This is a genomic window from Streptomyces sp. SID8352 (assembly GCF_009862265.1).
Lineage (GTDB): Bacteria > Actinomycetota > Actinomycetes > Streptomycetales > Streptomycetaceae > Streptomyces.
This window is the reverse complement of the sequence record NZ_WWGX01000100.1, coordinates 1-114,909: the sequence shown is the minus strand read 5'-3', so window position 1 is coordinate 114,909 and position 114,909 is coordinate 1. Positions and strand designations below refer to the sequence as shown.

97 protein-coding genes, 1 tRNA gene and 3 pseudogenes (1 of these 101 only partly in view) are annotated in these 114,909 nt (G+C 74.7%); 63 read left to right on the top strand and 38 right to left on the bottom strand.

Annotated features, from left to right (window positions below; translation table 11 throughout):
- Together dnaJ and GTY84_RS29905 are read left to right on the top strand one after the other, a co-directional pair.
- Positions 1-64: the 3' portion of a molecular chaperone DnaJ gene (gene dnaJ / locus GTY84_RS29910; protein WP_161229533.1), read on the top strand. Its footprint begins 1,115 nt before the window's first position; 64 of the gene's 1,179 nt are visible here — the last part of the coding sequence; its start codon lies beyond the left edge, outside the window; its stop codon occupies positions 62-64.
- Positions 65-68: 4 nt separating this feature from the next.
- On the top strand, positions 69-524 hold the full coding sequence (locus tag GTY84_RS29905; RefSeq protein WP_161229532.1) for a helix-turn-helix domain-containing protein: 456 nt from the start codon (positions 69-71) through the stop codon (positions 522-524).
- A gap of 280 nt (positions 525-804) precedes the next feature.
- Here GTY84_RS29905 and GTY84_RS35075 read toward each other — a convergent pair whose 3' ends face one another.
- Positions 805-1,488 (bottom strand): response regulator transcription factor, encoded by a 684-nt coding sequence (locus GTY84_RS35075; protein ID WP_161229531.1) that lies wholly within the window; start codon positions 1,486-1,488, stop codon positions 805-807.
- A 324-nt stretch (positions 1,489-1,812) separates the two neighbouring features.
- Here GTY84_RS35075 and GTY84_RS29895 point away from each other — a divergent pair, with 324 nt between their 5' ends.
- Entirely contained in the window at positions 1,813-2,856 is a 1,044-nt protein-coding gene (locus tag GTY84_RS29895; RefSeq protein WP_202551982.1) for a helix-turn-helix transcriptional regulator, read from the top strand.
- On the opposite strand, the gene GTY84_RS29890 is transcribed toward GTY84_RS29895, so the two are convergent.
- Entirely contained in the window at positions 2,810-3,796 is a 987-nt protein-coding gene (locus GTY84_RS29890) for a LuxR C-terminal-related transcriptional regulator (RefSeq protein ID WP_161229529.1), read from the bottom strand. The two genes, GTY84_RS29895 and GTY84_RS29890, sit on opposite strands and share 47 nt — an antisense overlap.
- 367 nt (positions 3,797-4,163) lie before the next feature.
- The gene (locus GTY84_RS29885; protein WP_161229528.1) at positions 4,164-5,147 is read right to left on the bottom strand and encodes a helix-turn-helix transcriptional regulator; all 984 of its coding nucleotides are present in this window, start codon (positions 5,145-5,147) and stop codon (positions 4,164-4,166) included.
- Positions 5,148-5,472: 325 nt separating this feature from the next.
- On the opposite strand from GTY84_RS29885, the gene GTY84_RS29880 reads away from it, so the two are divergent.
- From GTY84_RS29880 to GTY84_RS29870, 3 genes are all read left to right on the top strand, one after another.
- Positions 5,473-5,808 carry a hypothetical protein gene (locus GTY84_RS29880; protein ID WP_161229527.1) on the top strand — a complete coding sequence of 112 codons (336 nt, stop codon included), beginning with the start codon at positions 5,473-5,475 and terminating at the stop codon, positions 5,806-5,808.
- A 610-nt stretch (positions 5,809-6,418) separates the two neighbouring features.
- Positions 6,419-9,016: an ATP-dependent chaperone ClpB gene (gene clpB, locus GTY84_RS29875; RefSeq protein WP_161229526.1), complete on the top strand. Its 2,598-nt coding sequence runs from the start codon at positions 6,419-6,421 to the stop codon at positions 9,014-9,016.
- A 198-nt stretch (positions 9,017-9,214) separates the two neighbouring features.
- Positions 9,215-9,751, top strand: coding sequence for a YbjN domain-containing protein (locus tag GTY84_RS29870; RefSeq protein ID WP_161229525.1), 537 nt, complete (start codon positions 9,215-9,217; stop codon positions 9,749-9,751).
- A 276-nt stretch (positions 9,752-10,027) separates the two neighbouring features.
- On the opposite strand, the gene GTY84_RS29865 is transcribed toward GTY84_RS29870, so the two are convergent.
- Positions 10,028-11,218: a pyridoxal phosphate-dependent aminotransferase gene (locus GTY84_RS29865; protein ID WP_161229524.1), complete on the bottom strand. Its 1,191-nt coding sequence runs from the start codon at positions 11,216-11,218 to the stop codon at positions 10,028-10,030.
- A gap of 2,140 nt (positions 11,219-13,358) precedes the next feature.
- Here GTY84_RS29865 and GTY84_RS29860 point away from each other — a divergent pair.
- From GTY84_RS29860 to GTY84_RS29780, 17 genes are all read left to right on the top strand, one after another.
- The gene (locus tag GTY84_RS29860) at positions 13,359-13,907 is read left to right on the top strand and encodes a DUF2617 family protein (protein ID WP_161229523.1); all 549 of its coding nucleotides are present in this window, start codon (positions 13,359-13,361) and stop codon (positions 13,905-13,907) included.
- Positions 13,908-14,213: 306 nt separating this feature from the next.
- Positions 14,214-15,791 (top strand): polyamine aminopropyltransferase, encoded by a 1,578-nt coding sequence (locus GTY84_RS29855; protein ID WP_161229546.1) that lies wholly within the window; start codon positions 14,214-14,216, stop codon positions 15,789-15,791.
- Positions 15,792-15,976: 185 nt separating this feature from the next.
- A complete protein-coding gene (locus GTY84_RS29850) occupies positions 15,977-17,293 on the top strand; it encodes an SRPBCC family protein (protein ID WP_161229522.1) in 1,317 nt (438 codons plus the stop codon).
- A 159-nt stretch (positions 17,294-17,452) separates the two neighbouring features.
- A complete protein-coding gene (locus GTY84_RS29845) occupies positions 17,453-18,241 on the top strand; it encodes an aldose 1-epimerase (protein WP_161229521.1) in 789 nt (262 codons plus the stop codon).
- A gap of 10 nt (positions 18,242-18,251) precedes the next feature.
- Complete coding sequence (gene pyrE / locus GTY84_RS29840) at positions 18,252-18,800, top strand: orotate phosphoribosyltransferase (protein ID WP_161229520.1); 549 nt, start codon at positions 18,252-18,254, stop codon at positions 18,798-18,800.
- A gap of 180 nt (positions 18,801-18,980) precedes the next feature.
- Positions 18,981-20,012: a class II fructose-bisphosphate aldolase gene (fbaA, locus tag GTY84_RS29835; RefSeq protein WP_161229519.1), complete on the top strand. Its 1,032-nt coding sequence runs from the start codon at positions 18,981-18,983 to the stop codon at positions 20,010-20,012.
- 109 nt (positions 20,013-20,121) lie between these two features.
- Positions 20,122-20,535, top strand: coding sequence for a DUF3151 domain-containing protein (locus GTY84_RS29830; RefSeq protein ID WP_161229518.1), 414 nt, complete (start codon positions 20,122-20,124; stop codon positions 20,533-20,535).
- Positions 20,536-20,672: 137 nt separating this feature from the next.
- Positions 20,673-21,488 carry a tryptophan 2,3-dioxygenase family protein gene (locus tag GTY84_RS29825; protein WP_161229517.1) on the top strand — a complete coding sequence of 272 codons (816 nt, stop codon included), beginning with the start codon at positions 20,673-20,675 and terminating at the stop codon, positions 21,486-21,488.
- Complete coding sequence (gene kynU, locus GTY84_RS29820) at positions 21,481-22,677, top strand: kynureninase (RefSeq protein WP_161229516.1); 1,197 nt, start codon at positions 21,481-21,483, stop codon at positions 22,675-22,677. The genes GTY84_RS29825 and kynU overlap by 8 nt, the downstream gene beginning before the upstream one ends.
- Positions 22,678-23,163: 486 nt before the next feature.
- Entirely contained in the window at positions 23,164-24,054 is an 891-nt protein-coding gene (locus GTY84_RS29815) for an alpha/beta hydrolase (RefSeq protein ID WP_161229515.1), read from the top strand.
- A 159-nt stretch (positions 24,055-24,213) separates the two neighbouring features.
- The gene (locus GTY84_RS29810) at positions 24,214-25,203 is read left to right on the top strand and encodes an alpha/beta hydrolase (RefSeq protein ID WP_161229514.1); all 990 of its coding nucleotides are present in this window, start codon (positions 24,214-24,216) and stop codon (positions 25,201-25,203) included.
- A 154-nt stretch (positions 25,204-25,357) separates the two neighbouring features.
- Entirely contained in the window at positions 25,358-26,608 is a 1,251-nt protein-coding gene (locus GTY84_RS29805; RefSeq protein WP_345943562.1) for an acyltransferase, read from the top strand.
- A complete protein-coding gene (locus tag GTY84_RS29800; RefSeq protein ID WP_161229512.1) occupies positions 26,605-27,948 on the top strand; it encodes a histidine kinase in 1,344 nt (447 codons plus the stop codon). The genes GTY84_RS29805 and GTY84_RS29800 overlap by 4 nt, the downstream gene beginning before the upstream one ends.
- Positions 27,945-28,610, top strand: coding sequence for a response regulator transcription factor (locus GTY84_RS29795; protein WP_345943561.1), 666 nt, complete (start codon positions 27,945-27,947; stop codon positions 28,608-28,610). Before GTY84_RS29800 ends, GTY84_RS29795 begins: the two co-directional genes overlap by 4 nt.
- A gap of 433 nt (positions 28,611-29,043) precedes the next feature.
- Positions 29,044-30,393, top strand: a complete 1,350-nt coding sequence (locus GTY84_RS29790) for a histidine kinase (protein ID WP_161229511.1) — start codon at positions 29,044-29,046, stop codon at positions 30,391-30,393.
- The gene (locus tag GTY84_RS29785; protein ID WP_161229510.1) at positions 30,390-31,055 is read left to right on the top strand and encodes a response regulator transcription factor; all 666 of its coding nucleotides are present in this window, start codon (positions 30,390-30,392) and stop codon (positions 31,053-31,055) included. Before GTY84_RS29790 ends, GTY84_RS29785 begins: the two co-directional genes overlap by 4 nt.
- 636 nt (positions 31,056-31,691) lie before the next feature.
- Positions 31,692-32,912 carry a cytochrome P450 gene (locus GTY84_RS29780; RefSeq protein WP_161229509.1) on the top strand — a complete coding sequence of 407 codons (1,221 nt, stop codon included), beginning with the start codon at positions 31,692-31,694 and terminating at the stop codon, positions 32,910-32,912.
- 166 nt (positions 32,913-33,078) lie between these two features.
- On the opposite strand, the gene GTY84_RS29775 is transcribed toward GTY84_RS29780, so the two are convergent.
- Positions 33,079-33,918 carry a diacylglycerol kinase family protein gene (locus GTY84_RS29775; RefSeq protein WP_161229508.1) on the bottom strand — a complete coding sequence of 280 codons (840 nt, stop codon included), beginning with the start codon at positions 33,916-33,918 and terminating at the stop codon, positions 33,079-33,081.
- A 185-nt stretch (positions 33,919-34,103) separates the two neighbouring features.
- Here GTY84_RS29775 and GTY84_RS29770 point away from each other — a divergent pair, with 185 nt between their 5' ends.
- Positions 34,104-35,387, top strand: coding sequence for an adenylosuccinate synthase (locus GTY84_RS29770; protein ID WP_161229507.1), 1,284 nt, complete (start codon positions 34,104-34,106; stop codon positions 35,385-35,387).
- A 110-nt stretch (positions 35,388-35,497) separates the two neighbouring features.
- Here the strand turns inward: GTY84_RS29770 and GTY84_RS29765 are convergent, their stop codons facing one another.
- The 4 genes from GTY84_RS29765 to GTY84_RS29750 form a co-directional block, all read right to left on the bottom strand.
- Positions 35,498-35,986, bottom strand: coding sequence for a hypothetical protein (locus GTY84_RS29765; protein ID WP_237532783.1), 489 nt, complete (start codon positions 35,984-35,986; stop codon positions 35,498-35,500).
- Positions 35,987-36,161: 175 nt separating this feature from the next.
- Positions 36,162-36,812 (bottom strand): hypothetical protein, encoded by a 651-nt coding sequence (locus tag GTY84_RS29760; protein WP_161229506.1) that lies wholly within the window; start codon positions 36,810-36,812, stop codon positions 36,162-36,164.
- A 243-nt stretch (positions 36,813-37,055) separates the two neighbouring features.
- Positions 37,056-37,751, bottom strand: a complete 696-nt coding sequence (locus GTY84_RS29755; protein ID WP_161229505.1) for a GntR family transcriptional regulator — start codon at positions 37,749-37,751, stop codon at positions 37,056-37,058.
- A 158-nt stretch (positions 37,752-37,909) separates the two neighbouring features.
- Positions 37,910-39,265 carry an aspartate aminotransferase family protein gene (locus GTY84_RS29750; RefSeq protein WP_161229504.1) on the bottom strand — a complete coding sequence of 452 codons (1,356 nt, stop codon included), beginning with the start codon at positions 39,263-39,265 and terminating at the stop codon, positions 37,910-37,912.
- Between the two features lie 225 nt (positions 39,266-39,490).
- Between GTY84_RS29750 and GTY84_RS29745 the strand changes: the two genes are divergently transcribed.
- Complete coding sequence (locus GTY84_RS29745; RefSeq protein WP_161229503.1) at positions 39,491-41,512, top strand: serine/threonine-protein kinase; 2,022 nt, start codon at positions 39,491-39,493, stop codon at positions 41,510-41,512.
- A 23-nt stretch (positions 41,513-41,535) separates the two neighbouring features.
- On the opposite strand, the gene GTY84_RS29740 is transcribed toward GTY84_RS29745, so the two are convergent.
- Positions 41,536-42,054, bottom strand: coding sequence for a hypothetical protein (locus GTY84_RS29740; RefSeq protein WP_161229502.1), 519 nt, complete (start codon positions 42,052-42,054; stop codon positions 41,536-41,538).
- 337 nt (positions 42,055-42,391) lie between these two features.
- Entirely contained in the window at positions 42,392-43,120 is a 729-nt protein-coding gene (locus tag GTY84_RS29735; protein ID WP_161229501.1) for an SLATT domain-containing protein, read from the bottom strand.
- 278 nt (positions 43,121-43,398) lie between these two features.
- On the opposite strand from GTY84_RS29735, the gene GTY84_RS29730 reads away from it, so the two are divergent.
- The 7 genes from GTY84_RS29730 (at position 43,399) to GTY84_RS34330 (ending at position 50,775) form a co-directional block, all read left to right on the top strand.
- On the top strand, positions 43,399-43,737 hold the full coding sequence (locus GTY84_RS29730) for a YbaB/EbfC family nucleoid-associated protein (protein ID WP_161229500.1): 339 nt from the start codon (positions 43,399-43,401) through the stop codon (positions 43,735-43,737).
- Positions 43,738-43,848: 111 nt separating this feature from the next.
- Positions 43,849-44,448, top strand: a complete 600-nt coding sequence (recR, locus tag GTY84_RS29725; protein WP_161229499.1) for a recombination mediator RecR — start codon at positions 43,849-43,851, stop codon at positions 44,446-44,448.
- Entirely contained in the window at positions 44,441-45,100 is a 660-nt protein-coding gene (locus GTY84_RS29720) for a DUF5063 domain-containing protein (protein WP_161229498.1), read from the top strand. Before recR ends, GTY84_RS29720 begins: the two co-directional genes overlap by 8 nt.
- 263 nt (positions 45,101-45,363) lie before the next feature.
- Entirely contained in the window at positions 45,364-46,641 is a 1,278-nt protein-coding gene (locus GTY84_RS29715) for an aspartate kinase (RefSeq protein ID WP_161229497.1), read from the top strand.
- On the top strand, positions 46,641-47,717 hold the full coding sequence (locus GTY84_RS29710) for an aspartate-semialdehyde dehydrogenase (RefSeq protein ID WP_161229496.1): 1,077 nt from the start codon (positions 46,641-46,643) through the stop codon (positions 47,715-47,717). The genes GTY84_RS29715 and GTY84_RS29710 overlap by 1 nt, the downstream gene beginning before the upstream one ends.
- A gap of 557 nt (positions 47,718-48,274) precedes the next feature.
- Positions 48,275-48,850, top strand: a complete 576-nt coding sequence (locus tag GTY84_RS29705) for a SigE family RNA polymerase sigma factor (RefSeq protein WP_161229543.1) — start codon at positions 48,275-48,277, stop codon at positions 48,848-48,850.
- A 194-nt stretch (positions 48,851-49,044) separates the two neighbouring features.
- Entirely contained in the window at positions 49,045-50,775 is a 1,731-nt protein-coding gene (locus GTY84_RS34330; RefSeq protein ID WP_237532782.1) for a hypothetical protein, read from the top strand.
- A 195-nt stretch (positions 50,776-50,970) separates the two neighbouring features.
- Here the strand turns inward: GTY84_RS34330 and GTY84_RS29695 are convergent, their stop codons facing one another.
- Entirely contained in the window at positions 50,971-51,852 is an 882-nt protein-coding gene (locus tag GTY84_RS29695; protein ID WP_161229495.1) for an SURF1 family protein, read from the bottom strand.
- A 213-nt stretch (positions 51,853-52,065) separates the two neighbouring features.
- On the opposite strand from GTY84_RS29695, the gene GTY84_RS29690 reads away from it, so the two are divergent.
- Entirely contained in the window at positions 52,066-53,862 is a 1,797-nt protein-coding gene (locus tag GTY84_RS29690; RefSeq protein ID WP_161229494.1) for a prolyl oligopeptidase family serine peptidase, read from the top strand.
- Positions 53,863-54,037: 175 nt separating this feature from the next.
- Here the strand turns inward: GTY84_RS29690 and GTY84_RS29685 are convergent, their stop codons facing one another.
- On the bottom strand, positions 54,038-55,987 hold the full coding sequence (locus GTY84_RS29685) for an NAD-binding protein (protein WP_161229493.1): 1,950 nt from the start codon (positions 55,985-55,987) through the stop codon (positions 54,038-54,040).
- A gap of 192 nt (positions 55,988-56,179) precedes the next feature.
- Here GTY84_RS29685 and GTY84_RS29680 point away from each other — a divergent pair, with 192 nt between their 5' ends.
- Together GTY84_RS29680 and GTY84_RS29675 are read left to right on the top strand one after the other, a co-directional pair.
- Complete coding sequence (locus tag GTY84_RS29680) at positions 56,180-56,689, top strand: NfeD family protein (protein WP_161229492.1); 510 nt, start codon at positions 56,180-56,182, stop codon at positions 56,687-56,689.
- 331 nt (positions 56,690-57,020) lie between these two features.
- On the top strand, positions 57,021-58,568 hold the full coding sequence (locus GTY84_RS29675) for a flotillin family protein (protein WP_161229491.1): 1,548 nt from the start codon (positions 57,021-57,023) through the stop codon (positions 58,566-58,568).
- Between the two features lie 33 nt (positions 58,569-58,601).
- Here GTY84_RS29675 and GTY84_RS29670 read toward each other — a convergent pair whose 3' ends face one another.
- Positions 58,602-59,621 (bottom strand): helix-turn-helix domain-containing protein, encoded by a 1,020-nt coding sequence (locus tag GTY84_RS29670; RefSeq protein WP_161229541.1) that lies wholly within the window; start codon positions 59,619-59,621, stop codon positions 58,602-58,604.
- 615 nt (positions 59,622-60,236) lie between these two features.
- Positions 60,237-61,682, bottom strand: a complete 1,446-nt coding sequence (gene argG / locus GTY84_RS29665) for an argininosuccinate synthase (RefSeq protein ID WP_161229490.1) — start codon at positions 61,680-61,682, stop codon at positions 60,237-60,239.
- Positions 61,683-62,286: 604 nt separating this feature from the next.
- Between argG and GTY84_RS29660 the strand changes: the two genes are divergently transcribed.
- Together GTY84_RS29660 and GTY84_RS29655 are read left to right on the top strand one after the other, a co-directional pair.
- Positions 62,287-62,571 carry a heavy metal-associated domain-containing protein gene (locus GTY84_RS29660; protein WP_161229489.1) on the top strand — a complete coding sequence of 95 codons (285 nt, stop codon included), beginning with the start codon at positions 62,287-62,289 and terminating at the stop codon, positions 62,569-62,571.
- Positions 62,572-62,665: 94 nt separating this feature from the next.
- Positions 62,666-65,017, top strand: coding sequence for a heavy metal translocating P-type ATPase (locus GTY84_RS29655; RefSeq protein WP_161229488.1), 2,352 nt, complete (start codon positions 62,666-62,668; stop codon positions 65,015-65,017).
- A gap of 771 nt (positions 65,018-65,788) precedes the next feature.
- Here GTY84_RS29655 and GTY84_RS29650 read toward each other — a convergent pair.
- The 3 genes from GTY84_RS29650 to GTY84_RS29640 all read right to left on the bottom strand — a co-directional run bounded on the left by GTY84_RS29650 (position 65,789) and on the right by GTY84_RS29640 (position 67,691).
- Complete coding sequence (locus GTY84_RS29650; RefSeq protein WP_161229487.1) at positions 65,789-66,283, bottom strand: hypothetical protein; 495 nt, start codon at positions 66,281-66,283, stop codon at positions 65,789-65,791.
- 518 nt (positions 66,284-66,801) lie between these two features.
- Positions 66,802-67,254: an ATP-binding protein gene (locus GTY84_RS29645; protein ID WP_161229486.1), complete on the bottom strand. Its 453-nt coding sequence runs from the start codon at positions 67,252-67,254 to the stop codon at positions 66,802-66,804.
- An 8-nt stretch (positions 67,255-67,262) separates the two neighbouring features.
- On the bottom strand, positions 67,263-67,691 hold the full coding sequence (locus tag GTY84_RS29640; protein WP_161229485.1) for a hypothetical protein: 429 nt from the start codon (positions 67,689-67,691) through the stop codon (positions 67,263-67,265).
- A gap of 155 nt (positions 67,692-67,846) precedes the next feature.
- Here GTY84_RS29640 and GTY84_RS29635 point away from each other — a divergent pair.
- The 4 genes and pseudogenes from GTY84_RS29635 to GTY84_RS29625 all read left to right on the top strand — a co-directional run bounded on the left by GTY84_RS29635 (position 67,847) and on the right by GTY84_RS29625 (position 70,372).
- Positions 67,847-68,970 (top strand): annotated as a pseudogene (locus GTY84_RS29635) (helix-turn-helix domain-containing protein).
- Positions 68,967-69,635 (top strand): YdcF family protein, encoded by a 669-nt coding sequence (locus tag GTY84_RS29630; RefSeq protein ID WP_161229484.1) that lies wholly within the window; start codon positions 68,967-68,969, stop codon positions 69,633-69,635. Before GTY84_RS29635 ends, GTY84_RS29630 begins: the two are co-directional and overlap by 4 nt.
- A 46-nt stretch (positions 69,636-69,681) precedes the next feature.
- Positions 69,682-69,963, top strand: coding sequence for a WbqC family protein (locus GTY84_RS35070; protein WP_345943560.1), 282 nt, complete (start codon positions 69,682-69,684; stop codon positions 69,961-69,963).
- Positions 69,887-70,372: a WbqC family protein gene (locus GTY84_RS29625; protein WP_345943563.1), complete on the top strand. Its 486-nt coding sequence runs from the start codon at positions 69,887-69,889 to the stop codon at positions 70,370-70,372. The genes GTY84_RS35070 and GTY84_RS29625 overlap by 77 nt, the downstream gene beginning before the upstream one ends.
- 30 nt (positions 70,373-70,402) lie before the next feature.
- On the opposite strand, the pseudogene GTY84_RS34325 reads toward GTY84_RS29625, so the two are convergent.
- A pseudogene (locus tag GTY84_RS34325) lies at positions 70,403-71,353 on the bottom strand (mobilization protein); the annotation flags it as partial.
- Positions 71,354-71,437: 84 nt separating this feature from the next.
- Positions 71,438-72,727 (bottom strand): helix-turn-helix transcriptional regulator, encoded by a 1,290-nt coding sequence (locus GTY84_RS29615; protein ID WP_161229482.1) that lies wholly within the window; start codon positions 72,725-72,727, stop codon positions 71,438-71,440.
- Between the two features lie 188 nt (positions 72,728-72,915).
- Here GTY84_RS29615 and GTY84_RS29610 point away from each other — a divergent pair, with 188 nt between their 5' ends.
- Complete coding sequence (locus GTY84_RS29610) at positions 72,916-73,380, top strand: hypothetical protein (protein WP_161229481.1); 465 nt, start codon at positions 72,916-72,918, stop codon at positions 73,378-73,380.
- A 116-nt stretch (positions 73,381-73,496) separates the two neighbouring features.
- Complete coding sequence (locus GTY84_RS29605) at positions 73,497-74,189, top strand: class I SAM-dependent methyltransferase (protein ID WP_345943559.1); 693 nt, start codon at positions 73,497-73,499, stop codon at positions 74,187-74,189.
- Here GTY84_RS29605 and GTY84_RS33220 read toward each other — a convergent pair.
- Entirely contained in the window at positions 74,164-74,571 is a 408-nt protein-coding gene (locus tag GTY84_RS33220) for a hypothetical protein (RefSeq protein WP_202551980.1), read from the bottom strand. The genes GTY84_RS29605 and GTY84_RS33220 overlap by 26 nt on opposite strands.
- A gap of 742 nt (positions 74,572-75,313) precedes the next feature.
- Between GTY84_RS33220 and GTY84_RS35065 the strand changes: the two are divergent.
- Positions 75,314-75,433 (top strand): annotated as a pseudogene (locus tag GTY84_RS35065) (site-specific integrase); the annotation flags it as partial.
- Between the two features lie 76 nt (positions 75,434-75,509).
- Here the strand turns inward: GTY84_RS35065 and GTY84_RS29595 are convergent.
- Both GTY84_RS29595 and GTY84_RS29590 read right to left on the bottom strand, forming a co-directional pair.
- Positions 75,510-75,583, bottom strand: a tRNA-Pro gene (locus tag GTY84_RS29595).
- A gap of 355 nt (positions 75,584-75,938) precedes the next feature.
- Positions 75,939-76,865, bottom strand: coding sequence for a metallophosphoesterase (locus tag GTY84_RS29590; RefSeq protein WP_161229479.1), 927 nt, complete (start codon positions 76,863-76,865; stop codon positions 75,939-75,941).
- A gap of 414 nt (positions 76,866-77,279) precedes the next feature.
- Between GTY84_RS29590 and GTY84_RS29585 the strand changes: the two genes are divergently transcribed.
- Positions 77,280-77,744 (top strand): GatB/YqeY domain-containing protein, encoded by a 465-nt coding sequence (locus tag GTY84_RS29585; RefSeq protein ID WP_161229478.1) that lies wholly within the window; start codon positions 77,280-77,282, stop codon positions 77,742-77,744.
- A 691-nt stretch (positions 77,745-78,435) separates the two neighbouring features.
- Here the strand turns inward: GTY84_RS29585 and GTY84_RS29580 are convergent.
- Positions 78,436-80,865 carry a transglycosylase domain-containing protein gene (locus GTY84_RS29580; protein WP_161229477.1) on the bottom strand — a complete coding sequence of 810 codons (2,430 nt, stop codon included), beginning with the start codon at positions 80,863-80,865 and terminating at the stop codon, positions 78,436-78,438.
- A 459-nt stretch (positions 80,866-81,324) separates the two neighbouring features.
- Between GTY84_RS29580 and wblA the strand changes: the two genes are divergently transcribed.
- A complete protein-coding gene (gene wblA, locus GTY84_RS29570) occupies positions 81,325-81,663 on the top strand; it encodes a transcriptional regulator WblA (RefSeq protein WP_202551979.1) in 339 nt (112 codons plus the stop codon).
- A 200-nt stretch (positions 81,664-81,863) separates the two neighbouring features.
- Here the strand turns inward: wblA and GTY84_RS29565 are convergent, their stop codons facing one another.
- Together GTY84_RS29565 and GTY84_RS29560 are read right to left on the bottom strand one after the other, a co-directional pair.
- Positions 81,864-83,450, bottom strand: coding sequence for an ArsA family ATPase (locus GTY84_RS29565; RefSeq protein WP_161229475.1), 1,587 nt, complete (start codon positions 83,448-83,450; stop codon positions 81,864-81,866).
- A complete protein-coding gene (locus GTY84_RS29560; RefSeq protein WP_161229474.1) occupies positions 83,447-84,424 on the bottom strand; it encodes an ArsA-related P-loop ATPase in 978 nt (325 codons plus the stop codon). The genes GTY84_RS29565 and GTY84_RS29560 overlap by 4 nt, the downstream gene beginning before the upstream one ends.
- Positions 84,425-84,496: 72 nt before the next feature.
- Between GTY84_RS29560 and GTY84_RS29555 the strand changes: the two genes are divergently transcribed.
- From GTY84_RS29555 to GTY84_RS29540, 4 genes are all read left to right on the top strand, one after another.
- Positions 84,497-84,655, top strand: coding sequence for a DUF4177 domain-containing protein (locus tag GTY84_RS29555; RefSeq protein ID WP_161229473.1), 159 nt, complete (start codon positions 84,497-84,499; stop codon positions 84,653-84,655).
- Complete coding sequence (locus tag GTY84_RS29550) at positions 84,652-85,119, top strand: RidA family protein (protein WP_161229472.1); 468 nt, start codon at positions 84,652-84,654, stop codon at positions 85,117-85,119. Before GTY84_RS29555 ends, GTY84_RS29550 begins: the two co-directional genes overlap by 4 nt.
- A 675-nt stretch (positions 85,120-85,794) precedes the next feature.
- Positions 85,795-86,664, top strand: a complete 870-nt coding sequence (locus GTY84_RS29545; protein WP_161229471.1) for an NUDIX hydrolase — start codon at positions 85,795-85,797, stop codon at positions 86,662-86,664.
- Complete coding sequence (locus GTY84_RS29540) at positions 86,661-87,506, top strand: MBL fold metallo-hydrolase (RefSeq protein ID WP_161229470.1); 846 nt, start codon at positions 86,661-86,663, stop codon at positions 87,504-87,506. The genes GTY84_RS29545 and GTY84_RS29540 overlap by 4 nt, the downstream gene beginning before the upstream one ends.
- Positions 87,507-87,628: 122 nt before the next feature.
- Here GTY84_RS29540 and GTY84_RS29535 read toward each other — a convergent pair whose 3' ends face one another.
- On the bottom strand, positions 87,629-88,303 hold the full coding sequence (locus GTY84_RS29535) for a Crp/Fnr family transcriptional regulator (RefSeq protein ID WP_161229469.1): 675 nt from the start codon (positions 88,301-88,303) through the stop codon (positions 87,629-87,631).
- 367 nt (positions 88,304-88,670) lie between these two features.
- On the opposite strand from GTY84_RS29535, the gene nth reads away from it, so the two are divergent.
- From nth to GTY84_RS29520, 3 genes are all read left to right on the top strand, one after another.
- Entirely contained in the window at positions 88,671-90,029 is a 1,359-nt protein-coding gene (gene nth, locus GTY84_RS29530; protein WP_345943558.1) for an endonuclease III, read from the top strand.
- A 109-nt stretch (positions 90,030-90,138) separates the two neighbouring features.
- Complete coding sequence (locus GTY84_RS29525) at positions 90,139-90,846, top strand: CoA pyrophosphatase (protein WP_161229468.1); 708 nt, start codon at positions 90,139-90,141, stop codon at positions 90,844-90,846.
- 13 nt (positions 90,847-90,859) lie between these two features.
- On the top strand, positions 90,860-92,059 hold the full coding sequence (locus GTY84_RS29520; protein ID WP_161229539.1) for a MarP family serine protease: 1,200 nt from the start codon (positions 90,860-90,862) through the stop codon (positions 92,057-92,059).
- Between the two features lie 101 nt (positions 92,060-92,160).
- Here GTY84_RS29520 and GTY84_RS29515 read toward each other — a convergent pair whose 3' ends face one another.
- From GTY84_RS29515 to GTY84_RS29485, 7 genes are all read right to left on the bottom strand, one after another.
- Positions 92,161-92,343 carry a hypothetical protein gene (locus GTY84_RS29515; RefSeq protein ID WP_161229467.1) on the bottom strand — a complete coding sequence of 61 codons (183 nt, stop codon included), beginning with the start codon at positions 92,341-92,343 and terminating at the stop codon, positions 92,161-92,163.
- Between the two features lie 127 nt (positions 92,344-92,470).
- A complete protein-coding gene (locus GTY84_RS29510; protein WP_161229466.1) occupies positions 92,471-93,424 on the bottom strand; it encodes an alpha/beta hydrolase in 954 nt (317 codons plus the stop codon).
- Positions 93,421-93,909 (bottom strand): phage holin family protein, encoded by a 489-nt coding sequence (locus tag GTY84_RS29505; RefSeq protein ID WP_161229465.1) that lies wholly within the window; start codon positions 93,907-93,909, stop codon positions 93,421-93,423. Before GTY84_RS29505 ends, GTY84_RS29510 begins: the two co-directional genes overlap by 4 nt.
- Positions 93,910-94,009: 100 nt before the next feature.
- Complete coding sequence (gene nhaA / locus GTY84_RS29500) at positions 94,010-95,434, bottom strand: Na+/H+ antiporter NhaA (protein WP_161229464.1); 1,425 nt, start codon at positions 95,432-95,434, stop codon at positions 94,010-94,012.
- 295 nt (positions 95,435-95,729) lie between these two features.
- On the bottom strand, positions 95,730-97,694 hold the full coding sequence (gene acs, locus GTY84_RS29495; protein WP_161229463.1) for an acetate--CoA ligase: 1,965 nt from the start codon (positions 97,692-97,694) through the stop codon (positions 95,730-95,732).
- Between the two features lie 1,212 nt (positions 97,695-98,906).
- A complete protein-coding gene (locus GTY84_RS29490) occupies positions 98,907-99,266 on the bottom strand; it encodes a hypothetical protein (protein ID WP_161229462.1) in 360 nt (119 codons plus the stop codon).
- A gap of 2 nt (positions 99,267-99,268) precedes the next feature.
- Positions 99,269-99,610 (bottom strand): hypothetical protein, encoded by a 342-nt coding sequence (locus GTY84_RS29485; protein ID WP_161229461.1) that lies wholly within the window; start codon positions 99,608-99,610, stop codon positions 99,269-99,271.
- A 136-nt stretch (positions 99,611-99,746) separates the two neighbouring features.
- Between GTY84_RS29485 and GTY84_RS29480 the strand changes: the two genes are divergently transcribed.
- Positions 99,747-100,523: a GntR family transcriptional regulator gene (locus tag GTY84_RS29480; protein ID WP_345943557.1), complete on the top strand. Its 777-nt coding sequence runs from the start codon at positions 99,747-99,749 to the stop codon at positions 100,521-100,523.
- Positions 100,524-100,771: 248 nt separating this feature from the next.
- On the opposite strand, the gene GTY84_RS34320 is transcribed toward GTY84_RS29480, so the two are convergent.
- The gene (locus tag GTY84_RS34320) at positions 100,772-103,282 is read right to left on the bottom strand and encodes a SulP family inorganic anion transporter (RefSeq protein WP_237532781.1); all 2,511 of its coding nucleotides are present in this window, start codon (positions 103,280-103,282) and stop codon (positions 100,772-100,774) included.
- Positions 103,283-103,991: 709 nt separating this feature from the next.
- Here GTY84_RS34320 and GTY84_RS29470 point away from each other — a divergent pair.
- Complete coding sequence (locus tag GTY84_RS29470) at positions 103,992-105,269, top strand: hypothetical protein (protein ID WP_161229460.1); 1,278 nt, start codon at positions 103,992-103,994, stop codon at positions 105,267-105,269.
- Positions 105,270-105,318: 49 nt separating this feature from the next.
- Here the strand turns inward: GTY84_RS29470 and GTY84_RS29465 are convergent, their stop codons facing one another.
- On the bottom strand, positions 105,319-106,299 hold the full coding sequence (locus GTY84_RS29465; protein ID WP_161229459.1) for an ATP-binding protein: 981 nt from the start codon (positions 106,297-106,299) through the stop codon (positions 105,319-105,321).
- Between the two features lie 111 nt (positions 106,300-106,410).
- On the opposite strand from GTY84_RS29465, the gene GTY84_RS29460 reads away from it, so the two are divergent.
- Positions 106,411-107,235, top strand: a complete 825-nt coding sequence (locus GTY84_RS29460) for an oxidoreductase (protein ID WP_161229458.1) — start codon at positions 106,411-106,413, stop codon at positions 107,233-107,235.
- 425 nt (positions 107,236-107,660) lie between these two features.
- Here GTY84_RS29460 and GTY84_RS29455 read toward each other — a convergent pair whose 3' ends face one another.
- Positions 107,661-108,509, bottom strand: a complete 849-nt coding sequence (locus GTY84_RS29455) for an HAD-IB family hydrolase (RefSeq protein WP_161229457.1) — start codon at positions 108,507-108,509, stop codon at positions 107,661-107,663.
- A gap of 512 nt (positions 108,510-109,021) precedes the next feature.
- Between GTY84_RS29455 and ssd the strand changes: the two genes are divergently transcribed.
- Positions 109,022-110,143, top strand: a complete 1,122-nt coding sequence (ssd, locus tag GTY84_RS29450; protein WP_161229456.1) for a septum site-determining protein Ssd — start codon at positions 109,022-109,024, stop codon at positions 110,141-110,143.
- A 173-nt stretch (positions 110,144-110,316) separates the two neighbouring features.
- On the opposite strand, the gene GTY84_RS34800 is transcribed toward ssd, so the two are convergent.
- Positions 110,317-110,451: a hypothetical protein gene (locus GTY84_RS34800; RefSeq protein ID WP_272919298.1), complete on the bottom strand. Its 135-nt coding sequence runs from the start codon at positions 110,449-110,451 to the stop codon at positions 110,317-110,319.
- A gap of 231 nt (positions 110,452-110,682) precedes the next feature.
- Between GTY84_RS34800 and GTY84_RS29445 the strand changes: the two genes are divergently transcribed.
- The 6 genes from GTY84_RS29445 (at position 110,683) to GTY84_RS29420 (ending at position 114,744) form a co-directional block, all read left to right on the top strand.
- Positions 110,683-111,888, top strand: coding sequence for a TadA family conjugal transfer-associated ATPase (locus GTY84_RS29445; RefSeq protein ID WP_202551984.1), 1,206 nt, complete (start codon positions 110,683-110,685; stop codon positions 111,886-111,888).
- Positions 111,872-112,756 carry a type II secretion system F family protein gene (locus GTY84_RS29440; RefSeq protein ID WP_161229455.1) on the top strand — a complete coding sequence of 295 codons (885 nt, stop codon included), beginning with the start codon at positions 111,872-111,874 and terminating at the stop codon, positions 112,754-112,756. The genes GTY84_RS29445 and GTY84_RS29440 overlap by 17 nt, the downstream gene beginning before the upstream one ends.
- Positions 112,753-113,544, top strand: coding sequence for a type II secretion system F family protein (locus tag GTY84_RS29435; RefSeq protein WP_345943556.1), 792 nt, complete (start codon positions 112,753-112,755; stop codon positions 113,542-113,544). The genes GTY84_RS29440 and GTY84_RS29435 overlap by 4 nt, the downstream gene beginning before the upstream one ends.
- 108 nt (positions 113,545-113,652) lie before the next feature.
- Positions 113,653-113,892, top strand: coding sequence for a DUF4244 domain-containing protein (locus GTY84_RS29430; protein ID WP_161229453.1), 240 nt, complete (start codon positions 113,653-113,655; stop codon positions 113,890-113,892).
- Between the two features lie 40 nt (positions 113,893-113,932).
- Entirely contained in the window at positions 113,933-114,262 is a 330-nt protein-coding gene (locus tag GTY84_RS29425; RefSeq protein WP_161229452.1) for a TadE family type IV pilus minor pilin, read from the top strand.
- Positions 114,259-114,744, top strand: a complete 486-nt coding sequence (locus GTY84_RS29420; protein WP_161229451.1) for an Rv3654c family TadE-like protein — start codon at positions 114,259-114,261, stop codon at positions 114,742-114,744. The genes GTY84_RS29425 and GTY84_RS29420 overlap by 4 nt, the downstream gene beginning before the upstream one ends.
- Positions 114,745-114,909: the final 165 nt, after the last annotated feature.

Genomic DNA, 114,909 nt, shown 5'->3' with positions numbered 1-114,909 from the left:
TCGCGAGGCGAGCGCGGACGAGGATCCGCGCGCGGAGCTGTTCCAGGCCGCGAAGGGAGCATGAGGAGATGGACGGTCGTCGGCGTAATCCGTATGAACTGACCGAGGACACCCCGGTCTACGTCATCTCGGTGGCGGCCCAGCTCTCCGGCCTGCACCCGCAGACCCTGCGCCAGTACGACCGCCTCGGTCTGGTCTCCCCGGACCGGGCGGCCGGGCGTGGCCGGCGCTACTCGGCCCGCGACATCGAACTGCTCCGCCAGGTGCAGCAGTTGTCGCAGGACGAGGGGATCAACCTGGCCGGGATCAAGCGCATCATCGAACTGGAGAACCAGGTCGCCGCGTTGCAGGCGCGGGTGGCGGAGCTGTCGGACGCCGTGGAGGGCGCCGCGACCGCGATGCGCCAGCGCGAGGCGGCGGTGCACGCCTCCTACCGCCGTGACCTGGTGCCGTACCAGGAGGTCCAGCAGACCAGCGCGCTGGTCGTGTGGCGGCCCAGGAGGCAGACCCAGCAGCCGGACTGACGCCGCGCCGCCGGCGCGCTGCCGCGGCTTCGTGGGCCCGACGATCCGATCACGGACCGTCGGGCCCCTCGCGCGTGAGGAGACCGTCCGGCCCGAGGCCCGCCCCGCCCCGGCCGACGGCCGCTCGCGGGACCGCGCGGGGCTCCGCGGGGGCAGGGTGCGAAATCGGTGAACACTTCGCCCCGAAGTGTTCACCGATTTCAGGTACCTGCTGGAGAACGGGCCCTCGTCCCTCCGGCCCGCGATGCCCGCGGCCCTCAGCCGCTCCTCTTCGGACCGATCACCACGGTGCCCGCGACGACGGCCGGGCGGGGACCTGGGCCTGCCAGACGACGCGGGACGCCTGGACCCGGTTGTCGACGCCCAGCTTGGCGTACACCCCGCGGATGTGGTCCTTGACCGTGTGGGGGCTGATCCCCAGGGTCCTGGCCACACCGGGGTTCGAGGCCCCCTCCGCCAGCAGTCGTACGATCTCGTGCTCGCGGGAGCTCAGCCGGTCGAGCAGGGTGCGCGCCGCCGCCACCGCGTCCGCCGTGTGACCGGGGTGGACGTACTGGTCGACCAGGAACCGCGCGGCGGCGGGGCCGAGCGCGACGGTCCCGGCGGCGGCCGCCCGCACCGCCCACGGCAGGTGCCGCATGGCGTGGCGGCGCAGCAGGATCCCCCGGGCCCCGTGGCGCAGCAGCATGCGCGTGGAGTGTTCGGACAGTCCGCTGGTGAGGACCACATGGGCCGGGGCCGGCACGCCCGCGGGTCCCGGTGCCGCGGACGCCCTGGACAACCGGAGGACGTCCAGGGCCTGTTCGGGGCGGCCGTGGCTGCTGACCAGGACGTCCGGGCGGTGCGTCCGCAGCAGGTGCGGGGTGGCCGCCGCCATCTCGCCGACGACCCGGGCCCTGCCGTCCTCCTCCAGGGCGCGCCTGACTCCGGCCCGTTCCAGTGGTTCAGAGCCGAGAACGCTCACGCGTATCACGATGGTCGGTCCCTCCCGGTCACTCCGTCGGCACTCCGTCGACAGCCCGCGGCGGCGCCCCGGTACCGGCCCGGGCGGGTGCCACGGGCGGGTGCGCGGTGGGAACGGGCCCGGCGCCGCCGGGGTCAGCATGCAGGGTCCGCGCACCGCCCCGACACCTTCAGCTTGTTGCAACGAGGAGAAGGGGAGGACGTACAAAGAAGCCCGTTTCGGCATATGTCCGCTGCCCGCCGGGGTGAAGCCGTGTTGCGGACCCCGTCCCGGCCGCGCATAGTTGCGCTGCGGAAGGAGCCGGAACCGGGGGTGGGATGGGCGATGGCCGAGCGCGGAACGGAGCAGCATCCCCACGGTGCCGACCGGCTGTGCCGGGCCGGGGACCACGTGTACTCCCGTGCCGTGCGGCGCGGGCGGGTCCCGCGGGCCGACGCGGAGCCGGTGCCCTGTCTGCTGGAACTGGCGCTGCTGCACCCCGACCCGGACGACATGGACTGGCTGGTGCCGACGTCGCCGCAGGAGGTGATGACCCGGCTGCTGCGCGAGGTGTACGACGAGGTCAGCGCCAGCCAGCGGCGGGTGGGCTCGGCGGTGGAGGCGTTCGAGGTGTACGCGGGGCTGGGCGGGCCGCTCCGGGCGCCGGCCGCCGCGGAGGGCACGGCGATCAGGGTGCTGGACGGGCTCTCCCGCATCCAGGCCGCGATGGACGAGGCGACCAGGGTCTGCACGAAGGAAGTGCTCACGGTGCAGCCCGGCGGCATCCGGCGGGAGGCCGAGCTGTCCGAGGGGTTGCACCGGGCGCTGGCGCTGCGCGGGCGGGGGGTGCGGATGAGGGACCTGTACACCCATGTGGCCCGGCACGGTCAGGGTCTGCTCAACTACCTGGAGCTGATGGGCGACACGGTGGAGGCCCGCACCCTGGACGAGGTCCTGGACCGGCTCATCCTCTTCGACCGCACGGTGGCCTTCATCCCCGCCAACGCCGACTGCACGATGGCGCTGGAGCTGCGGCACCCGGCGCTGATCTCCTACCTGGCCACCGTCTTCGAGCGGATGTGGCGGCTGGCGATCCCGCTGACCACGCCGCTCCCGGACACCGGGATCGAGGGCATCTCCCACCGCGAGCGCTCCATCGCGGCGCTGCTGGCCGAGGGCCACCAGGACGCGGTGATCGCGGAGCGGCTGGGGATCAGCGTCCGGACGGCCCGCACACACATCGCCCGTCTCTCGGAGACCCTGGGCGCGGCCAGCAGGACCCAGCTCGGCGTGCGGATCGCCCAGGTGGGCCTGGACGGTCCGCATCCGCCGGCACCGGTCGTCACGGCGCCCCGGGCGCCTGCTCCAGAATCCCCGACCGTCCTATGAGGTAGCCGAGCTGGGCCCGGCTCTCGCTGCCGAGGATGGCCGCGAGCTTGGCGATGTGGACGCGGGCGGTCCGGACGTTCATGCCGAGGCGGTCGGCGATCGCGGAGTCGGTGTGGCCCTCCACGAGGAGGTTGGCGATGGCCCGCTGGCGCGGAGTGACGCCGTTGAGGGTGGCCTGCCGCACGGCCCGGGGGTGCATGGGGACGGCCAGCTGCCAGAGCCGGTCGAAGGTGTTGGTGAAGTAGGCGATGAGGGCCGGGTGGCGGATCTCCAGCGCGCTGGAGCGGTCCGGGCTGGCGGGGATGAAGGCGACGGTGTCGTCCACGACGATCAGCCGCTCGGTGACCTCGTCGAGGGTGCGCGCCTGGACATCACCCGTGAGGCGTTCGTAGCGGGCGAGGACGTGCGGCGCGTGACGGTGCGTGTGCTGATAGAGGGTGCGGATGCGGCCGCCGCGGTCCAGGAACGCCTGGTCCCGGGCCAGGGACCGTTCGCTGTCCTGGACGGGCGGGGCGTTGGAGCCGAGGTAGGGCTGGATGGTCAGGGCCTGCTCGGTGGCCTGGGACAGGGCCTCGGCGATGGCCCGGCTGATTTGCTCCTTGCCCGAGACCGGCAGCAGTGTGGTGGTGCTCGCCCCCGTGTCGGACATCTCGTCCAGGAGCGGGCCGAACTCCTCCACCAGTCGTTCCTCGCGGCGCCGTTCGTCGGCGATGCGCCGGCCCGAGGCGCGCAGCAGGCCGTGCAGCGCGGTGACCGGAGGGGCCGGTTCGAGTATGCCGGGGCGCAGGGGCGCCGGGTGGAGCAGACCGGATGTGAGCAGGCAGGGCGCCGCGTCGGCGTCCGGTGCCGCCAGGTGTCCGTCCTTCAGTGCCTGCCGGTACAGCCGCATGCCCGCGGCGCACACCTCTTCGGGTCCGTGTACCGGATGTGGGCCTGTCATCGGTTCCCCTCCTTGGTCGTGGTGGGTCCGCCGTGCGGCGGCCGCAGGTGTGCGGCGCCCGCCGCCGCGGGTGGCGGCGGGTACGGCGGTGCGGGAGCGGGCGGTGCGGAGGGTTCCGCGAAGCCGCTCCGGAATGCTCGTCTCCGCGCGGCCCGCAGGGTGGCGGTGTGCCGGTACGGGACGGTGCGGCCGGGGGCGCGTGGCGGGAGCGGCCCGTGGCCCGCCGGTGGCGGGGCCGTGTCCGTGCCGGGAACGGGGCGGGCGCTTCGCGCGGCGCGGTGGTGCGGAGGGCGCGGTGGGTGTCGCACGGCCCGTCCGGTGCGTCGCGGTGGGCCTCTGCGGTCACGCGGGGCTCTCCTCCCGGGGCTCAGTTGTCCTTTCTGAGGATTCCGGACTGGGCTATCAGGTAGCCGAGTTGGGCCCGGCTGCCGCTGCCCAGGAGATGGGCAAGCTTGGCGATGTGGGCGCGGCAGGTGCGGACGTTCATCCCCAGGCGGCGGGCGATGGCCTCGTCGACGTAGCCCTCGACGAGGAGCTTGGCGATGGAGTGCTGGATCTCGGTGATGCCGCCCGAGTCGGCCTCGTAGGGCGCTCCGGCGCTGAGCGGTACGGCGCGGTTCCAGATGAACTCGAAGACGCGGACGAGGTACTGGACGAGTCCGGGGTGACGCAGCTCCAGGGCGACCTGGCGGTCCTCGCGGACGGGGATGAACGCCACGGTCTCGTCGCAGATGATGAGGCGTTCCACCAGCTCGTCGATGGTGCGGTACTCGACCTTCCCGTCCGTGAACTGGTCGGCGTAGGCCAGCCGGTCGGGGCTGTAGCGGGCGGTGTGCTGGTAGAGCGTCCGGATGCGCACACCGCGTTCGATCAGCGGCCTGTCCCGCTCCAGCCCCTCCATCAGGCGTTTCTCGGGGCGGCGGTGGCTGCTGGGCTGCACGGTCAGCACCTCGGTGTGGCACTGCGCCGTGGCGAGGTCGAGGGCCGCGTTGATGCGGTCGAGCCCCTCCAGGACCGTGATGGAGTGGGCGGGACTGGTCTCCTGGGTACTGATGCCCATGAACGGTTCGAACAGCTCCGCCAGGGCGATGGACCGCCGGTGGTGCTCGTGGATCTGGCGTTCGATCGGATGGAGCCGCTGGGCGAGGGCGATCGAGGGTGGAACGGGACGCATCCACTCGTCGTCATCCGGGTCGAGGCGCAGCAACCCCTGGTCCACCAGGCACGGAGCGGCCTCGACGTCGGCTCTGGGCACGCGGCCGGCCCTGAGGGCGTCTGCGTAGAGGCGGCTGCCCTGCGGGCAGAGCTTGGATGGCGAATGGGGATGCTCCGGATTCGTCCCTTTTGGCACTGACTATCCACCCCCCAGGGTCCTGAACATGCAGGAACATGATGCACTGATTGTGTGGCCATGATGTGCCTGAATGAGCCATCGTCTTATCGGACGGGGGAATGAGGGACCATCAAGTGAGGACGAAGCCGACTATGCGTATGAGAATGCTTCGCTCGGTGTTGGTTGCCACCTTCTCCGCCATCGTGGCCTTCGGTGTGCCGGCCGGCCTCTCGAGCGGGGCGAGTGGTGAGCACGGGGTGGGCGGTGCCCACTCCGCGGTGACCGCTGTCAAGGGCGGTGGGCCGGTGCCCCTTCCGATCGACACCGTGTGGGACTGATCGCGATGACCACTCCACCCGACGACCGTTCCTTCCGGCGAGAGATGGCCACCGCGTACCGCTCTGGCTGGCACTTCATCGACCTGGTCACCGCGATCCCCCACCCCGGTGACTCGCTCATGGTGACCGTCTTCGGCGAGCCGGTCGTCGTCACCCTGGACGAGGACGGCGACGTGCGGGCCTACCGGTGCCTGCGGCGGCCCCGGGGTGCGCCGCAGCCGGTCCGGTGTGCCATCCGGTACGGCATGATCTTCGTGAACCTCGACCAGCGGGACCAGAGCCTCCCCCAGCCCGAAACCTCCGGTACGAGGACCACCACAGCCACCCCCCGCAGTGCCTGACGCGATTCCCCCGTCGCAACACATCGCTCAGGTGCTTCCCCCCGCAGCGGCGTCACCGTGACCTGAACACGGTGACGCCGCTGTTGTTTTCGGACGGCTTCGCCCGCTCCGGACCCTTCGGCACCCCCTCCCCGTCCGGTCCCCGGCGGCCCTCGCGGGGCTCCTCCGCGCCCCCGCGCCGGACCTCGTCGCCCGCGTCCGTCCCGGCAATGGCCGGAAAACCCCTCGCGCCCGGCGCTCCTCCCGCTCGCGCCCGCCGGGTTCCGCCCGCGCTCCCCGGCCGTGCCCTTTCCGCGTGCGCCCCCGCCTGCGCCCTCCACCGCCCACCCCCTTCGCCGCGCACCCCCTCCGCCGTGCGCACCCTTCGTCGCGCGCCCCCTCCTCGTTCCCGCGTGTGGCGGGTACTCCTCCTGGCCCGGCCGCGGCGCCGCCCCGCGGCGCCGCCCCGCGGTGCCGCGGCGCGGCCGTGTCCCGGAACGGTTCCGGTGTCGTTGGGCAGGGGACCGTGCCGAAACGGCCTTGAGTGGAATAGACTCAAGTTTGTGCACGCTGACTGAGTCAGCACTGGGAGACGCAGCCGAGCCCGAGGACACAGGAGGAGAACCGCACCGTGGACGCCGAGCTGACCAACCGGAGCCGGGACGCCATCAACGCGGCCAGCAGCCGGGCCGTGACCGAGGGGCACCCCGACCTCACCCCCGCCCACCTGCTCCTGGCTCTGCTCCAGGGGCAGGACAACGAGAACATCACCGACCTGCTCGCCGCCGCCGAGGCCGATCTCGCGGCCGTGCGCTCCGGCGCCGAGCGCATCCTCGCCGGGCTGCCCAGCGTGACCGGGTCCACGGTCGCGCCGCCGCAGCCCAGCCGCGAGATGCTCGCCGTGGTCGCGGACGCGCAGGCCCGCGCCCGGGAGCTGGGCGACGAGTACCTCTCCACCGAGCACCTGCTCATCGGCATCGCCGCCAAGGGCGGCGCGGCCGGTGAGGTGCTCCAGGAGCAGGGCGCCGGAGCGCAGCGGCTCCAGGAGGCATTCCGTACGACGAGAGGGGGGCGCCGCGTGACCACCGCGGATCCCGAGGGGCAGTACAAGGCGCTGGAGAAGTTCGGCACCGACCTCACCGCCGCCGCCCGAGAGGGCCGGCTCGACCCGGTCATCGGGCGCGACCAGGAGATCCGGCGCGTGGTGCAGGTGCTCAGCCGCCGCACCAAGAACAACCCCGTCCTCATCGGCGAGCCCGGCGTGGGCAAGACCGCCGTCGTCGAGGGGCTCGCCCAGCGCATCGTCAAGGGCGACGTGCCGGAGTCGCTGCGCAACAAGCGGCTCGTCTCCCTGGACCTCGGCGCCATGGTCGCGGGCGCCAAGTACCGGGGCGAGTTCGAGGAGCGGCTGAAGACCGTCCTCGCCGAGATCAAGGACTCCGACGGGCAGGTCGTCACCTTCATCGACGAGCTGCACACCGTCGTCGGCGCCGGGGCGGGCGGCGACTCCGCCATGGACGCCGGGAACATGCTCAAGCCGATGCTCGCCCGCGGCGAACTGCGCATGGTCGGCGCGACCACCCTCGACGAGTACCGGGAGCGGATCGAGAAGGACCCCGCCCTGGAGCGCCGTTTCCAGCAGGTGCTGGTGGCGGAGCCGAGCGTGGAGGACTCCATCGCGATCCTGCGCGGGCTCAAGGGCCGCTACGAGGCTCACCACAAGGTACAGATCGCGGACAGCGCGCTGGTGGCCGCCGCGACCCTCTCCGACCGCTACATCACCTCCCGCTTCCTGCCCGACAAGGCCATCGACCTGGTCGACGAGTCCGCCTCCCGGCTGCGCATGGAGATCGACTCCTCGCCCGTGGAGATCGACGAACTCCAGCGCGCCGTGGACCGGTTGAGGATGGAGGAGCTGGCCCTCGGCAGGGAGACCGACCCGGCCTCCCGCGAGCGCCTGGAGCGGCTGCGCCGCGATCTCGCCGACAAGGAGGAGGAGTTGCGCGGCCTCACGGCCCGCTGGGAGAAGGAGAAGCAGTCCCTCAACCGCGTCGGCGAGCTGAAGGAACGGCTCGACGGACTGCGCGGGCAGGCCGAACGCGCCCAGCGCGACGGCGACTTCGACACCGCCTCCAAGCTGCTCTACGGCGAGATCCCGGCCCTGGAGCGCGATCTGGAGGCAGCCTCCGAGGCCGAGGAGGAGGCCGCCCGGGACACCATGGTCAAGGAGGAGGTCGGTCCGGACGACATCGCCGACGTCGTCGCCTCCTGGACCGGCATCCCCGCCGGGCGGCTGATGGAGGGAGAGACCCAGAAGCTGCTGCGGATGGAGGAGGAGCTGGGCAGGCGGCTCATCGGCCAGGGCGAGGCCGTCCGGGCCGTCTCCGACGCGGTGCGGCGCAGCCGCGCCGGGATCGCCGACCCCGACCGGCCCACCGGGTCCTTCCTGTTCCTCGGCCCGACCGGCGTCGGCAAGACCGAACTGGCCAAGGCGCTCGCCGACTTCCTCTTCGACGACGAGCGGGCCATGGTCCGCGTCGACATGTCGGAGTACGGCGAGAAGCACAGCGTGGCCCGGCTGGTCGGCGCCCCGCCCGGCTACGTCGGCTACGAGGAGGGCGGTCAGCTCACTGAGGCGGTGCGGCGGCGCCCGTACACCGTGGTGCTGCTGGACGAGGTGGAGAAGGCCCACCCGGAGGTCTTCGACATCCTCCTCCAGGTCCTCGACGACGGCCGGCTCACCGACGGCCAGGGCCGCACCGTCGACTTCCGCAACACCATCCTCGTCCTCACCTCCAACCTGGGCAGCCAGTACCTGGTCGACCCGGTGGCGGGGGAGGCGGAGAAGCGGGAGCAGGTGCTGGAGGTCGTCCGCGCCTCCTTCAAGCCGGAGTTCCTGAACCGGCTGGACGACCTCGTGGTCTTCTCCGCGCTCAGCAAGGAGGAGCTGGGCCGGATCGCACGGCTCCAGACCGAGGCCCTGGCCCGGCGGCTCGCGGACCGGCGGCTCACCCTGGAGGTCACCGACGGGGCCCTGGAGTGGCTCGCCGACGAGGGCAACGACCCGGCCTACGGCGCCCGGCCGCTGCGCCGCCTGGTGCAGACCGCCATCGGCGACCGGCTCGCCCGGGAGATCCTCGCCGGGGAGGTCAAGGACGGCGACACGGTCCGCGTCGACCGCTTCGGCGACGAGCTGATCGTCGGCCCGGCCGGGGGCAAGACCCTGTAGCCCGCTCCGGCCGGGCGCGCGGCCCGTGCGCCCGGCCGGGTGCCCCCGCCCCGCGCGGGGACACCCGCGCGGGGCGTCCGGCGCCCGGCCGCGGGCGGCCGGATCGAGCCTTCCTGCCCCGGCGGGCGTGCGGCGGGCTTGCCACCCCCCTCCCCGCATGGGGGAGGATGGCCTGATCCGTACGAAGGGAAAATCACGGTGAGCATCGACCCGTCCTCGATTCCGAACTTCGGGGGCAAGCCCGACCCGCAGCCCCAAGGACCGGCGGGCCCCGTCGTCCCGGACCAGGATCTCGTGAAGCAGCTCCTGGAACAGATGGAGCTGAAGTACGTCGTCGACGACGAGGGCGACCTCGCGGCGCCGTGGGAGCAGTTCCGCACCTACTTCATGTTCCGCGGCGAGGGCGACCAGCAGGTCTTCTCGGTGCGGACGTTCTTCGACCGCCCCCACACGATCGACGTGAAGCCGCAGCTCCTGGAGTCCATCGACGACTGGAACCGGCGCACCCTGTGGCCCAAGGTCTACACCCACACCCATGACGACGGCACCGTCCGCCTCATCGGTGAGGCGCAGATGCTCATCGGCATGGGCGTCAGCCTGGAGCACTTCATCTCCTCGACCGTGAGCTGGGTGCGCGCCGCCATCGAGTTCGACCGGTGGCTGGTGGAGCAGCTCGGTCTGGAGCAGGACATCGAGGGCTCCGGCCCCGACGCGGCCGACGGGGACGACGCCTAGGGCCTCTCGTTTGGATCATGCCGGGCTCGCGGGCCCCGGCGTCGCACCTCGCCGCGTTGTCGTCGGTCGCCAGGGCTCCGCCCTGACTCCCTCCTCCGCCTTGCGACGCACGGCGCCAGACCCCGCTCCCTGATCCGGCCCGATCCAAACGAAAGACCCTAGCTCCCCGGCACTCCGCACCGCCACCGGGAGCCCGGTACGGACGCCGGCCCCCGGGCCGACGCCCGCACCGGGCTCCCGTGTGTCTCCGGGGCGCCCGCGCGGTGGGGGCCGGTGTCAGGACGACAGGCGCTTGAGGCGGGTCACCGCCTCCTCCAGGATCTCCGCGCGCTTGCAGAAGGCGAAGCGGACGAAGGGGGCGCCCGCCTCGCGGTGGTCGTAGAAGACCGCGTTGGGGATGGCGACGACGCCCGCGCGCTCGGGCAGGGCGCGGCAGAAGGCGAAGCCGTCGCTCTCGCCCAGGGGGCGGATGTCGGTGGTGACGAAGTAGGTGCCCATGGGGCGGAAGACGCCGAAGCCCGCCTCCGTCAGCCCCGTGACCAGCAGGTCCCGCTTGGTCCGCAGGCTCTCGCGCAGGTCGGTGAAGTAGGCGTCGGGCAGGGCCAGCGCCTCGGCCACGGCGTACTGGAAGGGGCCCGAGGCCACGAAGGTGAGGTACTGCTTGGCCGAGCGGACCGCCGTGACGAGGGCGGGGGTGCCGGTGACCCAGCCGACCTTCCAGCCGGTGAAGGAGAAGGTCTTCCCGGCGGAGGAGATGGTCAGCGTGCGCTCGCGCATCCCCGGCAGGCCCGCCAGCGGCACGTGTCCGGGGCCGTCGAGGACCAGGTGCTCGTAGACCTCGTCGGTGACCACCAACAGGTCGCGTTCGACGGCCAGCTCCGCGACGGCGGCCAGCTCCTCGCGGGTGAGGACGGTGCCGGTCGGGTTGTGCGGGGTGTTGAGCAGCAGCAGCCGGGTGCGGTCGGTGACCGCGTCGCGCAGTTCGTCCAGGTCGAGCCGGAAGGCGCCGTCGTGGGGGCGCAGCGTCACGGGCACACGGGTGCCGCCCGCCATGGCGATGCTCGCCGCGTACGAGTCGTAGTAGGGCTCCAGGGCCACGACCTCGTCGCCGGGCTCGACCAGGGCGAGCAGGGCGGCGGCGATGGCCTCGGTGGCCCCGGCGGTGACCAGCACCTCGGTGCCGGGGTCGTAGGAGAGGCCGTAGCGGGCGAGCTGGTGGGCGGCGACGGCCTCGCGCAGTTCGGGGACGCCGGGCCCCGGCGGGTACTGGTTGCCGCGCCCGTCGCGCAGGGCCCGTACGGCCGCTTCGCGGACCTCCTCGGGGCCGTCGGTGTCGGGGAAGCCCTGGCCCAGGTTGATCGCCCCGGTGCGCGCGGCCAGGGCGGACATCTCGGCGAAGATCGTCGTGCCGAACTCCGCGAGCCGGCGGTTGAGGAGCGGGCGGTCGCTGCGGTTCATGGCGGTCATGGCCGCCATCCTGCGCCGAAGCCCTCCGGTCCTCAACCCGCCCACGCGGCAGGGGTGTCCGGGGGCCGCCGCGCCCGGTGCCGCGCGGGGGCCCGGCCGCCTGGGCCTGCCGTGCGCGGGCCTTCCCCCGGTCCGCTTCCGCCCAGGTCAGGGGGTGTTTCGGCGCGAGGATGCTCAGAAGTTGCTCAACTCGGCTTTGAGCGGTGCGCAGGGAGGGCATCCCCGGGGCACGCAACGCGTGCGGGGCGCCCACGGGGGGTCGCTTCGGGGGAATCGGAAGGAGGACGGCGCCATGTTCCTCGGCTTCATCCTGGCGGCGATCGTCATTCTGGTGGTGTTCGGTGTCCTGTCCACGGTGCGCGGCAGGGCGTCCGCCGCGCGGGCACGGCGGGGCGGCGGCGGGCGGCGGGGGAGCCGCGCCGCGCGCTCGCGCGCTTCCGGCGGTGACGCCGGCGGGGGCGGGGGATCCGAGGGCGGGTCGGGGGACAGCTGGTGGGCCGGGGGCTCGGGCGACTCGTCCGGGGGCGGGCACCACGGCGGTTCGTCCTGCGGGGGTGGCTCGTCCTGCGGGGGCGGATGCGGGGGCGGGGGCGACTGACGCGGGACGGAGCCGACCGACACGGGGCGGTCGGCTCCGCCGCGCGGGTGGCCCGCACGGGGGCCGCGTCCGCACGTCCGCAGCCGCGCGGGACCGTGCGGGGCCCGCTGCCCCTGCTGCGCCGGCCCGCTGCGGCGGTCCTGCCGGGCCGGATGGGCTCGCTGTCGTAGTCCTGCCGGGCCGCGCGGGCCGTTTGCCGCGGGCCTGTCGGGGCGCACGGGCTGCTTGCCGGGGTCCTGTCGAGACGGACGGGCTCGCTGTCGTAGTCCTGCCGGGCCGCACGGGCCGTTTGCCCAAGGTCTGCCGGGCCGGACCGCACGGGCCCGTACCGGCTCCCGCGCCGGGCATCCGGACCGGCAGGTGTGCGAGACGTTCAAGGGCGCCTGTGACCTCACCGCTCCAGGGCCAGTGACGGGCGACGCGGAGGATGCGGCGCCGGCCCGGTGGTCCACCGGCCCGGCGGTCCGGCGCGGTGGTCCGGCGCGGTGGTCCCGGACGTTCGGGTGCGGCCACACGGCCACACGGCCACACGGTCGTGTCCCCGGTTGTGGTGTAGCCGATCACGGTCCGTCGCTTCCGCCCTGGAGCCGTCCGGTACGTGCCGCAGCCGGCCGTCGTGCGATCACCGCTGGTCCCGGCCCGGCGAGCCTCAACGGGGCCTCCGGCGAGGGCGATCCGGGTCGCGACCTGGAGATTCCGCCCGCTTGATCGGCTACACCACTCGGCGGGACCCCACACGGCCACACGGCCACGCGATCACACGGCCCCGACCGGCGGACCGCGAGGCCGCAGCCCGGCGGCCGCACCGGGTGCGCCGGGCCACCGCGGCCCCGGCCCGGCGGTCACGTGCCGCCGCGGACCGTACCCGGCGCGTCCGACGGGGGCGGCGGCCACGGGGTCGGGCCCCGGGGCGGATGCGGGGGCACGCGGTGGCATACGGCGACACGGGCGGCGGCGTCACCGGGTGAGCCGGGCGGCCACCACCCGTCCACAGCGGTCACAGGTCGCCGTACCGGGTGTGCGGCGTCCCGCGGGGGCGGTGCCACGCGTGGCCGTGTCGCGTCCCGCAGGGGCGGTGTCACGCGTGGCCGTGCCGGGTGGCCGCACGGGTCGGGCCGGGCGGCCACGGTCCGTGCCCGGCGGTCACGTGCCGCCGGGGCGGGACCCGCCGTATCCGGCCATCTCCCGCTCGCGGCGCCGCGTCCGCGCCGCGCTCCACCCGCCCGCGTCATGGCCGGAAACGTCTGCCGGGAACACCACCCGGCGGGCGCTCGCGTCGGGACGGCGCGCACCGGCGGAACAGGGGGCGCGCGAGGGTTGAACAAGTGAGCTGGGGAGCCCTCTGACGGATGGAAACCCTATGAAGTTGGGTAAAAACACTGTGGCGGTCCCGCAGTTCGTGATTCGCTCTCACCTATCAACCCAGCCCATCCGACGACCTGTTGGCCTCTTCCGACCGGTCGGACGGGCTGACCGGGCCGCGCCCTCGGCGACAGGCGCGCCGGCCCGCTTCCTCTCCATGCGTGCCTGCGGAGCCGTTCCATGCTCACGACCCTGAAGACCTCCTACACCGATACCCGTGCCGCCGATCTCGCCTGGGCCCTCGGGCGTGAGCCACTGCCCGCTTTGGCCAGTCTCGATCTCGAACTGCGCGGCGCGAAACTTCAGTTGAGACTGCTCGGGGCGTCCCACCAAGTCCTGCTGGAGGAGGAGAGGGGCACGTGCTCGGAGACGGTGGCGTGCATTCCGGGCAGCAGCACCCCCCTCCCGCTGGGCGTGGCCAAGCGGGTGGGCGACTGGGAGTACGAGTTCGCCGCCCGGGTGGAGATCCTCACCCCGGGCTCCTTCGCGGGCCGCGCCCAGGAGCTGCTGGCCCTGGTCTCCGACCATCCGCACGGTCTGATCGGGGTGTTCCCGGGCAGTCCGCACGCCTTCACGGCGCTGCTGGCGCACCGGCACGAGGGGCGTGTGCACTGGCGCACCTGGCACGCCTACCCGCAGGACGGACAGCTGGTGGCGACCAGGACCAGGGTGGGTGTGCGGCTGCCGTCGACGGCCTGGCACCGGCCTTCCGGGGTGGCGGCGGGATAAACCCGACGATGCCGGTGGACCGCAGCTCTACACGTGTGGGTGACGAAGTGCGACCATGTCGTGACGTAACGTCACTGCGTGATCGAATCGCACGCGTCCGCCCCGCACGGCTCCCGGGCCGTCGGCCCCGGTGACCGTGCCGACGGCGACACCGCCGCCGGTGCGGGCGCGTGCGGCCCCGGGACGGAGGAAGGCCCGGCGGGTGAGGACGTGGACGCGCCGGGCGCGGGTGCGGAGGCGGCCGGTGCCGACGGGCCGAGCGCGGGTGCGGCCGGGACGGGGGAGGCCGGGGCGCGGGCGGCCGGGGTGGGGGAGGCCGGTGCGGGGGCGGTGCCGTGGCTGCCCGTGCGGCCGGGCACCGGGCGGTTCCTGGTGCTCGCCGGGGTGTTCGTCTGCGCCGCCTGCGGCCTGGTGTACGAGCTCGAACTCGTTGCCCTCGCCTCGTACTTGATCGGCGACTCGGTCACCCAGGCGTCCATCGTGCTGTCCGTCATGGTCTTCGCCATGGGCATCGGCTCCCTGGCCGCCAAGCGGCTGCGGAGGTACGCGGCGGCCGGTTTCGGCGCCGTCGAGGCGGTGCTGGCCCTGGTCGGCGGCTCCAGCGCCATGGTCCTCTACGCGGTCTTCGCCTGGACCGGCGGATGGGGCGGGCTCTGGGCCGACGGGCCGCGGGTGCTGCTGGTCGCCTTCTCGCTCGCCATCGGCCTGCTGATCGGCGCCGAGGTGCCGCTGCTGATGGAGCTGATCCAGCGCATCCGGCGGCAGGACGCGGGCGGCGCGGTCGCCGACCTGTTCGCGGCGGACTACGTCGGCGCGCTCGTCGGCGGCCTCGCCTTCCCGTTCGTGCTGCTGCCCTTCCTGGGGCAGCTCACCGGGGCGCTGGTCACCGGCACGGTCAACGCGGCCGTCGGCGCCGCCCTGGTCCTCGGCCTGTTCCGGCGGGACCTGAGCCGCCGGGCGCGCAGGCTGCTGATCGCCGTCAACGTCGTCGTCCTCGCCGTGCTGGCCTGCGCCACCGTGCTCGCCGACGACTTCGAGCACGCCGCGCGGCGGGCGATGTTCGGGCCGGACGTCCGGGTGGCCCTGCGCACCGGGCTCCAGGAGGTCGTCCTGGCGGGCGGCACGGGCGGGCGGCCCCTCGGCCTGTTCCTCGACGGGCGGTCCCGCGCCGGGGGCGGTGACGAGCGGCGCTTCCACGAGGCGCTGGTCCAGCCCGCCATGGCGGGCCCGCACGCCCGGGTGCTGATCCTCGGCGGCGGTGACGGCCTCGCCGCCCGGGAGGTGCTGCGCCATCGCGACGTGCGGCGGGTCGACCTCGTCGAGGCCGATCCGGGGCTGGTGCGGCTGGCCCGGCGGGACCCGGGGCTGTCGGCGCTCAACGAGCACGCCCTCGACGACCCCCGGCTGCGCGTCGCCGGCCCCGACGCCTTCGGACGGTTGCGCGCGACCGCCACCGGCGGCTACGACGTGGTGGTCTCGGACCTGCCCGGTCCGGGCGTCACCGAGGGCATGAAGCTGTACTCGCAGGAGTTCTACGGGATCGCCCGGCGGGTGCTCGCCCCCGGTGGGCGGCTGGCCGTGCACGCGGGGCCGGTGCTGCGCCGCCCCCGGGCGTTCTGGACGGTCGACGCGACGCTCCGCGCGGCGGGGCTGAGCGCCACCGCGTACCGCCTCGCCGGCCCCGCCGCGGCGGCCCCCGGGGCGCCGGGGGACTGGGGGTTCCTGCTCGCCGCCGAGGGCGGCCGGGCTCCCGCGCTGCGCCTCCCGGCGGACGTGCGGCCGTTGACGCTCACCCCGGGCTCCCTGGCCGCCGCCGCTGCCTCGGCCGCGGGGACCAGGGTGCCGGGGCTGCCGCCGTCGACGCTGGTGCATCCGCGCCACTGACGGTACGCGGGGCGGCGGGACGTCCTCCGGCGGCGCGGGGGCGGCGGGACGGCCCCCGGCGGTGCGGGGCCCGGGAGGGCGCCCCACGGAAGCGGGGCGCGGTGGGGGCGGTGGGGCGCGGTGCGGCCGACGACTTGGCGCCCACGGGGGGTGGGCCGGGCGCCCGGTGGGTAGGGTGCCGTGACATGGAGCATGAGGTGTTCGTTCCGGTTCCGGCCGAGCGGCTCAGGGACGCGCTGGCCGACCCCGTACGGGTCGCGCGGGCGGTCCCGGGGCTCCAGCAGGACGCCGGGGCCGAGCCCGTCGCGGGACGGCTGAAGGTGCGGGTCGGCGGCCACTCCATCACCTACCGGGGCTCCCTGCGGGTCTTCGCGCGGGACGACGGCGGGTACGCCGCGGAGGGCGAAGCCGTCGAGTCGCGCGGCAGCGGCACGGTCGACCTCGCCCTCACCCTGCGCGTCCGGGACGCCGACGGGGGCAGCGTGCTCACCGTCGGCGGCACCGCGACGGCGGACGGGCGCGTCACGGAACTCCCCGCCGACGCGGTGGCCTCGGCCTTGACCCGGCTCCTGGAGCGCTTCGCGGCGAACCTGGGCAGGGGTGCGGCCGGGGACGCGGACACGGCACGGGGCGCCTCCGGCGGGGGAGCGGCACGGGACGGCTCCGGGCGGGCGGCGCCGGACGGCTCCGGGTCCGCCGGGCGGGGGGTGCCCGGGGGACCGGCGCCCACCGGGGCGGGTTCCGGCGGGCCGGGCGGCTCGGGCGCCGCGGATGCCGCCGCCGGGCCGGGCGCCGACGCCGCCGGGTCCGGTCCGGGCCACGGCCCGGAGGGCGGTTCCGGGGGCACCCCTGAGGGCGGCCCGGAGACCGGCTCCGGGTCCGGGACGGTCGCCGACGGCGATACCGGATCCGCCCCGGGCGATGACCCGGACGCCCCCTCCGGGGGCACTTCCGAGGGTTCGGACACCGGCTCCGGGTCCGGGCCCGCCACCGACGGCGAGACCAAACCGCCCTCGGGCGACACCCCGGCCGCCCGCGCCGGGGACGGCCCGGAGGACGGGTCCGGGGACGGCCCGGAGAAGGGCTCCGGGGCTTCCCCCGGGGACGGCTCCGGCCCGGGTCCCGATGCCGACCTCGACTCGGACTCGGGCTCCGACACCGATGCCGACTCCGCCCGGCGGCCCTCCGTCTTCGACACCGAGGTGCCCCCGTCCTCCCCCGACCGCGAGGACGCCGACACCGCCGACACCGGTGGGGCCGCCGGTGGCCAGGACACCCCGGACGCCCCCGTCCCGCCCGCCGAGGCCGCGCACGCCCGGCGGACGATGATCGGCCGCAGCGCAGAGGAGGTCGACCACGCGCCGCCCCGGGGCCGCTACGCCCCCGTCCCCGCCCCCGAGGCGGCCGGTGCCGCGAGCCCCCTGCGCTGGGCGGCCCCGGCGGCCGCGCTCGCCGTGGTCTCGGCGGTCGTGGTCGGCCGGGCGCTGCGCAAGCGCCGCTGAGCCGGTCCGCGCACACCGGGCGGTGCCGGTCCGCGCACACCGGGCGGTGCCGGTCCGCGCACACCGGGCGGTGCCGGTCCGCCACGGCGGCGGACCGCCTCGGGCGGGCCGTCCGTGCGGCGACCGGGGGCGCCTTGATCACCCCAGTAGGGTCGGGGCGTGAGCAACGAACCCATCACACTGACCGCGGGCGACGCGGAGGTGACCGTGCTGCCGGGCGACGGCGGCCGGATCGGCGGGCTCCGCGTCGGCGGCACGGAACTGCTCCGCCAGGGCGAGCGCTACGGCTGCTTCCCGATGGCCCCCTGGTGCGGCCGGATCCGCGAGGGCCGTTTCCAGGACGGCGCCGTGGTCCACCGGATGCCGCTCAACGCCCCGCCGCACGCCATCCACGGCACCGCCCGCGACGGTGCCTGGCGCACCGCCCGCGTCACCGCCGACGAGGCCGTCCTCACCCACGACCTCACCGACCCCTGGCCGTACACCGGCCGGGTCACCCAGGTGATCGCCCTGGCCCGGGACTCCCTGACGCTGACCATGTCCGTGGAGACGTACGAGTCCTCGTTCCCCGCGCAGCTCGGCTGGCACCCCTGGTTCCGCCGCAGCCTGGACGGCGCGGACGTGCGGCTCTCCTTCGACCCGGCCTGGCAGGAGGAGCGCGGCGCCGACCACCTGCCCACCGGGAGGCGCGTCGAGCCCCGGCCGGGTCCCTGGGACGACTGCTTCGGCATGCCCGACGGCGTCGACGTGACCCTGACCTGGCCCGCACGGCTGGAGCTGCGGGTGACCGGCCCCGAGCGGTGGGTCGTCGTCTACGACGAGCAGGAGGAGGCCGTCTGCGTGGAGCCGCAGACCGGGCCGCCCAACGGGCTGAACACCCTTCCGCGCCTGGTCACACCGCTGGAGCCGCTGGAGGCCGCGACGACCTGGAGCTGGCGGCGGCTCTAAGCTGGCCACCATGACAGACGTTCGCGGCGCACTGCTGCAGCAGATCAAGGACAAGGCCGTGGTGCACGGCAGGGTGACCCTCTCCTCGGGCCTGGAAGCCGACTACTACGTCGACCTGCGCCGCATCACCCTCGACGGAGAGGCCGCCCCGCTGGTCGGCCAGGTGCTCCTCGACCTGACCGCCGACCTGGAGTTCGACGCCGTCGGCGGGCTGACGCTGGGCGCCGACCCGGTCGCCGGGAGCATGCTGCACGCCGCCGCCGCGCGGGGCCGCCGGCTGGACGCCTTCGTGGTCCGCAAGACCGCCAAGACGCACGGCATGCAGCGCCGGGTCGAGGGACCGGAGATCAAGGGCCGCCGGGTGGTCGTCGTCGAGGACACCTCCACCACCGGCGGCTCGCCGCTCACCGCCGTCGAGGCCGTGCGCGAGGCCGGGGCCGAGGTCGTCGCCGTCGTCACGATCGTCGACCGGGCGACGGGCGCCGCCGAGAAGATCGAGCGGGGCGCCGGGGTGCCCTACCGCCACGCGTTCGGCAAGGACGAGCTGGGGCTGGACTGACGCCCGCGCCGACATCCGGCGGGCGTCCGTGGACGCCCGCTCGGAGTATCCCCCTCCGTCTGGGAGGATGGGGCCGACGATGACGTCGCACCCAAGGTTCAGGTCAGGGCCGTAAAGAAACGTACCGAGTCGCGTCGACTCAGGTGTACGTGCCCACCCGCACATACAAGGAGCGGACACATGCCCATCGCAACTCCCGAGGTCTACAACGAGATGCTGGACCGGGCGAAGGCCGGCAGGTTCGCCTACCCGGCCATCAACGTGACCTCCTCCCAGACGCTCCACGCGGCGCTGCGCGGCTTCGCCGAGGCGGAGAGCGACGGCATCGTCCAGATCTCCACCGGTGGCGCCGAGTTCCTGGGCGGCCAGCACAACAAGGACATGGTGACCGGCGCCGTCGCGCTGGCCGAGTTCGCGCACATCGTCGCCGCGAAGTACGACGTCACCATCGCCCTGCACACCGACCACTGCCCGAAGGACAAGCTCGACGGGTACGTGCGCCCGCTGCTGGCCGTCTCCGAGGAGCGGGTGAAGGCCGGCCGCGACCCGCTGTTCCAGTCCCACATGTGGGACGGCTCGGCGGAGACGCTGACGGACAACCTGGCCCTCGCCCAGGAGCTGCTGGAGCGCGCCCGCGCCGCGAAGATCATCCTTGAGGTCGAGATCACCCCGACCGGCGGCGAGGAGGACGGCGTCTCGCACGAGATCAACGACTCGCTGTACACCACGGTCGACGACGCGGTCCGCACCGTCGAGGCGCTCGGCCTCGGCGAGAAGGGCCGCTACCTGCTGGCCGCCTCCTTCGGCAACGTGCACGGCGTGTACAAGCCGGGCAACGTGGTGCTCCGTCCCGAGCTGCTCAAGGAACTGAACGAGGGCGTCGCCGCGAAGTACGGCCGCCCGGCCGGCAGCAAGCCGTTCGACTTCGTCTTCCACGGCGGCTCCGGCTCCTCCGCCGAGGAGATCGCGACGGCGCTGGAGAACGGCGTGGTCAAGATGAACATCGACACCGACACCCAGTACGCCTTCACGCGTCCGGTCGTCGGCCACGTGTTCACCAACTACGACGGCGTCCTGAAGGTCGACGGCGAGGTCGGCGACAAGAAGACCTACGACCCGCGCACCTGGGGCAAGCTGGCCGAGGCGGGCATGGCGGCCCGCGTCGTCGAGGCCTGCGGCCACCTGCGCTCGGCGGGCACCCGGATCAAGTAGTCCGCGGACCGCACGGGGCCCGGCACCGCACCGCGCGGCGCCGGGCCCCGTCGCGTGCCGGGCGGGACCGCGTGCCCGCCGCTCCGCCGGATGGCGCAGACTGGGCCCCATGGCCATTCACGAGAACCTCCTCGGGGGACCGCCCCCGACCCTCCTCCCCGACGACCCCGGCCCGCGCGAGCTGCTGGCCTCCGGCACCGACGCCGCCGAGGTCGCCGCGCGGTACCCGACCTCCTCGCTGGCCTGGGCCCGGCTCGCCGACGAGGCGTTCGAGCGGGGCGCCGCCGTCGAGTCGTACGCCTACGCCCGCACCGGCTACCACCGCGGCCTGGACTCCCTGCGCCGCACCGGCTGGAAGGGGCACGGCCCGGTGCCGTGGGAGCACGAGCCGAACCGCGGCTTCCTGCGCGCCCTGCACGCGCTCGCGCGCGCCGCGCGGGCCATCGGGGAGGACGAGGAGTACGAGCGCTGCGCCGGATTCCTGCGCGACTCCTCGGCCGAGGCGGCCGACGTCCTGGGCTGACGCGCGCACCGCGGGGCCCGCTGGGGAGCGGGCCTTGCGGTTTCCTGCGAGGATTGCCGAGTATGCCGGTGGGGACCGGGGCCCCGTGCCGGTAACGGCAGGGCGGACCGCTACCCGAAAGCACGCAGGAGACAGCGATGTCCCACGAGGCCCCGAACCTCGACTTCGAGGGCAGCACGCCGTACGAGGACTACGTCAAGGCGGACGTGCTCACCCATCTCCAGCACACCCTCTCCGACGATCCCGGAGAGATGGTCTTCCTGGTCACGACCCAGGTCATGGAGCTGTGGTTCACCGTCATCGTCCACGAGTGGGAGACCGCGGCCCGCGCACTGCGCGAGGACCGGGTGGACGCGGCGACGGAGGCGCTGAGGCGCTCGACGTACGAGCTGGAGGCGCTGAACGCCTCCTGGAAGCCGCTCGCGCGGCTCACCCCGGCGCAGTTCAACTCCTACCGGGGGGCGCTCGGCGAGGGGTCCGGCTTCCAGTCGGCCATGTACCGCCGGATGGAGTTCCTGCTCGGCGAGAAGTCCGCGTCCATGCTCGTCCCGCACCGGGGCTCGCCCCGCGTCCACGACGAGCTGGAGAAGGCGCTGCACCAGCCGGGCCTGTACGACGAGGTGGTCCGCCACCTCGCCCGGCGGGGACACGCGATCCCGGACGCCGTGCTGGCGCGCGACGTCACCCGCAGGTACGAGCCGTCGCCCGAGGTGGAGGCGGCCTGGACGGAGATCTACGCCGGTGACGCCGACACCGACGTGGCCCGGCTGGGCGAGATCCTGACCGACGTGGCCGAACTGGTCTGGCGCTGGCGCAACGACCATCTGGTCGCCACCCGCCGCGCGATGGGCTCCAAGACCGGCACCGGCGGCTCCGCCGGGGTCTCCTGGCTGGAGAAGCGGGCCCGCAACCAGGTGTTCCCCGAGCTGTGGACGGCGAGGTCCCATGTCTGAGCTGCTGAGCGAGGCGGAGGCGCGGGACGCCGCCGACGGGCTCGCCGGGCTGCGCGACCGCTTCGTCCTGGACGGCGCGGTCTATCTGGACGGCAACTCCCTGGGCGCCCTGCCCGCCCACGTCCCCGCCCGGATGGAGGACGTGATCCGCCGCCAGTGGGGCGAACTGCGCATCCGCTCCTGGACGGAGGGCGGCTGGTGGACCGCGCCCGAGCGGGTCGGCGACCGGATCGCCCCGCTGGTCGGCGCGGCGGCCGGGCAGACCGTGGTGGGCGACTCCACCAGCGTGAACGTCTTCAAGGCGCTGGTCGCAGCCGTGCGCATGGCCCGGGAGGACGGGGGCGGCCGGGACGAGATCCTCGTCGACGCCGCCACCTTCCCCACCGACGGCTACATCGCCGCCTCGGCGGCCCGGCTGACGGACTGCCGGCTGCGGCCGGTCGCCCCGGCCGAGGTGCCGTCGGCGCTGGACGGGCGCACCGCCGCGGTGCTGCTCAACCACGTCGACTACCGCACCGGGCGGCTGCACGACCTGCCCGCGCTCACGGCCGCCGCGCACGCGGCGGGGGCGTACACCGTGTGGGACCTGTGCCACAGCGCGGGCGCCCTGCCGGTCGGGCTGGACGCGCACGGCGTGGACCTGGCGGTCGGCTGCACCTACAAGTACCTGAACGGCGGGCCCGGTTCGCCCGCCTTCCTGTACGTCCGCCGGGACCTCCAGGACCGCTTCGACTCCCCGCTGCCCGGCTGGAACTCGCACGCCGAGCCGTTCGGGATGCGGCCCGGGTACGAGCCCGCGGAGGGCGCCGTGCGCGGCCGGGTCGGCACGCCGGACATCCTCTCGCTGCTCGCCCTGGAGGCGGCGCTGGAGGTGTGGGACGGGGTGTCCGTGGCGGCGGTGCGGGCCAAGTCCCTCGCCCTGACGGACTTCTTCCTGCGCTGCGTCGGGGAGTACGTGCCCGCGGGGCGGGTCGAGTCCGTCACCCCCGAGGCGCACGCCGAGCGCGGCAGCCAGGTGGCGCTGCGCTGCCCGTCGGACGCGGGCGGCGTCATGCGGCGGCTGATCGGGCGCGGTGTCGTGGGGGACCACCGCGCGCCCGACATCCTCCGCTTCGGCTTCACCCCGCTGTACGTGGGCTTCGCGGACGCGGAGCGGGCCGCGCGGGTGCTGGCGGAGGTGGTGGGCTGAGCGACCCGGACGCCGGGAGCGGCCGCGTCCGGCGGGGCGGCGGGCCTCGCCGGACGCGCGCCGGACGCGGGTGAGCCGGGCGGTGCGTACCGGGCCCTCCGGGTGGTGCGGCGCAGACCGGCCGGGTGGTGCGGCGCGGACCGGCCGCCGGTGGGGGCGCGCTCCGGCGCGGTGATCGCCGTCTGTGCGGGCGCCGTCCGGAGCGGGGCACCCCCGGCTCCGCGGCCGTTGGCGCCGGGGCCGGGGCGGCGGCCTCCGGCGCCGGTGACCGGGCCGTCCCGGGGCACCGCCACCGCCCGGTGCGGGAGCCGTGGCGCGGGGGGTGCGCCCGCCGTCGCGCGGAGGGCGGTCCGGAGTGTTCCGGCCACCCCTCACCCTGCGTGACATCCGTGTGTTCGCGCACGTCATCGGCCTGATACCGTCCCGCCATCGGCCGAGTCCCCCACCACGGTCCGTCAACACCGTTCCCCCGCTGAGAGGTTGACCATGCCGGACGCCGCAGAACCGGGTACCGCCGCCGCGCGGGACGCCGCGGAGGAGAGGGCAGCCCTCTCCCGCCCGCCCGTCGACCCCGACCTCACCTGCGCGTACGGCGGTCATCCGGATCAGGTGATCGACCTCTACGCACCGCGCGGCGCGGTCGGCGCGGGCGGTCCGGCGCCGGTGGTGGCGGTGCTGCACGGCGGCGCCTGGCGGGCCCCGTACGACCGGCGGCACGTCAGCCCCTTCGCCGGGTTCCTGGCCGGCCGGGGCTTCGCCGTGGCCAGCGTCGAGTACCGGCGCGGCACGGAGGGGACGGCGGGTGGCGACCCGGTCGCCGGACGCTGGCCCGACACCTTCGACGACGTCGCCGCCGCCCTGGACGCCCTGCCCGCGCTGGTCCGGGAGCACCTGCCCGCCGCCGATCCGCGCCGCACGGTGCTCACCGGGCACTCGGCGGGCGCCCACCTGGCCCTCTGGGCCGCCGCCCGGCACGTGCTGCCCGCCGACGCGCCCTGGCGCACCGACCGTCCGGCGCCCCTGCGCGGGGTGGTCGCGCTGGCCCCGATCGCGGACTTCGAGGTCGCCTCGAAGCTCGGCGTGTGCGGTGGAGCGGTAGGTCAACTGCTGGGTGGGGAGGCGCTGTTCGAGCGGCGGAGGCCCAGTGCCGACCCCGCGCTGCTGCTGCCCACCGGCATCGCGACCACCCTCGTCCAGGGCCGGGCCGACGTGGTCGTGCCGCAGGCGGTGGCGGAGGCGTACGCCGACGCCGCGGCGCGGGCCGGGGAGGTGGTGGGCGTGACCCTGCTGGAGGACGTGGGCCACTTCCCGCTGATCGACCCGGCGGCGGACGCCTGCGCGGTGGTCGCCGAGGAGATCGCCCAACTCGCCTGGTGACAGAGGCGGTCGGGGCTCCGGCGGAGCGGCCCCGTACCCCCCGTGGTACCTGAGAGCTACGCGGCGGACGAGTCCCCCGGCGGGACGCCGGTTACCCCGCCCGCTCCCTAACGTCCCTTCCACGGGGCCCGGTCGGCGGGTTCCCGGGAGGGGGCGGTCATGGGACGGGGCGCGGCGGCGCGGTGGCGGCGACGGTGGCCGGGGGCGCGGCGCGGCGCGTCGGCCCTGCTGATCGCCGGTGCCCTGGTGGTGCCGCTGTCCGCCGCCGCGCGGCCCGGGACGCCCGCCCCGGCCCCGGCCGCGCTCGCCGCCCCTACGGCGGCCACTCTGGAGCGGACCTACGCCGCGCACCGGGCCAACGCCGCCGAGGCGTCCCGGATGGCGGCCGGACACGGCGACCGCCGCCGCGCGGCGGTGGACCGGGCGCTGGCCGCGCCCTCCCGGCACCTGCTCGCCTTCGACGGCCGGGGCGCGGGACTGGCCACGGAGGTCCTCGGCGACCTGGCCCGCGCCGACCGCGTCGCCGTCCTGGTCCCCGGCGCCGACACCGGCCTCGACAGCTACGGCCGGTTCCACGACGCCGCCCTCGCCCTGCACCGGCGGCTGGCCGCCGACGCCCCCGACGGGGTCCGCACGGCGGTGGTGGCCTGGCTCGGCTACGAGACCCCCGGCACGGTCAGCGCCGCCGTCGCCACCACCGGCCGCGCCGACGAGGCCGCCCCCGCGCTGCGCGCCCTCGTCGGCACCCTGCGCGGGGTGACCCGGCCCGGCACCCCGATCGCGCTGCTCTGCCACTCCTACGGCTCGGTCGTCTGCGGCCGGGCCGCACCCGGCCTGGACGTCGGCGACATCGTCCTCCTCGGCAGCCCCGGCACCGGCGCGGACACCGCCGCCGGTCTGGGCGGGCGGGCCCGGGTCTGGGCGGCCCGGAGCAGCGGCGACTGGACGCGGCACGTGCCGCACACCCGCGCCGCCCTGTTCGGCGCCACCGTCGGCTTCGGCGCCGACCCGGTCTCCCCGGGGTTCGGTGCCCGGGTCTTCGACGCGGGCCACGGCGGCCACGGCGACTACTTCGCCCCCGGCTCCCGCTCCCTCGCCGGCCTCGCCCGCATCACCCTCGGCACGTTCCCGGAGGTCCCCGATGCCTGACACCCGCCGTCCGAACCGCACCCCCCGCCCGTCCCCCGCGTCCGCGCCCGCGCCCGGGTGCGCGGAGCCCGGCGGGGGACCGGGCGCCGCCGTGTCCGGCGGGGGACCGGGCACCGCCGTCGCGCCCGGTCCCGCCGCCTCCCGGTCCGCCCCCGTGGCGCGTGCCGTCGGTGCGGTGCGGGGCCGGGTGGGGCGGGCCGCCGGGCGGATCGACGCCGCCACGCCCCCCTCCCGGGACCGGGCCGTGGACGCGCTGCGGGCCTGCGCCGTGCTCGGGGTCGTCCTCGGCCACTGGCTGGTGACCGCGCTGGTCGCCGACGGCGGGGACCTTCGTACGGCCAGCCCGCTGGGACCCATGCCGTGGCTCGCCCCGGTCTCCTGGACCTTCCAGACCCTCGCCGTCTTCTTCCTGGTCGGCGGCCATGTCGCCACCCGCGGGTACGCGGCGGCGCGGGCCCGGGGCACCGGCTACGGCCGGTGGCTGCGGGCCCGGCTGGCGCGGCTGTTCCGCCCGGCCGGGGTGCTCCTCGCGCTGTGGACGGCGGTGGCCGCGGCGCTGCTGCTGAGCGGCGCCCCGTATCCGACGGTCCGCGCGCTGGTGGGGCTGGCGTTCTCCCCGATGTGGTTCCTGCTGGTCTTCGCGGCGCTCACGGCGGCGACCCCGCTGCTGGCCCGGCTGCACCCGCTGTGGCCGCTGGCCGTCGTCCTCCACGTCGACCTGGTGCGCTTCGGGCTCGGCGGTCCCGAGGGGATCGGCTGGATCAACCTCGCCGCGGGCTGGCTGGTGCCGTACACCCTGGGCGCCGCCTGGACCCGGGGCGAGCTGGAGCGGCGCTCCACCGGTCTGCTGCTGCTGGGCGGCGGCGCGGCGGCGACCGCGGGGCTGGTGGCCTGGGCGGGCTACCCGGCGGCCATGGTCGGGGTGCCCGGCGCCGCCGTCTCCAACCTGAACCCGCCGACGCTCGCCGCCGTCACCTTCGGCCTCGCCCAGTGCGGACTGGCGCTGCTGCTGCGCGAGCGGCTGGGCCGGGCGATGCGCCGCCCGGTGGCCTGGGCGGCGGTGGCGCTGCTCAACCTGTCCGCGATGACGGTCTTCCTGTGGCACCAGACGGCCCTGATGGCGACCACCGTCACCGGGCTCCCCGCGGGCCCCCTGCCCGGACTGCACACCCCGCCCGCCGGCCCCGGCTGGATCGCCGCCCGGCTGCTCTGGCTGCCGGTGTTCGCGCTGGTCCTGGCCGTCTGCGGGAGCGCCTTCCGCCGCGCCGGGCACGGCCCCGGCCGCCGCGCGCCGCGCCCCGGCCCGGGGCGGTCCCGGCGGGCGGCCCGCGAGGATACGGCCCGCGAGGATACGGCCCGCGAGGAGACGGCTCGCGAGGATACGGCCCTTAGGGTGGCGGCGTGAGGGGACGGGGGAGTGCGCGGCGGGTCCGCGCGTGGGCCGGGCACCGGCTGCGGGTCCTGCGCGACGACCTGTGGACGGCGCGGGCGGACCCGCTGCCGCCGTCCGTCTGGCTGCGCTGGGTCCCGCACGGCGCGGTCTGCCTGGCGGCCCTCGGGGTGCTCATCGGCGACACGGCCCAGCTCGGGGAGCACGGCGGGCTGGACGGCGGCACCGCCTTCCTGTTCGCCCTCGCCGAGTCCGGTGCCATGGTGCTGGCGCTGCGGCGGCCGGTCCCGGCGTGGTGGCTGTCGCTCGGGGCGATGGCGCTGGCGGCCCGGCTGGTCCGGGGAAGTACGGCGGACGGCACCCTCTTCACCTGGCCCTGGACGGCCGCCGGGCTGATCGCGCACCTCTTCGTACTGCTGCTGCTCGCGCTGCGGGTGCCCGCCCGGGCGGCGCTGGAGGCGCTGGCGCTGACGGTGCTGGTCACCTGGTTCTACACGGGGGTGCTGGCCACCGGTGCCCACCAGCCGACCGGGGCGCTGTCCGTCGCCCTGTCCGCGGTCGTCGTCGCCCTCGCCACCGCGCTGCGCGGGCGCCGCGAGGCCCGTTCGGCGCTCGCCCGGCAGACCACGCTCACCGCGGAGGAGCGCGCCCGGCGCACCCTGCTGGAGGAGCGCGGACGGATCGCGCGCGAGCTGCACGACGTGGTCGCCCACCACATGTCGGTGATCTCCATCCAGGCCCAGGTCGCCCCCCATCTGGTGACGGACCCGCCGGAGGAACTGCGGGAGAACCTGGAGGGCATGCGGCGCAACGCGGTGGAGGCGCTCACCGAACTGCGCCGGGTGCTCGGCGTGCTGCGCTCCGAGGAGACCGGCGCCGCCGGGGACCCGCTCGCACCCGGCGGGGGAGGGCGGGGGACGACGGCGGGCACCGCCGGGCCGCACGCCCCGCAGCCCACCCTGGACCGGCTCGACGCCCTGCTGGAGAACGTCCGGGCGGCCGGGCTGGACGTCACCTCCACCACCGCCGGGGAGCGCCGCCCGCTGCCGCCGGGGGTGGAGCTGTCGGCGTACCGGATCGTGCAGGAGGCGCTGAGCAACACCCTGCGGCACGCGCCCGGGGCCACGGCCCGGCTGCACCTCGCGTACCGCCGGGACGGGCTGGAGGTGGAGGTGGCCAACACCCGTGCCGCGCGCCGGCCGGCCCCGACGCCGGGGGCGGGGCACGGGCTGCTGGGCATGCGGGAGCGGGTGGCGATGCTGGGGGGCCGGATGACGGCCGGCCCGAGGGCTGACGGAGGCTACGGGGTGACGGTGTTCCTGCCGGGCACCGGGGCGTACGAGGGGGAAGCGTGAGCATCCGGGTTCTGATCGCGGACGACCAGCAGATGGTCCGGCAGGGCTTCACCGTGCTGCTCGGCGCCGAGGACGGCATCGAGGTCGTCGGCCAGGCGGTGGACGGGCTGGAGGCGGTCGGCCTGGCCGGGCGGCTCTCGCCGGACGTCGTCCTGATGGACATCCGCATGCCCGGCATGGACGGCATCGAGGCGACCCGTCGGATCACCGCCGCCGCCCCCGGTGTCGGGGTGCTGGTGCTGACCACCTTCGACCTCGACGAGTACGTCTACGAGGCCCTGCGCGCGGGCGCCTCCGGGTTCCTGCTGAAGGACGCCTCGGCGGCGCAACTGGCGGAGGCGGTGCGGGTGGTGGCGGCCGGTGACGCGCTGCTGGCGCCCGCCGTCACCCGGCGGCTGATCGCCGAGTTCGCCCGGCTGGACGGCGGCCCCGGCGCCCCGCCGAGGCGGCGGGTGGGGGAGCTGACGGAGCGTGAGACGGAGGTGCTGGCCCTGATCGCCCGGGGGCTGTCCAACGCGGAGATCGCCGGGCGGCTGGTGGTCGCCGAGCAGACGGTGAAGACGCACGTGGGCCGCATCCTGGTGAAGCTGGGGCTGCGGGACCGCACCCAGGCGGCGGTCTTCGCCTACGAGTCGGGACTGGTGCGCCCGGCGGGCCCCTGACCGGCTGCACGCGCGCACCTCGGGCGCGGGGGCCGGCGGGCACCGCGGGTGCGGGCGCCGGGTGGCGGCGGGACGGCTCCGCGCCGGGGCGCGGGACTTCGGCGCGGGAATTGCGCGCGGCCCCGGCGTACGCCCCGGGCGCGGGTCCGGGCGGAGGGCGCGGGACGGCGGTACGGCTTCGGCGGGGCGGGACTTCGGCGCGGGGCGCGAGAACGCCGGTCCGGCGGCGCGCCTTTCGGCGGCGTGGCTCCGGCGGCGCGGCTCCGGCGGGCGGCGGCGCGGGGCCCGCCCTCTGCCCCGGCACCGGTCCGGCGGGGCGGCGCGCGGTGGCGGAACGGGTCCCGGGCGCGGGCGTGTAGTACCTGAGACGGATACCGCGGAACCCCCCTCGCAGGGGACGACGCCGCCCCTGTCCCCGCATACCGTGGGGAAGGTGACCGACACGACGCACACGAGGACCTCGCCCCCCGGGGAGGCCAGGTACCGGGGCCCCGAGCACCGGCTGGCGGTGAGCGCCCTGGAAGGGGTGCGCGGGGTGCTGATCACGGACGCCTTCGCCCACCGCCCGCTGGCCCCCCTGGCCGAGGACGGCGCGCTGCTCCGCCGCCTGCCCGCCGGGATGCGCGGGGGCGCGCGGCACCTCCCGTTCGGCCTCGTGTGCCTGCTGGCGCTGCTGGTCCTCTGGCTCGGTGTGGTGGCGGACGGCCCCTACGGCGGGTTCTCCCTGCTGCTGCTGGGCGGTCTGCTGTGCGGGGTGCCGGTGCTGATGACGGCCGTCCGCCCGGTCGGCGCGTTCTGGCTGTCGGTCGCGGCGGCACCGCTGGCCCCGCTGGTCGGCACCAGCGAGGGCGAATGGCCTTGGCTGCCCGGCACGTTCACCTCCCATCTGCTGGTGCTGGTGATCGTGGCGCTGCGCACCGACCCCCGCACCATCGCCTGGATGTGGACGGCGACCGCGGCCTACGGCCTGTTGGTGCAGTCCGCGCTGGGCGGCGGCCATCCCGCCGCCAACACCGCCTCGATGCTGGTCCTGTCGGCGCTGGTGCTGCTGGCCGTCTCCCTCTGGCACATCCGCCGCAGGGCCCGCGAGGAGGTGACCGCGCAGCAGTCGGTCACCGAGCACGAGCGGTCCCGGCGCACCCTGCTGGAGGAGCGCACCACCATCGCCCGGGAGCTGCACGACGTGGTCGCGCACCACATGTCCGTCGTCGCCGTCCAGGCCGAGGCCGCGCCCTACCGGGTGCAGGACCCGCCGGAGGAACTGGAGCGGGCGTTCGCCGTCATCCGGGAGAACGCGGTGGCCGCGCTGACCGAGCTGCGCCGGGTCCTCGGGGTGGTCCGCGCCGAGGAGTACGAGGCCCCCGACGCCCCGCAGCCCACGCTGGCCGACCTGGGCGCGCTGCTCGCCAACGTGGCCGCCGCCGGTCTCGCCGTCGACCGGGCGGTGACCGGCGCGGTGCGCGAACTGCCGCCGGGGGTGGAGCTGTCGGCGTACCGGATCGTGCAGGAGGCGCTGAGCAACACCCTGCGGCACGCGCCCGGTGCCGGTGCCCGGGTCGAACTCTCCTACGTCCTGGGCGGCCTGGGCCTGCGGATCGTCAACGGCCCCGCCCCGGGGGGCCGCCCGCCCCGGCCGTCGCCCGGCGCGGGCCACGGGATCACCGGCATGCGGGAGCGGGTGGCGATGCTGGACGGGGAGATGACGGCGGGCCCCGCGGAGGACGGCGGGTACGAGGTGGCGGTGTTCCTGCCGGTCACCGCGGCCCCGGCGGAGGCGGCGTGAGCATCCGGGTCCTGGTCGCCGACGACCAGATGATGGTCCGCGAGGGGTTCTCGGTCCTGCTGAACGCGATGCCGGACATCGAGGTCGCCGGGGAGGCGGTCAACGGGCGGGACGCGGTGGACAAGGTCCGCGAGCTCGCCCCGGACGTGGTCCTGATGGACATCCGCATGCCCGAGCTGAACGGCATCGGGGCGACCCGGGAGATCGTCGCAGCCGGCACCGCGACCAAGGTCCTGGTGCTGACCACGTTCGACCTGGACGAGTACGTCTACCAGGCGCTGCGCGCGGGCGCCTCGGGCTTCCTGCTCAAGGACGCGTCGGCCCGCCGGCTCGCGGAGGGCGTCCGGGTGGTGGCGGCCGGGGACTCCCTCCTCGCGCCGTCCGTGACCCGGCGGCTGATCACCGAGTTCGCCCGGCTGTCCGACGCCCCGCGCCCCCTGGCCGCGGCGCGGGCGGCGTACGGCGGGCTGACCGAGCGGGAGACGGAGGTGCTGGTGCTGATCGCCCAGGGCCTGTCCAACGCGGAGATCGCCGGGCTGCTGGTGGTCGCGGAGTCCACCGTCAAGACCCATGTCAGCCGCGTCCTGGTCAAGCTGGGCCTGCGCGACCGCACCCAGGCGGCGGTCTTCGCCTACGAGGCCCGCCTGGTCACCCCGCGCTGACCCGCCCCCGGTCCGCGTCGGCCGGGGCCCACCCGCGCTCGGGCCCGCGGCGCCCCGGGTCCGCGTCGGCACGGCTTCGCGTCGGCTCGGGTCCGCCCCTATCCCGCCTTGGCCCGGGTCCACCTCGCCCGGGGTCCGCGTCGGCTCGGGCCCGCCCCGGGTCCGCGTCGCCCGGGTCCGCGTCGCCCCGGGTTCGCGTCGGCTCGGGTTCGCGTCGGCTCGGGTCCGCCCCTACCCCGCCTTGGCCCGGGTCCGCCTCGCCCTGGGTTTGCCTCGGCTCGGGTCCGCCCCGGCCCGCCCCGCCTGGGTCCGCCCTGCCCCTGGGGCCGCTTCGCCCCTGGGGCCGCTTCGCCCCCGGGTCCGCTTCGCCCCCGGGTCCGCTTCGCCCCCGGGTCCGCTTCGGCCCGGGGCCACCCCGCCCGGGGTTCGCTTCGGCTCGGGTCCGCCCCGGCCCGGCCCTGGTGGGGGTTCGGCCTCCGGGTCGGGTCCGGCCTTCCCGGTCCCCGGTCCCGGCCCGGGTCGGTCCGCCCCGGCTCCGGCCGCCTCCACGACCGCCGGAGGCACGGCGCGCGGCCCCCGCGTCCGGGTTCGTCCGGCTCTGGGCAGGGGCCCGGGTCAGGGCTTATGGTCCGTTTCATGACGGCTGAAAGCGATCTTGCGTTCGACCCGTGGGACCCCGGCTTCCTCGCCGACCCCTACCCCGCCTTCGCCGAGCTGCGGGAGCGGGGCCGGGTGCACTACTACGCGCCGACGGACCAGTGGCTCGTCCCGCACCACGCCGACGTCTCGGCGCTGCTGCGGGACCGGCGGCTGGGGCGGACCTATCTGCACCGCTTCAGCCACGAGGAGTTCGGCCGCACCCCGCCCCCGCCCGAGCAGGAGCCGTTCCACACGCTCAACGACCACGGCATGCTCGACCTGGAGCCCCCGGACCACACCCGTATCCGGCGGCTGGTGACCAAGGCGTTCACCCCGCGCACCGTGGAGCGGCTGCGGCCGTACGTCCAGAGGCTCGCGAACGATCTCGTGGACCGCCTCGTCGAGGCCGGGGGCGGCGACCTCCAGCGCGACCTGGCCGAGCCGCTGCCGGTCGCCGTGATCGCCGAGATGCTCGGCATCCCCGAGGCGGACCGGGCCCCGCTGCGCCCCTGGTCGGCCGACATCTGCGGGATGTACGAGCTGAACCCGTCCGGGGACGCGGCGGCCAGGGCGGTGCGCGCCTCCGTCGAGTTCTCCGACTACCTGCGCGCCCTGATCGCCGAGCGCCGCCGCACGCCCGGCGACGACCTCGTCTCCGGTCTGATCGCCGCCCACGACGAGGACGACGACCGGCTGACCGAGCAGGAGATGATCTCGACCTGCGTCCTGCTGCTGAACGCCGGCCACGAGGCCACCGTGAACGGCACGGTCAACAGCTGGTGGTCGCTGTTCCGGAACCCGGAGCAGCTCGCCGCCCTGCGCGCCGACCACTCCCTCGTCCCGACCGCCGTCGAGGAGCTGCTGCGCTACGACACCCCGCTCCAGCTCTTCGAGCGCTGGGTGCTGGACGACATCGAGATCGACGGGACGACGATCCCCCGCGGCGCGGAGATCGCGATGCTGTTCGGCTCCGCCAACCACGACCCCGCCGTCTTCGCCGACCCGGGCCGCCTCGACCTGACCCGCCGGGACAACCCGCACATCTCCTTCAGCGCGGGCATCCACTACTGCATCGGCGCCCCGCTCGCCCGGATCGAGCTGGCCGCCTCGACGACCGCCCTGCTGGAGCGGGCGCCCGGGCTGCGGCCGGCGGGGGAGCCCCGGCGGCGGCCGAACTTCGTGATGCGGGGGCTGGAGGCGCTGCACGTGGAGGTGTGACGCACCCCGCCCGCCCCGCACCCCGCCCCGCACCCTGCCCGATCCGCCCGCCCCGCACCCGACCCGACCACCGCACCCCGCCCGCACGGCCCCGCCGCGCACCTCTCGCGCACGGCGCCGCCGCGGCCCGTCCCGTCGGGCGGGGGCCGCGGCGGCTCCGGGCACGTCAGCGGGCCGGCAGCGTCAGCGCCCACGCGTCCTCGTGCGCCGACCACGTGCGGGTGAGCACCGGCCCCGAGACCACCGCGTCCGCGCGGTAGCGGAAGTGCGCACCCGAGACGGTGACCGTGCGGCCGGCCGCCGTCAGCGGTGCCGCCTCCGCGCCCGCCGTCCGCACCTCCACCTCGGCCCGCCCGCCGGTGCCCGGCAGCACCGACACCGACTCGACCGGCCGGTCCAGGTCGACCAGCGTCACCCCGTCGACCTCCACCCGCAGCCGCACCGGGCCGCCCGGCCCGGCCGGGGCCGGCCGGGCCGGCGCCAGCGTGCGCACCAGCGACCGGCAGCCGCGCAGCCACGGACGCGCGTGCTCCGCCGGGCCCGGCGGCACCGGCGCCCCGACCGGCGGGATGCGGACCGAGCCCAGCACCACCCCGTCGCTGTCGTCGACGAGCAGGTCCAGCCGCCGCGCCGCCCCGTCCAGGACCGCGCGGGCCGCCGCCACCGCGCCCGTCGGCAGGCCCAGCGCCCGGGTCAGGCCGAGCGCCGGCCCCACCGGCACCACCGCCAGGGCGCACCCGGCCAGCTCCCGCTGCCGGTGCAGCAGGCCGACGGCCCGCAGCAGGGCGGCGTCGTCCCCGATCACCACCGGCCGCCGCGAACCGCGCCGCCGCAGGGCCCGCGCGAATTCCTCCGGGCCGTCCGGAAGGCACACCTTCGTTCCCGCCGCGCCCGCGCTGAGCACGTCCTTCGCTATCCGTACGGACTCCCCGTCCATCCGTCGGGCGACGGGATCGATGACCACCAGGAGCTGATCGGGCGTCGTGGAAGTCGCCACCTCGGCCATGCCTCGCTTCCTCGGGTAGCATCTTTGTGCAACAGCCCCTTGCGCTCTTGCGCCAGGGGCTTCGTCTATTCCGGGGCATCCGGTCCGACGGTTGGCGACCGACGAAGGTCGCGGTGTACGCGGCGGAAACCCTCCGTGCACGCTCTCGACCTTGGACATGCCCCGCCCGGAAGGGGTGTACGCGCGTGCCCGCACTTGTGCTGCTCGGTGCTCAGTGGGGTGACGAGGGCAAGGGGAAGGCCACGGACCTGCTCGGCGGGTCGGTCGACTACGTGGTCCGTTACCAGGGAGGTAACAACGCAGGCCACACGGTGGTCGTGGGCGACCAGAAGTACGCCCTGCACCTGCTCCCTTCCGGCATCCTCTCCCCCGGCTGCACGCCGGTCATCGGAAACGGGGTCGTGGTCGACCCCTCGGTCCTGCTCTCCGAGCTGAGCGGTCTCAATGAGCGCGGCGTGGACACGTCCAAGCTGCTGATCAGCGGGAACGCCCACATCATCACGCCGTACAACGTGACCGTCGACAAGGTGACGGAACGCTTCCTCGGCAAGCGCAGGATCGGCACCACCGGCCGCGGCATCGGCCCGACCTACGCGGACAAGATCAACCGCGTCGGCATCCGCGTCCAGGACCTCTACGACGAGTCGATCCTCACCCAGAAGGTGGAGGCGGCGCTCGACGTCAAGAACCAGATGCTCACCAAGCTCTACAACCGGCGCGCCATCGCCGTCGACCAGGTGGTCGGCGAGCTGCTGGAGTACGCGGACAAGCTGCGCCCCTATGTGACGGACACCGTCCTGGTCCTCAACCAGGCGCTGGACGACGACAAGGTTGTCCTCTTCGAGGGCGGCCAGGGCACGCTGCTGGACATCGACCACGGCACGTACCCGTTCGTCACCTCCTCCAACCCGACCGCCGGCGGTGCCTGCACCGGTGCGGGCGTCGGCCCGACCCGGATCAGCCGGGTCATCGGCATCCTGAAGGCGTACACCACGCGCGTCGGCGCCGGACCGTTCCCGACGGAGCTGTTCGACGAGGACGGCGAGGCGCTGCGCCGGATCGGCGGCGAGCGCGGGGTCACCACCGGCCGCGACCGCCGCTGCGGCTGGTTCGACGCGGTCATCGCCCGCTACGCGACCCGCGTGAACGGCCTGACCGACTTCTTCCTCACCAAGCTGGACGTCCTCACCGGCTGGGAGCAGATCCCGGTCTGCGTGGCGTACGAGATCGACGGCCGCCGGGTCGAGGAGCTGCCGTACTCGCAGACCGACTTCCACCACGCGAAGCCGGTCTACGAGATGCTCCCGGGCTGGAGCGAGGACATCACCGGCGCGAAGTCCTTCTCCGACCTGCCGAAGAACGCCCAGGCGTACGTCAAGGCGCTGGAGGAGATGTCCGGCGCCCCGATCTCCGCGATCGGCGTGGGCCCGGGCCGGGACGAGACGATCGAGATCAACTCGTTCCTGTAGCCCCGCCCGGCGGCCCCGGTCCGTCCGCCCCCGTCCGCCCCGCGCGGCCGGGGGCGGACGGCGTCGGGGCCCGGCGCGGTGGAAACCACGCCGGGCCCGGGGGCCGGGGCTCAGACGCCCATGGAGGCCAGTTCGATCGCGGACCGGTAGGACGCCGCGACCGTGACCACGCACGGGCGGTACGTGCGGTTCTCCCGCACCACGAGGAAGTACTCGCGGAGGTTCTCCCAGTAGTCCACGAGGTAGCCGAGGCCCGGTACGAAGCCCGGCGGGCGGGGCACGAGGGCGAACGCCTCGCTGCACCGCAGGATCTCGCCGGTGGCCGTCGACAGGACGTCGGCCACGTCCGCGTTCATGTCCCAGCCGGCCGCCAGGGCCGGGGTCCAGATCGCCCCGGCCACCTCGCGGAGGCGTTCCCGCTCCTGGGGCGTCGGGTCGCTCAGGGCCCGCGCCGCCACCGGCGCGGGCGCCGTGCCCGGTGCCGCTCCGCCCGGTCCGCCCGCGGCGACGGCCGGTGCCACCGCCGCGCAGACCAGTGCCGCCGCCACGGCCGTCGCGCACACGGCCCGCCGCATCGTCCGTCCTCCGGTCACCGTCATCAACGGTCCCTCCCCGAACCCGCTCCGGTGCCTGCCCGCCCGGTGCCGCGACTCTGCCACGGGCCCGGTGATCCGGACAACGGCGACAACTCGCCACCCGGGGTGGGAAGGCGCCGGGAACGCGCCCTTCCCGGGGCGGTGCCTTCCGGGGCCGGCGCGGGGCGTCCGCCGCCGGTCAGCTCAGGACGATCATCGACCCCTGGGCCAGGCTCCGGGTCGCCGCCGCGTGCAGGCCGAGCCACACATGGCGCTCCCGGGCGAAGGGGCTCGGGTCGTCCGGGGCGGGCGCGGCGGGTTCCTCCAGCTCCGTGGGGCCCAGCGGCGGCCGGGGAGCGGCCGGGGGGTTGGCGGGGTCGATGCCGAGGACCGGGGCGACCGTCTCCAGCTCCCGCAGCAGGGCGTGCGAGGAGCCCAGCGGGCCGCCGCCCGCGAGGAGTTCGTCGTCGGCCAGCGGGTGCGGGAAGTCGACGGGGATGTACGCGCCCGCGTGGTCGTAGTGCCAGACCAGATGCGACTGCTGGGCCGTCGGCTCGAACATCTCCAGCAACTGCTCGTAGTCGCCGCCCAGTTCGTCGACCGGGGTGACCGGCAGCCCGCAGATCCCCAGCAGATAGGCCCGGCGCAGCAGGTGCAGCGCGTCGTAGTCGAAGCCGGCGACGGGGGCGACCTCGCCGGACAGGCCCGGCATGTACGGGTGGACCGGCACCGGTGGCAGCCCGGCCTCGGCCAGCACCTTGTCGTACTGCGCGAGTTCCTCGGCGAACGGGTTGTCCGGGGTGTGGCACAGGATGTCGACGAGCGGTACCAGCCACAGGTCACAGGCCAAAGAGGGCTCCTCACACAGGACGGTGGTCAGGGCAGCGTAGTCGGTGCGGATGAAGGGTGTGCCCGCCTCGCGCCCGCCCGGTGCCCGTTCCGCGCCCGCCTCGCGCCCGCCCGCCGTCCGCCCCGTGGCGGCCCGGTGTCCGGCCGGGTCCCGCCCCGGGCCCGGACGGGGGCCGGAGGGGGTGCGTCCGGTGTCCGACCGGCACCGGGCGCCCGGCCCGCGGACCGGGCCGGTGCCGCGCCGTCACTGGCCGGTGAGCCGCTCGATCAGCGCGATGGAGTGCGCGTTGTAGGCGTCGACGAGGGCGCGGGCGGCCGTGTGGTCGCGGCGGGTGAGGGTGTCGACGAGTTCGGTGTGCCCGGACCAGAGGGTGCCGCGCAGGTCGGCGAGGCGGCGCAGGTGCTGCACCGTGCACACCCAGCTCTGCACCCGCAGCCGGTGCAGGAAGTCGGAGAGGTACGGGTTGCCGAACAGGGCGCCCAGCTCGCGCCAGTAGCGCAGGTCGTAGCCGATCAGCACGGTGAGGTCACCGGCGGCGGCGGCGCGCTGGGCCTCCTCGCCCCGGCGGCGCACCGCGGCGAGGGCGGCGACGGGCCGCTGCTCGTCGGCGCCGGGCCTGGACGGACGGCGTTCCAGGGCGAGGAACATCCCGTCGGTGACGAGCCCCCGGGCCCGCACCATGCCCCGGAAGTCCTCGACCGAGTACTCGTGGACCCGGAAGCCCCGGTGGTGGTCCGCGTTCAGCAGGCCCTGCGCGGACAGGTCGACCAGGGCTTCCCGCACCGGGGTCGCGGACACCCCGTACTGGTCCGCGATCTCCCGGACGGTGAACGCCTGCCCGGGCTGGAGCCGTCCGGCCAGCACCTCGTCGCGGAGCGCGTCGGCGAGCTGCTGGCGCAGGGTGCTGCGCGTCACGGCGCTGCCGCTGGTGCCGGGCATGGTCGTACGGTCTCCTCGTCGCGTGCGGCGGCGGGACGCGGGCCCGCGTCCCGCCGGTACGGGGGCACGCCACCTTACGCGCTCGCCCCGCGCCCCCCGGGCGCGGTGGACCGGGGACGCGGTGCCGGGCGGGGCGGGGCGGGGAGCGGGGGCGGCCCTCAGACGGTGTAGCCGTCCGCCACGGACAGCGCCGTGTCCAGCACCGCCAGGCCCTCCTTCAGCTCGGCCTCGGTGATGGTGCACGGCGGCACCACATGGGTGCGGTTCATGTTCACGAAGGGCCACAGGCCGTGGCTCTTGGCGGTGGCGGCGAACGCGGCCATCGGGGTGTTGTCCGGGCCGGCGGCGTTGTAGGGGACCAGAGGTTCGCGGGTGGCGCGGTCGCGGACCAGCTCCAGCGCCCAGAACATGCCGACCCCGCGCACCTCGCCCACGCTGGGGTGCCGCTCGGCCAGGGCGTGCAGCGCCGGGCCGAGGACCTCGGAGCCGAGCCGGGCCGCGTTGCGCACCACGCCCTCGTCCTCCATCACGTTGATGGTGGCGACGGCGGCGGCGCAGGCCAGCGGGTGCCCGGAGTAGGTGAGGCCGCCGGGGTAGGGGCGCTCGGCGAAGGTCGCGGCGATCCGGTCGGAGATCGCGACGCCGCCCAGCGGCACGTAGCCGGAGTTCACGCCCTTGGCGAAGGTCATCAGGTCGGGCACCACGTCGTACAGACCGGCCGCGAACCACTCGCCGGTCCGGCCGAAGCCGGCCATGACCTCGTCCAGGATCAGGACGATGCCGTGGGCGTCACAGATCGCGCGGACCCCGGCGAGGTAGCCGGGCGGCGGGGTCATGATGCCCGCGGTGCCCGGGACGGTCTCCAGGATCACCGCCGCGACGGTGCCGGGGCCCTCGAAGGCGATGGTCGTCTCCAGGTGCTCCAGCGCCCGCGCGCACTCCTCCTCCTCGGTCCGCGCGTAGAAGCGGGTGCGGTACAGGTAGGGCGTCCAGAAGCGGACGACCCCGGCGGTGCCCCCGTCGGACGGCCAGCGGCGCGGGTCGCCGGTGATGTTGACGGCCTGCTGGGTGCCGCCGTGGTAGGAGCGGTACGCCGAGAGCACCTTGGGGCGGCCGGTGTGCAGCCGCGCCATGCGCACCGCGTGCTCCACGGCGTCGGCGCCGCCGTTGGTGAAGAAGATCCTGTCCAGGTCGCCGGGGGTGCGCTCGGCGATCAGCCGCGCCGCCTCCGAGCGCGCCGCGACGGCGAAGGCCGGGGCGAAGGTCGTCATCCGGGCCGCCTGCTCCTGGATCGCGGCGACGACCCGGGGGTGCTGGTAGCCGATGTTGGTGAAGACGAGCCCGCTGGCGAAGTCGAGGTAGCGCCTGCCGTCGTAGTCCCAGAAGTACGACCCCTCGGCGCCGGCGACGGCGAGCGGGTCGATGAGGTCCTGGGCGGACCAGGAGTGGAAGACGTGCGCGCGGTCCGCGGCCTTCACGGCGGCGCCGGCCTGGGGGTTGGGCTGGAGGGTCATGCGGCCGAGGGTAGAGGCCCGCGCCCCGCGGGGGTACCGGCGTCCTGTACGGGGTGCCGGGCGTTCCGCGACAGACTGTCGACGGGCCCGGCGGCGGCCCCGGAGGCCGTGCGGCACACGGCACCGGGCCCGTTACGGAACCGTGGACGGGACCGTCCCGCCCCGTGACCGCCCCGGCCTATCCTTCGGTCTGTTGCTCAGGCTCGGGGGGAAGGCGACAGGGACATGCGCGAGCTCGGGGACGGGGACCCGCAGCACATCGGGGCGTACCGGCTGCTGGGGCGGCTGGGCGCGGGCGGCATGGGACACGTCTACCTGGCCCGGTCGGACCGGGGCCGCACGGTCGCCGTCAAGCTCGTCCGCGGGGAGCTGGCCGCGCTGGAGGAGTTCCGGGAGCGGTTCCGCCAGGAGGTGCGGTCCGCGCGCCGGGTCGGCGGGTACTGGACGGCGCCGGTGCTGGACGCGGACACCGAGGCCGCCGTGCCGTGGGTCGCCACCGGCTACGTCGCCGGGCCGAGCCTCCAGCGGGTCGTCGGCCACGACCACGGGGCGCTGCCCGAGCGGTCGGTGCGGACGCTGGCGGCGGGGCTCGCCTTCGCCCTCAAGGACATCCACGCGGCCGGGATCGTGCACCGCGACCTCAAGCCGTCCAACGTGCTCGTCACCATCGACGGCCCCCGGGTCATCGACTTCGGCATCGCACGGGCCCTGGAGACGGTGGCCGACGACGGGCTGACCCGGACCGGCGCGCTGGTCGGCTCGCCCGCGTTCATGGCGCCGGAGCAGGTGCGGGGGGACCGGATCACCCCGGCGTGCGACGTGTTCTGCCTGGGATCGGTGCTGGCCTTCGCGGCCACCGGGAGGACGCCGTTCGGCTCCGCCGACAGCGGCGGGCACGCGCTGATGTTCCGCATCGCCCGGGAGGAGCCCGACCTCACGGGCGTCCCCGAGGGCATCGCCGACCTCGTCCGCGACTGCCTGCGCAAGGACCCGGCGGCCCGTCCGGACCTGGACGCGGTCCTGGCCCGCACCGGTGCCCTGGACACCGTGGCCGACGGGCGCTCCCGGGACCCTTGGCTGCCCGGAACCCTGGTCGCCCAGCTCGGCCGCCACGCGGTGCGGCTGCTGGACACGGAGAACCCGGAGGGGCCGGGGGAGCCCGTGGCCCCGGGCGAGGGGGACCGCCCCGGGCGGACCCTGGTGGCGGACCCGGGTGCCCCGGACCGCCCCGCGGGGGTCCCGGCGGTGCCCCCGCCCCCGGACGGACCGGCCCGGGCGGACGGCCGGCCCACCCGGGACGCGGGCCCGACCCCGCCGCCCCACCCGGCGTCCGCGCACCCGGCGCACCCGGCGCACCCGGCGCACCCGGCGCACCCGGCCTCCCGGCCCGGCTACGGCTTTCCGCCGGCGCCGCCGCAGGACGCCGCGCACGGGTACGCCAACCCCGGGTACGCCGCCCCGGCCCGGAACGCGGGCCCGACCGCGCCGTACGGAGCGCCCGCCCCCTACGGGCAGGCCCCCTACGGCGGTCCTCCGCAGCGCCCCGCGGCGCACCCGCCGTACGGCCCCACCCCGCCGTACGGCCCCACCCCGCCCTACGGCCCCACCCCGCCGTACGGTGCCGCCCCGCCGTACGGGCCCGTCCCGCCGTACGGGCCCGCCCCGGAGTCCCGGCGCCGGGGCCCCTCGACGCTGCTGCTGGTCGTGATCGCCCTGGTGGTGGCGCTGGGCGCCGGAGGCGCGGTGTACGCCGTGATGACCGGGACCGGGAAGGGCGACCGGGCGGAGGACGGCCCGGCCCCGGCGCCGACCGCGGAGCCCACCCGTGGCCCGACGGCCGGCGCCGGGACGCGGACCGCCCCGCCCCCGGAGTCGCCCCCGCCGTCCTCCCCGGCCGCGGGCACCGTCCCGGACGGCTACCTCGGCACCTGGACCGCCACCATCGGCAACGACTCCGGTGAGCACGGCCGCAGGCTCACCATCCGGCAGGGCGGGGTGGGGGACACGGTGCTCTCCCTCGTCGCCGACGGTCCCGCGGGCGGCGGCACCTACCGCTGCGTCTTCGAGGCGGAGCTGAGCACCGCGCCCGACGGCGGCGGCACCCTGGACATCGGCCCGTCCCGGGTCGCCTCGGGCCCCGCCTCCTCCTGCAACCCCGGCCCCGCCACCGAGGTGGCCCTGCTGCCCGACGGGGGGCTCCGGCGGACTGGCCCCGACGGCGAGGCCCTCACCTACCGGCGCGAGTGACCCGGCGGGGCGGGCGCACCGCCTCAGCCGGCCGGGGGCTCGGGGCAGGTGCGGTCGAACCAGTCGATGAACTCCCGGACGGTGCCGATCCGCGCCACCCGGGCGTGCAGGGCCTTCTGGTCGTGCCCGGCCAGGAACCAGCCGGTGGGGACCGGCTCGCCGCAGCCGCAGTAGCAGGCGCGGACGCCGTGCGGGGAGTCGAAGTAGGTGACCGGGTTGCGGACCGCGCCGACGGGCGGCGCGCCGCCGACGTAGGCGTCGTGGACGGGGTGGCCCGCCGCCAGCCGACGGCCCTCGATGGCCTTGCGCCCCCCGGCCACGGCGACCAGACGGTCGATCTCGACGGCCATGCGGACCAGGCCCTCGGCCGAGAACAGGGCGTACTGCTCGCGCTCGGCGCGCTCGCCCAGGACCCAGCAGCCGCGGTTGGCGCGGAACAGCGCCTCCTCGCCCATGTTCTCGTCCCAGCCGACGTGGTCGCGGCCGAGCTGGTCCTCCTGCGGGTCGACGTAGCGCATCCGCCCGAGCGTGATGTGGATCATGTCCTGCCCCCGAATCCGTCGTGCCGCGCACCCGTGCGCCCGCGGAGACTCCCGCGCCGCCGCACCGTGCGTCCGGGGCACCTTGCCCCGTCGGCACGGGAAGCATGGCAGGTGCCGGGCGATACTGTCTAGCTCTAGGGGGCAAGGGTATTGGGCGTTCGGGTCGAGGAGGGACGGCCGCCCCCGGAGTCGCCCCCGAGCCGACCTGCGGGCCCCGCGCCGCGTGGGCGGGGCCGCGGACCGGGACTGCGCTCACCGGGGCGGTGCCCCCGGGCCGGGGCGGCGCTCACCCCAGACCGGGGCGGCGCCCCGGAGGCGGTCCCGTCGGCGCCCCCGGTCAGCGCGGTTCCGGAGGGCGCTGGCGCGGCATGTTGGGGCGGGGGCCGCTCCCCGGGAGGGAGAAGCGGCCCGCGGTCCCGGCGCCGCCGGGCTCCTGGCGGGCGGCGGCCACCGGCGGTGCCTGGAGCGCGAGCGGGGCCGGGCCGGAGCGCAGGCCCGCCATCCAGTCCGCCGTCTCCACCCGCACCAGCTCCGCCACGTCCTCCGAGAAGCGCCGCAGCACCAGCAGGCACCGGTCCGCGGCCTCGCTCGCCGTGCCGTCCGCGGGCCCCAGCACCTCCCGCACGCTCTCCGAGGCCCAGTCGAACTGGAGCGACCGCAGCCGCCGCTGCACCGCCTGCGCCGTCGCCACGTCCCGCATCCACCCGGCGGTGACCCCGAAGTACCGGTCCCCGGCCATGCACGCCGCCCCCAGCAGCAGCGCCAGATACCCCCAGGGCGCCGTCCCGCCCGCGATCCCCGTCATGTCCAGCAGCGGCAGCGCGGCCCCGCCGACCGTCCCCGCCGCCGCCCCGCAGCGCAGCAGCCGCGCCCCCCGCCGCTTGCCCGTGCGGTCCGCCAGATACCAGGCCGCCGTCTCCAGCGCGCCCCGCTCCACCCACCGGTACAGCTCGTCCAGCCGCTCGGCGGGCATCGACCAGTCCCCGAGCGGAAGGGCCCGCCCGGCCAGGTCACCGCCCGGCCCGTCCTGCGGCGGCCCCTCGGGCTGCTTCTCCGGCTGACCCACCCGGCCACTCCCTACTGATCGCCGTCCGTGAAGACCCCGCGACGCTCCTGTGGCACCCGGGGACGACGCGCCGCACCCTTCCTACCGCCCAACGGGTGGCGGAAACGCGGTCGTGAACGGCTTTCCGCCCGCGAGGGCGCCGTGATCAGGTATAGGGCGCGGGACGGACTCACTCGAAAGAGTGCTGGGGCGAGGGCCGCCCGGAGCACGTAGGCTCGTGCCGAACGGCAAAACCCGCCGCGCTACGGCGGTGGGGACAGCGGCGATGGGAGCTGAACGTGATCCCCGGTGGTGGCCAGCCCAACATGCAGCAGTTGCTCCAGCAGGCCCAGAAGATGCAGCAGGACCTCTCCCGGGCCCAGGAGGAGCTGGCGAGGACCGAGGTCGACGGGCAGGCGGGCGGCGGCCTGGTGAAGGCCACCGTCACCGGCTCGGGCGAGCTGCGCGGCCTCGTGATCGCCCCGGAGGCGGTGGACCCGGAGGACACCGAGACCCTCGCGGACCTCGTCGTGGCCGCCGTCCAGGCCGCCGGCGAGAACGCCCGCGCCCTCCAGCAGCAGAAGCTGGGCCCGCTGGCCCAGGGCCTCGGCGGCGGTATCCCCGGCCTCCCCTTCTGACCCGGCCGCTCCGCCCGCCCCGGGCGGACGGCACTCCCGCCCCACCCCTCCCGGTACGGGGCGAAGCCCTCTACCGTACGTAGTGCGAGAACCGGAAAGGACGGCAGTCCGTTGTACGAAGGCGTGGTCCAGGACCTCATCGACGAGCTGGGGCGGCTGCCCGGCGTCGGTCCCAAGAGCGCGCAGCGGATCGCCTTCCACATCCTCCAGGCGGAGCCGGCCGACGTGCGGCGCCTCGCCCACGCCCTGACGGAGGTCAAGGCCAGGGTCCGTTTCTGCGCCACCTGCGGCAACGTCGCGCAGGAGGAGCGGTGCGGCATCTGCCGCGACCCGCGCCGGGACGCGTCGGTCATCTGCGTCGTGGAGGAGCCCAAGGACGTCGTCGCCATCGAGCGCACCCGTGAGTTCCGCGGCCGGTACCACGTGCTCGGCGGCGCGATCAGCCCCATCGACGGTGTCGGCCCGGACGACCTGCGCATCCGGGAACTCCTCGCCCGCCTCGCCGACGGCGCGGTCACCGAGCTGATCCTGGCCACGGACCCGAACCTGGAGGGCGAGGCCACGGCCACCTACCTCGCCCGCATGATCAAGCCCATGGGCCTCAAGGTCACCCGCCTGGCCAGCGGCCTCCCAGTGGGTGGCGACCTGGAGTACGCGGACGAGGTGACCCTCGGCCGTGCCTTCGAGGGGAGACGACTCCTAGATGTCTGACGCCACGCTGCACGCGACCCACCAGAACCCCGACGACTTCGCCGTCCAGATCGCGGACCAGGTCGAGAGCTTCCTGGTCGCCGTCACGGAGGTCGCCAAGGGCGACGAACCGGACTCGGCGGTGCCCTTCCTCCTCCTGGAGGTCTCCCAGCTCCTGCTGGCCGGCGGCCGGCTCGGTGCCCACGAGGACATCGTCCCCGAGGAGCGCTACGAGCCCGACCTGGGCCCGGAGCAGGACGTGGACGCGCTCCGCGAGAACCTGGCGCGCATCCTCGAACCGGTCGACGTCTACTCCGAGGTCTTCGACCCCTACGAGCCGCGCCGTGCCCCCGTGCCCGCCCGCATCTCCCACGATCTCACCGAGGTCATGACCGACCTGCGCCACGGCATGGCCCACTACCGGGCGGGCCGCACCACGGAGGCCCTGTGGTGGTGGCAGTTCTCCTACTTCTCCAACTGGGGCTCCATCGCCTCGGCGGCCCTGCGCGCCCTCCAGTCCGTCGTCGCCCACGTCCGGCTCAACCAGCCGCTGGAGGAGCTGGACGGCCTCGACACCGACCAGGACCCGGCCGACGAGCTGCTGGAGTCGGAGGCGGGCCGGGTCATGGTCGAGGAGATCGCCGGACCGCTGGGACTGCGGCCTGTCGTCTGAGCCCCGCCCGGCCGTCCGTTCGGCCGTCCGGCAGGACGCCGCGACCGGGTGAGCCCTGCGCCGACCGGGCCGGAATTCGCTTGTGAACGTGTGACACACGGCACTTTTCCGAGTGGGCCGGTGGCTCCTGGGCATGAGCCACCCCGGGCACCCTGGTCTCACCATGCGATACCGCAGGGGGGAACGGTGGACGCTCGGTAAAATGAGCCGACCGCGGTACGGGTACGTACGTGCGGAAAGAGACGGATGAGCGAGGAGCGCACGTGGGCCTTGTCGTGCAGAAGTACGGAGGCTCCTCCGTAGCCGATGCCGAGGGCATCAAGCGCGTCGCCAAGCGGATCGTGGAAGCGAAGAAGAGCGGCAACCAGGTGGTCGCCGTCGTTTCCGCGATGGGCGACACGACGGACGAGCTGATCGATCTCGCGGAGCAGGTCTCCCCGATCCCTGCCGGGCGCGAGCTCGACATGCTGCTGACCGCCGGAGAGCGGATCTCCATGGCCCTGCTGGCCATGGCCATCAAGAACCTGGGCCACGAGGCGCAGTCGTTCACCGGCAGCCAGGCGGGGGTCATCACCGACTCCGTCCACAACAAGGCCCGCATCATCGATGTGACGCCGGGCCGCATCCGAACCTCGGTGGACGAGGGGAACGTCGCCATCGTGGCCGGCTTCCAGGGCGTCAGCCAGGACAGCAAGGACATCACCACGCTGGGCCGGGGCGGCTCCGACACCACGGCCGTCGCCCTCGCCGCCGCGCTCGACGCGGACGTCTGCGAGATCTACACCGACGTCGACGGCGTCTTCACCGCCGACCCGCGCGTGGTGAAGAAGGCGAAGAAGATCGACTGGATCTCCTTCGAGGACATGCTGGAGCTCGCCGCCTCCGGCTCCAAGGTGCTCCTCCACCGCTGCGTGGAGTACGCCCGCCGGTACGACATCCCGATCCACGTGCGCTCCAGCTTCAGCGGGCTGCCGGGCACCTGGGTCAGCAGCGAGCCGATCAAGCGAGGGGACAAGCAGGTGGAGCAGGCCATCATCTCCGGTGTCGCGCACGACACCTCCGAGGCCAAGGTCACTGTCGTCGGCGTGCCGGACAAGCCGGGCGAGGCCGCCGTCATCTTCCGCACCATCGCGGACGCCCAGGTCAACATCGACATGGTGGTGCAGAACGTGTCCGCCGCCTCCACGGGGCTGACGGACATCTCCTTCACCCTGCCGAAGGCCGAGGGTCCCAAGGCCATCGAGGCGCTGGAGAGGAACCGTTCCAGCATCGGCTTCGACTCGCTGCGCTACGACGACCAGATCGGCAAGATCTCCCTGGTCGGCGCGGGAATGAAGACCAACCCCGGGGTCACCGCCGACTTCTTCACCTCGCTGGCCGACGCGGGCGTGAACATCGAGCTGATCTCGACCTCCGAGATCCGCATCTCGGTCGTCACCCGCAAGGACTCGGTCCTCGACGCCGTGCGCGCCGTGCACACCGCCTTCGGTCTCGACGCCGAGAGCGACGAGGCCGTCGTCTACGGGGGCACCGGACGCTGATGGCCGCCACCGCGCGGACCGGGCGCGCCGGGCGGCCGACCCTGGCCGTCGTCGGCGCGACCGGTGCCGTCGGCACGGTCATGCTCCAGATCCTGTCCCAGCACGCGGACATCTGGGGCGACATCCGCCTGATCGCCTCCCCGCGCTCGGCCGGCCGCAAGCTGGCCGTGCGCGGGGAGGAGACCGAGGTGGTCGCGCTCACCGAGGAGGCCTTCGACGGGGTCGACGTCGCCATGTTCGACGTCCCCGACGAGGTGGCCGCCCGCTGGGCGCCGGTCGCCGCCGCCCGGGGCGTGGTGGTGGTCGACAACTCGGGCGCCTTCCGGATGGACCCGGAGGTGCCCCTCGTGGTGCCCGAGGTCAACGCGCACGCGGCGCGCATCCGGCCGCGCGGCATCCTCTCCACCCCCAACTGCACGACCCTCTCCGTCATCGTCGTGCTGGGCGCGCTGCACGCCGAGTACGGGCTGCGCGAGCTGGTGGTCTCCGCGTTCCAGGCGGTGAGCGGGGCGGGCCGGGACGGCGTGGACACCCTGCGCCGCCAGCTCTCCCTGGTGGCCGGCACGGAGCTGGGCACCCGCCCCGGCGACCTGCGGCGGGCGGTCGGCGACGACACCGGGCCGTTCCCGGAGCCGGTGGTGCTGAACGTGGTGCCGTGGGCCGGGACCGCGCGCGAGGACGGCTGGTCCTCGGAGGAGATGAAGGTCCGCGACGAGTCCCGCAAGATCCTCGGGCTGCCGAGGCTGCCCGTCGCCGTCACCTGTGTGCGGGTCCCGGTGGTGACCGCGCACTCCGCGACCGTGCACGCCCGCTTCGAGGGCGAGGTGACGGTCGACAAGGCCCGGGAGATCCTGGCCACCGCGCCCGGCGTGGTCCTCTTCGACGATCCGGCCGCGGGGGAGTTCCCCACCCCCGCCGACGTGGTCGGCACCGACCCGACCTGGGTGGGCCGGGTGCGCCGGGCCCTGGACGACCCGACCGCGCTGGAGTTCTTCGTCTGCGGGGACAACCTGCGCAAGGGCGCCGCGCTGAACACCGCGCAGATCGCGGAACTGGTCGCCGCCGAGTTCCCCTGACCGGGCCGCGCGCCCCCGGCCGGCCGGGCCGGTCACCCGTCCTCGGCCGGCCGGCCACCCGTCCGTGGGGGGAAGCGCCCGGTCGTTCCGGTGTTCGTTTGTAAGATCCGTGAACGAGTCGTGATCCGGACGTCATCCCGCAGCACTTGTCGCCGGTACCGGTGGCATCGGAGGATTTTCCTTCCCGCCCCGCAACCGTGCGAAGGACGGCGGGCGTCTTTGCCGTCACCCCTTCGGGGCGCCGGGCGCGGGCCGGCGCGGGGAGGCCGGGCGCGCGTGGGGACACGCGCCCATGAACACAGGGGAAGAACGGGACGTATGAGTGCTCTTGGCGCACTGCCGGACGGACGGCTGCCCGGCGGCCGGCGGGGGAACGTGGCGCCCGGCACGTACAACGGGGCGCCCGGCACGTACAACCCTCACGGGGGCGCGTGTGTCCAACTGGCGTGGCAGAGGTACTCGACTTCACCGCGACGACGCGCGCGAGCGCGCTGCGGGCACCCGTACGGCAGCTCCGGCCCGCTCGTCCCCGTCCGTCCGGCGCGCCGGCCGGTGGCATGCCGGTGATCGCGCCGATGCCCGCGACCCGCCCGGCCGGCCTGCCCAACCAGCGTGACGGCGCCGAGGACAGGGTGGCGGCGGGCACCACCGTCGACCACCTCACCGAGACCTACCGCGCCCACTACCGGTCGCTGCTCGGCCTGGCCGCGCTGCTCCTCGACGACACCGCCTCCTGCGAGGACGTCGTCCAGGAGGCGTTCATACGTGTCCACTCGGCGCGCAAACGGGTCCGCGACCCCGAGAAGACCCTGGCCTACCTGCGCCAGACCGTCGTCAACCTCTCCCGCTCGGCGCTGCGCCGCCGCATCCTCGGTCTCAAGCTGCTCTCCAAGCCGATGCCGGACATGGCGAGCGCGGAGGAGGGGGCGTACGACCAGCTGGAGCGCGACTCGCTGATCAAGGCCATGAAGGGCCTCCAGCGGCGGCAGCGCGAGGTGCTGGTCCTGCGGTACTTCGCCGACATGACCGAGTCCCAGGTCGCCGACACCCTCGGCATATCCATCGGCTCGGTCAAGGCGTACGGCTCCCGGGGCATAGCGGCCCTGCGGGTGGCCATGGAGGCGCCGGTATGAGCGCCGAGGACGTACGGCCGCGGTCCGGCGGGGAGGACCCGCGGGGGGCGGACGGCCCGGCCCGGGAGGGGCGTGGGGACCACGGGGGCCGTGGCGGGGACGGGGACGGCGGTGCCCGCGAGGGGCACGGACCGGCCGGGGCCGCCGCGGCACACGGGCGAGAGCCGAAGCACACGCACGCAGGGAACGGAACTGTGAACGACGGCCCCGACGAACAGGGCCCCGGGCCCCGCCGGGACACCCCCGACGGGAACACCGCCGCGACGTCCGGCCGGGGCCCCGGTGGCGCGGCGGGCGCGGGCCCGGCCGCCGGGGCCGCGGCCCCGGCAGCCCCCGCCGGAGCCGGGGGCGGCCCCCGCCGCGACCGGAGCGGCCCCGACGGCGCCCGCCCGGAGGCGGACGGCGGCGCGGACGCCGCGCACGGAGCGGGCGCGGGCCCCGCCCCGGACGAGGACACGGGCAAGGACGCCGACGAGGGCACCGACGGCGCGCGGACGGGTGCCGGGAGCGGTACGGGCGGCGCGGGATGGGACACCGCCGTGGTGTCCGACGGCCCCGGTGCCGACGGCTCCCGCGCTGACGGCTTTCGCGCCGACGGGGGCGCTGCCCCGGCGGGTGTTGCCGGGGGTGGTGCGGTTCACGGCCGGGCCGGTGCGGCAGGGCCGGAGGCCGGGAGCGGTACGGGCGGCGCGGGGCGGGGCCCCGGCGCGATGTCCGACGGCCCCGGTACCGACGGCTCCCGCATTGACGGCTTTCGCGCCGACGAACCCGGCACCGCTCCCGGCACCGGCACCGGCAATGGCGCCGGGACCGGCTCGGGCGCGGGTCGACCGCGGGGCGTCCCGCCGCGCGCCGTCGGCGGGGCGGAGCCCGGCCGGGAGGCCCCCGGTCCCCTCGCGGCCGACGAACTGGTGCTGCGCAGGATGCTGCGCTCGGCGGTCGAGGACATCGAGCCCGCCGACGGCACCCTGGAGCAGTTGCGCCGCGCGGTGCCCGCCCGGCGGGCCCGCAGGCGCCAGGCGCTGGTCGGCGCGGCCGCCGTCGCCCTCTTCCTGGGCACCGCCGTGCCCGCCCTGGTGCACGTCACGCACTCCGTCGGCGCCGACGCCGACCCCTCCGTCGCGGGCAGCGCCTCGCGCGCCAAGGACGGCACCGGCCGGGGCACGTCCCCGGCGGGCGGCCAGGGCGGCATCGCCGGATCGGCCGGCGCCACCGAGCCCGGCCGGGAGCCGAGCGAGTCGGCCACGGCCCCGCCGAAGGCCGCGGAGCCCGGCGCCACGGCCGGGGAGACCACCGGCGCCGAGCCCTCCGCCGGCACCACGGCCCCCGTCCCCGCCTGCTCGGGCGCGGACTTCGGCCCGGTCGTCGCGAGCAGCGCCGAACCGGACTCCACGGGCGCGGTCTACGGCTCGTTCAGGGTCACCAACGTCGCCGCCCCGGCCTGTGTGGTCGGCGGCCCCGGCAGCGTCGCGTCCGTGCCGCTGGGCGTCGCCGAGGCGGCCCGGGTCGGCACGGCGCGGCACGCGGCCGGGGACGCGGCGGCGGGGCTGCCCGATCCCTCGCTGGAGGCGGCCTCCGCGACGCTGGAGCGCGGGGAGTCGTACGAGGTGCGGTTCGCCTGGGTGCCCTCGGAGACCTGCCCCACCCCCGGCGGCACCACGGGCGGTTCCACGGGGGCCCCCACCGGCGGCCCCACCCCGGAGCCGTCGCCCAGCGAGGACACCACCACCGGGGGCGAGGGCCCCGCCACCGGGGCGCCCGCCGAGGAGGGCGTGACGCCCCAGCTGTTCACCGAGGAGGGCCCGGCCGAGGCCGGTGTGACGGTGGCCTACGTCCCGGAGGGCGGCGGTGAGTCGGCGGCGGTCACCGTCGACAACGCCTGCGCGGGCACCGTGTACTGGACGGGGATGCTCCCGGCGGGCTGACCGCGGCCCGGGACGGAGCGGGGCGGGCGACGGCCCCGCCCCGGCGGCCGGGACCACGGGGGTCACGAGGGAGCCGGGGGGTGCACCGCGGCGAGCGGGGCAGGGCGCGGCGGGCCGGGCACGGGACGTGGTCCCTCCCCGGAGCGGGCGCCGGGCGGCACCCTCCGGGCAGGCGCCCGGGACATCCGCCCCGGGTCAGGCCCTGGACGCGGTGGCGGGCCGGGCACCGCCGTCGGCCGGTGCGGCCCCTCCGCTCCCGTCGCCCCCGTCGGCCGTGTCCCCGTCGCCGGTGTCCCCGGTCCCGGGGTCCCCGCCGTCCGGCGGGAGCAGGCCCAGCTCCGCGTCCCGGGTCAGCTCGACCTCGCGGCGCAGCAGCCGGAACCACATGAAGACGACGAAGCCCACGAAGGCGAACCACTCGGCGGTGTAGCCGAGGTTCTGGAACGCCTTCAGGTCCAGCCCGCTGTTCTGCGGGGCCATGACCGGCACGGCCCGCATCCCCGCGTCGCCCTCGTTGAGGGTGACCCAGGCGTCGTGGACGTCGTACGGGACGAGGTTGACCAGGGAGGCAGCGCTGATGGCGCCGGTCTGCCCGGCGGGCCGGCCGGAGCGCGGGCTCACCCCGTTGTCGCCGGGTGTCTCGGGGGCCTGGAGGGCGCCGGTGACGGTGACCTCGCCCGGGGGCGGCGCGGGGGCCTTCGCCGGGTCGGGGTCGCCGGGCAGCCAGCCCCGCACCACGGGCAGGGCCGCGCCGTCGCCGGTGCGCAGCAGCGTCAGCACGTAGTAGCCGTGCCGGTCGTCCAGCGTCCGGTCCGGCACGAGCAGTTGCTCGGCGTACCGCCCGCGCGCGGTGGTCTGCTTGCCGACCGTGGCCTTGTCCACGGGCAGCAGCTCCGCCAGCGGCCGGGCGGCCTCGTCGCGGTCGGTGACGGCCCGCGCGGTGGCGTTCTCGTGGCTCTGCACCCGGTCCTCGAACCGGCCGAGCTGCCAGGAGCCCATGAAGACGCAGAACGGGATGGCGAGGACGACGAAGACGTTGATCCCCCACCAGCGGGGCGTCAGCAGGAACCGGTACACGCCCCCACGGTACGGTGCCGCCGCCGCGCCCCGGCGGCCGGGCCGCGCATGGACCGCCCCTCCGTCCACAGGCTGGGGACGGACGCGGGGCACGCGGGGCGCGGCACCGGAACGGACGGGGGGACGCGGGACGCGGCACCGGAAGGGCGGGCCCCGGCCGGGTGTCCGGCGGCGGGCGGACGGCACCCGCCCGTCATCGGGTTGGATGGGGGCATGACTGACGCTGAGGCCATGCCCGACTGGGAGAAGCGGTTCCGGGCACCGCGCGTCTCCCTGCCCGACTGGGCGGAGGACGCCCCCGGCCGCTCGCTGTTCGTGTCGAACGCGACCGGGACCTACGAGCTGTACGCCTGGGACCGGGCGACCGGTGACCGGCGCCAGGTCACCGACCGCCCCAACGGGACGACGGACGGCGAGCTCTCCCCGGACGGGGAGTGGATCTGGTGGTTCGACGACACCGACGGCGACGAGTTCGGGGTCTGGCGCCGCCAGCCCTTCACCGGCGGCGAGGACCGGACGGCGGTCCCCGGGCTGGCCCCCTCCTACCCGGCCGGGCTGGCCCTCGGACGGGACGGGCGCACCGCGGTGATCGGCCGCTCCACGGACGAGGAGGGCTCGACGGTCCACCTCGCGCGGGAGGGCGCGGACCCGGTCGAGATCTACCGGCACCGCGAGTCCGCGGGCGTCGGCGACCTCTCGTACGACGGCACCCTGATCGCCGTCGAGCACACCGAGCACGGCGACTCCATGCACTTCGCGCTGCGCGTGCTGCGCCCCGACGGGTCGGTCGCGGCGGAGCTGGACGACACCCGGGGCGGCACCGAGGAACTGGGCCTGGAGGTGCTCGGCTTCGCCCCCGCCGACGGCGACACCCGGCTGCTCATCGGCCATCAGCGCCGGGGCCGCTGGGAGCCCATGGTGTGGGACGTGGCGACGGGCGAGCAGACCGACCTCGCCCTGGAACTGCCCGGCGACGTGAGCGCCGAGTGGTACCCGGACGGCCGCGGCCTGCTGATCGTGCACGGCTACGAGGCCCGCAGCGAGCTGTTCCGCTACGACCTGGCCGAGCGCGAGCTGGTGGAGATCCCCACCCCGCCCGGCACGGTCTCCGGCGCCACCGCCCGCCCCGACGGCACCGTGGAGTACCTGTGGTCGTCGGCGGCCGAGCCGTCGGCGGTGCGCTCCACCACCGGCCGGGTGGTGCTGGACCCGCCCGGCCCGCGGTCGCCCGGCTCGGTGCCGGTGGAGGACGTGTGGGTGGAGGGCCCGGGCGGCCGGGTCCACGCCCTGGTGCAGCGCCCGGCGGGCGCGAGCGGTCCGCTGCCGACCGTCTTCGACATCCACGGCGGCCCGACCTGGCACGACAGCGACGCCTTCGCGGCGGGCCCGGCCGCCTGGGTGGACCACGGCTACGCGGTGGTCCGGGTCAACTACCGGGGCTCCACCGGCTACGGCCGGGCCTGGACCGACGCGCTCAAGCACCGGGTGGGCCTGATCGAGCTGGAGGACATCGCGGCGGTGCGGGAGTGGGCCGTCTCCTCCGGTCTCGCCGACCCGGCCCGGCTGGTCCTCACCGGCGGCTCCTGGGGCGGCTACCTGACCCTCCTCGGCCTGGGCACCCGGCCCGGCGCGTGGACGCTGGGCATCGCGGCGGTCCCGGTCGCCGACTACGTCACGGCGTACGAGGACGAGATGGAGGGGCTGAAGGCCCTCGACCGCACGCTGCTCGGCGGCACCCCCGAGGAGGTGCCCGAGCGCTTCGCGGCCTCCTCGCCCCTGACCTACGTCGACGACGTCCGGGCCCCGGTGTACATCTCGGCGGGCGTCAACGACCCGCGCTGCCCGATCCGCCAGATCGACAACTACGTACGGCGACTGGAGGAGCGGGGCGCCGTCCACGAGGTCTACCGCTACGACGCGGGACACGGGTCCCTGGTGGTCGACGAGCGGATCAAGCAGCTCCGCCTGGAGCTGGACTTCGCGGCCCGCCACCTGCCACCGGCCGCGTAGCGCCGCCCGGTAGCGCCGCCCCGTAGCGCCGTCGCGCGGTGCCGTCGGCGGAGCGGGGCGGCACCGCTTCGGGCCGGGTTCCCGTCTCGTCGGGCCGGGTCCGGCTCCGGTGGGCCGGGTTCCGCCCCGCCGGGCCGGGCGGATCGGGCCCCGGCCGGGCCCCGTCCCCGGCCGGTCAGGCCGGGGCGCGGCGGGAGCGGCGTCCCAGCAGTTCCGCCAGGCCCTGGCGGGTGGCGGCCAGCACCACCCGGTCCCGGCCCCGCAGGACGTAGGTGTCCGGCAGGTCCCACACCAGCCCGGCCGGACGCCCGTCCCCGGCGCCCGAGCCGCCGGCCCCCGGCCCCCGCCCGTCGGTCACCTCCAGCGCCAGCACCCGCCAGGCGCCCGGCCGGAAGGACTCCGCCACCGTCCGCCCCTCCAGTTGCGGATGCCCGGCCACCTCCACCGCCGCGAACAGCAGCACCCGCCGCTCGACCGGGATCGCCCCGAGGATCTGGCGCCCGGCCATCGCCCCGGCGAAGGCGGGCGCCGCCAGATGGGACACGCTGCGGCTCCGGGTGAGGGCGCCCGGGTGCGCGGCCCGCAGGGTGCGGTAGACGGCGCCGGCGAAGTCGTCGTCGTACAGCCGCAGCACCACCCGCAGGTCGGACCGGACGGACCGGGCGTACAGGACCGCCTCCAGGTTGGTGGTGTCGGCGCTGGTGAGGGCGAGCAGGGCGTGCGCGCGGTGGATCTTGGCGGCCTCCAGGACGCCCTCCTGGGTGACGTCGCCGAGCACCACCGGCACCCGCAGCCGCCGGGCGGTCGCCATGCCGCGTGCCTCGGGGTCGCCCTCGACGCACACCACCGGGATGTCCAGCTCGCGCAGCCGGGTCAGCACCCGGGTGCCGATCTTGCCGAGGCCCAGCAGGACCACGTGCCCGCCGAGCCCGCGCGGCGGCTTGCGCAGTGCGGAGGCGCTGCGGAAGGTGCCGAGCGCCTCCAGCACGGCCGCCAGCAGCACCGGCAGGAGCAGCAGGCCGAGGAAGCCGGAGAGGAGCTGGAGGACCTGCCGCCCGCGCTCGGCGTCGTGCGCGGGGTCGTTGATGGCGAAGAGGTCGAGCAGCGTCACATAGGTGGCGTGCAGCGGATGGTCGCCGGTGACCACCATCAGCGCCACGGCGAGCGCCACCACGCAGGCCCCGAGCCCGGCCAGGGACCAGCGCAGCCGCCGGGAGAACAGCGAGGCGAAGGTCGGCACCCCGGCGCGGGCCGAGGGCTGCGGCGGCCCGGAGTACGCCAGCTGCTCCAGGACGACCGTGGCGCGTCCGGTGGCCGCCGCCACCGCCGCCGCGTCGGGCAGCAGCCGCGGCCCGTCCTCGCCGCTGGCCTCGGAGCCGTCGGCGCCCGCGGGGTCGTTGCTGGTGGCGGAGAGCAGCGCGAGGGTGCACAGCCCGGGGTCGGTCACCTCGCCCGGCCCCGGCGGACGCCGTTCGACGGCGCGCAGCAGCAGCCCGTCCGTCTCGACGACCTTGCTGGTGCCGACGAGCGCGGTCGCCGCCAGCGCGGGCGCGGCGGTGTCGGCGTCGGACAGCACCGTGGTGGACGCCTCCAGCCCGTCCGGGCCGCGGGGGCGCCCGCCCGGGGCGAGGTCGGCGCTCTGGTCGAGGAGGTCCTCGATGTGCCGGCCGAGCCGCCGGTTGTAGAGCCGCAGCACCAGCCGCAGCCGGGGGTTGAGCCGGCGGGCGGTCAGGGCGGCGCGGATGTTGGTCTCGTCGTCCTCGTAGACCAGGGCCAGGGCGGCGGCCCGGCGCACCCCGGCCTCCAGGAGGACCTCCTCGGTCGGGCCGGGGGCCTCCAGTTCCCGGCCGACGACGGGCACCGGCTCGGGCCCGCCGTTCGCGCGGCCGACGGCCGCGCTGACGCGGTCCCGCAGGGCGGCCGAGGCGGCGCGGGCCCGTCCGGCCATCGGGCGGCGCGGCCGGGGCCCCGCGGGCGGGACGACCAGGGTCACCTGCTCCGCGTAGACGCCGCGCAGTTCGGCGGCCAGCCGGTGGGCCAGGCCGTCGTCGCCGCACACCACCAGGTGCGTGTCGGTGCCGTCCGCCGGACCGGGCGGCGGGCTCTGGTTCGGAACGCTCCCCATTGTCCGAAGGACCCCCGCCGGGCCCCCGCGGTTCCCCTCCGGCGGGGGACGGCCCCGGGCCGACGCCCCCCGGGCGCGGGGCGGCGCGCAGCAGGGGGGAACATTGCCGGGTATCGGCAGTGACGGAGCCGGGGCGTCCGTGTGACGATCGGTGTCACAGGGGCCCAGCGGCGGGCGGGAGGGGGACGGCACATGGCCTGGTTTCTCGGACTGGGCATCGCGGGGGTGGTGCTGCTCGCGTTGTCGCTGGTCTTCGGCGGGATCCTGGAGGGCCTGTTCGACGGCATCCTGGACGGGCTCCTGGAGGGCTGGCTGTCGCTGCCGGTGGTCGCCGGATTCACGGCGATGACGGGCTTCGGCGGGGCCATCGCCCTGGGCTCGGGCTGGGCGGGGCCGGTGGGCGCGGCCGGGATCGGCGCGGTCTGCGGCGTGGGCACGGGCTGGCTGGCGTACCGGCTCAGCCGGATGCTGATGCGCGACCAGACGTCCGTGACCCCGACCAAGGACCATCTCCTCGGCACCGCGGGCCGGGTGGTCACGGCCATCCCCGCCGACGGGTACGGCGAGGTGCTGCTGACCCTCGCGGGCCAGCCGCTGAAGTGCGCGGCGCGCAGCGACCGGCCGGTGCCCCGCGGGACCGAGGTGTGGGTCGAGGCGGTCCCGAGTTCCACCTCGGTCGTGGTGCGCCCGGTGGAACGCTGACGCCCCCGCCGAGCGTCCTCGCCCACAGCAGGGCCGTGCCGGCGTCCCGTCGGCTCCGGCCGCCGTGTCCCGGGGCACCGGGGCGGCCGCGGTGCGCTCCGGGGGTCCGGGGCGGTCGCGGCGGCCCGGGTGGTCCGGGCGTCCTCAACTTCGTCCGGGTCCGGCTTCGTCCCCCTTCGTCCTCGTCCTCCGTGACCGCCTCCCATGGCTTTGTCCGGTGGCTTCGTCTTCAATGGGGCCGAAGCGGACCGGCGGCGACCGCTTCGGCGCCGCCGGTCAGCGCAACGTTCCGCAATTCCGTCCTTCTCTGTGATACGGGGGCATGGTCATCATGAGTCCAGTCGTCATCGCGGTCCTGGGAGTCGTCGTACTCCTGGTACTGCTCGCGCTGGTGGTCGTCAGCCGGTACAAGGTCGCCGGTCCGAGCGAGGCGTTCATCGTCACGGGGCGGCGCGGCAAGAAGTCCACCGATCCGGAGACCGGCCGGGTCTTCACCGACAACAGCGGCCAGAAGGTCGTGGTCGGCGGCGGCGTCTTCGTCGTCCCGTTCGTGCAGCAGCGCTTCACCCTGGACCTGTCCTCGCGGCACATCCCGGTCGCGGTGCGCGGCGCGGTGACCCTGCGCGGGGTCAAGGCCAACCTGGACGGTGTCGCCATCGTCAAGGTCGGCGGCACCGAGGACGCCATCCGGGCGGCGGCGCAGCGGTTCCTGATGCAGCAGGACGGCATCGTCGGCTTCACCCAGGAGGTGCTGTCGGGCGCGCTGCGCGCGATCGTCGGCCGGATGTCCGTTGAGGACGTCATCCGGGACCGCGCGGCCTTCGCCGGTCAGGTCGCGGAGGAGGCGGAGGCCAGCCTGTCCGGGCAGGGCCTGGTGCTGGACGCCTTCCAGATCCAGGACATCACCACCGAGGGCTCCTACCTGGAGGACCTGGGCCGTCCCGAGGCGGCGCGCGCCAAGCAGGAGGCCGACATAGCGGAGGCCGTGGCCCGGCGGGCGGCCGAGCAGGCCCGGCTGAAGGCGGAGGAGGAGATCGCGGTCGCGCAGCGCACCCTCTACCTGAAGCAGGCCGAGATCAAGGCGGAGACCGACCAGGCCGCAGCCCGCGCCAACGCCGCCGGTCCGCTCGCCGAGGCCGCCCGTCAGCAGGACATCCTCGCCGAGCAGGAGAAGGTGGCCGAGCGCCAGGCCGCGCTCAAGGACCGTCAGCTCGACACCGAGGTCCGCAAGCCCGCCGACGCCCAGCGGTACGCCGCCGAGCAGGAGGCGGAGGCCCGCCGGGTGGCCCGGGTGAAGCAGGCCGAGGCCGAGCGGTCCGCCGAGATCGCCGCCGCCCAGGCCGAGGCCGAGCGGGCCCGGCTGACCGGTGAGGGCGAGAAGCAGCGCCGCGGCGCACTGGCCGAGGCGGAGGCCATCGAGGGCCTCAAGCAGGGTGAGGCCGAGCGGTCCCGGCGCGCTGCCATCGCGGAGGCCGTGCGGCTGGAGGGCGAGGCGGAGGCCGCGGCGATCGGCGCCACGGGCGCGGCCGAGGCCGAGGCGATGCAGAAGAAGGCGGACGCCTTCGCGCAGTACGGCGACGCGGCCGTGCTGCAGATGCTGGTCGAGGTGCTGCCGCAGGTGGTGGCCAAGGCGGCCGAGCCGCTGGCGGCCGTGGACCGGATGACGGTCATCTCCACGGACGGCGCGAGCCGGATCTCCCGCACGGTGGCCGACAACGTCGCCCAGGGCATGGAGCTGCTGACCTCCACCACCGGCGTCGACCTGGCGTCCCTGCTGAAGAACCTCGCGGCGAAGAACGGCGCCGCCGCGGAGCCCGGCGCGGACGACGGTCCGGACCGCCCGGACTCCGTCAACGGCAAGGTGGAGATCACCGGCTGACCGGCCGCCGTCCTCCCCCGCGGGCCGGCCCGGTCAGATCTCCTGACCGGGCCAGCCCAGCAGCCGCGCCCCGATGACCGCCGTCTGGAGGGTGTAGCGGTGCACCGGGTCGGCCGGGTCGGCGCCGGTGAGCTGGTGGACCCGGTCCAGCCGGTAGGTGAGCGCCCGCACGCTGAGCGAGAGCCGCCGGGCGGCCTCGGCGGCGGTGCAGCCGGCGGCGAAGTACGCCTCCAGGGTCCCCAGCAGCGGTTCGGCCCCGCCGCGCGCGTCGACCAGCGGGCCCAGCACGCTCAGCACCAGATCGGCCATGGCCTGCCGGTCGCGGGTGAGGACGGGGTAGACCAGCAGGTCGGCGGCGCGGACCACGGGTTCGTCGAGTTCCAGGCGGTCGGCCAGCTCCAGGGTGCTCAGCGCCTCCTCGTAGCTGTGCACGACGCCGCCCGCGCCGGGCCGGGGGCGCCCTATGGCCACCCGGCTGCCGTCGGTCGCCGCGTACGCCTGCTTGGCGAAGAACGCGAGGACGTCGTCCTGGTCGCCGGGGGCTATGCAGATGAGCTGCCCGTTCTTGGTGGTGATCAGGATGCGCCGGTCGCCGAAGCGGGCGATGAGGGCGCCCTCCACGAGGCGGGTGACGGGCGCCGTGTCGTCGTACACCTCGGGGCCCCGGGCCACGGCCACGGCGTGGGCGCTGGAGAGCACCAGCCCGAACCGTTCGGCGCGTTCCGCCAGCCGCCCCAGGTCGCTGCGCCCGTACAGCAGGTCGTCGATGAACTCCCGCCGGGCGGCCTCCTCCTGGCGCACGGCGAGCCGCTGGGCGCGCTCGTAGCCCTCCGCGAAGGCGTCGACGGCCTGGGTCACGGCGGCCAGCACGCTGTCGGTGGTGCCCGCGCCGTCCGCCCCGGGGGGCCAGCAGGCGCGGGTGGCGTCCAGATGCTCGCGGACGAGGGTGCGCAGGCTGTGCCCCTCCTCGGCGGCCTGTTCGCCGCGCTGCCGCCGGTCCGCCAGTTCGGTGCGGTGGAGCCGGCGCCCCGTCTCCGCGACCCCGGCGAGCATGGCCGCGTACCCGGTCAGATGGGCCGTCTCCCGCTGCACCGTCGTCCCCCGTTCCGTTCCCCGCCGACGCGCCCCGTGCGAAGTCGGCAACGGGAGGGTAGCCAAGGCTGCCGGAAACCGGCAACGCGGGTGGGGCGGGGGTGCGGGAGGGGGCGTGCGGGAGCGGCGGGGCGGGTGCGTACCGGGCGCGTACCGGGTGGGGCCCGTGCGCGGCGGGGAGCCGTCGGCCGGCGGGGCGGCCGGGGCGGGGCGCGGGGCCGTGCGGGGCGGGTGCCGCCGGGGCGGGGGTCGGCGGGGCGCCGGCCGTGTGCGGCGGGGCGTCCCCCGCCGGTGCGGCGGACGGGGCCGGAGGGCCGGGGGCGCTGCGCGGGCTCTGGGGCGGCCGGGGCCGGGGGCGGGCGCGGGGGCGGACCGGCCGGTGGCGCGGGGCGGACCGGTGGCGCGGGGCGGACCGGTGGGGCGGCCGGGGTCAGGGGCGGATGCGCGAAGGACCGATCCGGTGGGGTGACACCGGACCGGTCCTTCGGACGGTTCCGTGCGGTGCGCGGCCCCTGGGGGCCGTGCCGGGCCCTCGCGGGTCCGTCGCGCGGCGGGATCGTGCGGACCGCCGGGCGGTCAGTCCGTGCCGGACTCCATGGCGGCGCGGTCGAGCAGCTCGTCGTCGCCGGAGACCTGGCCGCGGGAGGCGATGGCCTCCGCGCCGCCCTCCGGCAGGGTGCCGATCAGCCCGGTGGCGGCGGCCTGGGCGGCGCCGATGGCGGGGCCGCCGGAGCCGATCAGACCGAGGCCGACGTACTGCTCCAGCTTGGCGCGGGAGTCGGCGATGTCCAGGTTGCGCATGGTGAGCTGGCCGATCCGGTCCACCGGGCCGAACGCCGAGTCCTCGGTGCGCTCCATGGAGAGCTTGTCCGGGTGGTAGCTGAAGGCCGGGCCCGTGGTGTCGAGGATCGAGTAGTCCTCACCGCGCCGCAGCCGCAGGGTGACCTCGCCGGTGACGGCGGAGCCGACCCAGCGCTGGAGCGACTCGCGGATCATCAGCGCCTGCGGGTCCAGCCAGCGGCCCTCGTACATCAGCCGCCCGAGCCGGCGGCCCTCGCTGTGGTACTGGGCGAGGGTGTCCTCGTTGTGGATGGCGTTGACGAGGCGCTCGTAGGCGGCGTGCAGCAGGGCCATGCCGGGGGCCTCGTAGATGCCGCGGCTCTTGGCCTCGATGATGCGGTTCTCGATCTGGTCGGACATGCCGAGGCCGTGGCGTCCGCCGATGGCGTTGGCCTCCATCACCAGGTCGACGGCGGAGGCGAACTCCTTGCCGTTGACCGTGACGGGGCGGCCCTGGTCGAAGCCGATGGTGACGTCCTCGGCGGCGATCTCCACCGACGGGTCCCAGAAGCGGACGCCCATGATGGGCTCGACCGTCTCCACACCCGTGTCCAGGTGCTCCAGGGTCTTCGCCTCGTGGGTGGCGCCCCAGATGTTGGCGTCGGTGGAGTACGCCTTCTCGGTGCTGTCCCGGTAGGGGAGGTCGTGGGCGAGCAGCCACTCCGACATCTCCTTGCGGCCGCCCAGCTCGGTCACGAAGTCCGCGTCCAGCCAGGGCTTGTAGATCCGCAGGTGGGGGTTGGCGAGCAGACCGTAGCGGTAGAACCGCTCGATGTCGTTGCCCTTGAACGTCGATCCGTCGCCCCAGATCTGCACGTCGTCCTCGAGCATCGCCCGGACCAGCAGGGTGCCGGTGACGGCCCGGCCGAGGGGCGTGGTGTTGAAGTAGGCGCGCCCGCCGGAGCGGATGTGGAACGCCCCGCAGGTGAGCGCGGCGAGCCCCTCCTCGACCAGGGCGGCGCGGCAGTCGACCAGGCGCGCGATCTCGGCGCCGTACGCCTCGGCGCGGCCGGGCACCGAGGCGATGTCGGGCTCGTCGTACTGACCGATGTCAGCGGTGTAGGTGCACGGTACGGCGCCCTTGTCGCGCATCCACGCGACCGCGACGGAGGTGTCGAGGCCGCCGGAGAAGGCGATACCGACGCGCTCACCGGTGGGCAGGGAGGTGAGGACCTTGGACATGGGAAAAGTATGCATCACAACGCATGGTCATGCAACCCCCTGTGCGGGGCCCTTCGCTTCCCGGTGCCCGGGGGTGTGCGGGGCGGGTGGTGGCGTCGCCGCCCCCTCGGTCCGGCGCCGCCTCGTCCCCCTCGGTCTGGCGCCGCCCTCGCCGCCCCCCTCGACCTGGCGTCGCCCTCGTCGCCTTCCTTGCCTTTGCCCTTGCCCTCGCCGTTGTCCGCGGCGGCCGTGCGCGCGGGTGTCCATGTGTTGGCCGGGTGCCCGGAGGGTGGGCGGCCACAGGGTCCGGTCGGCGGCCGGGACCTGGGCCGGGGTGTCGATGCGGAGGCCGTCCTTCTCTGGCATGCGCCGGAGACCCCGGACTTCCGGCGCCCCCGGACCCGGCGCCCCCGGACCCGGCGCGGGCGCCCGGCCGCGTCCCCCGGTGCGGTCGCCGCGGCGGGTTGTCGCCGAACCCATACCCCTGGGGTGTATGTGCGGGGGATCCGCGACGGGTCGTCGAAAAGGAGCGCGAGGGGTTGCGGGTGATACCTAGGGGGGGTATACATGAACTCGTCAGCGATACCCCCCAGGGGTAGTAGCCCGCAACTGTCTGGAGAACCCCATGTCCTGCTGCACCCCCGACGGCTCCTGCTCGACCGGCGCCACCACCGCCACCGCCACGATCAGCACCGGCACCACCACCGTCTACGCCGTCGCGGGCATGACCTGCGGGCACTGCGAGGCCACGCTCACGAAGGAGATCGGCGCGGTGGAGGGAGTGCTGGCGGTCGAGGTCGACCTCGCGGCCGGCCACGTCGCGGTCACGACGGCGGGCGCCCCCGACGACACGCTGCTGACGGACGTCGTCGCCGACGCCGGCTACGAGCTGACCGGCCGCGCGGCCTGAGCACCGCCACCGGCCGGACCCGGCCGCGGGCCCGGCCGCCCCCTCCCTCCCCGCCCCCCTTTCCCGTGCGTCCCGATGATCCGAGGAGACCGTGATGACCACGACCGTTCCCGAAACGACCCAGGTCGAGCTGGCGATCGGGGGGATGACCTGCGCGTCCTGCGCGGCGCGGATCGAGAAGCGGCTGAACCGCCTGGAAGGGGTGTCCGCGTCGGTCAACTACGCCACGGAGAAGGCGCGGGTGATCGTGGAGGACGGGGCGCCGGTCTCGGTGCCGGAGCTGGTCTCGGTGGTGGAGGCCACCGGGTACACCGCCCGCGAGGCGCCCCGTGTCCTGCCCGGCGGATCACCCCCCGCCACGGCCTCCGCCACGGCTCCCGCCTCGGGCGGGCCGTCCGGTGCCGCCGCCGGTGGGGGGACTCCCGGCGCGGCGGGCACGGAGGCGGAGGCGGACGACGGTCTGCGGTCGCTGCGGCAGCGCCTGGTGACGGCGGCGGTGCTGTCGGTGCCGGTGATCCTGCTGGCGATGGTCCCGGCCTGGCAGTTCACGTACTGGCAGTGGGCGTCGCTGGTCCTGGCGGCCCCCGTGGTGACGTACGCGGCGTGGCCCTTCCACCGGGCGGCGTTCCTGAACGCCCGGCACGGGGCGGCGACGATGGACACCCTGATCTCGGTCGGGACCTCGGCCGCGTTCGCCTGGTCGGTCTGGGCCCTGTTCCTCGGCACGGCCGGCACCCCCGGGATGACCCACCCCTTCGAGCTGACCCTCGCCCGCAGCGACGGCAGCGGCAACATCTACCTGGAGGCCGCGGCCGGGGTCACCACCTTCCTGCTCGCCGGCCGCTACTTCGAGACGCGCTCCAAGCGCCGCGCCGGAGCCGCCCTGCGGACCCTGATGGAACTCGGCGCCCGCGAGGTGAACGTGCTCCGCGAGGGCCGCGAGGTCCGCGTCCCGGTCGGTGACCTCGCCCTCGGCGACCGGTTCGTGGTCCGCCCCGGGGAGAAGGTCGCCACCGACGGCACCGTCGTCGAGGGCAGCTCGGCGATCGACGCCTCCATGCTGACCGGCGAGTCGGTGCCCGTCGAGGTCACCGTCGGGGACACCGTGACGGGAGCCACCGTCAACGCGGGCGGACGCCTCGTCGTCGAGGCCACCCGGGTCGGCGCCGACACCCAGCTCGCCCGCATCGCCCGGCTGGTCGAGGACGCGCAGAACGGCAAGGCCGCCGCCCAGCGCCTGGCCGACCGCATCTCCGGAGTCTTCGTCCCCGTCGTGATCGTCCTCGCGCTGGCCACCCTCGGCTTCTGGCTCGGCAACGGCGCGGGCTGGACCGCCGCCTTCACCGCCGCCGTCGCCGTCCTGATCATTGCCTGCCCCTGCGCCCTGGGCCTCGCCACGCCCACCGCGCTGATGGCCGGCACCGGGCGCGGCGCCCAGCTCGGCATCCTCATCAAGGGCCCGGAGGTCCTGGAGACCACCCGCCGCGTCGACACCGTCGTCCTGGACAAGACCGGCACCATCACCACCGGCCGGATGAGCCTCCTCGCCCTGCACACCACCCCGGACACCGACGAGGACGAGGTGCTGCGGCTGGCCGGAGCCCTGGAGCACGCCTCCGAGCACCCCGTCGCCCGTGCCGTCGCCGAGGCCGCGCGGACCCGCCACGGCGACCTCCCCGAGGTCGAGGACTTCGCCAACGTGCCCGGCCTGGGCGTGCAGGGCGTCGTCGACGGCCACGCGGTGCTGGCCGGCCGCGAGCGGCTGCTCGCCGACTGGGCGATCGAGCTGCCCGAGGACCTGGCCCGCGCCAAGGCGGCGGCCGAGACCGCCGGACGCACCGCCGTCACCGTCGCCTGGGACGGACGGGCCCGCGCGGTCCTGGAGATCGCCGACGCCGTCAAGGACACCAGCGCCCAGGCCATTGCCCGGCTGCGGGCCCTCGGCCTCACCCCGATCCTGCTCACCGGGGACAACGCCGCCGTCGCCCGCACCGTGGCCCGCGAGGTCGGCATCGACCCCGAGCACGTCATCGCGGAGGTCATGCCGCAGGACAAGGCCGACGTGGTCAAGAGGCTCCAGGCGGAGGGCCGTTCGGTGGCCATGGCCGGGGACGGTGTCAACGACGCCGCCGCGCTCGCCCAGGCCGACCTCGGCCTCGCGATGGGCACCGGCACCGACGCGGCCATCGAGGCCGCCGACCTGACCCTCGTCGCCGGCGACCTCAACGCCGCCGCCGACGCGATCCGCCTCGCCCGCGCCACCCTCAGCACCATCAAGGCCAACCTCTTCTGGGCCTTCGCCTACAACGTCGCCGCCCTCCCGCTGGCCGCCACCGGCCTCCTCAACCCCATGATCGCCGGAGCCGCGATGGCCCTCTCGTCGGTCTTCGTCATCACCAACAGCCTCCGCCTGCGCAGGTTCACCCCGCTCCCGACCAGGGCCTGACGCCGAGGCGGAACACCACGCGGGGGGAGGCGGGCCGGGTGGGCCGCCTCTCCCCTGCGTGGTGGCGGCGCTTCAAGGTGGCGGGGGCGCCTGCCCCGCGCGGCGTGCGGAGCCCAAGGCGGCGGGGGCGCCCTCCGGGTGGTGGCGGCGCCTCAAGGCGGCGGGCGCCCCTCCGTGTTGTGTGCGGCGCTTCAAGGTGGCGGAGGGTGCCTCTCCGTGTGGCGTGCGGCGCCTCAAGGTGGCGGGGGTGCCCGTCCGTGTGGTGGCGGCGCCCCAAGTCCCCGCGGCGGAGGCGCCGCACGCCAGGCGCCACACCCGGGCCGGACCACCACCCCGGGCCTCCTCGTGCTCACCGGGGACGACATCGGCGTCCTTGCCCCGGCGGAGCCGGTGAGGGGCGGGCAGGCCCTCCACGGAGGCGAGGGCGGGCGGGGCCCTCCCTGGAGTCGCCACAGTCTCGGCACTGGGCCCCGAACCCGGTCGCCGGGGCCGGGGGCTTCCGGGCCGACGGTTCCCGGGCCGACCGGGCCGGCACCCTCACGCACCGTGCCCGGAGCGCGCCGTCGGCCCACGCCCCGGCCGCCCTCCGCGACCAGCCCGGACAGCACCCGTACGCCGCCGGTCCGGGACGCGGCAGCCTGAGCCGACGCCACCGGAATCACCTATCCCGTCGGCGCCGTCGCGCAGTTGGACGCTCTCCCCGGGTGTGCCCCGGGCTGCTGCGCGGCTGGGCCGATCGGGCCCGCACGGCACGCGAGGGACATGCCCCGGTCAGCCCCGGGACACCAGCTCGATCGTCACCGGTGCCGCTGATTCAAGGTCGATCGTGTCTCCGTCGTGCTCGGAGAGAGCTTCGTCCGGGTAGTCGGCGGGCACGACGATCAGCATCGTGTGAGGGCGGGGGAGCCAGCCGACATCCTGCGGAGGGTCATAGCGGCCGATATCGATGATCCGCACCAGCGTCTCGGGTATGCCCACCAGGCAGCCGTCACCGGCGTGCAGGTTCCACGGTTCGGGATCGGTCTTGAACAGGCTCATGGTCCACTCCGGGGAGTCGGGCGACATCGCGAAGGCCCTCTGCCCGTTCCACCTGAACCGGGAGTGCGGATCGATCTCCGCCCATGGCCACTCGACCGAGGCGTGGAAGCGGGTCACCTCGACCACTCGTCCTTCAGCGGGCGGGCAGCCGACTCGCAGAACGTCGCCCACCCGGAACTCGTGATGCGGTGTGCCCGTGCCCGTGTCTGTGCCCGTACCCGTGTTCATGGCCGCCCCTGCCGTCGCTCACTCCGGGAGCTGCACCGTACCGGCCGCTTCAGCCGCAGCGTGCGACTGTACGGACGAGTTGGACTCCCGGTGCCGTGTCTCCTTGGCCCTGCCCGGCTGCCCGCCCGAGCGCGGTGCCTGGTTCTCGTCCGCCCGCCCCATTTGGCACCCCGCCGCAAAGGCGGCGACCTCCCACGCCGTGCGCGGTCCTTCGAAACAGGCGAGGCACCCACCCATAGGGGTAGGTGCCTCACCTGTCGGCTGTGCTGTCCAATCATGTGACGCACGAGAGCCCGAGGTTCCCGGCAGGAAGCAGCTTTACCTGTCCAGCCGGAACACGCAGTGGGCGGTCGGCGGCGGCTGTGAGCAAGCCAAGGGTGAGGAAGAGTGTGGCCAGAGTGCCGGCGAAGACACTCCGCGGCCGTCCGCGGAGATTGGCGAGGCGGCGCAACGAGCCGGTCTCAGTGCCCGCGTGCTTGCTGCGGCAGGCGCAGCCCGATCCGGTGTGCCGGTTGTGGTCATCGGACCTCCACAGGGCGGTCGTCGCGGTCTGAGCCGGGAGGGCTGATCGGGGCTGCGTCGTCGTCCGCGGTCTTGAAGCAGGACCAGATGACCTTTCCGAGCGGGGTACGGTCCTTCACTCCCCACTCGTCGGAGAGCGCGGCCACCAACATCAGGCCCCTCCCGGAGATGTCTGTGGCGGCCGGCTCGCGTACGACGGGCTGCCGGCGACGGCTGTCGTGCACTTCCAGGCGTACGCAGTTGTCGTCGATGTCGAGCCGGACGAGGAAGCCGTGCCCGCGGGTGGTGCCGTGGAGGACAGCGTTCGTGGCGAGTTCGGAGACGCACAGGCGGATGTCCTCGGCGCGGCTCGTCAGGCCCCAGCCGTCCAGCGCCCGGGTGGCGAACTCCCGTGCCCTACGTACGGACTGGTGTCGAGCGTCGAAGAACTGCTGAAGCGACTCGGGCATGGGGTGCCTCATGACTCCGTGCTCAGGGGGCGAAGTGATGCGGGGTAGCGGCGGTGGGCGGTCTGGTGACGAGGTACGTGGACGGGGCCGATGCGGGGACGGCGGGCCAGCAGCAGGCGGGCGCCGGTGGCCTCGATACGGCGCGTGCGGTCGGCGGCTAGGTGCTTCGGTCCCAGGTGGGACAAGGCGGGGGCGATGACGCCGTAGACGTCGGGAAGAGCCAGCGCGTCCAGCAGACCGGTGAAGGCGGTGGAGGTCGGGTCGGTCGTCGCGCGCCTGTCCTTGAAGACTCCGGAGAGCTGCAGCTCATGGATCCGGCAGTACTCCGTCAGAGACGCCCGTAACGCCGTTTGACGGGCTACGGAGACGCCGACCAGCCGCAGGAAGCCGTAGACGACGGGCCCGTTGACCGGGCGGTGCTCGGTAAGGAGTTCCACGCTGGCGACCGTCCAGGGGACTCGGCGAAAGAGTGACCCCTTGAGCGTCGCCGTACCCCAACGCGCAGGGAACCACCGGCTGTTCCACTTGCGCTCTACTTCCGCCCCACCGGCCGCACGCTTCTGCTTCCATGGCTGGTGGAAGGGAGCGACGCGTGGCGACCGTGCACCATTGGACCGGCCTGGAGGCCAGAGCTTTGCGGCTCGCCCTACGCCTGAGTGTGCGAGCTTTCGCCGAGCGCCTCGGTCTCGCCGTCGCGACCATCTCGAAGTGGGAAAAGCTCCGGTCCGCGACCGAGCCCCCCCCGACACCCAGGCCATTCTCGACACCGCGCTCGGCCGCGCCGATGCCTCCGTGCACCTGCGCTTCGAAACGCTCCTGTCGGAAATGGCCGGCCCCGGGCAGCAGGCAGCCGGGCGCCGGGTGACGGCTGCCGGGCCCAGAGCCTGGGAGTACGAGTCGTGGACCGACGACCTGGACCGTGCCGTCGTCGCCTTGTCCCGGCAGAACTTCACCTTCGCCGACAGCCTGCTGAGCCGATGGCTCAACCGATTCACGGCCGCCGAACTCGACGACAAGGGCCTGTACCTCTACGCCCGATCCACCGCGTTACTCGGAGACCTCAAGCGCGATCAGGGCGCTGTGCTCGGACCACTGTCCGCGCGCCACGCCTACGCGGGCGCGCGCTCGATCTTCACCCAGCTCGACATCCCCCGCCGTGTCGCCCAGCTCGATCTGTCCCTCGCGGTCGTCGCGGAGATGTCCGGTGACCTGGAGGCATCGGCCCGTACGTACGAGACGCTCGCCGTCGACGACCGGCTTTCTCGCCGTGACCGGGCCAGAGCCCGCCTGTGGGTGGGCACGGCACTCAGCAAGGATGGCAACCACGACTACGCGACCCGCGTGATGCAGGCCGCGACCCGTGAGTTCGAAGAGCTCACCGAACCCGACGACTGGTCGGTGGCCCATCAGAAGCTGGCCCTGGCCCGCCGGGGCGTCGGAGACCTCACCCAGGCCCTGCACTTCATCGACATCGCCCGAAGCAGCGGGAGCACCGACTCACCGATGCAACGCGTACGACTGGACACCGCTCACGGCCACATCCTGCTCTCCGACACGGCGACCCGCGATGATGGGCTACGCGTTCTCGGCCAGGCCGCACGGACGGCCGCGCAGTACGGCCTCGTGCACCAACTGCGCAGTATCGAGGGCGTCAAGGCCAGCAGTGAGGGGCCGCCCCGGGCCTCGCCGACGGTGATCAGGGAGACGAACGCGTGAGTGACAACCAGCAGGCCATCACCGAAGACCAGTGGCACCAGGCCAAGGCGATCTGGGACTTTCACCAGATGCACCACCGGGCCCGCCCCGTGGACGTGGCGATCGGCCTGGGCAGCCATGACCTTGGGGTGGCCACGCGCGCCGCCGAGCTGTACCACGCGGGTCTCTTCCCCACGCTGGTCTTCACCGGCGGCAACAGCCCGACCACCGCCAAGGTCTTCCCACGCGGCGAAGCGGTCCACTTCCGCGAGCACGCCATCGACCTTGATGTCCCCGCCTCCGCGATCCTGCTGGAGCCCCACGCCGCGAACACCGGGCAGAACATCACCCTCGCCCGCGAGGTCCTGGCCGACGCCGGCATCACCCCGGAGAAGGTGCTGCTGGTCTCCAAGCCCTACATGGAACGGCGGTCGTACGCCACCGCCCGCAAGCTGTGGCCCGAGGCCGAGATGGTGTGCGCCTCGGAAACCCTGGAGTTCGACGACTACCTCAAGTCCATCGGCGACGAGAAGCTCGTGGTGGACATGCTTGTCGGCGACCTCCAGCGGGTGATCGAGTATCCGAAGCTCGGGTTCGCCATCGAGCAGGAGGTCCCGGAGGACGTGCATGCCGCGTACGAATCCCTCATCCACGCCGGCTTCACCAGCCGCCTCATCGCTTCCTGAACTCTCCTCCCCGGGCGGCCTGTGCGTCATCCACCAGCCCAACTTCATGCCCCGGCTGACCACGCTGGCCAAGCTGTTCGCGGCGGACCACTGGATCGTCCTGGACGACGTGCAGTGCGCCCGCCGCGACTACCAGCATCGCGCCCGCATCGCCGCACTCGACGGCCGCGGCCCGGACCGGTGGCTGACCCTCCCCACTCACCGCCCCTCCGGGCGGGCCACCCTCATCAGAGACGCCCTGATAGCCGACCCTGGCCGCGGCCCGACGCCGGGCTTCAACGATCCTGCGCCAGCAGTACGGGACCAGCCCCCACTGGCCCGCACTTGACCGTGCCCTTCAGCCGGTCTGGAATGCGTTCGACACAGGAAGGGTCGCGCCGGTCGCCACGGCCTCGACCCGCGCCCTGCTCGGACTGCTCGGCTGGCGGGGACAGATCTTCACCAGCAGCGCCTTGCCCGCACGTACGGGCCGGTCCGAGCGGCTGGCCGACCTGGCCGACGCCACCGGTGCACGCGCCTACCTGTGCGGCACCGGCGGCATGACCTACCTGGACCACGCGCCCTGCACCGAGCTGGGCGTAGCCGTCGTCCCGTTTCTCTCCCCGGCCACTGGGCTGTGGGCCTCGGGGCGACAGGTCAGTGCTCTGCGGGCACTGGTCTTCCGCGGCCCCGACGCCGTGGGAGCTCGGTTCCGGGCTCTCGCGTTCGCCCACGATGTGCTGGGGTGCGCGGCCTGACACCCGCTTCGGGTACGGAAGCGGGTGTGATCAACGTCGACGTGCCTGTGGAAGCTGCGGCTGAGAGGCCGGCGCAACCGTTGTCGATCGGACCGGCGTGCCCGCCCACCGTGCCGCACTCCGCATGCCTGCCACACGTGCACGCTCACTCGGAACCGGCCTGGCACTGAGTCGCTCGACGCGCCAGGTCAGCACCCGTGGGGGGCTTCGGGCGTCGTCGAGTGCCCGTTCGTCGGTTGCCTGCTGAAGCAGTTGCTTCGGATCGTCTCCGGCCTTCTCGGCGGTCGCGAGCACGGCTGTGAGTGCGTCGAAGGACGGGTTTTCGACCACCTGCTTGGCATGGTCCGGTGGATGAGGAGGATGTGGCGCTGCACCACTTGCTGTGGTGGCCGACGCTGGGCGAGTGCGGTCAGCGGTGCGACGGCTGTGTGCTCGTAGGCGGCTCGCAGCTGGATGAGGGTCTGGTGGGCTGCCGCCACCTGCTGGTCGTGGTGACGTCGCTGGTGCCAGCGGGCGGCGGTGATGACGACAAGGGTCGCGGCGTCGAGGAACATCGCCAACAGCGCGCCGTCTCTCGGGGCGGGTTCGTGGACCATGGCCCGCACGGCGCCGCGCAGAGCGCGGGCGTGCTGGTGCTTGGCGTGGACGCGGGAGCGGGTGGCGCGCTCGAATGCCTCGGCTGCCTGCCGGAGCTGGGGGCGAATGGCCTGGGGCGCGCGAAGGGACAGGGCGTCGAGGGCTTCGCCGACGGCGGCCAGGCGGGCCTGGGCTGCCGCGTCCTCAGAGTGTTCGAGGCGACGGGGGCTGCGTTCCGCAGCGGCAGTGGCCTGGTTCCACGGGTTGGTTGTGTGGGCGCTCTTCTATGTGGTCGGTGTGCTGGAGCAGGCTGATGAACTGCTCGATGCTGGTGGCGGCGGCCACGGCGGTACGGACCGTGGTGCGCAGGCGTTCACGGGCGGTGCGGGCCTGGCCGACACGCTTCAGGCCGGGTCGAGGCCGGCTGGGACCCCTTAGCGCGGGGAGTGAGGCATGTCCGGATCCGGCGGGGCCCGACGGGCGGCGGTCTCAGCTCGCCGGGGCGGACACGGCGGCATGCAACTTCCGCACACCAACGGCACGAGGGTGCCGCTGCGCCAACTCGGTCACGATGCTGCGGATCGCGGGACGGTCTCTCACCTCGCCGGGGCTCGCACGGTGAGCGTCGAGCAAGGCGCGGGCGGTCTGCTCAGGGCGGCCCCACGCCCACCAGGCACGCGCCATGTCTGTGCCCAGGCGTGCCTTCCTCTCCGCCGTGGGGAAGTGCTCGGGCCGAAGGTACCGCCCCGCCTCCAGCGCGGCACCGGCGTCGCCAAGGGCCCAGTGGACGCCGACGGCGTAGAGATCCACGGCGGCCGGGCTGATGGGGAAGAGACGCCCGGCAGGTGCCTGGAGCGGCAGGCGCCGTGCGGCCCGCCGTGCCTCCTCGGCCATGGTCAGGGCCTCCGCGCGCCGGCCTCCCCGGGCGGCGGTGTAGGCCAGGGTGCACAGCATCTGCGCGTAGGCCGACGAGGCCGCGTCCGTCCGCAGCCCTGTCGTCTCCACCCGGGCCGCGGCCGACTCCATGAGGGTTTGGGCTTCTTCGCCCCGGTCCTGGTGGCGCAGCACGATTGCGAACTCGCGGGAGGCGGCAGCGGCGGCGAGCGGGGACCCGGACACCTCGGCCCAGGTGCGCGCGCGGTCGGCGGTGAGGCGGGCCTGCTCGTACGAGCCGAGCTTGATCAGCAGGGCGGCGCTCAGACTGTAGACGGAGGACAATCGGGCTTGGTCCAGTTCGCGGCGCGAGGAGGCAGCGGCGTGCCCGTCGGCCAAGAGGCCCGGCAGCAGCCCGAGGAGCTGCGTGTGGGCCCCCTTGTCGTAGAGGCCGCGGGCGGAGGCCACACGGTCGTTCAAGGCACCCCTGCCCGTCGGTGGCGGGGTGTCGGCCAAAGCCCGGTCCACGCCGAGCAGCATGGCAGCCGGTACGGTCGCCGTGGCGGTGAGCAACGAGCGGCGGCGCATCGGGTCCTCCTCGGCGTGCGGACTGGCCGACACTCTAGTGCTGGCCTGTCCGGAAGGAGCGGGGGGCACCAGAGAACTCACCAGGACGTGTCGAGGAACGCCCACTGCGGAGGCGGCCAGGTGAATGAGCGTCAGGTCGGTTACCTGGGTGCGGCGTTCCATCCGCGAGACCGTCGCAGCCGAGCACCCCAGGTGCTCGCCGAGTCCGGCGAGTGTCCATCCTCGGTGCTCACGGCCCAACCGTACGAGTCCGCCCGGTTGCCGCCGGGCGACTAGCTCTCTGACCTTCGCGCTGTTCCAGAGCGGGTCACCGGGCACTGGTCCCTCCCCCTGCTGCACGACCGGGGGTCACCACGGTACGGGCGTGGGACGGCACCCGTCGAGACCGCTTGCACAACGTGCAAACGCCTTGCAAGGAAGGTCAGTTGACCACTGGCCGGGTGCCGGATGCGGTGTTCTCGTTACATCGCCCCGCACCTCGTGGGGCACCATCCAAGGGAGGCACCATGGCAACCGCAGCCGACACCCCCGCCGCCACCGACCCGGTGACCGGGCCGGCCCGCTCCCCCCGTGACATCGTGCCGGCGGACCTCTGGGAGAAGCAGATCGGCCTGCTGATGCGGGACTGCCCGTACGACTCCGTCATGGCAACCCGCGTCCTCGGCCAGGGCTACGCCTACCTGCTCACTGCCATGTCCCTCCGGGGCCAGGGCCTGGGACTCGCCCCGAGCAAGCTGGTCGACATCGGCGCCCACACGATCATCCTGGACACCGTCGCCTACGCCGAGCTGTGCGACAAGTACAACGGCGGGCACTTCCTGCACCACGTGCCCAAGGTCGAGATGAAGAACGACGGGTCGGTAATCAAGACCGCCCACCTCGTCGCCCGCGCAGGTTGGGAGGTGGACCTCCCGCTGTGGGAGGACGCCGCCGACTGCGGCCCCTGCCACCCGGGCAACGACTCGCACTGACCTCCACGTGACGCCCTCGGCGGTCCGGGTCCACGGCTCGGGCCGCCGAGGCGCGCCCGGGTGACTTTCGCCCGAACCGGCAGCAGCCCCCGCGCGGTGCCGCCAGGATGACGCGGGTGACGACCACGACTACAGACCTATGGCACCACTACGGCCGGGCCCGCGCCGCGCAGGACCACGCCGTCTCCGACTCCTTCCGCTGGACCTGGGACCAGCAGGACGGGCCGGGCCCGGAAGTCCTCGGCGATCTCACCGGCAAGACCGTGGCCGACCTCGGCGCTGGCGCCGCCCGCCACGCCGCGCACCTGGCCGTGCACCATGCCCCGAACCGGATCGACGCCGTGGACGCCTCCCCGGCCCAGCACGGCATGGCCACCGCTCTGTACGCCGACCTCGCCCCGCGCCTGCACCTAGTCCACGCGGACGTCGTCGCCCACCTTCGTGCGAACCCGGCCGCCTACGACGTGCTTTACAGCCACTTCGGGGCGGTGGACTTCACCGACCCCCGCGAGCTGCTCCCGGCCGCCGCTGACGCGCTCCGCCCCGGTGGACACCTGGTCTTCTCCACCCTCGCCCAATACCTGTCCGGCAAGCCCGCGCAGTCGGACGTCGCCGCCGCCGAGGTGCCGGCGAAGACCCCGGGGGGCGAGAGTGCCACCATGCACCGGTGGGTGCTGCAGGAGCACGTGTGGACCAAGGTTCTGGACCAGGCCGGGTTCACCGACATCCGCGTCGAGGAGCTGCCCGCTGGTGACGGCCCCCGGCCTGCCGCCACCCTCCTCGTCACGGCCGAGCGCCCCGCCACCTGAGACCGGGCCGGGGCATGCCGCTGCCCCGGGCCCAGTCCCCTTGACTCCGGGACAGCGGTGCGTTCGCGCTGAGGGTCGGCCGCTCCAGGTACCTCTGCACTCGCGCGTCCAGGACCTTCTCCGTCTCCGGGTTGATCGTGCGCAGGGCCACCTGGGCAGTCACGATGACGTCGCACAACTTCTTCTCGACGTCCACCCAGGTGTGGCTGTTGCCCTTGCGCGGGTTGGCGCCGGGCCCCGGTGACGGCCTCCGCCGCCTCCCCGAACTCCTCACCGACTTGAGCACGCGCAGCAGCCGCACGTCGCCGGCCGCGGCCTGGTCCTCCTCGTCCAGCCAGCCGCGCAGCTTCCGCACGCCGTCCCACGTCTGGCCATGTGGCACGTCTCCACGTATTTGCTGCAGCAGCGCGCCGCCGAGCGGTGACACCCCATTTCAAGATCACACCCGGATGGCACCCGGACACAACGCGGTCAGGGCCGGTCTCCCCGAAGGGAGACCGGCCCTGACCTGCGTTTACGAAGTCCGGGGTGGCGGGATTTGAACCCACGACCTCTTCGTCCCGAAGCAACTTAGGTGGGGGTGCTTCCTCGAGCTGGTGCGGCCCTCACCTGGGCTGATGGTTCGCTGGCGTTCGCGCTCGTCCGCCGTTGTTCGTCGGCGTTGTCACGCAGTTAGACGCTCACCGTAGGGCGTGCCGTGAGTCCTTGGATTGCTGCGGACGACCTGCCCTGCATGGCTCACCAGCGTCGTGACCATCGATGCAATGTGGTGCCGTGAGGTCCACCCAAATCCAGGGCTTGTGATGCCACGCGCGCACTTCCCCTATGACGAGACCGACGGTCGCCCCTACGGGGGGCGGCTCCTGGGCGAGGCGCTGCACGCCGGGCTCGCTGCCTCGGCGAATCACGTCCAACGAGGCACCTACGGGCTCGTAACCGTTCAGCTGCGCTGTGAGTCCCCACGGCTGATGACTGGTGATCGTTGCCTGGACCGTCTCACCTTCATGAAGCTCACTGAGAGAGCGCCTCGATTCGTCCGCCATGGCGGCATCATCCCCCTAGACCCACCACTGATCCCGACTCTCATCCCGTCTGTTGTAGAGCACATTGTGGAGCGGACACAGGTCGGGCACTCCGGAACAGCCGTGACCGAGGAGGTCCACCGGAAGCGGATCCGGCCCGTGATCCAGACCGGCGCCGTGGTCATGGACGGGATCTTCGGCGCTGATCCGCATTGGTCGTAGGCGCTCGGGAACAGGTAGTCACGCAGACAAAGAAAGTGGGGTACCTACTCAAAATGAGTAAGTACCCCACCTGCTGTCGGGGTGGCGGGATTTGAACCCACGACCTCTTCGTCCCGAACGAAGCGCGCTACCAAGCTGCGCCACACCCCGATTGTCGGCGCTCTCGCGGCGACGTCGTTTACTTTAGCCCACCGGTGGCCTGAGACGAAATCCGGTTTCGGCGGCGGTGGCGCGGAGGTCCCCGGTGAGGTCAGGAGTGGTGCGGGGCGTTCGTCGGTGCCGTGTCCGACCGGGTGGAGCGGGGTGCCTACGGTGTCCGGTCGGTGGTCGGGGAAGTGGCTGTCCGCGGTGCCGGGGGCGTGCCCGCCACGGCGTCGAAGGGGGCGTGCGCCCGGGGTGTCGGGGTGCAGGGCGGGTACTGCTGCGAGTCCCCCGCCACGGCGTCGGCGCCGGCCTCGATCTGCCCCGGCGCCGGTCCCGCCCCGGGCCCCCCGGCGTTCCGTCGCTACCCCCGGCTCACCAGCGTCAGCAGGGTCGACTCCGGGGGGCAGGCGAAGCGGACCGGGGTGTAGCGGTTGGTGCCGCAGCCCGCGGAGACGTGCAGGTGGGAGGTGTTGCCCCGGGCCGTGTGGGTGGACAGGCCCTTCACCCGGTCCGTGTCCAGGTCGCAGTTGGTGACCAGGGCGCCGTAGAAGGGGATGCAGAGCTGGCCGCCGTGGGTGTGGCCGGCCAGGACCAGGGGGTAGCCGTCGGCGGTGAACGCGTCGAGCACGCGCAGGTACGGAGCGTGGACCACGCCCATCGAGAAGTCCGCCGTGTCCGACGGGCCGCCCGCCACCTCCGCGTACCGGTCCCGCTTGATGTGCGGGTCGTCCACGCCCGTCAGCTCGACCGTCATCCCGTCGATCTTCAGGGTGCCGCGCGTGTTGGTGAGGTTGTGCCACCCGGCGGCGTCGAAGGCGTCGCGCAGGTCCTCCCACGGGTTGTGGACGGCGCCGACGGCGGGCGCGTTGCCGTTGAGGCCGTGGCGGCCCTGGGCCTTCTCCAGCAGGTACCGGGCGGGGTTGCGCAGCTTGGGGCCGTAGTAGTCGTTGGAGCCGAAGACGTAGGCGCCCGGGAACTCCATCAGGGGGCCCAGCGCGTCCAGCACCTCGGGCACGCCCTCCGGGTCGGACAGGTTGTCGCCGGTGTTGATCACGAAGTCCGGGCGCAGCCCGGCCAGCGAGCGCAGCCACCGCTGCTTCTTCCGCTGGCCGCCGACCATGTGGATGTCGGAGACCTGGAGCACGCGCAGGGGGCGCATCCCGGGAGGCAGTACGGGGACGGTCACCCGCCGCAGACGGAACGAACGGGCCTCGAAGCCCGCCGAGTAGAGCAGACCGGCGGCGCCGACCGCCGTGATTCCCAGGGGCACTGTGTATCGCGCGCGCATGACTCCATCGTGTCAGAAGCGGCGGGGGCGGCCGACCGCGCGGGCGCCGTCCCTTCCCCGCCGTGGCCGCCGCCCTTCGCCACCGGTGCCACGCTCCGTACGGCGGCCCGTCCGTCGTGCGCACGCCGCCGCGCCGCCGCCCGTCCGCCGCCGTGCTCACCGCGCTTCCAGCGCTCACCGCCCGTCGCTTCCACCGCCTACCGCCCACCGCCCACCGGCCGTCGCGCCCACGGCCCGTCCGACGGCGCTCCACCGTCGCGTCCACCGCCCGTCCGCCGCCGTGTCCGCGGCCCCTCGCCCCGGTGCCACCGTCCGCCCGCCGTTGCGTCCACCTCGGCCCGACGCCGCGGGCCACCGTCCCGCCTCCCGCAAAACGACGGGCGTCCGCCCGCCCGTACCTGAGACAATCGGCTCATGACCACGCTCAAGTCGAAGCTGCACGACGACCTCAACTCCGCGATCAAGGAGCGTGACGAGCTGCGCTCCTCCACCCTCCGGCTGACGCTCGCCGCGATCACCAAGGAGGAGGTCGCGGGGAAGACGAAGCGGGAGCTCTCCGACGACGAGGTGCAGAAGGTGATCACCCGCGAGGCGAAGAAGCGTCGCGAGGCCGCCGACGCCTTCGCCCAGGGCGGCCGTCCCGAGCAGGCCGAGCGGGAGAAGGCGGAGGGCGAGGTGCTCGCCGCGTACCTGCCGAAGCAGCTCTCCGACGACGAGCTGCACGCCATCGTCGCCCAGGCCGTCGAGGAGGCCAGGGCCGCCGGTGCGGAGGGGCCCCGGGCCATGGGCGCGGTCATGAAGATCGTGAACCCGAAGGTCGCCGGACTGGCCGAGGGCGGCCGGGTCGCCGCCGTCGTCAAGAAGCTGCTGGCGGGCTGACCCCGGCGGGGTCCGGGTTGGCCTGGTGGGCCGGGTGCGTGCCGGCGCCACCTGGCCGCCCCGGGACGCGCCCCGGGACGCACCGGCGCGGGCCGCTCGCCCCGCCCGGTGTGCTTGCCCGGCGTCCCCGCCTTCGTCAGTGCGCCCGCTCCTGTCCGGGCCTCCGCCCGGCGCCCTCGCCCGGCGTGCCGCCCCTGCCCAGGGCTCGCGGCCGGCGCCCCCGCCTTCGCCAATGCGCCTGCCCCTTCGCCCGGCGTGCCGCTCCTGCCAAGGGCTCGCGGTCGGTGCCCCGGCCTTCGTCAGTGCGTCCGCTCCTGTCCGGGCCTTCGCCCGGCGCCCTCGCCCGGCGTACCGCCCCCTGCCCAGGGCTCGCGGCCGGCGCCCCCGCCTTCGCTCGGCGCGCCCGCGCCTCCGCCTCCGCCCGGGACCTCGGCCCCCGGCCGAGGCGGGGACGTCGGCGCCCGGGACCCCCCGCCCCCGGCGGGCCCCCGGCCCCCGGGGGCCCCGGCGGCCCCCCGCCCCCGCACGGCGAACGGCCGGGGCTCCCGTGAGGGAGACCCCGGCCGCTCCCCGGCCCGCCCGTACGGGCCCGTCGTCCGGTGCCCGTACCGCTGCCGCGCGTCGTTGTCGGTGATGCAGTCGCTGCCGCCGCGGGTGATCCGCCCGTGCGGGGCGGGTCACCCGGCCCTTCTCAGCCCTGCTCCCCGCCGTTGGCCTGGCCCCGGAACGGGACGCCCGGGAGTCCGCCGGTGGCGACGCCGCCGTCGCCCGTACCGCCGGTGCCCGGACCGCCGGTCGCTGTCCCTCCGTCGCCGGTGCCGCCGTCGCCGGTCCCGCCGGTGCCCGGGCCGCCGGTGCTCACGCCGCCGTTGGCCACGCCCCCGGCCGTCGTGGTGCCGGTGGTCACACCGCCGTGGGTCGCGCCCCGGCCGGTGGTGCCGCCGGTCTGGCCGGCGATGAAGCCGCCCCGGTCGCGGTTGCGTCCGTCGTCGCGGCCCTTGTCCCGGTCCCGGTCGCGGCCCTTGTCCTTGTCCTTGCTCTTGTCCGCGTCCGGGATGTCGACGAGGTTGAACGAGGGGGCGTCCTTGCCGGACAGGGCGCCGGTCATGGCGTCCTTCCAGATCGGACCCGGCACCGCGCCACCGAAGACCAGCTGGTGGAAGACACCGCCGATGGAGATGTTCCGCATCTTGACCTTCTGGCTGCCGCTGCCGACCCAGACGGCGCCCGACATGTTCGGCGTGTAGCCGACGAACCAGGCGTTGCGCCGCTCGTCGGTGGTACCGGTCTTGCCCGCGTTGTCGCGGTCGCCGAGGCCGGCCGCCTTACCCGTACCGGAGTCGACCACGCCGCGCAGCAGGGTGTTCACGGTGTCCGCGGTCCTCTCGGACATCGCCCGGGAGCACGTCGACTTCGGCACGTCGAGCGACTTGCGCTTGTCGCCGACCTTCTGCGAGATGGACTCGATCGCGACGGGCGTGCAGTACATGCCGCGCGAGGCGAAGGCGGCGTAGGCGCTCGCCATCCTCAGCGGCGACATGCCCACCGAACCGAGGGCGAGGGCGGAGGGGTTCTGCGGCAGCTTGTCCCCGTTGCCCTGGATGACGTGGAGCTTGTCGGCCATGTTCGAGACGGGGCAGAGGCCGATCTCGGCGAGCATCTGCACGAAGTAGGTGTTGACCGACATGGCCATCGCCTCCTTCAAGCGGTACGGGCCGACTTCCTTCTCGTTCTCGTTCTCCACGGTGTAGTTGTTGTCGTTGATCCAGGGCTGCCCGCAGGTCTGGATCGGGCTCGGGTAGTCCATGTCGTAGGGCGACGAGTACTCCTTCGTCGCCGGGATGCCCCGCTCCAGGGCCGCCGCCGCGAGGAACGGCTTGAAGGTCGAGCCCGTCGGGAAGCCGAAGTTGGAGCCGCCGTAGGCCGCGTCGACCGAGTAGTTGTACTCGGTCTCGTGCTGCTTGGCGTTGGAGCCGTAGGGCTTCGACTGGCCCATGGCGACGATCCGGCCGGTGCCCGGCTCGACCAGGGTGGCGGCAGCGGCGACCGAGTCCGACTTGTAGACGTGGTTCTTCAGCGAGGCCTGCACCGATTCCTGGGCCTGCGGCACCAGGGTGGTGCGGATGGTCAGGCCGCCCTGGTTCCAGGTCTTGGCCCGGTCCTTGCGGGTCTTGCCGAAGACCGGGTCGCTCAGGAACACCTCGCGCACGTAGGCGCAGAAGAAGCTCGCGTCGCGGGTGGCGGTGATGCAGCCGTTCTTGGGGCGGCTGACCTTCAGCTTGAGCGGCGCGGCCTGCGCCTTCTCCGCCTCGGCGACGGAGATGTCGCCGACCTGGGCCATGCGGTGCAGCACGGTGTCGCGCCGCTTCCGGGCCTCCGCCTCGTCGTTCACCGGGTCGTAGCGGGTCGGCGACTGGACGATGCCGGCCAGGAGGGCGGCCTCGCCGAGGTCGAGGTCCTTGGCGTGCTTGGAGAAGTAGCGCTGGGAGGCCGCCTCCACACCGTAGGCCTGCTGGCCGAAGAAGGTGATGTTCAGGTAGTTCTCGAGGATCTTCTTCTTGCCCAGCTCCTCCTCCACCTGGATCGCCAGCTTCAGCTCGCGGATCTTGCGGCCGATGGTCTGCTGGGTGGCCTGGGCGACCTTGGTCGGGTCGTCGCCCGCCTCCTCGACGAAGACGTTCTTGACGTACTGCTGGGTCAGGGTGGAGGCGCCCTGGGAGACCTCGCCGCTGCCCGCGTTCTTCTTCAGGGCGCGCAGGACGCCCTTGAGGTCCACCGCGCCGTGCTCGTAGAAGCGCGAGTCCTCGATGGCGACGATGGCCTTCTGCAGGTACGGCGAGATTTCCTTGAGCGGGACCACCGTGCGGTCGCGCGAGTAGACCGTGGCGATGTGGCCGCCCTCGGCGTCGAGGATCGTGGTGCGCTGGCTCAGCGGGGGCGTCTTCAGGTTGGCCGGGAGAGCGTCGAAGCTCTCCACCGACCCCTTGGCCGCGAGTCCCAGGGCGCCCACGGCGGGCAGCGCGAGGCCGGCCAGGACTGCTCCCGCGAGCACACTGACACCGAGGAACTTGGCGGCCTGCTGAGCGGGCGACAGTCCACCGCCGGAGGGCTTCTTAGGCATGGGGGCAGCCTACGTTCTCATTCGCCGGACACGCGTATATGCCTTGGCCTAAGCTGCACTCGACTGTCACAGCTTCGTGGTCACGTATCAACACGTCCGGCGAACCCGAATCGTTCCGGACCTGTTCGACTTTTTTCCGCACGGCGCCGACGGAGGCGCGCAGGCCCGTCCGGGTGTGCTCCGCGGTGCGGGGCATATGCGTCCGGAACCGCCCGGTGTGTCGTGCGGTGTCCGTTGTCACCCGTCGGAGATGTCTCCTATGCCGGGATGGTCGCGCATGTCGTCAGCTCACTCCCCCGGGTGATCTGCCGCTTACCCATAGTCCGTTCGGGCCATTCAAGATTGGGCCCGACGGGGGTGTTGCGCTGTGCCCGCCTTCCGTAACGTCCTCAACTGGCGGCGGGGAATATGCCGCTGCCGCCGTGGGGGAGCCTCGATTCGGGAGAGGACGGCGCCGGTATGGGCTGGGTAACCGACTGGAGTGCGCAGGCTGCCTGTCGCACTACCGATCCGGACGAACTGTTCGTCCAGGGAGCAGCGCAGAACAGGGCCAAGGCGGTGTGCACGGGATGCCCGGTGCGCACCGAGTGCCTGGCCGACGCGCTGGACAATCGCGTCGAGTTCGGCGTGTGGGGAGGCATGACGGAACGGGAACGCCGCGCACTGCTGCGCAGGCGCCCCACCGTGACCTCCTGGCGTCGGCTGCTGGAGACGGCGCGCACGGAGTACGAGCGGGGGGCCGGGATCCTGCCCCTCGAAGAGGACGAGGTCTACGAGAACTACGCGGCGGTGGGCTGAGGCGCTCGTTCCTCCCCCCATCCGACCCGGCCCGCCCCGCCGGCACGGATCCGGTCCCACGGGTCACCGGTCCGAAGCGACGGGCCGCCGGTCCGGCGCGGTGCCGGGCCGCTCCTCCCGCGGGCCGGCGCTCGCGGGGCGGTCACGGCTTCCGGCGTACGCGGCTCCGAGCGGGACGCGGCCGCTGCGCCCCGCCGCGCTCAGGCGCCCGGCTCGGGCAGCTCGGGCCGGACCGCCGCCAGCCGCTCGCCGATGTCCCGCAGCCCCGCGAGGTCGTGCACATCGCCGGGCAGCGCGGCCACCTCCGTCACCGCCACCTCGGGATGGCGCGCGGTGAAGCGGTCCCGGGTGCGCTGCTCGCGGGCGAGCAGCCGCATCCGTTCCGCGTGCAGCCGCAGCAGACCCGCCGTGAGCCGCTCCACCGAGCCCTCCGCCGCCCCCGCGTCCGGCCCGCCCTCCGCGCGGTCGCCGGGGCGGGACGCGGGGGCGGCGGAAGCGGACGGGGTGTCGAAGGCGGACGGGGCGTCGGATCCCGGCTCCGCCGGGGGCGCGTCGGAGGGGCCGGAGGAGGGCGACGCTTCGGCGGGGTGCGGGTCGGGCGCGGGGTGCGGGTCGGACGACGGGGGCCGCGAGCCCCCGGCGGGGCGGTGGTCGGGGCCGGGCGTGGAACCGGCGTCCGGTGCGGTGCCGGAGCGGGCCGGACCGGCGTCCGCGGAGCCGCCGTCCGAGGGGGCGTCGGAGGCTGAACCGCTGGGGACGTCGGAGGAGTGTCGAAGTCCAGCCTTCCCGTCGTCCTGATCCACAATGCGGGCGTCCTCAAGATTTTCCGCGGCGGCCGTGGCCCGCTCCGCCGACAGCCCGTCGGCGCCGCTGCCGTGCACCCGGTTGAGGACCAGCCCGGCCAGCGGCATCCGCTCCTCCGCCAGCCGCTCCACGAAGTACGCGGCCTCGCGCAGCGCGTCCCGCTCCGGGGCCGCGACCACCAGGAACGCCGTACCGGGCGCCTGGAGCAGCTTGTAGGTGGCGTCCGCGCGGGTGCGGAACCCGCCGAACATCGAGTCCATGGCCGCGACGAAGGTCTGCACGTCCTTCAGCAGCGGCCCGCCCAGCAGCTTGCCCAGGGCACCCGTCATCATCGACATGCCGACGTTCAGGAACTTCATCCCGGCCCGCCCGCCGACCTTCGCCGGGGCCAGCAGCACCCGGATCAGCTTGCCGTCGAGGAAGGACCCGAGGCGCTTGGGTGCGTCCAGGAAGTCCAGGGCCGACCGGGACGGCGGGGTGTCGACGACGATCAGGTCCCAGTCGTCGGTCGCCCGCAACTGCCCCAGCTTCTCCATCGCCATGTACTCCTGCGTGCCCGCGAAGCCCGCCGAGAGCGACTGGTAGAAGGGGTTCCCCAGGATCGCGGCGGCCCGGTCCGGGTCCGCGTGCGCCTCGACGATCTCGTCGAAGGTGCGCTTCATGTCCAGCATCATGGCGTGCAGTTCGCCGCCCGCCGCGTCGTCGACGCCCTTCACCCGGCGCGGGGTGTTGTCGAGCGAGTCGATCCCCATGGACTGGGCGAGCCGCCGCGCCGGGTCGATGGTGAGCACCACCACCTTGCGGCCCCGCTCCGCCGCGCGCAGCCCGAGCGCCGCCGCGGTGGTCGTCTTGCCGACCCCGCCCGAACCGCAGCACACCACGATCCGCGTCGCCGGGTCCTCCAGCAGCGGGTCCACCTCCAGCAGCCGGGCGGGGGCCAGGCGCCGCGCGCCCTCCTTCGCCTGGGCCGGGTCAGGACTCATGCGATCCCCTGCTTCCGCAGCTCGGTGGCCAGCTCGTACAGGCCCGCCAGGTCCATGCCCCCGGTGAGCAGCGGGAGTTCGTGCAGCGGCAGCCCCAGCTCGCCGAGGGCGGCCCGCTGCTCCCGCTCCAGCGCGTACCGCGCGGCGTACTCCCCGGCCTGCGCCAGCAGCGGGTCGACCAGCCGCTCGGCGTGCCCGCCGCGCCGCGCCCCGCCCAGCCCGGCGGTGGACAGCGAGCGCGCGATGGCCGTGCGGGGAGTGCTCCGCACCAGGTCCAGGGCGGCGGCGTCCAGCACCTCGGGCCGGACCATGTTGACGACGACCCGGCCCACCGGCAGCCGGGCCGCGCGCAGCTCCGCGATGCCGTCGGCCGTCTCCTGGACCGGCATCTCCTCCAGCAGCGACACCAGGTGCACCGCGGTCTCCGGGGACTTCAGCACCCGCATCACGGCCTGGGCCTGGTTGTGTATGGGGCCGACCTTCGCGAGACCGGCCACCTCGTCGTTGACGTTGAGGAAACGGGTGACGCGCCCGGTGGGGGGCGCGTCCATGACGACGTAGTCGTAGGCGAACCGTCCGCGCGCGTCCTTGCGCCGCACCGCCTCGCACGCCTTGCCGGTCAGCAGGACGTCCCGGAGACCGGGGGCGACGGTCGTCGCGAAGTCGATCGCGCCGAGCTTCTTCAGGGCCCGGCCGGCGCTGCCCAGCTTGTAGAACATCTGGAGGTAGTCCAGCAGCGCCAGCTCCGGGTCGATGGCGAGGGCGTACACCTCCCCGCCCCCGGGGGCGACGGCGATCTTCCGTTCCTCATAGGGCAACGCCTCCGTCTCGAAGAGCTGCGCGATGCCCTGGCGGCCCTCGACCTCCACGAGAAGCGTGCGCTTCCCGCTGGTGGCCAGGGCCAGCGCTAGGGCCGCGGCCACCGTGGTCTTGCCGGTACCGCCCTTGCCGCTGACGACCTGGAGCCTGCTCACGTATTCGAGCGTAACCAGTCCGGCCCCGGGCTACGCGGGAGGCTGTGGATAACAGCCGATACAGTCGGCCGCATGACCAAGTGGGAATACGCAACCGTGCCGCTGCTCGTCCATGCCACGAAGCAGATTCTGGACACCTGGGGCGAGGACGGCTGGGAGCTCGTCCAGGTCGTCCCCGGGCCGAACCCGGAGCAGCTCGTGGCCTACCTGAAGCGGGCGAGGCAGGCGTGAGCGCCGTCGAGGCCAGGCTCGCCGAGCTGGGCCTGACCCTGCCGGAGGTCGTGCCGCCGCTGGCCGCGTACCAGCCGGCCGTGACCTCCGGGCCCTACGTGTACACCGCCGGCCAGCTCCCGATGGTGGACGGCAGGCTGCCGGTCACGGGCAAGGTGGGCGCCGAGGTCACCGCCGAGGAGGCCAAGGAGCTGGCGCGCACCTGCGCGCTGAACGCCCTGGCCGCGGTGAAGTCCGCCGCCGGGGACCTGGACCGGATCGCGCGCGTGGTGAAGGTCGTCGGCTTCGTCGCCTCCGCCCCCGACTTCACCGGCCAGCCGGGCGTCCTCAACGGGGCCAGTGAGCTGCTCGCCGAGGTGCTCGGTGACAAGGGCGTCCACGCCCGCAGCGCGGTCGGCGTCGCGGTGCTGCCGCTGGACTCGCCGGTCGAGGTCGAGATCCAGGTGGAGCTCGTCCAGGGCTGAGCGGCCGGGACACGGACGGGTACGGGCCCGGCGCGGGATGCCGCGCCGGGCCCGTACGCGCGCGCGGGGCGACGGCATGCGTGGGGACAATCTCGCCCTGCGGCGGCGCCGGGCCCGCACGCGCGTGGGGCGACGTTGGTGATGAAGAGGCAGACGGCGACGGCCGCGGCCGGGCCCGTACGCGCGTGGGGCGACGGGGGCGTCACGGTGCTCCGTGCAGGTGCAGGTGCAGGTGCAGGTGCAGGTGCGGAGCGCCGGGCCGCGCACGGGGCGGCGCCGGGCGCCTTCCCCAAGGGTCGATCCGCACACCGCCGGGTCCGTACGCGCGGGGCGGTGTCGCCGGGGCGCGGTGGGGTGCCCGTGACGAACGCCGGAGCCGCCCACGCGCCCGCGCGCGGCGGCGCACCCTCCTCGGCGCCCGCCCCGGCCGCACGGCGCCGGTCCCGCCGTTCCCACCGGTTCCGCCGGTTCCGCCGGTTCCGCCGGCCCCGCGGCGACGGCGGCGCGCACGGCCCGCTCCGGGGCTGCCGGGCACCCTCCACGGCCGTCGGCGCCCGCCGCGCCAGCCCGGCCGGGCGGCGCCCTCCACGTCCTCCGGTACCCCGCCCGCGCCAGCCCGGCCGGCGTCCTCCGGGGCCTCTCGAAGATGCGGGCGCCAGCGGATAGCCTCCGGCCATGGCGAATGGTCAGTGGTACCCACCGGAGTGGCCCGACCGCATCCGGGCCCTCACGGCCGGCGCGCTCACCCCGGTCGCCCCGAGACGCGCCGCCACCGTCCTGCTGCTCCGCGACGGCGCCGACGGCCCGCTGGTGCACATGCTGCGCCGCCGCACGTCCATGGCCTTCGCCGGGGGCGCCTACGCCTACCCGGGCGGCGGGGTCGACCCGCGCGACCACGACCGAGCCGTCGGCTGGGCGGGCCCGCCGCGCTCCTGGTGGGCCGGGCGGCTGGGCGTCGGCGAGGCGGACGCCCAGGCGATCGTCTGCGCGGCCGTCCGGGAGACCTACGAGGAGTCGGGCGTCCTGCTCGCCGGTTCGGACGGCGGCTCGGTCGTCGGGGACACCACGGGCGACGACTGGGAGGCCGACCGGGTCGCCCTGGTCGCCCGGGAGCTGTCCTTCGCCGAGTTCCTGGACCGCCGGGACCTCGTCCCGCGCACCGACCTGCTGGGCGCCTGGGCGCGCTGGATCACCCCGGAGTTCGAGGCCCGGCGCTACGACACGTGGTTCTTCGTGGCCGCCCTGCCCGAGGGCCAGCGCACCCGCAACGCCTCCACCGAGGCCGACCGCACCGTGTGGATCACGCCCGGGGAGGCCGCGGCCGGCTACGACCGGGGCGAGCTGCTGATGATGCCGCCGACCGTCGCGACGCTGCGCGCCCTGGCGCCGTACGGCACCGCGGCCGGGGCGCTCGCCGCCGCGCCCGGCCGCGACATGGCGCCCGTACTGGCCGAGGCCCGGGTCACGGGTGACGGGATCGTGCTCGCGTGGCCCGGCCACGACGAGTTCACCAAGCACATCACGAACGGGGGAGCACCCGCATGACGAACGCCGCGGCACTGCCCGGACAGCCGAGGGACGCGGTCCGCTCGGGACCGGCCACCGCGCGGGCGGTGAACGTCCTCGCGCCCAACGCCTCGCCGATGACCCTGGACGGCACCAACACCTGGATCCTGGCCGAACCCGGCGCGGACCTGGCCGTCGTCGTGGACCCCGGTCCGCTGGACGAGGCGCACCTGGCCGAGGTGATCGGCACCGTCGAGCGGTCCGGCCGCCGCGTCGGGCTCACCCTGCTGACGCACGGGCACCCGGACCACGCCGAGGGCGCCGCCCGCTTCGCCGGACTGACCGGGACGAAGGTGCGGGCCCTGGACCCGGCGCTGCGCCTGGGTGACGAGGGGCTGGCCGCCGGGGACGTGGTCACCACGGGGGGCCTGGAGCTGCGGGTCGTGCCGACCCCGGGCCACACCTCCGACTCGCTCTGCTTCCACCTGCCCGCCGACGGGGCGGTGCTGACCGGCGACACGGTCCTGGGCCGCGGCACGACGATGGTGGCGCACCCGGACGGTCGCCTCGGGGAGTACCTGGACTCGCTGCGCAGGCTCAGGTCGCTCACGGTCGACGACGGTGTGCACACGGTGCTGCCAGGGCACGGGCCGGTCCTGGAGGACGCCCGGGGCGCCGTCGAGTTCTACCTCGCGCACCGCGCCCACCGGCTCGCCCAGGTGGAGACGGCCGTGGAGAACGGGTACCGCACGGCCGGGGAGGTGGTCGCCCATGTCTACGCGGACGTCGACCGCTCGCTCTGGCCGGCGGCGGAGCTGTCGGTGCGGGCGCAGCTCGACTACCTGCGCGAGCACGGGCTCGTCCAGCCGCCGCCGGGATAGGGGCCGCCGGGCACGGGCTCGGGGACCGGCCGCCGGGAGGTGGTGGAGCGGGGCCGGCCCCGGCCGGGCCGCCGCCCGAACGGGCGGCGGCAGGGCGGGTGCGCCGGGACGGGCCGCCCGGGTCAGCGGGAGCGCTTGGCGAGCCGCTCCACGTCCAGCAGGATCACCGCGCGGGCCTCCAGCCGCAGCCAGCCGCGCTGGGCGAAGTCGGCCAGCGCCTTGTTGACCGTCTCGCGGGACGCGCCGACCAGCTGGGCCAGCTCCTCCTGCGTGAGGTCGTGGACGACGTGGATGCCCTCCTCGGACTGCACGCCGAAGCGGCGGGAGAGGTCCAGCAGGGCGCGGGCGACCCGGCCGGGGACGTCGGAGAAAACCAGGTCGGACATGGCGTCGTTGGTCCTGCGCAGCCGCCGGGCGACGGCGCGCAGCAGCGCCGTGGCCACCTCGGGGCGGACGTTCAGCCAGGGCTGGAGGTCGCCGTGGCCGAGGGCGAGCAGCTTGACCTCGGTCAGCGCGGTGGCGGTGGCGGTGCGCGGGCCCGGGTCGAACAGCGACAGCTCGCCGATCAGCTCGCCGGGGCCGACCACGGCGAGCATGTTCTCGCGGCCGTCGGGCGACGTGCGGTGGAGCTTCACCTTGCCCTCGGTGACCACGTAGAGGCGGTCCCCGGGATCGCCCTCGTGGAACAGCGAGTCGCCACGGGCGAGGGTCACCTCACTCATGGATCCGCGGAGCTCCGCGGATTGCTCGTCGTCGAGCGCCGCGAAGAGCGGGTTGCGCCGCAGAACGTCGTCCACGAGTTCTCTCCTTGTCGACCTGCTCAGGGGATCGCGTTCCCCCGTCTGACAGGGGACCGTGGTGCCCATTTTGCAGGACAGTCCAAACAGTGTGATCTGTCACAAGGATGCCGCACCGGTCTCCCGGGGTAAGCGGCAGGGGTCCAATCGGGCGCCGATCGCCCGGGTCCGGGGCGTACGCCGACGCCGGGCCGTAGGCTGGCCGGGTGTCCAATTCGCCGGTGGGAGCACAGGGCTGGGGGCCGCGCGGGTGACCGCACGCCACGATTCCGCCATGGGCGAACAGGGTCCCGATGGCGGTAGGGGAACGGCGTACGCGACGAGGGAAGCGGGGCCCGCCAAGAGGGTGACCGCGAAGAAGGGTGCCGTGAAGAAGACGTCCGCGAAGCAGGCCGCGGCCACGGAGACGGTGGCCGGGAGCACGGCGACGGGCACGACGCCCGCGGGCCGGGCCCCGGCCGGAGGAACGGCGGAGGCAACGCCCGCAGGGGGCTCCGCCGGAGAGGCCGCTGCCAACAAGAAGTCCGGGACGGGGACGGCCCCCGCGAAGAAGGCCCCCGCGAAGAAGGCGGACGCGGAGAAGGCCGCTGGGACGGCCCCCGCCGGGAGGACTCCGGCTGGCAAGACCGCGGCGAAGAAGGCCCCGGTCAGGAGGACCTCCGCGAAGAAGACGGAGGCGGGGACCGGCGCCGGTGCGGCTCCCGCCGGGAGGACCTCCGCCGGTAAGGCCGCGGCGAAGAAGGCCCCGGCCACCGGGAAGGCCGCCTCCACCAAGCCCTCCACCGCGAAGGCCGCCTCCGCGAGGACTTCCACCGCGAAGGCCCCCGCCGCGAAGGCCCTCGTCCGGCGTCCCGCGGCCCCCGCCAAGAAGGCCGTGGTCGCCCCCAAGAAGGCCACCGCCGCCATCGGGGGCCTGGCCCCGGCGAAGACCGTTGCCCCGAAGCCGCCGCGCCAGGAGTCGCGCACCGCCCTGGTCCGCCGCGCCCGCCGGATCAACCGCGAGCTGGCCGAGGTCTACCCGTACGCCCACCCCGAGCTGGACTTCGAGAACCCCTTCCAGCTCCTGGTGGCCACGGTGCTCTCCGCGCAGACCACCGACCTGCGCGTCAACCAGACGACGCCCGCCCTCTTCGCCTCCTACCCCACCCCCGAGGACCTGGCCGCCGCCGATCCGGAGAAGGTGGAGGAGATCCTCCGTCCCTGCGGCTTCTTCCGGGCCAAGACCCGGTCCGTCATCGGCCTCTCCAAGGCCCTGGCGGAGGAGTACGGCGGTGAGGTGCCGGGCCGCCTGGAAGACTTGGTCAAGCTGCCCGGAGTCGGCCGCAAGACCGCGTTCGTGGTGCTGGGCAACGCCTACGGGCGGCCCGGCATCACCGTGGACACCCACTTCCAGCGCCTGGTGCGCCGCTGGAAGTGGACCGAGGCGACCGATCCGGACAAGATCGAGGCCGCCGTCGGCGCGCTCTTCCCGAAGAGCGACTGGACGGACCTGTCCCACCACGTGATCTGGCACGGCCGCCGGATCTGCCACGCCCGCAGGCCCGCCTGCGGCGCCTGCCCCATCGCCCCCCTCTGCCCGGCGTACGGGGAGGGCGAGACCGACCCGGAGAAGGCCCGCAAGCTGCTGAAGTACGAGAAGGCCGGGCTGCCCGGCCAGCGTCTCAACCCCCCGCGGTCCTATCTGGACGCGGGTGGCATCCCGGCGCCGCCGCTGAGGGCGGAGTGACGGAACGAACCCGGGGCCGCCGGGCGTTGAACGGGGCGGGAACGGCCCCGCGAGCGGCGTGGGCGGGGGCACGGAGCGTACGCGCGGGACGGGCGGGACAGGGGTGGCGATGACGGGGGCGGGCGACACCCGGGGCGCGGCGCCCGGCGCGGCGGGGCTGCCGGGCTGGCTGGAGCCGGTGGCGCGGACCGCGCGGACGGTGAGCCCCGGGCAGCTCAGCCGCTTCCTGCCGCCGGAGGACGGCGCGGGGCGGCAGTCCGCCGTCCTGGTCCTGTTCGGCGACGGGGAGCACCCGGCCGGGAGCGGGCGCGGCCCCGAGCTGCTCCTCATGGAGCGGGCCGGCACCCTGCGCTCGCACGCCGGACAGCCGTCCTTCCCGGGCGGCGCCCTCGACCCCGAGGACGGCGACCCGCACGGGGAGGGGCCGCTGCGGGCCGCCCTGCGAGAGGCCGAGGAGGAGACCGGGCTCGATCCGTCCGGCGTCCAGGTCTTCGGCGCGCTGCCCAAGCTGTACATCCCGGTCAGCGGCTTCGTGGTGACCCCGGTGCTGGGCTGGTGGCGCGAGCCCAGCCCGGTCGGCGTCGTCGACCCGGCCGAGACGGCCCGGGTGTTCACCGTCCCCGTGGCCGACCTCACCGACCCCGCCAACCGGGTGACCGCGCTGCACCCGAGCGGTCACCGGGGGCCGGCGTTCCTCGTGGAGTCCGCCCTCGTCTGGGGCTTCACCGCCGGGGTGATCGACCGGCTGCTGCACTACGCGGGCTGGGAGCGGCCCTGGGACCCGGAGAAGCAGGTCCCGCTGGACCGGCTCGCATGACAGGGTGGCCCTCGTGAACGTGCTGGACATCCTGTTGCTGGTCGCCGCCGTGTGGTTCGCGATCGTCGGCTTCCGCCAGGGCTTCGTCGTCGGCGTCCTGTCGGTGACCGGTTTCCTCGGCGGCGGCCTCGCCGCCGTCTATCTGCTGCCGGTCCTCTGGGACGCCCTGACGGACAACGCGGAGGTCGGCACGGCCGCCGCCGTGGTGGCGGTCGTCATCGTCATCGTCTGCGCCTCCGTCGGCCAGGCCCTGACCACGCACCTCGGCAACAAGCTGCGCCGGCACATCACCTGGACCCCCGCGCGCGCCCTGGACGCCACCGGCGGAGCCCTGGTCAACGTGGTCGCCCTGCTGCTGGTCGCCTGGCTGATCGGCTCCGCCCTCGCGGGGACGACCCTGCCGACGCTCGGCAAGGAGGTGCGCGGCTCCAAGGTGCTGCTCGGGGTCTCCCGGGCGCTGCCGGAGCGGGCCGACACCTGGTTCGCGGACTTCTCCTCGGTCCTCGCGCAGAACGGCTTCCCGCAGGTCTTCAGCCCGTTCTCCAACGAGCCCATCACCGACGTCCGGCCGCCCGATCCGGAGCTGGCCGACAGCGCGGTGGCCCGGCGCGCCCAGCGCTCCATCGTCAAGGTCATGGGCACCGCCACCGGCTGCGGCAAGGTCCTGGAGGGCACCGGCTTCGTCTTCGCCGAGCGCCGGGTGATGACCAACGCCCATGTGGTGGGCGGCGTGGACGAGCCCACCGTGCAGATCGGCGGAGAGGGGCGGCTCTACGACGCGACGATCGTCCTCTACGACTGGCGGCGCGACATCGCCGTGCTGGACGTGCCCGAACTGGACGCGCCCGCGCTGCGGTTCGCCGAGAAGGACGCGGCCGGCGGCGACAGCGCCATCGTCGCCGGCTTCCCGGAGAACGGGGCGTACGACGTGCGGGCCGCGCGGGTGCGGGGGCGCATCACGGCCAACGGCCCCGACATCTACCGCCGGGACACCGTGCGCCGCGACGTGTACTCGCTCTACGCGACCATCCGGCAGGGCAACTCCGGCGGACCCCTGCTGACCCCGGAGGGCGAGGTCTACGGAGTGGTCTTCGCCAAGTCGCTGGACGATGCCGACACCGGGTACGCCCTGACCGCGGACGAGATCCGCGAGGACATCACCCGCGGCCGCACCGCCAACCAGCAGGTGAACAGCGACAACTGCGCACTCTGACGGCCCGGCGGCCGGACGGCGGCCGCCGGGGTGCGGGGCCCGGTGCGGAGCGGGGCGGCGACCGGTGTCGCGGCGGCCCGGCCGGACGGCGGCCCGGGGGCTCAGCCGCGTGGATGGCGCAGCCGCACGGAGACCCAGCGGGCCCTGCGGCGCAGGATGCGCGGAATGCCCACCCGGGGGTCGGCGCCCGCCAGTTGCGGGGCGCCACCGCGCCGGTGGGTGCTCACGCCGCTCGTGGAGCGGCCGTCGCGTGCTACGTCACTGTAGTCGTGCGTCCAGCCCATACCGGGACCTGTGCCCCCGGCTCGTGGTCCATAACCTCTCCGGTGGGCCCCAATTGGCCTATGCGCGGGGCACATGGCCGCTCATATGACGACCGTTCCGGTTCGGACACCGATCGCGTTCGGCCGGTCACCGATCGGGTTCGGGATCCTTCAGCCAGCTGATCAGTTCGGTGGAGAAGGCGACCGGGTCCTCCTCGTGCGGGAAGTGGCCCAGGCCGTCGAACAGCCGCCAGCGGTAGGGCGCTTCGACGTACTCCCCGGAGCCGGCCGCGCTGCGGGTGCGCAGCACCGGGTCCAGCGAACCGTGCAGATGCAGCGTCGGCACCCGCACCGGCCGCTTCATCCGCCGGTTGAACTGGATGCCGTCGGGCCGGGCCAGGGAGCGCACCAGCCAGCGGTACGGCTCGACCGAGCAGTGTGCCGTGGAGGGGACGCACATGGTCCGCCGGTAGACCTCCACCGCCTCGTCGTCCGGCGGGCGGGGACCGGACCAGTCCCGGATCAGCCGCCCCACCAGCGCGCCGTCGTCGGCGGTCAGCTGCCGCTCGGGGACCCAGGGGCGCTGGAAGCCCCAGATGTGCGAACCGGCCCGGGTCTGGCGGACGTCGCCGAGCATCGCCGAGCGCCAGCGCCGGGGGTGGGGCATCGAGGCCACCGCGAGCCGACGCACCAGCTTGGGGCGCATCGCGGCGGCCGTCCAGGCCAGGTAGCCGCCCAGGTCGTGGCCGACGAGCGCGGCGTCCGGCTCGCCCAGGGAGCGGACCACACCGGTGACGTCCAGCGCCAGGTTGGCGGGGTCGTAGCCGCGCGGGGTGCGGTCGCTGCCGCCGACGCCGCGCAGGTCCATGGCGACGGCGCGGAAGCCGGCGTCCGCGAGCGCCGTGAGCTGGTGCCGCCAGGTCCACCAGAACTGCGGGAAGCCGTGCAGCAGCAGCACCAGCGGCCCGTCGCCCAGCTCCGCGATGTGGAAGCGGGCCCCGTTGGCCGCGACGTCCCGGTGGGTCGCCTCGCGACCGCCGGGCAGCGGCAGCCGGACGACCGAGGCGGGCTGCGCCGAAGGGGTGGGAGGACGGTCCGTCATGAGGAGGGGCGGGCCATGGCCTCGACGGCCTCCGGGGAGCGGTCCGCGGGCAGCTCCGGGCGGGGGTGCGGCCGGGCGTTCTGGAGGACGCCCGCCGTCTGCTTCACCGAGGCGGCGACCTTCTGCGGGCCGCGGCCCTTCTTGGCCTTCTTCGCGAAGACCACGCCGATCAGCGCCAGCAGACCGGCGACCAGGACGTTGGCCGCGAAGGACAGCAGGAAGCACACCGCGAGGTTCCAGCCGGTCCAGGTGCGGATGCCGTAGGCGAGCGCGAAGCTCAGCATCGGCAGCGAGAAGATCAGCACCGCGCCCGCCAGCGAGAAGGCCCCGCCGCTGACCGCGCCGCGCTTGACGTCCTGCTTGAGCTGCGCCTTCGCCAGCGCGATCTCGTCGTGCACCAGGGCCGACATCTCGGTGGTGGCCGAGGCGAACAACTGGCCGATGGTCCGTTCGGCGCCGACCGGGCTGCCGTCGGGTGCGCTCATCGCGGTCTCCCTCTTCTGCTGGCTGGAGTGCCTACGGGCCGCGGCCGCCGGCGCCTGGCGCGGGGACGGCGCGGTCCGTCTTTTGTACCGTCCCGTCAGATCATGCCGGACGGTCGTCCCCCTCGCCTGCCCCGCCCGTCACTTCGGCACGCCGCGCCGCCTCCTGCTCCGCCGCCAGCCGCCGGTGCTCGGCCGCCCTGCGCTCGTGGAGGGCGGCCATCCGCAGGTGGTGGGCCGGGTCGTCCTGCTCGTACACGTCGGGGACGCCGCTGAGGTCCTCGTCGCGGTCCTCGTCCTCGGTCATCCGCCGGTACTTGGCGTTCCGGAGCTTCAGCAGCACCGTGGCCAGCACGGCGGCGATCAGCGAGCCCGTCAGCACCGCCGCCTTCACCTGGACCGTCAGGGCCGTGTCGCCCTCGAAGGCCAGTTCCCCGATGAGCAGCGAGACGGTGAACCCGATGCCGGCCAGCGTCGCCACCGCGAACACGTCGGCCCAGGCCAGGTCCTCACTGAGGGACGCCTTGGTGAACCGCGCGGTCAGCCAGGTGCCGCCGAAGATGCCCAGCGTCTTGCCGACCACCAGACCGAGGACGACGCCGAGGGTCTCCGGCCGGGTGAACACCTCCGCCAGCGACTTGCCGGACAGCGACACCCCGGCGCTGAACAGGGCGAACAGCGGGACCGCCAGGCCCGCCGACAGGGGGCGCACCAGATGCTCGATGCGCTCGCCGGGGGAGTGCTCCTCGCCCTCGCGGGTGTGGCAGCGCAGCATCAGGCCCATGGCGACGCCGGCGATGGTGGCGTGGATGCCGCTGTTGTACATCAGCCCCCAGATGACGAGGCCGAGGGGGACGTACACGTACCAGCCGCGCACGCCCCCGCGCAGCAGCAGCCAGAAGAGGAGGAGGCCGGCGAGCGCGCCGCCGAGCGCCGCGAAGTCCAGGGTGTCGGTGAAGAAGACCGCGATGATCAGGATGGCGAAGAGGTCGTCGACGACGGCGAGCGTGAGCAGGAAGGCGCGCAGCGCGCTCGGCAGCGAGGTGCCTATGACGGCGAGCACGGCGAGTGCGAAGGCGATGTCGGTGGCGGTGGGCACGGCCCATCCGGCGAGTGAGCCGCCGCCGGTGCCGCTGACGAAGGCGTAGACCAGCGCGGGCGCGGCCATGCCGCACAGCGCCGCGATCACCGGCAGCGCGGCGGCCTTGGGGTCCTTGAGGTCCCCGGCGACCAGCTCCCGCTTCAGCTCGACGCCGGCGACGAAGAAGAAGACCGCCAGCAGTCCGTCGGCCGCCCAGTGCGCCACGGACAGGTTCAGGCCGAGGAGCCCGGGGCCGAAGTGGAAGTCGCTGACGCTGCCGTAGCTGTCGCGCAGCCCCGGGACGTTCGCCCAGACCAGCGCGGCGACGGCGGCGACGAGCAGCAGGACGCCGCCGACGGTCTCGGTGCGCAGCGCGTCCGCGACATAGGTCCGCTCGGGCAGGGAGAGCCGTCCGAGGGCTTTGCGGGGGGTGCGGGGCGCGGTCACGGGGAGACCTCCGGTCGATGGGCAGCACGGAACTCGTGCCGACCAGACTTCCCGGCGCACCATGAGGTTCTTCGATGTCTCTTACGCGTCCACCAGCTTACCCAACGCGGCGCGGACGACGCCCTGGGTGTGCGCGCGCCGGGGACGACGCGGGGGGACGGCGTCCCGGGAGGGGGCCCGGGGCGCCCGGGCACCCGGTGGGGGGTGCCCTGCGGGGGTGCCCGGCAAGGGGTGCCCCCCGCACACGCGAGGGGCACCCGGCACGGCGCTCGCCGGGTGCCCCTCGCGCGGTGGGTCAGTCCTCGCTCGGCGCGGCCGGGAGCTGCGACTGGATGAGGGACATCACCGAGGAGTCGGTCAGCGTCGTGACGTCTCCGAGCTGGCGGTTCTCCGCCACGTCGCGCAGCAGGCGGCGCATGATCTTGCCGGAGCGGGTCTTCGGCAGCTCGGCCACCGGGAGGATCCGCTTCGGCTTGGCGATCGGGCCGAGGGTGCTGCCGACGTGGTTGCGCAGCTCGGTGAGCAGGTCGTCGGACTGGTCCGCGGTGCCGCGCAGGATCACGAAGGCCACGATGGCCTGGCCGGTGGTCTCGTCCGCCGCGCCGACCACGGCGGCTTCGGCGACCGCCGGGTGGGAGACGAGCGCGGACTCGACCTCGGTGGTGGAGATGTTGTGGCCGGAGACCAGCATCACGTCGTCGACGCGGCCGAGCAGCCAGATGTCACCGTCGTCGTCGCGCTTGGCGCCGTCGCCGGCGAAGTACTTGCCCTCGAAGCGGGACCAGTACGTGTCGATGTACCGCTGGTCGTCACCCCAGATGGTGCGCAGCATCGACGGCCACGGCTCGGTGAGGACCAGGTAGCCGCCCCCGCCGTTGGGCACCTCGTTGGCCTCGTCGTCGACGACGGTGGCGCTGATGCCGGGCAGCGGGCGCTGGGCGGAACCGGGCTTGGCGTCGGTCACGCCGGGCAGCGGGGAGATCATCATGGCGCCGGTCTCGGTCTGCCACCAGGTGTCGACGACCGGGGTGCTGTCGGCGCCGATGTTCTTGCGGTACCAGACCCACGCCTCGGGGTTGATCGGCTCGCCGACCGAGCCGAGGACCCGCAGCGACGACAGGTCGAACTTTGCGGGGATGTCGTCGCCCCACTTCATGAACGTCCGGATCGCGGTGGGCGCCGTGTAGAGGATCGTGACGCCGTACTTCTGGACGATCTCCCAGAAGCGGCCCTGGTGCGGGCTGTCCGGCGTGCCCTCGTACATGACCTGCGTCGCGCCGTTGGCGAGCGGGCCGTAGACGATGTAGGAGTGCCCGGTGACCCAGCCGACGTCGGCGGTGCACCAGTAGACGTCGGTCTCCGGCTTGAGGTCGAAGACCGCCCAGTGGGTGTACGCGTTCTGCGTGAGGTAGCCGCCGGAGGTGTGCAGGATGCCCTTCGGCTTCCCGGTGGTGCCCGACGTGTACAGGATGAAGAGCGGGTGCTCCGCGTCGAACGCCTCGGGCGTGTGCTCCGTGGACTGCTTGCCCACGACCTCGTGCCACCACTTGTCGCGGGTGTCGTCCCAGGCGACGTCCTGGCCGGTGCGGCGGACCACGACCACGTGCTCGACGCCCTCGACGCGGCTGACGGCCTCGTCGACGGCGGGCTTGAGCGCGGACGGCTTGCCGCGGCGGTAGCCGCCGTCGGAGGTGATCACGACACGGGCATCGGCGTCCTGGATGCGGGTCGCGAGCGCGTCGGCGGAGAAGCCGCCGAAGACGACCGAGTGGGCGGCGCCGATACGGGCGCAGGCCAGCATCGCGATCGCCGTCTCGGGGATCATCGGCATGTAGATGGCGACCCGGTCGCCGGTGCGCACACCCAGTTCGAGCAGGGCGTTGGCCGCCTGGCTGACCTCGTCCTTGAGCTGGGAGTAAGTGAGGGAACGGCCGTCGCCGGGCTCGCCCTCGAAGTGGATGGCGACCCGGTCGCCGTTGCCCGCCTCGACGTGCCGGTCGACGCAGTTGTAGGAGACGTTGAGCTTGCCGTCCTTGAACCACTTGGCGAACGGGGGGTTCGACCAGTCGAGGGTCTCCGTCGGCTCAACGGCCCAGGTCAGCCGACGGGCCTGCTCGGCCCAGAAGGCCAGCCGGTCGGCGTCCGCCCGCTCGTACGCCTCCGCCGTGACGTTGGCGTTGGCGGCCAGATCGGCGGGGGGCGCGAAGCGTCGCTCCTCCTTGAGCAGGTTGGAGAGGGAAGCACTCTCGTTAGCAGCCATCTACGCACCGTCCCACGTGGTTTAGACCATTTACGGGGCTGATTCTCCGGCGGCCCCGGTAGTCGGTCAACCCCTTCCCTGATCCTCACCCAGATCACGTATGGCGGCCCGTGGGGGTTCACACCCCTGTGGACCGCCTACCCGACGTGACCGACCGGCGACCGAGTGGCGGGGCTTTCCGGGAATTATCCACATGGATATTACGGGGTGGCGCGGGGGGTGGGGTGGTGGTGCGGGGCGCGTCGCGGCGCGTCCCGGGGGCGGCGGCGGTCGTGCCGGTCCGTTCCGGTGGGGTGCGCGGGGGCGGGCTTGGGGCGGCCTCGGGGCGGACGGGGTGGGCCGGTGGTGCGCGCGCGCGTGCAGGCGGCGCTCTGCTGGGCGGGGCGCGGTGGCTTCGGTGCGGGTGGAGGTGGGGGTGCGGGTGGAGGTGGGTGCCGGTGCCGAGTGACGGTGCGGGGCGGCTGGCCGGGTTCGAAACCGGCGCATGGAGTGAGGTGTCGGGACGGAAGCCGGGGTGGGCCTGGCCGGATCTGGCCGGAGCGGGGCGGGGCGGGACGAGGGGGGCGGGCAGGAACGGAGCGGATCGGGGGTGGGGGCGGTCGGGCCGGACTGGGCCGGGGGTGGCGCCGGGGGTGGAGTTCTCCTGCTGGGGGGTGGCCTTTCACAGGTGGGGGGCGGTTGTCCGGTTGTCCGGCACCCCGGGGCGGTGGCCGATCGCGCGGGTGCGGTCGGCCGGACGCCTGCCGGGTGCCGCGTGGATGCCCGGGCCCGTGCCCGCGCGGCGGTCCGCGGCACGCGGGATACCGGGGAGCGCCGCGCGGGCACGGGCCCGGGACGACGCGTGCCGGCCGTGACGGCGACGACGAAGCGATCGGTGAGCGACGGGACCGGACGGTGACGGCGTGGCCCAGACGGAGGGACCGCTGTGCGGCGAGGGCCGAGGGGCCGACACGTCGCGAGGGCGGAGGGGCCGCTGGGTGGCGGGCCGTTACGTGGCGGGAGACGGAGGGGAGACGGTCCCGCCCTCCGTGCCCTCCTCCCCTTCCGCACGGCTCCACCCGCGGGCCGGTCCCCGCCCCGGGCGGGTGCGCCTCGGGGTCGTGGGACGGCAGGGCCAGGGGTGGAGGTGGACGGCGGGAGCGGCGCCGGAGCCCGTCTCGGGCGCCATGGTGCGCGGGGTCCCGAGGATGGGGACGCCGCAGTGGTCGCAGATCATCGGGTGCCTTCCTGGGCGAGGCGGCGCAGGGTGCGGCGTGCCTCGCACTGGGCCGGGTCGCGCTCGCAGCGCTGGCAGTAGGTGCTGTGCCGGTGGTAGGTGTGGTGCGCGACGCGGTGCACGCAGGGCGCGCAGCCCCGGGGGTGGATGGGGATGCCGAGCGGACCGGGGCGGGTGCCCAGGTCGATGCCGGTGTCCTCGGTGACCGGGGCCGCGCACCAGGGGCAGGCCCGGCCGTCGCGCTGGTCGTCGGAGAGCAGGCGCGTCGTCGGCAGGGCCAGCATGGTCGTACCGAGCCTCTCGGGGCTCGCCTGCGGTTGCTCCGGACGGGTGCCCGGAGTGGGCGGGAGGTTCATGTTCACTCCGTTGTGAGCTGGGCCCAGAGCCCGCAGCCGTCCGGGGTCGTCCCGGAACGGGCGGACAGGGCGGCGACGATGGTGCGGCCGAGACCGGACGGAAGGCGGGCGGGCAGGTGTTCGGAGCCGGTCACGGTGATCCGGACTCGGCTGCCGGCCGTCGACACGGTGACCGTGACGAGGTCGGGCCCGGTCGAAAGCACCGCCGCGAACAACTCGCCGAGAATCTGCTCGGCATCGGCGTGCTCGGCACGACTGCCCGCCCATCGGCGTGCAGTCCGCGCCTGCTGCGGCAGCCCCTTGAAGGCGCGCTGCCACGACTGTCCGCAACCGCACTCGGCCATGGGCCGCCCCCACTTTTGTGATTACTGATATCGCGTTTCTGATTACACAGTGGCGGGATGGTTGGCGTCGGTCAAGCCGATCCGTGCAATATGTGTCATCAGAAAGGCCGAGGATCACCCGGAGGGAGGCAGCGCCGTGGCACGTACCGACGAGCCTGGCTACATGCGGATCGCGCGTGAGCTGCGCGACCGCATCACCGCGGGAGCCGACGGGTACCGGCCGGGCGACAGGCTGCCCACGCTGCCGCAGCTCGCCGAGACGCACGACGTGTCCGAGCCCACCGTCCGGCAGGCGCTCGGACTGCTGCGCGTCGAGGGGCTGATCGAGTCCCGTGCCCGCGCGGGCACCCTCGTCCGGGCCCGGCCCCCGGTGCAGCGGCTCGCCCTGGACCGCTACCGGTGGAAGGGCCCCGCGGGCGCGGCCGGCGCGGCGGCCCGAGCCCAGGGCCTCGGGTGGTCCGAGTACCGGCTCGACAAGCGGTTCGAACGGACGGAGGCGGACGGCGAACTCGCCGCCCTCTTCGAGACGGAGCCCGGACTGCGCCTGCTCGCCCGGCATTTCGTCGTCTACGACAACGATGTGCCCACCCAGATGAGCACCAGCTACGTCCGCTGGTCCGACGTGGTCGGTACGCCCGTCGCCGACCCGCTGCTCGAACCGTGGCCCGGTGGCACCGCCGCCCAACTCGCCACGCTCGGCATACGCGTCGTCCGCGTGACGGAGTCGCTGCGCGGCGGCATGCCCACGCCGGAAGAGGTCGAGGCGCTGCGCATCGGCAAGGGCGTACCCGTGTTCCGGATAACGCGCCGGCACATCGCCGAGGGCGGACGCGTCGTCGAGGTGGCCCACCCGATAGTCCGCCGCGCGGACACGACCATCGTCGACTACGCCGTCGACCTCGACGAGGCGTAGTCACCCGGCCGTTCGGCCCCGAGGGCGCGGGCGGGCCCGGCGGGCGGGAGCCCGTGGGCATCACCGGAACCCCGCCGGGTCCGGCCGCCGCCACCACCGGACACCGTCCCCGCACGCCCTCGCACCTACGGGTGCGGTGGGCGTACGGGGACATCGTGTGCGGGAACGCGGCGCGGTAGGACGTGGTGCGGTGGACACGTGGTGCGGTGGACGTGGTGCGACGGAACGTCGGCCGCGCGCCCGGTACGTCAGTGCGCCAGGACCTGCCACACGCTCACGGCGAGGGCGACGATCCCGGTCAGCGCGGCCAGGAACAGCAGCGGCCGCCGGTGACGCTCCAGAGCGTCGAGACGGGCCGCGTGGTCGTCCAGGGCCCGATCGGCCCGGTCGTACCGCCCCGTCAGGGGGATGAGGGCGCCGTCGGTACGGCTGAACCCGGCCTCGACCACGCGCCGGACACGTTGCAACTCGACGGTGAGCGCGGCCAGGTCCGCCGACGAGGGTGCCGGCGTGGCCCCATCCCGTGATCGGTCCCGCCGACGCCCCGCCAGGCGCCGAAGGCGGTGGGTGGGGCCGCGCCAACCGAAGAGACGTGCGTCTTCGGGGGCCCCGGTGATGCCGGCAGTTCCGGCGGCGCCTGGGGTCCCCGCGCCGTACGGGTCTCCGAGGGCTCTTGGACCGCCCGGCGATCCGAGGTCTCCCGGCGCTCCTGGGACGACCGCCGCACCGGGCTCTCCCAGTGCTCCGGAGTCTCCCAGCGCTCCGGGCTCTCCCGGGGTTCCGGGGTCTCCCAGCGCTCCGGGGTCTCCCGGGCTTCCGAGGGCGCGCGGGACTCGGAGATCACCGGGGAGGTCGGGGGGACCGGGAACGCCGTTGACATCAGCGGCAGCCGGTGTGCGGAGACCGGCCGTGACGACACCGTCCGCCGGGACGGCGAAGGCCCCGCGCGCGTCACCGCCGCCGGGAGCGGCTTCTGCGGTGTCCGGGCCGAGATGCGCCCCGGGACGGGGCCGGCCACGTGCCCCGCCGCGCGGCCCGTCGGGTGGCTCCCCGGTTGGCCGGGCCCCCGAAGCGGTGTGCGCTCCCCGGCCCGGCCCGGCCGACGGCCCGGTACCCGCCGGTTCCGCGCCCGAGGAGTCGCTGCTCAACGGCCCGCCGTGCAGAGTGCCGGTGCCGGAGGGACCGGTGTCCGGGAACCCGGTGCTCAACGGCCCGCCCGACGAGGGACGGGAACCGGTCAGACGAATGCTGCCGCCCCCCTGAGCGGTGTGGGTCCGCTGCCAGTCCTGCAGCGTCTCGTACGCCGCGTGGTCCATGAACGACCCGTCCAACTCCACGACCGCGTCGCTTCCCTGGGGCACCTGGTGCAGCACGCGACTGAGCCGTGGCACCGCGAGGAAGGTCAACTGGCCGCGCACCCGGACGCGGTGGACCCCGTCCGTCTCCTCATGGGTGATGCGGGTCCGCGCCAGTTGGTGCAGGGCGACACCGACGGCCACGGCGATGCCCAGCGCGACGCCCTCCAGGACGCCCAGGAACACCACCCCGCCCGTGGTGGCGGCGTAGACGGGCGCCTCGCGATGACGGGTCACCGTGCGGATGTGGTGCAGTGACACCATCCTGGCGCCCACGGCCATCACCAGGGCTGCCAGCGAGGGCAGCGGGATCAGCTCCAGCACGGGGACCAGCAGCAGCGCGGCGACCACCACGAGGGCGCCGTGGAGCATCGTGGAGTTCCTGCTGACGGCCCCGGCCCGGACGTTGGCCGAACTGCGCACCGCCACACCGGCGATGGGCAGCCCGCCGAGCGTCCCGGAGACGATGTTGGCCGCGCCCTGGCCGAGCAGCTCCCGGTCGAGCCGGGAGCGCCGGATCCCGGGTGGTGGCCCGGGACGGGCGGCCACGAGCTTGTCCACGGCGACCGCGCCCAGCAGGGACTGCACACTGCACACCAGCGTGGTGGTGAGCACGGCGGCCGCCAGCCCGAGCACCGGCCCCTCGGGCAGGGTGGCCAGGGCGTGGCTGCTCCATGAGGGCAGGTCGACCTCGGGCACCCGCAGCCCGAGGAGGGCGACGACGGCCGTGGCGCCGACGACCGCGACCAGAGCGGCCGGAAGTCTTCCCGCCGCTCGTCCGAACCGGCCCGGGATCTTGGGCCAGGACGCCAGCAGGGTCAGTGTCAGCACGCTCACCGCGAGGTCGGCGGGCCGGAGAGCGGCCAGTTGGGCGGGCAGCGCGCGCAGGTTGTCCGGGACGGAGCTGTGCGGGGTGCCGCCCAGGACGATGTGGAGCTGGGCGACGGCGATGGTGATGCCGATGCCGGCGAGCATGCCATGGACGACCGCGGGACTGACGGCGAGCGCGGTGCGCGCCACCCGCAGGCAGCCCAGGGCGAGTTGGGAGAGCCCGGCGAGGACGGTGATGGCGCAGGTCGTCCGCCACCCGTAGCGCTGGATGAGGTCGGCCGTGACCACGGTCAGCCCGGCGGCGGGCCCGCTGACCTGGAGGGGGCATCCCCCGACCCATCCGGCGACGATCCCGCCGACGGCGGCGGCGACCAGACCGGCCTGGAGCGGGGCCCCGGTGGCGAGGGCGATGCCCAGGGAGAGGGGGAGAGCGATCAGGAAGACCGATATCGAGGCCGAGACGTCGGCGCCGGCGATCCGTGGGCGGGGGAAGCGTCCGCGCGGCGGGCTGTGCGGAGGATGCGAGTAGGCGATCCGGGCCGATTCGGCCCGGGAGGGCACGCAGGCAGGCATGTCTTCCTCTCCTTCTGATCCGTTCCTTCTGATCCGTCTGAGGTGTCCGGTCCATCCGGGCCGTCCTGGGCTGTCTGACCCGCCCGAGCCCGCCCGGTGAGTCCGAGCGCGCACCGCGGGTCCGAGCCACCCGGTGAGTCCGGGCCCGCCCGGTGTGTCCGAGACGTCCGCTCGTCCCGCTCCGTCCGGGTGCTGCGGACCGAGCGGTCCATCTGGCCCGTCAGGCCTCTCCAGTCGATTCCTCCGGTCTCTCCGATACCTCCCATCCCATCCATCTCTCCTGCCGTTCCCGCTCCTTCGGATCCTCCTGTCCCTTGGCACTGCCGACCAGCCGCCGACCCGCGCGACGGGCCGGGGCCGCTCACCGGTACCGCCGGCCCGTGTCGCTGATCCCTCCGGGCCGCTCGCCCGCGGCCGAGGGGGCGCCCCTGCCGGGCGAGAGGGGCGGGCTCGGCACGGCGGGGTAATCGGACGCGTTCGGTAAACGACCCGTAATTCAGAGTAAAGAACGGGCAAGAACTTTTCGAGCATATGAAGCAATAGCTCCCTCTAAAGGGTGAATCAGTCTTTTCATCGGCTTGTCGTACTAATTCATTTCCGCCCTCGTGCCAGCTTGGCGGCGCCGACGGCCCGCGCGGCCCCGGCAGCCGAATCACCGGCATCGCCGTCATCGGCGTTGGCCCGAGAGAAGGAAGAAGGTGGGCGGAACATGGCCGCCACCCAGAGGATCGCCGCGGGCGCAGTGGTCGCCGCGGTCTGTGCCGTCTCGCTAGCCGGCTGCGGGGCCGGCACCGATGGTTCCGCTCCGGCCGGGGGGGACCCCGGCAGGGAGAAGGGAAAGGCGGCGCCCGCCCCGAAGAACGCCGTCCGGCTGATCGGTGACGGCTCAACCGCCTACACCGGCGCCCAGCCGCACCTGCCCCGCGCCGAACGTCTCAAGTCCGGCCAGAAGCCCCCGCAGTTCGTGGTGTTCTCGTGGGACGGCGCGGGCGAGGACAGCCAGAAGCTGTTCTCGCACTTCCGCGAGGTGGCCAAGGAGAACAACGCCACCATGACGTACTTCCTGAGCGGCGTGTATCTGCTGCCCGAGAAGGACCGCGACCAGTACCAGCCCCCGCAGCACTCCCCGGGCCGCTCCGACATCGGCTTCAACGACGAGCAGGGCATCGCCGACACCGTGAAGCAGCTCCGTCTCGCCTGGCAGGAGGGCAACGAGATCGGCACCCACTTCAACGGCCACTTCTGCGGCGCGGGCGGCGGCGTCGGGGAGTGGTCCGTCGAGGAGTGGAAGAGCGAGATCAGCCAGGCCAAGCAGTTCGTCAAAACCTGGAAGACCAACACCGGCTCGAAGAACGCCTCCCCGCTGCCCTTCGACTACGACAAGGAGCTGATCGGCGCCCGCACCCCGTGCCTGGAGGGCCAGGACAACTTCACCCGGGCCGCGGGTGAGATGGGCTTCCGCTACGACAGCAGCGGGGTGAACAACCAGGTCTGGCCGGGGAAGAAGAACGGCCTCTGGGACCTGTCCATGCAGCTCGTGCCGTTCCCCGGCCACACCTTCGAACAGCTCACCATGGACTACAACTTCATGGTCAACCAGTCGGGCACCGCCACCCAGGGCGACCCGGCCATGTTCGACCGCTGGGGCGACCAGATGCGCGACAGCCTGCTGCGGGGCTTCCAGCGGGCCTACGACGGCAACCGCGCGCCGCTGATCATCGGCAACCACTTCGAGTCCTGGAACGGCGGCACCTACATGAACGCCGTGGAGGAGGTGGTCAAGGACGTGTGCAACAGGAAGGAGGTGCGCTGCGTGTCCTTCCGGCAGCTCGCGGACTGGCTTGACGCCCAGGACCCCAAGGTCCTGAAGAAGCTGCGCACCCTCACCGTCGGCGAGGCCCCCGAGCAGGGCTGGGCGTCCTTCCTGTCGGCCGACCCCGCCCCCGCGCCGAAGGGCGTCCCCGGGGCGCCCGCCGCCAAGCAGTAGCGCAGGCCGGGCGGTTGGGCCGCCGATCCGTCGCCGACGGGTGTCGCCGTCACGCCGGGGCGGCGATCCCCTCGCCGAGCACGAAGCCGGGGTCGACCTGGGCGGCCAGGTCGGCACCGGTGCGCTCGTTGCCCCAGCTCCGGGCGTTCTTGAGGTGGAAGTGCACCATCTGGTGCGTGTACCGCTCCCAGTCGCGCAGCTCATGGGTGGCGTCCACCGCGGTGTGCAGGGCGCGCAGCGCGTCCCGGTTGGCGTCCTCCAGGAGGCCGAAGCGGGGTGGGCGGCCCTTCTCCATGGCGCGCACCCAGTCCGAGTGCCCCACGGTCGTGAGCAGGTCGTCACCGGCCTGCTCGCGCAGGTAGTCGAGGTCGTCCGGGCCCTGCACCTTGTTGCCGACGACCTTGAGCGCCACACCGAAGTCGCGGGCGTACTCCTTGTACTGGCGGTAGACGGAGACCCCCTTCCGGGTCGGCTCCGCCACCAGGAAGGTGAGGTCGAAGCGGGTGAACATGCCGGAGGCGAACGAGTCCGAGCCCGCCGTCATGTCGACCACGACGTATTCGTCCCGGCCGTCGACCAGATGGTTGAGGCACAGTTCCACCGCCCCGGTCTTGGAGTGGTAGCAGGCGACCCCCAGGTCGGCGTCGGTGAAGGGGCCGGTCACCATCAGGCGCACGGAGCCGCCGTCCAGTTCCACCGGCCGGGCGCACGCGTCGTAGACGGGGTTGTCCCCGCGCACCCGCAGCAGGCGCGAACCCTCGCCCGGCGGGGTCGTCTTGATCATCGTCTCGGCGGAGGCGATGCGCGGGTTGGAACCGCGCAGATGGTCCTTGATCAGAGGGAGGTGCTCGCCCAGCGCGGGCAGCGCGGCCGACTCCGCCTCATCCAGGCCCAGCGCGGCCCCGAGGTGCTGGTTGATGTCGGCGTCGATGGCGACGACGGGCGCGCCGGCGGCGGCGAGATGGCGGATGAACAGGGAGGACAGGGTGGTCTTGCCGCTGCCGCCCTTCCCGACGAAAGCAATTTTCATGTTCACCAAGCGTAGTGGTGTGCTGGCGGTGTGTGGCGCGCGAGGCCGGGGGCGCGTGACTAAGACCACTCCTTCGTGGGGTGCGGCACCCGGGTGCGTAGGGTCATACCCATGAGTACGACAGGCGCGAACGCCGATCCGCTCGCGGCCCTGGGTGAGCTGCCCGGCGTGGCCGAGTCCGTGGAATCCGTCCGCAAGGCCGTGGACCGGGTCTACGGCCACCGGATCATGCGGCGCCGCAGCAACGCGGTCACCTCCGAGGCGGCGTTGCGCGGCGCCCGGGGCTCGGCGGCGCTGTCCGGCGCGGACTGGGCGCTGGAGGAGGTGCGCCGGCGGGGCGACTTCGGCGGCGACGACGAGGCGCGCACCGTCGGCGCGGCGCTGCGGCTGACCGCCGAGGCGGGGCAGTTGCTGTCCGTCTGGAGGCAGTCGCCGCTGCGGGTGCTGGCCAGGCTGCATCTGGTGGCCGCCGCGGAGGGGGCCGACCGGGTGGGGCGTCCGCGGCAGGGCGGTGAGCCGGTGGACGAGCCCTTCGTCGAGGTGCCGCTGCCGGACGCGGCGGAGGCGCACGGACGGCTGGACGGGCTGGCCGGGCTGATCATCGCCGGGGGGTCAGCCCCGGCCCTGGTCACAGCGGCCGTGGTGCACGGCGAACTGCTGGCCCTGCGTCCCTTCGCCTCGCACAACGGCCTGGTCGCGCGCGCGGCGGCCCGCATCGTCCTGATCGGCAGCGGCCTGGACCCGAAGTCGGTGTGCCCGGTGGAGGTCGGCCACGCCGAACTGGGGCGCGCCGCCTATCTGGCGGCCCTGGAGGGCTATGTCTCCGGCACGCCCGAGGGGATGGCGGCCTGGATCGGCCACTGCGGCCGGGCGGTCGAGCTGGGCGCGCGCGAGTCCATGGCTGTGTGCGAGGCGCTCCAGCGCGGAGCGGCGTGACGGGCGGGTCCGGCACTCTCCGGGCATCCGGGCGTCCGGTGGCCGCGACAGAGTGATGCGGCGGTACGAGGGGCTCGTACCGCCGCTGGCACGTTCACCGGGGTACCAAGCGTCCTCGATGTTCTGCCCATCAGGCCGGGATCTTCGCCCGTCACCTGGTGCGGCTGGCCCGTAATCGACGGGTCGACGTCGCGTGGGTGCCCGGTGTTCATGCTCGGTCCGTGGGGCCGAATGCGCTTCTCGGGTGATCCTCTCGGATGTCCCTGGTCTCGCGGGCCGTTGATTCCTTTGTACTCCGGGGCCGGAAGAAGTGGAAGGGGGTCTCGCACTTCTTTACTTTCACCCTCAAATACGGGTGAAAGGGTGCGCCCCGGAGTTTCGGAGGCCGGTCCGGGGGCATGCAGCGGCCCCGGATCCCGGGCGGATCAGGCCGCGGAGGCCGACCTGCGCCGGCTCGCGTACCAGACGATGCCCGCGGTGGCCGCGGCGGCGCCTATCGCTGCGGCGGCGACGAGGGCCGGGCGGGGCGGCACGGAGAGCCCGGGGATGCGCTGCTTGAGGCGGACGGGCCGGTGGAAGTCGAGGATGGGCCACGAACGGGTGAGTGCCTCGCGGCGCAGCGCCCGGTCCGGGTTGACGGCGTGCGGATGCCCGACGGCCTCCAGCATCGGCAGGTCGGTCGCCGAGTCGCTGTAGGCGTAGCAGCGGGACAGGTCGTAGCCCTCGGACTCGGCCAGTTCCCGGATCGCCTCCGCCTTGGTCGGCCCGTACGCGTAGTACTCCACCTCGCCGGTGAAGCAGCCGTCGTCGCCCACGACCATGCGGGTGGCCACCACCCGGTCGGCGCCGAGCAGCTCGCCGATGGGTTCGACGACCTCGGCGCCCGAGGTCGAGACGATGACCACGTCGCGTCCCGCGATGTGGTGGTCCTCGATGAGGGAGGCGGCCTCGTCGTAGATGATCGGGTCGATCAGGTCGTGCAGGGTCTCGGCGACCAGCTCCTTGACCAGCTCGACGTTCCAGCCGCGGCAGAGGGCGGAGAGGTACTCGCGCATCCGCTCCATCTGGTCGTGGTCGGCACCGCCCGCGAGGAACACGAACTGGGCGTACGCGGTGCGCAGGACGGCCCGGCGGTTGATCAGCCCGCCCTGGTAGAAGGACTTGCTGAAGGTGAGCGTGCTCGACTTCGCAATGACCGTCTTGTCCAGGTCGAAGAAGGCGGCTGTGCGGGGCTTGGAGTGGCGCAAGGAGTGGTTTTCCACGACCCCGAGCATAGGCGCAGCCCATTCGGCGTAAGGTGGGGCGTGTGGGTTTGCCTGAGAAGGCTCTCGGGTACACCATGGAAGTCACGGATCGTTCGCGACCGTGCTAACCCGGCCCGACTCCTCCCCCCCCCGAGTCGGCCGTGGAGACGACCCCCGCTCTCCCCCCCGGCGGGGGTCGTCGCATGTCCGGATGCGTTTTTCGTTCTTCCCGAGGATTCAGGGCATCAGTGCTGTACAGCGGGGTGCTTGTTTGTCATGCATATGCCATGTGACGCTGTGTGATGGTCGGCTCTGCTCGGGAGGCCGTGGGAAGGGCGCCCCGGGGGCCGTTCCGCGCTCACCTGTACGGGTGATGGCGATATTCACAGGCGCCGAGTTGTCCACAGTTTTCGACCAAGATCCACACGATTTCCCGGTTCGCCGCACCGTGTTTCCCGAGACGTCCGGACCGCGCCGACTTCACGGCCGGTTCCGTTTTCCGGGCGCGCATTGACGACGAACGCAGCGAAGGGGCTCGTGCCATGTCCAAAACAGTCATCGACGACCCGCCATCCGCCGCCGGAGGACGGCAGAGCGGCCCGCTCATCGTCACCGAGGACACCGGGCTCCTCGACGACCTCCTGCGCCTGTGCGCCGCGGCCGGCGCCACCCCGCAGGTGCACCACTCCCCGCCCCCCTCCGGTGCCGACCGGTCCGGTGGCTGGGACGCCGCACCGCTCGTGCTGGTCGGCGACGACGCGGCACCACGGGTGCGCGGGGCCGCCCGCAGACGCGGTGTGGTCCTCGTCGGCCGGGACCCGGACGACCCGGGGGTCTGGCGGCGGGCCGTCGAGATCGGCGCCGACCACGTGCTGGTGCTGCCCGACGGGGAGCAGTGGCTGGTCGACCGCATCGCCGACGTGGCCGAGGGCGCCGGCCGACCGGCCCTCACGGTCGGTGTCATCGGAGGGCGGGGCGGCGCCGGCGCGTCGACGCTGGCCTGCGCGCTGGCCGTCACCTCCGCCCGCGAGGGGCGGCGCAGCCTCCTGGTCGACGCCGATCCCTTGGGCGGCGGGCTGGATGTGCTGCTCGGCGGGGAGTCGGCCGAGGGGCTGCGCTGGCCGGCCTTCGCGGCCTCTCGGGGCCGGGTGGGCGGCGGCGCCCTGGAGGAGTCGCTGCCCGAACTGCACTCGCTGCGGGTGCTGAGCTGGGACCGGGGGGACTGCGTCGCGGTGCCTCCGCAGGCCGTGCGTGCCGTGCTCGCGGCGGCCCGGCGCCGGGGTGGCACCGTCGTGGTCGATCTGCCGCGCCGTGCCGACGACGGGGTGGCCGAGGTGCTGGGCCAGCTCGACCTGGGCCTCCTGGTGGTCCCGGCGGAACTGCGGGCCGTCGCGGCGGCGGCCCGGGTCTCCGCCGCCGTCGGTCCGGCCCTGCGCGATCTGCGGGTCGTGGTGCGCGGACCGTACCCGCCCGGTCTGGACGACCGCGAGGTGGCCCGGCTGCTCGGACTGCCCCTGGCCGGTGAGCTGCCCGCCGAGTCCGGGCTGCTCCGCGCGGCGGAGAACGGCCGGCCGCCGGGTGCCGGTGGGCGGGGCCCCTTGGCGGGCTTCTGCCGGGAGTTCTGGGAGCGGGCGCTGGCGGAGACGGGCGGGAGCGGCGCATGAGGACGGCGACGGCTACGGGATTCGGCGGAGCGAGGGGCTCCGCGGGGGCCGCGCGGGACGGCGGTGCGGTGCCGGCCGGGGCTTCCGGGAGCGCGTCCGCGGGTGCGGTACCGCTCGGGGAGCCGGGCGGCGGTTTCGGCCGGGCGGTGCCGGGGGAGCCGGGCGACGCGGTGTCACCCGGGGCGTCGGGCGGCGTCGTGGCTTCCGGCGGACAGCGCGGTGTGGGCGGGGGCGGGCCCGCCGGTGCCGTGGGAGGCGGGCCGGGCGGAGGGCCGGTCGTGGGGGCCGCGCTGCCTTGGGGCGCTCATGGGTGGGCCCTTCAGGGAGCCGGGCCGGAGCCGGCCCCCGGGGACGACGAAAGGGACCCGCACCGGCGGTGGGCGTCGGCGGAGGTTCGGTGGACCGGCACGGTACGGCCGGGAGGCCACGCCCCGGGTACGGACATGGCGCCGGGGGCCGGGCCGGAGGTACGGCCGGGGACTGGGACGGTGCCAGGGGCAGGGGCGCCGCTGGGGCCCGGGCCCGGCCGGACCGCCGGGATGCTCGACGGCGTACGGCGGTGGCTCGCAGAGCGCGGTGCGGAGCCGACCCCCGCGCGGGTGGCCCAGGCGCTCCGGGAACAGGGACGGGTGCTCGGGGACGCGGAGGTCCTCGCCGCGGCCGAGCAACTGCGGTCGGAGCTGGTGGGCAGCGGGCCGCTGGAGCCCCTGCTAGCGGATCCCTCGGTGACGGATGTGCTGGTCTCCGCGCCGGACCGGGTCTGGGTCGATCGCGGCGGCGGACTGGAACTGACGCCGGTGTCCTTCACGGACGCCGGAGCGGTGCGCAGGCTCGCCCAGCGCCTCGCCGCGGTCGCCGGGCGGCGGCTCGACGACGCCCGCCCGTGGGTGGACGCCCGGCTGCCCGACGGCACCCGGTTGCACGCGGTGCTGCCGCCCGTGGCCGTCGGCTGCGCCTGCCTCTCCCTGCGGGTGGTCCGGCCGCGCGCCTTCACCCTCGATGAGCTGACGGCGGCGGGGACGGTGCCGCCGGGCGGGGATCGTGTCCTGCGGGCGCTCGTGCGGGCCCGGTTGTCGTTCCTCGTCAGCGGCGGGACGGGCAGCGGCAAGACGACGCTGCTGAGCGCGCTGCTCGGGCTCGTGGGCCCGGGCGAGCGGATCGTGCTGGCCGAGGACTCGGCCGAGCTGCGGCCGGACCATCCGCACGTCGTCCGGCTGGAGACCCGCCCCGCCAACCAGGAGGGCGCCGGGCTGGTCACCCTGGAGGACCTGGTGCGGCAGGCGCTGCGGATGCGTCCGGACCGGCTGGTCGTCGGCGAGGTGCGGGGGCCCGAAGTGGTCGACCTGCTGGCCGCGTTGAACACCGGTCACGAAGGCGGCTGCGGAACGGTGCACGCCAACGCGGCGTCCGACGTGCCCGCCCGGCTGGAGGCGCTCGGCACGGCCGCCGGGCTGGACCGCGCGGCGCTGCACAGCCAACTGTCGGCGGCCCTCTCGGTCGTCCTGCATCTGGCCCGGGACCGGTCGGGGCGGCGGCGCGTCGCCGAGGTGCACGTGCTGGAGCGGGACTCGTCGGGGCTGGTGCGGACGGTGCCCGCGCTGCGCTGGGGCCGCCGGGCGTTCGTGGCCGAGCCCGGCTGGGACCGGCTGCGGGAACTGCTGTGCGGTGCCGGTCCGGAGGCCGGTGCCCACGCCCCGGACCCGCGCGCCGTCGGAAGGGAGCCGGTCCATGACGGCGGCGAGTGAGGCGGCGGTGGCCGGGGCTCTGCTCTGCCTCGCCCTGTCGGCACGGCTCACCGCGGCCCGGCGCCGCGGGGCGCGCCGGGCGCGGCTGCTGCTTCCGGCCGGGTGCGGCGCGGTCGCGGGCCCGGCGGGAGCGCCTCCGTTGCCTGACCGGGTGGTGGAGGGAATGCGGCGGCTCCGCGGGCGGCTGCGTCCCGAATGGGCGGTGGCCGTGGCGGGGCTGGTGCTGGCGGTGCTGGGCGGTTCGCCGCTGCCGGCCGTCGCGGGGGCGGCCGGGGTGCCGCTGCTGCGCCGGACCCTGAGGGAGGCACGGGCGGGGCGGGAGCGGGAGCGCCGTCGGGACGCCGTGATCGTGCTGTGCGGGGCGCTCGCCGGGGAGGTCCGGGCGGGACGCCAGCCGGGCGAGGCGCTGCGGTGGGCGGCCCGGGACGCCGGAGGGCTCGGGAACGCCGGGGCGGGGGTGCTGGCGGCGGCCAGGTTCGGCGGCGACGTCCCGGCGGCGCTCACGGCGGCGGCCCGGCAGCCCGGAGCCGAGGGACTGCGCGGGCTCGCGGCCTGCTGGCGGGTCGCCGTCGAGCAGGGCGCGGGGCTCGCGGCCGGACTCGACCGGCTGGAGGCGGCGCTGCGCGCCGAGCGGGACCAGCGGGCCGATCTGCACGCCCAGTTGGCGGGAGCCAGGGCAACGGCCGCGATGCTCGCCGGACTTCCGGCGCTGGGGCTCCTCCTCGGCTTCGCCCTCGGGGCCGATCCGCTGCACGTGCTGCTGCACACCGGTGCTGGCCTGGGCTGCCTGCTGGTCGGCGGCGTGCTGGAGGGCCTGGGCCTGTGGTGGGTGGCGCGGATCGTGCGCGGGGCGGAGGCGGCGGCGTGAACGGGGAGGCCGCCCGCGGGCTGTGGGCCGTGTCGGTGGCGGTGCCGGCCGCCGGTTGGCTGGCCCACCGGGTCGGCGCCGCGCACCGGGCGCGGGCGGTGCGCGGAAGGCTGGCCGGGCTGCTGGCCCCGGAGCCGCCGCGCGCGGCACGGAGAAGGGCCGCGCTGCTGGAAGCGGGGCGTGCCTGGCTGCCCCTGGCCGGGCCGGTGGCCGCCGGTCACCTGCTGATCGGAGGCGTCATCGGCGCCCTGGCCGGGGCGGTCGTCGCGGGGGCGCTGTGGCACTGGCGCGCAAGGCACCCGCCCGACCGCACGGCGGCGGAGGCGGCCCTCGGCGCGGAGGCCGGACGCCAACTGCCGCTCGCCGCCGACCTGCTCGCGGCCTGCGTCGCGGCGGGGGCGGGGCCGGTGCTCGCGGCCAGGGCCGTGGGTGAAGCGCTCGGCGGCCCCGTCGGCGAGGCGTTGGCCCGGGGCGCCGCCGAGGTAAGGCTCGGGAGCGAACCGGGCGCGGCCTGGAGCGGGTTGGCCGTGCTGCCCGGAGCGGAGCCGCTGGCGCGGCTGCTGGAGCGCGCAGATGTGTCCGGCCTCCCGGCCGCCGGCCCCGCCGCCCGGCTCGCCGCCCAGGTCCGCGCCGACCGTTCCCGGGCCACGACGACCAGGGCCCGCCGGGCCGCGGTCATGGTCACCGCGCCGGTGGGCCTGTGCTTCCTGCCGGCCTTCATCGCGGTGGGCGTACTGCCGGTGGTGATCGGGCTCGCGGGCGGAGCGCTGGGAGGGAGCGGCGGATGACGCGGTGACGGCCGGTACGGCAGGGCAGCGGCACTGCCGGGAGACCCGGACAGCGGTGCCGGGCAGTGGTGGTGGACGGACGACGGAAACGGAGCATGAGGAGTGGGGATGTACGGAGTGGTGCGGGCGCGGCTGGGTGCCCTGGTGTGCGGAGTGCGCGGGGCGGCCCGCGCGGTGGCGCGGCGGGCCTCGGACCGCCGGGACGCCGGCATGGTCACGTCCGAGTACGCGATGGGCATCGTGGCGGCGGTCGCGTTCGCCGTGGTGCTCTACAAGGTGGTGACCAGCGGGACGGTCAGCGCGGAGTTGCAGGGCATCGTGAAGCGGGCGCTCAGTGCGCGGATGTGAGCGGCGCGCGCGGGCCCGGGGCGCCCCGGACGGGGGGTTCGTGACGGCGGAGACGGCCGTGGTGCTGCCGGTGCTGGTGATGTTCGCACTGGCCCTGGTGTGGGGGCTGCTCGTGATGGCCGCTCAGATCCAGTGCGTGGACGCGGCCCGCACCGGTGCCCGGGCCGCCGCCCGCCAGGACCCGGCGGACGCCGTCGTGGAGGTCGCCCGGGAGGCGGCGCCACGCGGGGCGCGGATCACCGTCCACCGTGAGGCGGGTCGTGTGCGGGTGGTCGTCGTGGCCGAATCGCCGATGTTGCGGGCGCTGCCGTTCACGGTTCGGGAGGAGGCCGTGGCGGCGGTGGAGGAGACGGCGGGGGAGGGGCCATGAGGGGCGCCGGACGGTCCCCGATGCGTCGGCCGCGCTCCGACAGGGGCTCCGCGACGGTCTGGAGTCTGGGTGCCGTGGCCGTCCTGTGCCTGGTGTTCGGCGTGGTGCTGGCCCTGGGGCAGGCGGTCGTGGCCCGGCAACGCGCGGCGGGCGGCGCCGACCTGGCGGCACTCGTGGCGGCCGACCACTGGGCGGACGGTGCGGAGGGTGCCTGCGCGCGGGCCCGGGACATCGCGGGGGCCCAGGGGACACGGCTCGTGCGCTGCGTCCTCACCGGCCGTGTCTCCGACGTGACGGCCGCCGCGGGCCGGGGGCCCTTCGCGGCGGAGGTACGGGCCCGTGCGGGGCCGCCGGAGGAGGACCCGATGGGCGTGCCGGGGTCGCTGCCGGGACGGGTGTCCGTGGTGGGGCCGAAACCGCCGGGGGACCGGGATCTCTGGACGGGACCGGATCCCTGGGATCCCTGGACGGGACCGGAGTGACCGAGGCGGGCGGCATGGGATCTCGTCGGGACGAGACGGGTCCGCCGACCGGGCGGCCGGGGGAGGCTTTCCCGGTGGCCCGGTGGCCCGGTGGCCCGGTGGCCCGGTGGCCCGGTGGCCCGGTGGCCCGGTGGCCCGGTGGCCCGGTGGCCCGGTGGCCCGGTG

Bases quoted from the DNA above. Each gene is read 5' to 3' on its own strand.
- GTY84_RS29905 (WP_161229532.1), top strand. From the start codon at position 69: ATGGACGGTCGTCGGCGTAATCCGTATGAACTGACCGAGGACACCCCG.
- GTY84_RS29895 (WP_202551982.1), top strand. From the start codon at position 1,813: ATGGCCGAGCGCGGAACGGAGCAGCATCCCCACGGTGCCGACCGGCTG.
- GTY84_RS29890 (WP_161229529.1), bottom strand. From the start codon at position 3,796: ATGACAGGCCCACATCCGGTACACGGACCCGAAGAGGTGTGCGCCGCG.
- GTY84_RS29880 (WP_161229527.1), top strand. From the start codon at position 5,473: ATGACCACTCCACCCGACGACCGTTCCTTCCGGCGAGAGATGGCCACC.
- GTY84_RS29865 (WP_161229524.1), bottom strand. From the start codon at position 11,218: ATGACCGCCATGAACCGCAGCGACCGCCCGCTCCTCAACCGCCGGCTC.
- GTY84_RS29860 (WP_161229523.1), top strand. From the start codon at position 13,359: ATGCTCACGACCCTGAAGACCTCCTACACCGATACCCGTGCCGCCGAT.
- GTY84_RS29850 (WP_161229522.1), top strand. From the start codon at position 15,977: ATGGAGCATGAGGTGTTCGTTCCGGTTCCGGCCGAGCGGCTCAGGGAC.
- pyrE (WP_161229520.1), top strand. From the start codon at position 18,252: ATGACAGACGTTCGCGGCGCACTGCTGCAGCAGATCAAGGACAAGGCC.
- fbaA (WP_161229519.1), top strand. From the start codon at position 18,981: ATGCCCATCGCAACTCCCGAGGTCTACAACGAGATGCTGGACCGGGCG.
- GTY84_RS29830 (WP_161229518.1), top strand. From the start codon at position 20,122: ATGGCCATTCACGAGAACCTCCTCGGGGGACCGCCCCCGACCCTCCTC.
- GTY84_RS29825 (WP_161229517.1), top strand. From the start codon at position 20,673: ATGTCCCACGAGGCCCCGAACCTCGACTTCGAGGGCAGCACGCCGTAC.
- kynU (WP_161229516.1), top strand. From the start codon at position 21,481: ATGTCTGAGCTGCTGAGCGAGGCGGAGGCGCGGGACGCCGCCGACGGG.
- GTY84_RS29815 (WP_161229515.1), top strand. From the start codon at position 23,164: ATGCCGGACGCCGCAGAACCGGGTACCGCCGCCGCGCGGGACGCCGCG.
- GTY84_RS29810 (WP_161229514.1), top strand. From the start codon at position 24,214: ATGGGACGGGGCGCGGCGGCGCGGTGGCGGCGACGGTGGCCGGGGGCG.
- GTY84_RS29780 (WP_161229509.1), top strand. From the start codon at position 31,692: ATGACGGCTGAAAGCGATCTTGCGTTCGACCCGTGGGACCCCGGCTTC.
- GTY84_RS29775 (WP_161229508.1), bottom strand. From the start codon at position 33,918: ATGGCCGAGGTGGCGACTTCCACGACGCCCGATCAGCTCCTGGTGGTC.
- GTY84_RS29765 (WP_237532783.1), bottom strand. From the start codon at position 35,986: ATGACGGTGACCGGAGGACGGACGATGCGGCGGGCCGTGTGCGCGACG.
- GTY84_RS29755 (WP_161229505.1), bottom strand. From the start codon at position 37,751: ATGCCCGGCACCAGCGGCAGCGCCGTGACGCGCAGCACCCTGCGCCAG.
- GTY84_RS29750 (WP_161229504.1), bottom strand. From the start codon at position 39,265: ATGACCCTCCAGCCCAACCCCCAGGCCGGCGCCGCCGTGAAGGCCGCG.
- GTY84_RS29745 (WP_161229503.1), top strand. From the start codon at position 39,491: ATGCGCGAGCTCGGGGACGGGGACCCGCAGCACATCGGGGCGTACCGG.
- GTY84_RS29740 (WP_161229502.1), bottom strand. From the start codon at position 42,054: ATGATCCACATCACGCTCGGGCGGATGCGCTACGTCGACCCGCAGGAG.
- GTY84_RS29720 (WP_161229498.1), top strand. From the start codon at position 44,441: ATGTCTGACGCCACGCTGCACGCGACCCACCAGAACCCCGACGACTTC.
- GTY84_RS29710 (WP_161229496.1), top strand. From the start codon at position 46,641: ATGGCCGCCACCGCGCGGACCGGGCGCGCCGGGCGGCCGACCCTGGCC.
- GTY84_RS29705 (WP_161229543.1), top strand. From the start codon at position 48,275: ATGCCGGTGATCGCGCCGATGCCCGCGACCCGCCCGGCCGGCCTGCCC.
- GTY84_RS29690 (WP_161229494.1), top strand. From the start codon at position 52,066: ATGACTGACGCTGAGGCCATGCCCGACTGGGAGAAGCGGTTCCGGGCA.
- GTY84_RS29685 (WP_161229493.1), bottom strand. From the start codon at position 55,987: ATGGGGAGCGTTCCGAACCAGAGCCCGCCGCCCGGTCCGGCGGACGGC.
- GTY84_RS29680 (WP_161229492.1), top strand. From the start codon at position 56,180: ATGGCCTGGTTTCTCGGACTGGGCATCGCGGGGGTGGTGCTGCTCGCG.
- GTY84_RS29675 (WP_161229491.1), top strand. From the start codon at position 57,021: ATGAGTCCAGTCGTCATCGCGGTCCTGGGAGTCGTCGTACTCCTGGTA.
- GTY84_RS29670 (WP_161229541.1), bottom strand. From the start codon at position 59,621: ATGCTCGCCGGGGTCGCGGAGACGGGGCGCCGGCTCCACCGCACCGAA.
- argG (WP_161229490.1), bottom strand. From the start codon at position 61,682: ATGTCCAAGGTCCTCACCTCCCTGCCCACCGGTGAGCGCGTCGGTATC.
- GTY84_RS29660 (WP_161229489.1), top strand. From the start codon at position 62,287: ATGTCCTGCTGCACCCCCGACGGCTCCTGCTCGACCGGCGCCACCACC.
- GTY84_RS29655 (WP_161229488.1), top strand. From the start codon at position 62,666: ATGACCACGACCGTTCCCGAAACGACCCAGGTCGAGCTGGCGATCGGG.
- GTY84_RS29650 (WP_161229487.1), bottom strand. From the start codon at position 66,283: ATGAACACGGGTACGGGCACAGACACGGGCACGGGCACACCGCATCAC.
- GTY84_RS29645 (WP_161229486.1), bottom strand. From the start codon at position 67,254: ATGCCCGAGTCGCTTCAGCAGTTCTTCGACGCTCGACACCAGTCCGTA.
- GTY84_RS35070 (WP_345943560.1), top strand. From the start codon at position 69,682: ATGCCCCGGCTGACCACGCTGGCCAAGCTGTTCGCGGCGGACCACTGG.
- GTY84_RS29610 (WP_161229481.1), top strand. From the start codon at position 72,916: ATGGCAACCGCAGCCGACACCCCCGCCGCCACCGACCCGGTGACCGGG.
- GTY84_RS29590 (WP_161229479.1), bottom strand. From the start codon at position 76,865: ATGCGCGCGCGATACACAGTGCCCCTGGGAATCACGGCGGTCGGCGCC.
- GTY84_RS29585 (WP_161229478.1), top strand. From the start codon at position 77,280: ATGACCACGCTCAAGTCGAAGCTGCACGACGACCTCAACTCCGCGATC.
- GTY84_RS29580 (WP_161229477.1), bottom strand. From the start codon at position 80,865: ATGCCTAAGAAGCCCTCCGGCGGTGGACTGTCGCCCGCTCAGCAGGCC.
- wblA (WP_202551979.1), top strand. From the start codon at position 81,325: ATGGGCTGGGTAACCGACTGGAGTGCGCAGGCTGCCTGTCGCACTACC.
- GTY84_RS29565 (WP_161229475.1), bottom strand. From the start codon at position 83,450: ATGAGTCCTGACCCGGCCCAGGCGAAGGAGGGCGCGCGGCGCCTGGCC.
- GTY84_RS29555 (WP_161229473.1), top strand. From the start codon at position 84,497: ATGACCAAGTGGGAATACGCAACCGTGCCGCTGCTCGTCCATGCCACG.
- GTY84_RS29545 (WP_161229471.1), top strand. From the start codon at position 85,795: ATGGCGAATGGTCAGTGGTACCCACCGGAGTGGCCCGACCGCATCCGG.
- GTY84_RS29540 (WP_161229470.1), top strand. From the start codon at position 86,661: ATGACGAACGCCGCGGCACTGCCCGGACAGCCGAGGGACGCGGTCCGC.
- GTY84_RS29525 (WP_161229468.1), top strand. From the start codon at position 90,139: ATGACGGGGGCGGGCGACACCCGGGGCGCGGCGCCCGGCGCGGCGGGG.
- GTY84_RS29515 (WP_161229467.1), bottom strand. From the start codon at position 92,343: ATGGGCTGGACGCACGACTACAGTGACGTAGCACGCGACGGCCGCTCC.
- GTY84_RS29510 (WP_161229466.1), bottom strand. From the start codon at position 93,424: ATGACGGACCGTCCTCCCACCCCTTCGGCGCAGCCCGCCTCGGTCGTC.
- GTY84_RS29505 (WP_161229465.1), bottom strand. From the start codon at position 93,909: ATGAGCGCACCCGACGGCAGCCCGGTCGGCGCCGAACGGACCATCGGC.
- acs (WP_161229463.1), bottom strand. From the start codon at position 97,694: ATGGCTGCTAACGAGAGTGCTTCCCTCTCCAACCTGCTCAAGGAGGAG.
- GTY84_RS29490 (WP_161229462.1), bottom strand. From the start codon at position 99,266: ATGAACCTCCCGCCCACTCCGGGCACCCGTCCGGAGCAACCGCAGGCG.
- GTY84_RS29485 (WP_161229461.1), bottom strand. From the start codon at position 99,610: ATGGCCGAGTGCGGTTGCGGACAGTCGTGGCAGCGCGCCTTCAAGGGG.
- GTY84_RS34320 (WP_237532781.1), bottom strand. From the start codon at position 103,282: ATGCCTGCCTGCGTGCCCTCCCGGGCCGAATCGGCCCGGATCGCCTAC.
- GTY84_RS29470 (WP_161229460.1), top strand. From the start codon at position 103,992: ATGGCCGCCACCCAGAGGATCGCCGCGGGCGCAGTGGTCGCCGCGGTC.
- GTY84_RS29465 (WP_161229459.1), bottom strand. From the start codon at position 106,299: ATGAAAATTGCTTTCGTCGGGAAGGGCGGCAGCGGCAAGACCACCCTG.
- GTY84_RS29460 (WP_161229458.1), top strand. From the start codon at position 106,411: ATGAGTACGACAGGCGCGAACGCCGATCCGCTCGCGGCCCTGGGTGAG.
- GTY84_RS29455 (WP_161229457.1), bottom strand. From the start codon at position 108,509: ATGCTCGGGGTCGTGGAAAACCACTCCTTGCGCCACTCCAAGCCCCGC.
- ssd (WP_161229456.1), top strand. From the start codon at position 109,022: ATGTCCAAAACAGTCATCGACGACCCGCCATCCGCCGCCGGAGGACGG.
- GTY84_RS34800 (WP_272919298.1), bottom strand. From the start codon at position 110,451: ATGAGCGCCCCAAGGCAGCGCGGCCCCCACGACCGGCCCTCCGCCCGG.
- GTY84_RS29445 (WP_202551984.1), top strand. From the start codon at position 110,683: ATGCTCGACGGCGTACGGCGGTGGCTCGCAGAGCGCGGTGCGGAGCCG.
- GTY84_RS29440 (WP_161229455.1), top strand. From the start codon at position 111,872: ATGACGGCGGCGAGTGAGGCGGCGGTGGCCGGGGCTCTGCTCTGCCTC.
- GTY84_RS29430 (WP_161229453.1), top strand. From the start codon at position 113,653: ATGTACGGAGTGGTGCGGGCGCGGCTGGGTGCCCTGGTGTGCGGAGTG.
- GTY84_RS29420 (WP_161229451.1), top strand. From the start codon at position 114,259: ATGAGGGGCGCCGGACGGTCCCCGATGCGTCGGCCGCGCTCCGACAGG.